This is a genomic window from Streptomyces sp. 5-10 (genome assembly GCF_014712245.1).
GTDB classification, from domain to species: Bacteria; Actinomycetota; Actinomycetes; order Streptomycetales; family Streptomycetaceae; genus Streptomyces; species Streptomyces violaceusniger.
This window is the reverse complement of sequence record NZ_JACVYG010000022.1, coordinates 1-114,845: the sequence shown is the minus strand read 5'-3', so window position 1 is coordinate 114,845 and position 114,845 is coordinate 1. Positions and strand designations below refer to the sequence as shown.

The 114,845-nt window shown below is 72.5% G+C and carries 97 protein-coding genes, 1 pseudogene and 1 riboswitch (1 of these 99 running past the window's edge); of the genes and pseudogenes, 61 read left to right on the top strand and 37 right to left on the bottom strand.

Annotated features, from left to right (window positions below):
* Positions 1-736: the 5' portion of a PfkB family carbohydrate kinase gene (locus IEJ02_RS23970; RefSeq protein ID WP_191066749.1), read on the bottom strand. 401 nt of this gene lie to the left of the window's left edge; 736 of the gene's 1,137 nt are visible here — the first part of the coding sequence; the start codon lies at positions 734-736; its stop codon lies off the left edge, out of view.
* A 190-nt stretch (positions 737-926) separates the two neighbouring features.
* On the opposite strand from IEJ02_RS23970, the gene IEJ02_RS23965 reads away from it, so the two are divergent.
* The 3 genes from IEJ02_RS23965 (at position 927) to IEJ02_RS23955 (ending at position 3,621) form a co-directional block, all read left to right on the top strand.
* Positions 927-1,874 (top strand): ATP-grasp domain-containing protein, encoded by a 948-nt coding sequence (locus tag IEJ02_RS23965; protein WP_191066748.1) that lies wholly within the window; start codon positions 927-929, stop codon positions 1,872-1,874.
* Positions 1,871-2,704, top strand: coding sequence for an ATP-grasp domain-containing protein (locus IEJ02_RS23960; protein ID WP_191066747.1), 834 nt, complete (start codon positions 1,871-1,873; stop codon positions 2,702-2,704). Before IEJ02_RS23965 ends, IEJ02_RS23960 begins: the two co-directional genes overlap by 4 nt.
* Positions 2,705-2,865: 161 nt before the next feature.
* Positions 2,866-3,621 carry a thioesterase II family protein gene (locus IEJ02_RS23955; protein WP_191066746.1) on the top strand — a complete coding sequence of 252 codons (756 nt, stop codon included), beginning with the start codon at positions 2,866-2,868 and terminating at the stop codon, positions 3,619-3,621.
* A gap of 23 nt (positions 3,622-3,644) precedes the next feature.
* Here IEJ02_RS23955 and IEJ02_RS23950 read toward each other — a convergent pair whose 3' ends face one another.
* The gene (locus IEJ02_RS23950; RefSeq protein WP_191066745.1) at positions 3,645-4,859 is read right to left on the bottom strand and encodes a DUF4032 domain-containing protein; all 1,215 of its coding nucleotides are present in this window, start codon (positions 4,857-4,859) and stop codon (positions 3,645-3,647) included.
* 174 nt (positions 4,860-5,033) lie between these two features.
* Between IEJ02_RS23950 and IEJ02_RS23945 the strand changes: the two genes are divergently transcribed.
* Together IEJ02_RS23945 and IEJ02_RS23940 are read left to right on the top strand one after the other, a co-directional pair.
* Positions 5,034-5,822 carry an SDR family NAD(P)-dependent oxidoreductase gene (locus tag IEJ02_RS23945; RefSeq protein WP_191066744.1) on the top strand — a complete coding sequence of 263 codons (789 nt, stop codon included), beginning with the start codon at positions 5,034-5,036 and terminating at the stop codon, positions 5,820-5,822.
* A 61-nt stretch (positions 5,823-5,883) separates the two neighbouring features.
* Entirely contained in the window at positions 5,884-6,630 is a 747-nt protein-coding gene (locus tag IEJ02_RS23940; RefSeq protein ID WP_191066743.1) for an AraC family transcriptional regulator, read from the top strand.
* A gap of 63 nt (positions 6,631-6,693) precedes the next feature.
* Here IEJ02_RS23940 and IEJ02_RS23935 read toward each other — a convergent pair whose 3' ends face one another.
* The 3 genes from IEJ02_RS23935 to IEJ02_RS23925 all read right to left on the bottom strand — a co-directional run bounded on the left by IEJ02_RS23935 (position 6,694) and on the right by IEJ02_RS23925 (position 12,022).
* Complete coding sequence (locus tag IEJ02_RS23935; RefSeq protein WP_191066742.1) at positions 6,694-8,565, bottom strand: CASTOR/POLLUX-related putative ion channel; 1,872 nt, start codon at positions 8,563-8,565, stop codon at positions 6,694-6,696.
* A 117-nt stretch (positions 8,566-8,682) separates the two neighbouring features.
* Positions 8,683-11,322: a SpoIIE family protein phosphatase gene (locus IEJ02_RS23930; RefSeq protein ID WP_370467117.1), complete on the bottom strand. Its 2,640-nt coding sequence runs from the start codon at positions 11,320-11,322 to the stop codon at positions 8,683-8,685.
* A gap of 325 nt (positions 11,323-11,647) precedes the next feature.
* Positions 11,648-12,022: a hypothetical protein gene (locus IEJ02_RS23925; protein ID WP_191066740.1), complete on the bottom strand. Its 375-nt coding sequence runs from the start codon at positions 12,020-12,022 to the stop codon at positions 11,648-11,650.
* A gap of 243 nt (positions 12,023-12,265) precedes the next feature.
* On the opposite strand from IEJ02_RS23925, the gene IEJ02_RS23920 reads away from it, so the two are divergent.
* Positions 12,266-13,663 carry a Gfo/Idh/MocA family protein gene (locus IEJ02_RS23920; RefSeq protein ID WP_191066739.1) on the top strand — a complete coding sequence of 466 codons (1,398 nt, stop codon included), beginning with the start codon at positions 12,266-12,268 and terminating at the stop codon, positions 13,661-13,663.
* 58 nt (positions 13,664-13,721) lie between these two features.
* Positions 13,722-14,429, top strand: a complete 708-nt coding sequence (locus tag IEJ02_RS23915; protein WP_191066738.1) for a DUF4232 domain-containing protein — start codon at positions 13,722-13,724, stop codon at positions 14,427-14,429.
* Between the two features lie 17 nt (positions 14,430-14,446).
* Here the strand turns inward: IEJ02_RS23915 and IEJ02_RS23910 are convergent, their stop codons facing one another.
* Together IEJ02_RS23910 and IEJ02_RS23905 are read right to left on the bottom strand one after the other, a co-directional pair.
* The gene (locus IEJ02_RS23910; RefSeq protein WP_191066737.1) at positions 14,447-20,839 is read right to left on the bottom strand and encodes a type I polyketide synthase; all 6,393 of its coding nucleotides are present in this window, start codon (positions 20,837-20,839) and stop codon (positions 14,447-14,449) included.
* Between the two features lie 82 nt (positions 20,840-20,921).
* Positions 20,922-22,268: a beta-ketoacyl synthase N-terminal-like domain-containing protein gene (locus IEJ02_RS23905; protein WP_191066736.1), complete on the bottom strand. Its 1,347-nt coding sequence runs from the start codon at positions 22,266-22,268 to the stop codon at positions 20,922-20,924.
* A 524-nt stretch (positions 22,269-22,792) separates the two neighbouring features.
* Between IEJ02_RS23905 and IEJ02_RS23900 the strand changes: the two genes are divergently transcribed.
* The 12 genes from IEJ02_RS23900 to IEJ02_RS23845 all read left to right on the top strand — a co-directional run bounded on the left by IEJ02_RS23900 (position 22,793) and on the right by IEJ02_RS23845 (position 36,030).
* Positions 22,793-23,284: an Lrp/AsnC family transcriptional regulator gene (locus IEJ02_RS23900; protein WP_191066773.1), complete on the top strand. Its 492-nt coding sequence runs from the start codon at positions 22,793-22,795 to the stop codon at positions 23,282-23,284.
* A 133-nt stretch (positions 23,285-23,417) separates the two neighbouring features.
* Positions 23,418-24,227 (top strand): dimethylargininase, encoded by an 810-nt coding sequence (gene ddaH / locus IEJ02_RS23895; protein WP_137981510.1) that lies wholly within the window; start codon positions 23,418-23,420, stop codon positions 24,225-24,227.
* Positions 24,227-25,549 carry an ornithine--oxo-acid transaminase gene (rocD, locus tag IEJ02_RS23890; protein WP_223864310.1) on the top strand — a complete coding sequence of 441 codons (1,323 nt, stop codon included), beginning with the start codon at positions 24,227-24,229 and terminating at the stop codon, positions 25,547-25,549. The genes ddaH and rocD overlap by 1 nt, the downstream gene beginning before the upstream one ends.
* A gap of 342 nt (positions 25,550-25,891) precedes the next feature.
* Positions 25,892-26,488 carry a putative antibiotic biosynthesis monooxygenase gene (locus IEJ02_RS23885; RefSeq protein ID WP_191066735.1) on the top strand — a complete coding sequence of 199 codons (597 nt, stop codon included), beginning with the start codon at positions 25,892-25,894 and terminating at the stop codon, positions 26,486-26,488.
* 76 nt (positions 26,489-26,564) lie between these two features.
* Entirely contained in the window at positions 26,565-28,946 is a 2,382-nt protein-coding gene (gene pabB / locus IEJ02_RS23880; protein ID WP_191066734.1) for an aminodeoxychorismate synthase component I, read from the top strand.
* Complete coding sequence (locus IEJ02_RS23875; protein ID WP_317985891.1) at positions 28,943-30,541, top strand: AMP-binding protein; 1,599 nt, start codon at positions 28,943-28,945, stop codon at positions 30,539-30,541. Before pabB ends, IEJ02_RS23875 begins: the two co-directional genes overlap by 4 nt.
* A gap of 74 nt (positions 30,542-30,615) precedes the next feature.
* On the top strand, positions 30,616-32,214 hold the full coding sequence (locus IEJ02_RS23870; RefSeq protein ID WP_191066733.1) for a class I adenylate-forming enzyme family protein: 1,599 nt from the start codon (positions 30,616-30,618) through the stop codon (positions 32,212-32,214).
* 1 nt (position 32,215) lies between these two features.
* Positions 32,216-33,430: an FAD-dependent oxidoreductase gene (locus IEJ02_RS23865; RefSeq protein ID WP_191066732.1), complete on the top strand. Its 1,215-nt coding sequence runs from the start codon at positions 32,216-32,218 to the stop codon at positions 33,428-33,430.
* 192 nt (positions 33,431-33,622) lie between these two features.
* Complete coding sequence (locus tag IEJ02_RS23860) at positions 33,623-34,456, top strand: aminotransferase class IV (RefSeq protein ID WP_191066731.1); 834 nt, start codon at positions 33,623-33,625, stop codon at positions 34,454-34,456.
* A gap of 39 nt (positions 34,457-34,495) precedes the next feature.
* Complete coding sequence (locus IEJ02_RS23855) at positions 34,496-34,993, top strand: carboxymuconolactone decarboxylase family protein (protein ID WP_164430651.1); 498 nt, start codon at positions 34,496-34,498, stop codon at positions 34,991-34,993.
* Positions 34,994-35,047: 54 nt separating this feature from the next.
* Complete coding sequence (locus tag IEJ02_RS23850; RefSeq protein ID WP_191066730.1) at positions 35,048-35,662, top strand: Rv1733c family protein; 615 nt, start codon at positions 35,048-35,050, stop codon at positions 35,660-35,662.
* Between the two features lie 77 nt (positions 35,663-35,739).
* A complete protein-coding gene (locus IEJ02_RS23845; RefSeq protein ID WP_137981506.1) occupies positions 35,740-36,030 on the top strand; it encodes a DUF1876 domain-containing protein in 291 nt (96 codons plus the stop codon).
* A gap of 69 nt (positions 36,031-36,099) precedes the next feature.
* On the opposite strand, the gene IEJ02_RS23840 is transcribed toward IEJ02_RS23845, so the two are convergent.
* A complete protein-coding gene (locus IEJ02_RS23840) occupies positions 36,100-36,810 on the bottom strand; it encodes a FadR/GntR family transcriptional regulator (RefSeq protein ID WP_191066729.1) in 711 nt (236 codons plus the stop codon).
* 183 nt (positions 36,811-36,993) lie between these two features.
* On the opposite strand from IEJ02_RS23840, the gene IEJ02_RS23835 reads away from it, so the two are divergent.
* The 5 genes and pseudogenes from IEJ02_RS23835 to IEJ02_RS23820 all read left to right on the top strand — a co-directional run bounded on the left by IEJ02_RS23835 (position 36,994) and on the right by IEJ02_RS23820 (position 43,507).
* On the top strand, positions 36,994-38,250 hold the full coding sequence (locus IEJ02_RS23835) for a cellulase-like family protein (protein ID WP_191066728.1): 1,257 nt from the start codon (positions 36,994-36,996) through the stop codon (positions 38,248-38,250).
* A 183-nt stretch (positions 38,251-38,433) separates the two neighbouring features.
* Positions 38,434-38,708 (top strand): annotated as a pseudogene (locus IEJ02_RS51115) (MFS transporter); the annotation flags it as partial.
* Positions 38,699-39,871, top strand: coding sequence for an anhydro-N-acetylmuramic acid kinase (locus IEJ02_RS23830; protein ID WP_191066727.1), 1,173 nt, complete (start codon positions 38,699-38,701; stop codon positions 39,869-39,871). The pseudogene IEJ02_RS51115 and the gene IEJ02_RS23830, both read left to right, overlap by 10 nt.
* Before the next feature lie 181 nt (positions 39,872-40,052).
* A complete protein-coding gene (locus IEJ02_RS23825; RefSeq protein WP_275560674.1) occupies positions 40,053-42,035 on the top strand; it encodes a hypothetical protein in 1,983 nt (660 codons plus the stop codon).
* A 5-nt stretch (positions 42,036-42,040) separates the two neighbouring features.
* On the top strand, positions 42,041-43,507 hold the full coding sequence (locus tag IEJ02_RS23820; RefSeq protein ID WP_191066726.1) for an ABC transporter substrate-binding protein: 1,467 nt from the start codon (positions 42,041-42,043) through the stop codon (positions 43,505-43,507).
* Positions 43,508-43,510: 3 nt separating this feature from the next.
* Here IEJ02_RS23820 and dnaK read toward each other — a convergent pair whose 3' ends face one another.
* The 4 genes from dnaK to IEJ02_RS23800 all read right to left on the bottom strand — a co-directional run bounded on the left by dnaK (position 43,511) and on the right by IEJ02_RS23800 (position 48,534).
* Positions 43,511-45,418, bottom strand: a complete 1,908-nt coding sequence (gene dnaK, locus IEJ02_RS23815; RefSeq protein ID WP_191066725.1) for a molecular chaperone DnaK — start codon at positions 45,416-45,418, stop codon at positions 43,511-43,513.
* A 107-nt stretch (positions 45,419-45,525) separates the two neighbouring features.
* Positions 45,526-46,929, bottom strand: a complete 1,404-nt coding sequence (gene sthA / locus IEJ02_RS23810; RefSeq protein WP_191066724.1) for a Si-specific NAD(P)(+) transhydrogenase — start codon at positions 46,927-46,929, stop codon at positions 45,526-45,528.
* A gap of 99 nt (positions 46,930-47,028) precedes the next feature.
* On the bottom strand, positions 47,029-47,757 hold the full coding sequence (locus IEJ02_RS23805; RefSeq protein WP_191066723.1) for a YoaK family protein: 729 nt from the start codon (positions 47,755-47,757) through the stop codon (positions 47,029-47,031).
* A gap of 147 nt (positions 47,758-47,904) precedes the next feature.
* A complete protein-coding gene (locus IEJ02_RS23800) occupies positions 47,905-48,534 on the bottom strand; it encodes a CGNR zinc finger domain-containing protein (RefSeq protein WP_191066722.1) in 630 nt (209 codons plus the stop codon).
* Positions 48,535-48,589: 55 nt separating this feature from the next.
* Here IEJ02_RS23800 and IEJ02_RS23795 point away from each other — a divergent pair, with 55 nt between their 5' ends.
* Positions 48,590-49,558 (top strand): ketopantoate reductase family protein, encoded by a 969-nt coding sequence (locus IEJ02_RS23795; protein ID WP_191066721.1) that lies wholly within the window; start codon positions 48,590-48,592, stop codon positions 49,556-49,558.
* Here the strand turns inward: IEJ02_RS23795 and IEJ02_RS23790 are convergent.
* Positions 49,530-49,994: a DUF2000 domain-containing protein gene (locus IEJ02_RS23790; protein ID WP_191066720.1), complete on the bottom strand. Its 465-nt coding sequence runs from the start codon at positions 49,992-49,994 to the stop codon at positions 49,530-49,532. The two genes, IEJ02_RS23795 and IEJ02_RS23790, sit on opposite strands and share 29 nt — an antisense overlap.
* Positions 49,995-50,093: 99 nt before the next feature.
* Between IEJ02_RS23790 and IEJ02_RS23785 the strand changes: the two genes are divergently transcribed.
* On the top strand, positions 50,094-50,588 hold the full coding sequence (locus IEJ02_RS23785) for an Lrp/AsnC family transcriptional regulator (protein WP_191066719.1): 495 nt from the start codon (positions 50,094-50,096) through the stop codon (positions 50,586-50,588).
* A 90-nt stretch (positions 50,589-50,678) separates the two neighbouring features.
* Here the strand turns inward: IEJ02_RS23785 and IEJ02_RS23780 are convergent, their stop codons facing one another.
* Positions 50,679-52,106, bottom strand: a complete 1,428-nt coding sequence (locus IEJ02_RS23780; protein ID WP_191066718.1) for a purine-cytosine permease family protein — start codon at positions 52,104-52,106, stop codon at positions 50,679-50,681.
* Between the two features lie 81 nt (positions 52,107-52,187).
* Entirely contained in the window at positions 52,188-53,105 is a 918-nt protein-coding gene (locus IEJ02_RS23775) for a flavin reductase (protein WP_137981497.1), read from the bottom strand.
* Between the two features lie 220 nt (positions 53,106-53,325).
* Here IEJ02_RS23775 and IEJ02_RS23770 point away from each other — a divergent pair, with 220 nt between their 5' ends.
* The 14 genes from IEJ02_RS23770 to IEJ02_RS23705 all read left to right on the top strand — a co-directional run bounded on the left by IEJ02_RS23770 (position 53,326) and on the right by IEJ02_RS23705 (position 67,688).
* Positions 53,326-54,465 carry an LLM class flavin-dependent oxidoreductase gene (locus IEJ02_RS23770; RefSeq protein ID WP_223864308.1) on the top strand — a complete coding sequence of 380 codons (1,140 nt, stop codon included), beginning with the start codon at positions 53,326-53,328 and terminating at the stop codon, positions 54,463-54,465.
* Positions 54,458-55,069: an amino acid synthesis family protein gene (locus IEJ02_RS23765; RefSeq protein WP_191066716.1), complete on the top strand. Its 612-nt coding sequence runs from the start codon at positions 54,458-54,460 to the stop codon at positions 55,067-55,069. The genes IEJ02_RS23770 and IEJ02_RS23765 overlap by 8 nt, the downstream gene beginning before the upstream one ends.
* Positions 55,066-55,617, top strand: a complete 552-nt coding sequence (locus IEJ02_RS23760; RefSeq protein WP_191066715.1) for an amino acid synthesis family protein — start codon at positions 55,066-55,068, stop codon at positions 55,615-55,617. Before IEJ02_RS23765 ends, IEJ02_RS23760 begins: the two co-directional genes overlap by 4 nt.
* A gap of 16 nt (positions 55,618-55,633) precedes the next feature.
* Complete coding sequence (locus tag IEJ02_RS23755; protein WP_191066714.1) at positions 55,634-56,557, top strand: alpha/beta fold hydrolase; 924 nt, start codon at positions 55,634-55,636, stop codon at positions 56,555-56,557.
* Positions 56,554-58,041 (top strand): aldehyde dehydrogenase, encoded by a 1,488-nt coding sequence (locus IEJ02_RS23750; RefSeq protein ID WP_191066713.1) that lies wholly within the window; start codon positions 56,554-56,556, stop codon positions 58,039-58,041. The genes IEJ02_RS23755 and IEJ02_RS23750 overlap by 4 nt, the downstream gene beginning before the upstream one ends.
* Before the next feature lie 148 nt (positions 58,042-58,189).
* Positions 58,190-58,870 (top strand): GntR family transcriptional regulator, encoded by a 681-nt coding sequence (locus IEJ02_RS23745; RefSeq protein WP_137981495.1) that lies wholly within the window; start codon positions 58,190-58,192, stop codon positions 58,868-58,870.
* A 226-nt stretch (positions 58,871-59,096) separates the two neighbouring features.
* Positions 59,097-61,382, top strand: a complete 2,286-nt coding sequence (gene bglX, locus IEJ02_RS23740; RefSeq protein WP_191066712.1) for a beta-glucosidase BglX — start codon at positions 59,097-59,099, stop codon at positions 61,380-61,382.
* A 194-nt stretch (positions 61,383-61,576) separates the two neighbouring features.
* Positions 61,577-62,497 carry an AEC family transporter gene (locus IEJ02_RS23735; protein ID WP_191066769.1) on the top strand — a complete coding sequence of 307 codons (921 nt, stop codon included), beginning with the start codon at positions 61,577-61,579 and terminating at the stop codon, positions 62,495-62,497.
* A 129-nt stretch (positions 62,498-62,626) separates the two neighbouring features.
* Entirely contained in the window at positions 62,627-63,538 is a 912-nt protein-coding gene (locus IEJ02_RS23730) for a quinone oxidoreductase family protein (protein WP_317985890.1), read from the top strand.
* 210 nt (positions 63,539-63,748) lie between these two features.
* Positions 63,749-64,567, top strand: coding sequence for a SigB/SigF/SigG family RNA polymerase sigma factor (locus IEJ02_RS23725; RefSeq protein WP_137981493.1), 819 nt, complete (start codon positions 63,749-63,751; stop codon positions 64,565-64,567).
* Positions 64,568-64,706: 139 nt separating this feature from the next.
* On the top strand, positions 64,707-65,546 hold the full coding sequence (locus tag IEJ02_RS23720) for an SDR family oxidoreductase (RefSeq protein ID WP_191066710.1): 840 nt from the start codon (positions 64,707-64,709) through the stop codon (positions 65,544-65,546).
* A 71-nt stretch (positions 65,547-65,617) separates the two neighbouring features.
* Complete coding sequence (locus IEJ02_RS23715; protein ID WP_191066709.1) at positions 65,618-66,259, top strand: cysteine peptidase family C39 domain-containing protein; 642 nt, start codon at positions 65,618-65,620, stop codon at positions 66,257-66,259.
* A gap of 153 nt (positions 66,260-66,412) precedes the next feature.
* Positions 66,413-67,240, top strand: a complete 828-nt coding sequence (locus IEJ02_RS23710) for an LLM class F420-dependent oxidoreductase (protein WP_191066708.1) — start codon at positions 66,413-66,415, stop codon at positions 67,238-67,240.
* A gap of 16 nt (positions 67,241-67,256) precedes the next feature.
* The gene (locus tag IEJ02_RS23705) at positions 67,257-67,688 is read left to right on the top strand and encodes a TIGR03668 family PPOX class F420-dependent oxidoreductase (RefSeq protein ID WP_191066707.1); all 432 of its coding nucleotides are present in this window, start codon (positions 67,257-67,259) and stop codon (positions 67,686-67,688) included.
* Positions 67,689-67,708: 20 nt separating this feature from the next.
* On the opposite strand, the gene IEJ02_RS23700 is transcribed toward IEJ02_RS23705, so the two are convergent.
* On the bottom strand, positions 67,709-68,086 hold the full coding sequence (locus IEJ02_RS23700; RefSeq protein WP_191066706.1) for a DUF2267 domain-containing protein: 378 nt from the start codon (positions 68,084-68,086) through the stop codon (positions 67,709-67,711).
* A 147-nt stretch (positions 68,087-68,233) separates the two neighbouring features.
* On the opposite strand from IEJ02_RS23700, the gene IEJ02_RS23695 reads away from it, so the two are divergent.
* Complete coding sequence (locus tag IEJ02_RS23695; protein WP_191066705.1) at positions 68,234-68,950, top strand: HdeD family acid-resistance protein; 717 nt, start codon at positions 68,234-68,236, stop codon at positions 68,948-68,950.
* Between the two features lie 98 nt (positions 68,951-69,048).
* On the opposite strand, the gene IEJ02_RS23690 is transcribed toward IEJ02_RS23695, so the two are convergent.
* The 3 genes from IEJ02_RS23690 to IEJ02_RS23680 form a co-directional block, all read right to left on the bottom strand.
* Complete coding sequence (locus IEJ02_RS23690; RefSeq protein ID WP_164502469.1) at positions 69,049-69,207, bottom strand: hypothetical protein; 159 nt, start codon at positions 69,205-69,207, stop codon at positions 69,049-69,051.
* A gap of 147 nt (positions 69,208-69,354) precedes the next feature.
* A complete protein-coding gene (locus IEJ02_RS23685; protein ID WP_191066704.1) occupies positions 69,355-72,120 on the bottom strand; it encodes a glycoside hydrolase family 2 protein in 2,766 nt (921 codons plus the stop codon).
* A gap of 581 nt (positions 72,121-72,701) precedes the next feature.
* Positions 72,702-73,856: a baeRF2 domain-containing protein gene (locus IEJ02_RS23680; RefSeq protein WP_191066703.1), complete on the bottom strand. Its 1,155-nt coding sequence runs from the start codon at positions 73,854-73,856 to the stop codon at positions 72,702-72,704.
* Positions 73,857-73,987: 131 nt separating this feature from the next.
* Here IEJ02_RS23680 and polX point away from each other — a divergent pair, with 131 nt between their 5' ends.
* Positions 73,988-75,733 carry a DNA polymerase/3'-5' exonuclease PolX gene (gene polX, locus IEJ02_RS23675; RefSeq protein WP_191066702.1) on the top strand — a complete coding sequence of 582 codons (1,746 nt, stop codon included), beginning with the start codon at positions 73,988-73,990 and terminating at the stop codon, positions 75,731-75,733.
* The gene (locus IEJ02_RS23670; protein ID WP_137981486.1) at positions 75,730-76,503 is read left to right on the top strand and encodes a uracil-DNA glycosylase; all 774 of its coding nucleotides are present in this window, start codon (positions 75,730-75,732) and stop codon (positions 76,501-76,503) included. Before polX ends, IEJ02_RS23670 begins: the two co-directional genes overlap by 4 nt.
* Before the next feature lie 141 nt (positions 76,504-76,644).
* Here IEJ02_RS23670 and IEJ02_RS23665 read toward each other — a convergent pair whose 3' ends face one another.
* Positions 76,645-78,216 (bottom strand): S1 family peptidase, encoded by a 1,572-nt coding sequence (locus IEJ02_RS23665; RefSeq protein WP_317985888.1) that lies wholly within the window; start codon positions 78,214-78,216, stop codon positions 76,645-76,647.
* 287 nt (positions 78,217-78,503) lie between these two features.
* On the bottom strand, positions 78,504-78,875 hold the full coding sequence (locus IEJ02_RS23660; RefSeq protein ID WP_191066700.1) for an L-rhamnose mutarotase: 372 nt from the start codon (positions 78,873-78,875) through the stop codon (positions 78,504-78,506).
* 417 nt (positions 78,876-79,292) lie between these two features.
* Between IEJ02_RS23660 and IEJ02_RS23655 the strand changes: the two genes are divergently transcribed.
* Positions 79,293-81,107, top strand: coding sequence for a pectate lyase-like domain-containing protein (locus tag IEJ02_RS23655; protein ID WP_191066699.1), 1,815 nt, complete (start codon positions 79,293-79,295; stop codon positions 81,105-81,107).
* A gap of 77 nt (positions 81,108-81,184) precedes the next feature.
* On the top strand, positions 81,185-81,658 hold the full coding sequence (gene aroQ / locus IEJ02_RS23650; protein WP_137981483.1) for a type II 3-dehydroquinate dehydratase: 474 nt from the start codon (positions 81,185-81,187) through the stop codon (positions 81,656-81,658).
* Positions 81,659-81,724: 66 nt separating this feature from the next.
* On the opposite strand, the gene IEJ02_RS23645 is transcribed toward aroQ, so the two are convergent.
* A complete protein-coding gene (locus IEJ02_RS23645; protein ID WP_137981482.1) occupies positions 81,725-82,510 on the bottom strand; it encodes a DeoR/GlpR family DNA-binding transcription regulator in 786 nt (261 codons plus the stop codon).
* A 135-nt stretch (positions 82,511-82,645) separates the two neighbouring features.
* On the opposite strand from IEJ02_RS23645, the gene IEJ02_RS23640 reads away from it, so the two are divergent.
* From IEJ02_RS23640 to IEJ02_RS23625, 4 genes are all read left to right on the top strand, one after another.
* Positions 82,646-83,539 (top strand): SIS domain-containing protein, encoded by an 894-nt coding sequence (locus IEJ02_RS23640; protein WP_191066698.1) that lies wholly within the window; start codon positions 82,646-82,648, stop codon positions 83,537-83,539.
* A 165-nt stretch (positions 83,540-83,704) separates the two neighbouring features.
* The gene (locus IEJ02_RS23635; RefSeq protein WP_191066697.1) at positions 83,705-84,544 is read left to right on the top strand and encodes a class II fructose-bisphosphate aldolase; all 840 of its coding nucleotides are present in this window, start codon (positions 83,705-83,707) and stop codon (positions 84,542-84,544) included.
* 220 nt (positions 84,545-84,764) lie between these two features.
* Positions 84,765-85,466 carry a glycoside hydrolase family 75 protein gene (locus tag IEJ02_RS23630; protein ID WP_191066696.1) on the top strand — a complete coding sequence of 234 codons (702 nt, stop codon included), beginning with the start codon at positions 84,765-84,767 and terminating at the stop codon, positions 85,464-85,466.
* Between the two features lie 102 nt (positions 85,467-85,568).
* Positions 85,569-85,988 carry an STAS domain-containing protein gene (locus tag IEJ02_RS23625; RefSeq protein WP_223864305.1) on the top strand — a complete coding sequence of 140 codons (420 nt, stop codon included), beginning with the start codon at positions 85,569-85,571 and terminating at the stop codon, positions 85,986-85,988.
* On the opposite strand, the gene IEJ02_RS23620 is transcribed toward IEJ02_RS23625, so the two are convergent.
* The 4 genes from IEJ02_RS23620 to IEJ02_RS23605 all read right to left on the bottom strand — a co-directional run bounded on the left by IEJ02_RS23620 (position 85,887) and on the right by IEJ02_RS23605 (position 92,156).
* Positions 85,887-86,888 (bottom strand): sigma-70 family RNA polymerase sigma factor, encoded by a 1,002-nt coding sequence (locus tag IEJ02_RS23620; protein ID WP_137981477.1) that lies wholly within the window; start codon positions 86,886-86,888, stop codon positions 85,887-85,889. The two genes, IEJ02_RS23625 and IEJ02_RS23620, sit on opposite strands and share 102 nt — an antisense overlap.
* A 123-nt stretch (positions 86,889-87,011) precedes the next feature.
* Positions 87,012-87,251: a DUF6296 family protein gene (locus tag IEJ02_RS23615; RefSeq protein ID WP_137981476.1), complete on the bottom strand. Its 240-nt coding sequence runs from the start codon at positions 87,249-87,251 to the stop codon at positions 87,012-87,014.
* 92 nt (positions 87,252-87,343) lie between these two features.
* The gene (locus IEJ02_RS23610) at positions 87,344-91,846 is read right to left on the bottom strand and encodes a cation-translocating P-type ATPase (protein WP_191066695.1); all 4,503 of its coding nucleotides are present in this window, start codon (positions 91,844-91,846) and stop codon (positions 87,344-87,346) included.
* Positions 91,847-91,925: 79 nt separating this feature from the next.
* Positions 91,926-92,156 carry a hypothetical protein gene (locus tag IEJ02_RS23605; RefSeq protein WP_191066694.1) on the bottom strand — a complete coding sequence of 77 codons (231 nt, stop codon included), beginning with the start codon at positions 92,154-92,156 and terminating at the stop codon, positions 91,926-91,928.
* Here IEJ02_RS23605 and IEJ02_RS23600 point away from each other — a divergent pair.
* The 6 genes from IEJ02_RS23600 (at position 92,155) to IEJ02_RS23575 (ending at position 98,677) form a co-directional block, all read left to right on the top strand.
* Positions 92,155-92,649 carry a hypothetical protein gene (locus IEJ02_RS23600; RefSeq protein ID WP_191066693.1) on the top strand — a complete coding sequence of 165 codons (495 nt, stop codon included), beginning with the start codon at positions 92,155-92,157 and terminating at the stop codon, positions 92,647-92,649. The two genes, IEJ02_RS23605 and IEJ02_RS23600, sit on opposite strands and share 2 nt — an antisense overlap.
* A gap of 342 nt (positions 92,650-92,991) precedes the next feature.
* Positions 92,992-93,567 (top strand): helix-turn-helix transcriptional regulator, encoded by a 576-nt coding sequence (locus IEJ02_RS23595; protein WP_165556366.1) that lies wholly within the window; start codon positions 92,992-92,994, stop codon positions 93,565-93,567.
* Positions 93,568-93,732: 165 nt separating this feature from the next.
* On the top strand, positions 93,733-94,572 hold the full coding sequence (locus tag IEJ02_RS23590) for a hypothetical protein (RefSeq protein WP_191066692.1): 840 nt from the start codon (positions 93,733-93,735) through the stop codon (positions 94,570-94,572).
* Positions 94,569-95,330, top strand: coding sequence for a two-component system response regulator CseB (gene cseB, locus IEJ02_RS23585; RefSeq protein WP_191066691.1), 762 nt, complete (start codon positions 94,569-94,571; stop codon positions 95,328-95,330). The genes IEJ02_RS23590 and cseB overlap by 4 nt, the downstream gene beginning before the upstream one ends.
* Positions 95,331-95,332: 2 nt before the next feature.
* The gene (locus tag IEJ02_RS23580; protein ID WP_191066690.1) at positions 95,333-96,643 is read left to right on the top strand and encodes a sensor histidine kinase; all 1,311 of its coding nucleotides are present in this window, start codon (positions 95,333-95,335) and stop codon (positions 96,641-96,643) included.
* Positions 96,644-96,781: 138 nt separating this feature from the next.
* The gene (locus tag IEJ02_RS23575; RefSeq protein ID WP_191066689.1) at positions 96,782-98,677 is read left to right on the top strand and encodes a transglycosylase domain-containing protein; all 1,896 of its coding nucleotides are present in this window, start codon (positions 96,782-96,784) and stop codon (positions 98,675-98,677) included.
* Here IEJ02_RS23575 and IEJ02_RS23570 read toward each other — a convergent pair.
* Positions 98,664-99,011 (bottom strand): hypothetical protein, encoded by a 348-nt coding sequence (locus IEJ02_RS23570; RefSeq protein WP_223864319.1) that lies wholly within the window; start codon positions 99,009-99,011, stop codon positions 98,664-98,666. The two genes, IEJ02_RS23575 and IEJ02_RS23570, sit on opposite strands and share 14 nt — an antisense overlap.
* 2 nt (positions 99,012-99,013) lie before the next feature.
* Positions 99,014-100,678 (bottom strand): aa3-type cytochrome oxidase subunit I, encoded by a 1,665-nt coding sequence (ctaD, locus tag IEJ02_RS23565; RefSeq protein ID WP_191066687.1) that lies wholly within the window; start codon positions 100,676-100,678, stop codon positions 99,014-99,016.
* 104 nt (positions 100,679-100,782) lie between these two features.
* Between ctaD and IEJ02_RS23560 the strand changes: the two genes are divergently transcribed.
* Both IEJ02_RS23560 and IEJ02_RS23555 read left to right on the top strand, forming a co-directional pair.
* Positions 100,783-101,370 (top strand): RNA polymerase sigma factor, encoded by a 588-nt coding sequence (locus IEJ02_RS23560; RefSeq protein WP_191066686.1) that lies wholly within the window; start codon positions 100,783-100,785, stop codon positions 101,368-101,370.
* On the top strand, positions 101,367-102,350 hold the full coding sequence (locus tag IEJ02_RS23555; protein ID WP_191066685.1) for a CU044_5270 family protein: 984 nt from the start codon (positions 101,367-101,369) through the stop codon (positions 102,348-102,350). Before IEJ02_RS23560 ends, IEJ02_RS23555 begins: the two co-directional genes overlap by 4 nt.
* Before the next feature lie 46 nt (positions 102,351-102,396).
* Here IEJ02_RS23555 and IEJ02_RS23550 read toward each other — a convergent pair whose 3' ends face one another.
* A complete protein-coding gene (locus IEJ02_RS23550) occupies positions 102,397-103,185 on the bottom strand; it encodes an Fpg/Nei family DNA glycosylase (RefSeq protein WP_191066684.1) in 789 nt (262 codons plus the stop codon).
* Between the two features lie 85 nt (positions 103,186-103,270).
* On the opposite strand from IEJ02_RS23550, the gene IEJ02_RS23545 reads away from it, so the two are divergent.
* Both IEJ02_RS23545 and IEJ02_RS23540 read left to right on the top strand, forming a co-directional pair.
* The gene (locus IEJ02_RS23545) at positions 103,271-104,416 is read left to right on the top strand and encodes a PP2C family protein-serine/threonine phosphatase (protein WP_191066683.1); all 1,146 of its coding nucleotides are present in this window, start codon (positions 103,271-103,273) and stop codon (positions 104,414-104,416) included.
* Between the two features lie 125 nt (positions 104,417-104,541).
* Positions 104,542-104,688, top strand: a riboswitch (SAM riboswitch).
* 351 nt (positions 104,689-105,039) lie between these two features.
* Positions 105,040-105,885, top strand: a complete 846-nt coding sequence (locus IEJ02_RS23540) for a glutathione S-transferase C-terminal domain-containing protein (protein ID WP_191066682.1) — start codon at positions 105,040-105,042, stop codon at positions 105,883-105,885.
* A gap of 72 nt (positions 105,886-105,957) precedes the next feature.
* Here the strand turns inward: IEJ02_RS23540 and IEJ02_RS23535 are convergent, their stop codons facing one another.
* From IEJ02_RS23535 to IEJ02_RS23500, 8 genes are all read right to left on the bottom strand, one after another.
* Positions 105,958-106,701 carry a Mut7-C RNAse domain-containing protein gene (locus IEJ02_RS23535; RefSeq protein WP_191066681.1) on the bottom strand — a complete coding sequence of 248 codons (744 nt, stop codon included), beginning with the start codon at positions 106,699-106,701 and terminating at the stop codon, positions 105,958-105,960.
* Between the two features lie 114 nt (positions 106,702-106,815).
* Positions 106,816-107,685, bottom strand: coding sequence for a YhjD/YihY/BrkB family envelope integrity protein (locus IEJ02_RS23530; RefSeq protein ID WP_191066680.1), 870 nt, complete (start codon positions 107,683-107,685; stop codon positions 106,816-106,818).
* Between the two features lie 150 nt (positions 107,686-107,835).
* Entirely contained in the window at positions 107,836-108,696 is an 861-nt protein-coding gene (locus IEJ02_RS23525) for a MauE/DoxX family redox-associated membrane protein (RefSeq protein ID WP_137981415.1), read from the bottom strand.
* Complete coding sequence (locus IEJ02_RS23520) at positions 108,693-109,328, bottom strand: cell wall protein (protein WP_191066679.1); 636 nt, start codon at positions 109,326-109,328, stop codon at positions 108,693-108,695. The genes IEJ02_RS23525 and IEJ02_RS23520 overlap by 4 nt, the downstream gene beginning before the upstream one ends.
* A gap of 13 nt (positions 109,329-109,341) precedes the next feature.
* Positions 109,342-109,764 carry a septal ring lytic transglycosylase RlpA family protein gene (locus IEJ02_RS23515; RefSeq protein ID WP_044567887.1) on the bottom strand — a complete coding sequence of 141 codons (423 nt, stop codon included), beginning with the start codon at positions 109,762-109,764 and terminating at the stop codon, positions 109,342-109,344.
* A gap of 308 nt (positions 109,765-110,072) precedes the next feature.
* Positions 110,073-111,230: an acetyl-CoA C-acetyltransferase gene (locus IEJ02_RS23510; protein ID WP_191066678.1), complete on the bottom strand. Its 1,158-nt coding sequence runs from the start codon at positions 111,228-111,230 to the stop codon at positions 110,073-110,075.
* A gap of 35 nt (positions 111,231-111,265) precedes the next feature.
* Entirely contained in the window at positions 111,266-111,892 is a 627-nt protein-coding gene (locus tag IEJ02_RS23505; protein WP_191066767.1) for a TetR/AcrR family transcriptional regulator, read from the bottom strand.
* Between the two features lie 117 nt (positions 111,893-112,009).
* The gene (locus IEJ02_RS23500; RefSeq protein ID WP_191066766.1) at positions 112,010-112,795 is read right to left on the bottom strand and encodes an SDR family oxidoreductase; all 786 of its coding nucleotides are present in this window, start codon (positions 112,793-112,795) and stop codon (positions 112,010-112,012) included.
* A 75-nt stretch (positions 112,796-112,870) separates the two neighbouring features.
* Here IEJ02_RS23500 and IEJ02_RS23495 point away from each other — a divergent pair, with 75 nt between their 5' ends.
* Both IEJ02_RS23495 and IEJ02_RS23490 read left to right on the top strand, forming a co-directional pair.
* The gene (locus tag IEJ02_RS23495) at positions 112,871-114,061 is read left to right on the top strand and encodes an acyl-CoA dehydrogenase family protein (RefSeq protein ID WP_191066677.1); all 1,191 of its coding nucleotides are present in this window, start codon (positions 112,871-112,873) and stop codon (positions 114,059-114,061) included.
* Positions 114,062-114,311: 250 nt separating this feature from the next.
* A partial coding sequence (locus IEJ02_RS23490) for an acyl-CoA dehydrogenase family protein (RefSeq protein WP_191066676.1) occupies positions 114,312-114,845 on the top strand: 534 nt, incomplete at its 3' end.

Here is a 114,845-nt window from a genome sequence, read left to right as displayed (position 1 = left end):
TCGGCGTGACGGCGAAGACCGGGCGCCCGGCGGCGAACAGCGGGGCGAGCAGCGCCGCCTTGGGGACGCTCACCGGGTCGATCAGCGTCTGGACCCCGGTGGCGGAGGCGAGGTCCAGCGCGTAGGAGAGCACCCGCGGGGAGAGGTTCCCGTCCAGCACCAGCAGACCGGCGTTGCCGATGAGTTCCCGCGCGGCGTGGAGGTGCTCGGGGGCCAGCGCGTCGGTGGCCGCCATGTCGGCGATGGCCACGACCAGATCGCCGTCGGCGTCCAGCACCGCCGTATAGGTGCCGGTGGGATGCGGGCCGCGGTGCACATGCTCGACGCGCACCCCGGCGACCCGGGTCTCGCTCAGCAGCCGCTCCCCCGCCGCGTCCTGCCCCACGGCCGCGATGAGATGGGTGGGGGTACCCAGCCGGGCGAGGTTCTCGGCGACGTTGCGGCCCACCCCGCCGGGGCTGGTGTGGGACCGCCCCGGGTTGCTGGTGCGGTACGCCACGGGGGCGAGGCTGCGCACCTTGATGTCCACGTTGGCCCCGCCGATGACCACCACCGCGTGCTCCTGGCGCAGGATGTAGCCGCGCCCCAGGATGGCGCCCTTCTTGCCCAGGTTGGACAGGTGCACATTGACCGCGGCCCGCGTGGTCCCGAGGGCGTCGGCGATGGACTGGGCTCCGGCCAGCGGGTCCCTCCGCAGCAGCGCGAGTATCTCCCGCTCCCTGCGCGTCAGCGTCATATTCAGCAGAGTAAAGCAAACTTAGCCCGATAAACAGGCTTCGTCAGGGGCCGAGAAACAGGGCACTGACGCCCATGGGTTGGCCCAGGAGATCGTAAAAGAACGGCGGATGACATCCTGAGGAGCCATGGCGCGCCGGACACTCTCGGCAGCGGCCCGGGGACCTGTCCGGTGACGAGGAAGAAGACCGATGAGACTCTGCTTTCTGGTGGAGGAGCGCTATCGCCATGACGGCATGCCGCGTGAGGTGATCCGTCAGCTCTCCGCCTGGGGCCACCAGGTGGACGTGGTCCGGCCGGGTCGTTCCCTGATGCGGATGTCCGACGCGGTGCGGGCGGGCAGCCATGACGCCTGGGTGCTCAAGACGGTGTCCGGAGGGCCCGGGCTGACGCTGCTGGAGGCCGCGGCGGCGGTCGGGCTGACCACCGTCAACGACGCCCGCTCCATCCGCGGCGTACGGGACAAGGCCCTGGCGGCCGCCATCGGGCGCAGCCGCGGGCTGCCGATGCCCCCCACCTACGCGGCGGCCCGGCCCGAGGCGCTGGAGGAGATACCGGAAGCCGAGTTCCCGCTGGTGGTCAAGCCCGCGGACGGCAGCTCGGGGCGGGCCGTGCGGCTGGTGCCGACCCCGGACCGGCTCAGGTCGCTGCGCGCCGAGCTGGCGGCGGAGGGCATGCTCATCGCCCAGCCGTATGTGCCGAATTCGGGCATCGATCTCAAGGTGTACTGCGTGGGCGGGGAGTTGTACGCCACCGAGCGGGTGTCACCGCTCGGTGGCGACGGGGGCGCACGCGGCCGGCGGGTACCGCTGTCCGCCGAAGTGGCGGCCATCGCCGCCGAGGTCGGCGCGGCCTACGGCCTCGATCTGTACGGGGTGGATGTGCTGCTGGGCCCGGACGGGCCGGTGATCGTCGATGTGAACGACTTCCCCAGCTTCAAGGAGGTGCCGGACGCGGCGGCCCGGGTGGGGCGCGCGGTACTGGAGTTGGCGCGCGGGGGCGGTGGCCGGTCCGGGTCCGCGCTCGTCGGCGCCCTCACCGGAGCCGAGCCGTCGGTGCGCGCTCCGGAGCCGGTCCCGGGGACGCCCGCGGCCACGGCCACGGGCCGGATGACCGCCACGGTGAGCGGCGGCCGATGAGGATCGGCCTGATCACCGCCGACCACGGCCATCAACTCCTCGCCGACGCCACGGCGTTGCTGACACCCCGCCATGAGGTGGTGGCGCTCGACCCGCGTGGCCACGACGGGGCGGGGACGCGGGACCCGGTCGGCACCGGCGCGCTCGCCGATGTCTATCTGCTGAAGGCCCGGACGCCGCGGGCGCTGGCGCTCGCGGCGTCCCTGGAGCGGCGTGGCGCCCCGGTGGTGAACTCCGCCGCCGCCACCACGCGGTGCCAGGACCGGACGGCGATGGCCGAACGGGCGCTCCGCGCCGGGCTGCCGTTCGCCCCCACCCGCACCGTGGCCTCGCTCGCCGGACTTGCGGCGGAGCCGCCCCCTCGTCCTGTGGTCGTCAAGAGCCGCCACAGCCGCCGCCATGACCTGGTGGCCCGCGTGGACGACGCCGCACACCTATCCGCCCTGACCGGCGACTGGGCGGATGAGCCCGTGGTGGTGCAGGACTTCGTCCCGAACGACGGCTGGGACCACAAGCTGTGGGTGGTCGCGGGCCGGGTGTTCGCCGCGCTGCGCCGGTCGGAGCTGGCGGCCGGCGGCCGCGGTCCGACCCTGCCGCTGGCCCTGGACGCGCTGCCACCGGGCTGGCTGGATCCGGTGCTCCGGGTCGGTCCGGTGTTCTCGCTGGACGTCTACGGTGTGGATCTGATCGACGCGGGCGGCGGCGCCCCGCTGATCGTGGACATCAACGCCTTCCCGGGAATCCGTGGTCAGGCGGGGGCTCCCGAGGCGCTGGCGGCCCTGGCGCTGCGGACGGCGGAACGGGGCGGACTCACCGCCTCCCGCACATGACCGACACGAGGGAAATACTAGGGGACTCCCGGCCGAAATAGGGGTGGCCGCAGGCCGGATGGGACCGGCAGGGTGGTCTACTGGTCTGCGCGCGACCCGAGGCACGCGCGTGACAGCCACCGGACAGCCGCCGCAGAGCGGACGGCACGAAAGGACATCACGTGACCGCACACCCCACCGGCACAAGCCTGTGGATCAGGCAGTTCCACCCCGCGCCGACCGCGGCGACGCGACTCGTCTGCCTGCCCCACGCCGGCGGGTCCGCCTCCTACTACTTCCCGGTCTCCAAGGCGCTCTCGCCCACGGTCGATGTGCTCGCCGTGCAGTACCCGGGACGCCAGGACCGGCGCAACGAGAAGTGCATAGACAACATCGCCGAACTGGCCGACGCGCTGGTGCCCGAGCTGCTGCCCTATACGGACAAGCCGGTGGCGCTTTTCGGCCACAGCATGGGCGCCACGCTGAGCTTCGAGGTCGCCCTGCGCCTGGAGCAGAAGGGCGTGCAGCCGGTGGCGCTGTTCGCCTCGGGGCGGCGCGCCCCGTCCTGCCACCGTGACGAGTCCGTGCACCTCCGCGACGACGACGGGCTGATCGCCGAGATGAAGGCGCTCAGCGGCACCGACACCTCGCTCCTCGGCGACGACGAGATCCTCCGGATGGTGCTGCCCGCGATCCGCAGCGACTACAAGGCGGCCGAGACCTACCGCTACACCCCCGGCCCGCAGTTGGCGACGCCCATCCACGCGCACGTGGGGGACAACGACCCCAAGGCGACCGTCGAGGAGGCCCGCGCCTGGGGCGAGCACACCACCGGTGGCTTCGACCTCCAGGTCTACCCCGGCGGCCACTTCTACCTCAACGACCAGGCGCCGCGTGTGATCGCGTCGATCCGGGACGTGCTGACCTCGACATCCTGAGCCCCGCCCCCGCCGCGGGGCGTTCAGCCGCTGGACGGGTCGTTCAGGACGGTCCGTATGTAGTCCTCGACGGTGGCGTCCAGGCCCACGTCCCGGCCCGCCCGCTCGGACAACAGCCAGCGGTGTTCGAGCAGTTCGTGATAGAGCTGCGCGGTGTCGGTGGCACCGCGCAGCTCTTTCGGCACGGTCCGCACGGTGGGCCGGAAGACATCGCGCACCCACCGGTGGGCGAGCACCTCGGGGCGGGCACCGAGCGGATCGCCGGGCGCGTAGTCGTCCTGGGTGGCCATCCAGGTCTCCAGGTCGTTCAGGAGGCTGCGGGCCTGGTTCTCCTCGGCGTCGAGCCCGGTCAGCCGCAGCAACTGCCGCTGGTGGTGGCCCGCGTCCACGACCTTGGGGACGAAGGTGACGGTGTCGCCGTCGGGCGAGCGCTCGATCTGCATCTCCGCCACGTCGAACCCGAGGTCGTTCAGGCGCCGGACGCGCTGGTCGATGGCGTGGCGCTGGGCGAGCGGATAGACCGACTGACGGGTCAGCTCACGCCACAGGTCGCAGTAGCGCTCGACGATGGCCTGGCCGAAGAGCACCGGGTCGACCGAGGGGTGCAGCGAACCGCTCGCCTCCAGGTCCATCAGCTCGCCCGCGATGTTCACCCGGGCCACCTCGACGTCGTACTCCCGCTGGCCGCTGGTGAGCCTCGGCTGGATCTGCCCGGTCTCGGCGTCCACCAGATAGGCGGCGTAGGCGCCCGCGTCGCGCCGGAAGAGGGTGTTGGACAGCGAGCAGTCGCCCCAGGCGAACCCGGCCAAGTGCAACCGCACCAGCAGCACGGCGAGCGCGTCGAGCAGCCGTCTCATGGTGCTGGGCCGCATGGTCGTCTGGAACATCGACCGGTACGGCTGCGACCCCGCCAGGTGGCGGGTGATCAGCGCCGGTTCCAGCGGTTCGCCGTGCTCGTCGGTGCGCCCGGTCACCACCGCGAGCGCGTCCACCGCGGGGACCGCGAGCCGGTCCAGGTCGCGCAGCAGCCCGTACTCCCGCACCGCCGCCCACTCGCCGACCTCCTTGACCGCCACGATCTCGCCGCCCGCCCGCGCGAAGCGGACGACATGGCGGGAGATGCCCCGGTCCAGCGCGACCAGGTGCTCCTCCGGCCACTCCGCCAGCGGGATGTTCCACGGCAGATCGAGCAGGGACGCCGGATGTTCGGGCGAGGTGGCGGTGATCTGCAGCTCCATGACACCCCAGTGTGCGGTACGGACGTGTCATCGGAGCCGGCCGTACGGGGACCCGACGCACGATCAAATGGACAGAATCTATCCGGATACATACGCTGAAGATCCAATCGGACAAGATCTGTCCGCTCAGGGAGGCCGCCGCGACAGGACCGACACTTCGAAGGGAGCCCGTGCATGAGCCACCTCGCCGGCACCACCGCGGTGATCACAGGAGCCAGCGGCGGCCTCGGCTACGCCATCGCGGACGCCTTCGCGGTGGCGGGCGCCGACTTGGTGCTGCTCGCCCATGACCGGGACAAGCTGGAGCGGGCCCGCCACACCCTGGCCGGACACGGCACCACCGTACGCGGCCTCTGCGTGGATCTGGCCGACCCCGGCGCCGCGACCGCCGCCGCGCGTCAGGTGCTCGCGCTCACCGGGCGGGTGGACACCCTGGTGAACAACGCGGGCACGGCACACTTCAGCCCCCTCGCCCAGACCTCGGCCGACTCCTTCGACGCCATGCTGCACCACAATGTCCGGGTGCCCTTCCTGCTCGCCCAGGCGCTGCTGCCCGCGCTCATCGAGGGGCGCGGCAGCATCATCAACATCAGCAGCTACTGGGCCCACACGGCGTCCGCCGGCCGCCCGTCCGCGGCCTACTCCGCCACTCGCGGCGCCATCAACGCGATGACCCGGGCGCTCGCCAATGAACTGGGCCCCTCCGGGGTCCGGGTGGGCGGAATCGCCCCCGGCGCCGTACCCGCCCCGGCGTGTGAACGGGACCGCCTCGTCCCCATGAGCACCGGAGAGCGGTACGGAGCCGGTCACGCCCCGCAGGCCCATCCGCTGGGCCGGGCCGGCGAACCCCACGAGGTGGCCGCCGCCGCGGCCTTCCTCGCCTCCCCCCGGGCGGGCTGGACCACCGGCACCATCATGAACGTGGACGGCGCCCCTGTGGACGGCGCACTCGCCGTCCACTGACGGCCGTCGCGGCATCCGCGCCCCGGCCACCGGCTCCGATGGCCGATACCATGAGGTCGCGATGGAGAGAATCCGCCACGATCCCCGCGCGACGACGGGCCGGCGTCCGCTTCCCGCCGGTGGCGGCATCGACGCCCACCGGCATGACGAGCACCAGATCGTCTACGCCGGGCGCGGGATGCTGGCCGTCACCACCGACGCGGGCAGCTGGATCGCGCCCGCCAACCGGGCGCTCTGGATACCGGCCGGGACCGTCCATGAGCACCGCGCGTACGGCGCCGCCGACCTCCATCTGGTGGGTCTTGCGCTGGCGGACAACCCGCTGCGGCTGGAGCGGCCCGCGGTCCTCGGCGTCGGCCCGCTGCTGCGCGAGCTGATCATCGAGTACACCGCGCGGCCGGCGGACCTCGGCGCCGAACGCCGCCGGCTGCGCGCCGTACTGCTGGATCAGCTCCGTCACTGCGCCGAGCAGCCGGTGCACGTGCCCGCCGCCAAGGACCCGCGGCTGGCCGCGGTGTGCGCCCTCCTCCACGACGACCCGGCGGACAACCGGACCCTGCGGCAGCTGGGCGCCGCGGTCGGGGTCGGCGAGCGCACCCTGACCCGGCTGTGCGGGGCGGAGCTGGGGATGACCTTCCCGCAGTGGCGCACCCAGCTGCGGCTGCACCACGCCCTGCGGCTGCTGGCCGATGGCGTCCCGGTCACGGCCGTGGCCCATCGCTGCGGGTGGGCGTCCAGCAGCGCCTTCATCGATGTCTTCCGCCGGGCCTTCGGCCACACCCCGGGCGCCCATCGCGCGCTGGGCTGACGCCCCGCGCCCGCGTTAGCCCGCGTCAGGGTCCTTCTTCCACGGAGATCCGTCAGAAGGACCCTAGTCCTCGGCCAGGACCACGACCGTATCGCCCTCCTCCAGGGTCAGCGGCGCGGTCTTGGACGGGTTGAGGTGGACTCCGTAGAGCGGTGGCCGGTCGCTGTGCCGGGCCAGCCGGTAGCCGATGGCCGTCTCACCGCGCTGGCGGGCGGCCTCGATGACGGTGGCGAAGTTGGCCTCCGCGCCCGGTATCAGATAGCTGGGCGCGGGTTTGAGGTAGATCTCGGACCCCTGCGGGTCGAAGAGGTCGGCGAAGACCGCGTACAGGTGGCGGTTCTCGGTGAGCTGGGTCAGCAGCAGGCTGATCACCTTGGTGGAGACGATGAAGTCGTCGGCCTTGGTGACCTGTGCGACCTCGCGGTTGGCGTCGTCGTGCATCTCGGTGACGATGGAGTACGGATCGCCCAGCTGGATCTCGATGTCGCGCAGGTGGAGCAGGGTGACCAGGGTGCGGTCGTCGGCGCGTCCGGGGTCGATCCCGTCGTCCGTCAGCACCACGATGTGGCGGTAGCCGTCCAGCCCGAGCGCCTCCAGCGACGGACGGCGGGTGGGTTCGCAGTACTTGAAGCCGACGGTGAGGTTCTTCAGCTCCCGGTTCGCCTCCTCACCGGGCGGGCGCGTGGCGGCGATGTCCACCACCGACCCGGGTTTCACCAGGAGGTCGAGCTGCGCGATGATCTTCTCCGCGCGGGAGTTCCAGCCGATCAGCAGCGTACGGTCCGGCACCGGCGGCCGGAACTCGGCCATGGCCATCGCCGAGCGCAGGATGCGGGGCCGGGTGGCCGCGACCTTGATGAGCAGATCGTCCTCCGCGACCATCAGCAGCCGGTCCCCGCGCCCGATGACGGTGTCCATGGGCGGGTTGACCAGCACCTCGCCGTCCGCGCGGTGCACGCCGATGGGCACGCCGAGCTCGAAGGCGTTCAGCGACTCCCCGTAGGTGGCGCCGGCCAGTGCGGGCTCGTCCCAGGGGTAGATCTCATTGCCGATGAAGCTGAGCAGTTCGTTGAAGACGGTGGAGAGACCGGACTGGCGGTGGGACTGCACGATCAGCCCGACCGCGATGTCATCGGCGTCGATCACCAGCGCGGTGTCCCCCGCGGCCAGCCGGGCGGCCGCCAGGTTCGCCGAACTCTGCACGGCGGCCACCACATTGGGCCGGGTCCCGGTCCAGGTGCGGCTGTTCAGCAGCAACAGCGACTTGATGACGTCGATGTCGCTGTCGTCCCCGGTGGGCGAGAGCACCATGATGGCCTTGGCGCTGTCCGGGCTCACCAGCTCCAGGTCGCCACGCTGGAGCGGATTGCCGGAGCGGCAGATCACCCGGGTCTTCCCGGTGTCCGGGATGCGGCGCCGGATCTCATCCTCCATGTCGACCTTGTCCCGGTCGGCGAGGATCACCACACAGGAGCGCCGCTCGCTCTGATTGGCCTCCACCAGCTCGGCTATCACCGTGAAGACCTGCTCCGACCAGCCCAGCACGATGGTGTGGTGGTGCTCGATCAGCCGGGAGGTGCCCTTGCGCAGTTGCTGGATCCGGGCCTCCAGGCCGGTGGTCATCACACCGATCAGCGCGCTGACGATGAAGATGCCGCCGATGGTCACCGTGAGCATGAGGATGAGGAACAGCGGCCGGCCGCTGTCCCCGCCCATCGTGCCCGGGTCGAGGGTGCGCAGCAGGCTCATCCAGACGATGCCCAGCCAGCCGCCGTTCTCCTTGGTGTCCTTGTGGGCGAGGGCGACCGCCGCCCCGGAGACCAGGGTGATCAACGCCAATGAGGCCAGCCCCAGCCAGCCGATCAGCGCCGGGGTGCCACGGTCCATCGTCCCGTCGAACCAGTACCGCAGCCGCTCCCGCAGCCTCTTGCGCATGCCGCATTCCTCCATAGCCCATCGCGCCGCCGGACCCAACGGCCCGTGGTGAGCGGCGCTTTACGCCATGAGGGTGTCGTCTGACGGGGCTTCGACGCCAATCGGGGTCAGCCGGGGTCAGTCGGGGAGGTCGGCCCACTGGTCGAGGAGGTCGTCGCCCGTGCGGTCGCCCAGCGGTGACACCGGGTCGGTCAGGGGCTGCTCGGCCCAGATGATCTTACCGTTGGGGGTGTAGCGGGTCCCCCAGCGCTGGGCGTACTGGGCCACGAGGAAGAGCCCTCGGCCGCCCTCGTCGGTGGTGGCGGCGCGGCGCAGATGCGGGGAGGTGCTGGAGCCGTCCGCCACCTCGCAGATGAGGGTGCGGGCGCGCAGCAACCGGACGCGGCTGGGGCTGGATCCGTAGCGGATGGCGTTGGTCATCAGCTCGCTGAGGATGAGTTCGGTGGTGAAGCCGAGCTCCTCCAGCCCCCATGCGCTCAGTTGCTCGGCGGCTTCGTTGCGGATGCGGGCCACTGCGGCGGGGTCGGAGGGCAGCTCCCACTCGGCGATGTGCCCGGGGTCCAGCAGATGGGTGCGGGCCACGAGGAGGGCGATGTCGTCGCCGGGGCGGGAGGACGCCATGGTGTCGAAGACGGCCTGGCAGGTCTCCTCCGGGGTGCGCCCGGGCAGCCCGGCGAGGGTGGTGCGCAGGACGCCCAGCCCTTCGTCGAAGTCCCGGCCGCGGTCCCGGATCAGCCCGTCGGTGAAGAGGGCCAGCCGGCTGCCCTCGGGCAGCTCCAGCTCGACGGTCTCGATGGGCTCGCCACCCAGGCCCAGCGGCGGGCCGAGGGGGACGTCGGGGAAGGTCACGGTGGAGTCGGGGAGGACCACCGCCGGGCCCGGGTGGCCCGCGCCCGCCATCGTGCAGCGGCCGGAGACCGGGTCGTAGACGGCGTACAGACAGCTGGCGCCGCTGATCCCCGGGGCGTCGGTGCCCGCGGCGGCCTGGTCCTGGTCGAACCGGCTGACCAGCTCGTCGAGATGGGCCAGGAGTTCATCGGGCGGCAGGTCGAGCGCGGAGAAGTTGTGCACGGCGGTGCGCAGCCGGCCCATGGTGGCGGCGGCGTGCAGCCCGTGGCCGACGACATCGCCGACGACGAGGGCGACCCGGGCGCCGGGCAGCGGGATGACGTCGAACCAGTCGCCACCGGCCCTGGCCCGGGCGGGCTGATAGCGGTGGGCCACCTCCATGGCGTCCTGTTCGGGCAGGCCCTGGGGCAGCAGGCTGCGTTGCAAGGTGGCCGCCATCGCGTGTTCGCGGGTGTAGCGGCGGGCGTTGTCGATGGCGACCGCGGCGCGGGCGACCAGCTCCTCGGTGAGCGCCACATCGTCCTCGTCGAACGGCTCGGACTTCTCCGAGCGCCAGAAGGTGGCGATGCCCAGGGTGACATCCCGCGCCCGCAGCGGGATGGTGATCATCGAGTGGATGCCGTACTTGACGATCTTGTTCGCCTGTTCGTGGTCCTGCTCCTGCCATCCCTGGTAGGTCCGCAGATCCGCCTCGAGCACCGGCCGACCGGCGCCGAAGCCCAGTGCCTGGGGCACGGTGCCGCTGTAGGTGATCATCTTGCCGACCCGCCACAGCGGATGGTCGGACCGGATGCCACAGGTGGCGGTGCGGCGCATGGCGCTGCCCACGGGCTCGTCGCCACGCAGCACGGGGTCCACGAGGTCGACGGTGGCGAAGTCGGCGAACCACGGGACGGCGAAGCGGGTCAGCTCCTCGGCGGTCCGTACCACATCGAGGGTGGTGCCGACCTTCGCGCCGGCCTCGTAGAGCAGCCTCAGCCGCCGCTCCGCCACTTCGGCCTTGCCGGACAGCGCGCGCAGTTCGGTCGAGTCGCGGAGCGTGGCGACGCTTCCGGACATCCCGCCGTCCCATCGGGTGGGGCGCTGGTTGACGGCCAGCAGCCGCTCCCCGGCCAGATGTACCTCGTCGGTGGCGACCCGGCCCGAGGCGAGCAGTTCGGCGGTGCGCGGCTCGATGCCGAGCTCGGTGACGGGGCGGCCCTCGGCGTCCGGGGGCAGGTCGAGCAGCCGGCCGGCCTCGTCGTTGGCGAGGACCAGGCGGCCATGGCCGTCGACGATGAGCACGCCTTCCTTCACGGAGTGCAGAACGGCGTCGTGGTGCTCGTACATGCGGGTCATCTGGGCGGGGCCGAGCCCTCGCGTCTGCCGCCGCAGCCGTCCGCCGACCAGCGCGGTCCCGCCGGTGGCGAGCGCGAGCGCACCGGCGGCGGAGCCGAAGACCAGCGGCAGCTGGCGCTCGACCCGGCCGCTCACATCGGCGGCGGTCATCCCGGCGCACACCACACCGGCCACGGTGCCGTCGCCCTTCGGGATCGGGACGGTGGCCTGGACCTCCCGGCCGAGGGGCCCCTGCACGGACTCGGTGACGATCTTGCCCTTCACCACGGGCCGCCAGTCGGCGACGAGCGTCTTGCCGATGTACTGCGGCTTGGGGTGGGTGTAGCGGATGCCATGGGTGTTCGCCACGACCACGAAGTCCAGACGCGCCCGCCGGCGGGTCTCTTCGGCCCGCGGCTGGAGCAGGGTGGTCGGATGGTCGGTGCGCATCGCGGACGCGGTGCCCGGGGAGGTGGCGAAGGTCTGGGCGACGGCGGTGGCGCGGTTGATGGCCTCCTGCTCGCTGTCGACACGGGCCTGGAGGATGAGCGCCGTCGTGGCCGCCGCGATGAGCAGGCACACGAGCAGCACTTGGACAGCGAAAACCTGCCCGGCGATGCTGCGCACGGTCAAACCGCGCAAGCGCGGGAGCGAGCGGAGACGCGTCCGGGAGGGGGTGTGCGGGGCAAGCCTTGATCGACCGAAAACTCCGACCACGCACCCTTCCTACCATTTATTCCCCTCCGGTCGGGAAGCCCCGTGGCGCACAACAGCCGGCCGTCCCGAAGCGTGAAACACTCCGGCACGGTATGTGGCGTCTCGCCCACGCAGCGCTCACCGTATGCCTGTCGCCGGGCGTCACCGGGCCCGTCGGGCCAGGGAACACGGTCACCGTGTCAAGGGGACACGGTCACCGTCACACATCGACCCGGAGTGCCACCTCGCGCATCGTCTCCCTGACGGCGGCCAGATCCGTCCGCGCCCGGTCGGCCACCAGATAGAGGAAGACACCCTGGCTGGCGCGCTGGCTGAGCGGCCGGATCACGTGGTATTCGGTGTCCAGCGTGACGACGATGTCCTCGAGGCACTCCGGACTGTAGCCGAGCAACTCCAGAGTGGACATCTTGGCCCGCAGCACGTCGGTGTCCCCGTAGGCAACCTTCTCCAGGTCCGGTCCCTGCGCGGTCTGGACGGCGCCCAGGGTGATCCGGCTCAGATAGTCGACGAGCGAGGCCGCGAGCGCGCCCTCGCACTCCATCACCTCGCGCAGCGACTCGTGGATATCAGTCATGGCCCGTCGCCCTTCCGGGACCAGCGAGGGCCGCCGACGGCGGTCGGGCACGTCCGCCGCGCCGGGCCCTGGAGGTCGCTCATATCCTTACATTTCATCCTCGCACAGGGGCCGCGGATGCACCCCCGCGCGCGCCGCCCCGACGCCGTCGGCACTCCCCATGGTGGCGGGCCGCCGATCGTCCTATCCTGCGCAGGCGTTGATCGACTTCGGATTGAATCGTTTGCTTCCGCTGGAGGACGCATGACCGTCGGCAGCACCCCGTCCCGGGCCGTGGTGGTGGGCACCGGCTCCCGGGCCCAGATGTTCACCGAGGCACTGGCCCGCCGCCCACGGCTGAGGGTCGCCGCGCTGTGCGATCCGAACCCCGTGCGCATCGCCCACCACCAGCGGCTGCTGAAGGAGGCGGGCGAGCCGGAGGCGGCCGCCTGGAGCCCGGCGGAGTTCGAGCGGCGGCTGCGCGCGGACGATATCCAGGAGGTGGTGGTGACCTGCGTGGACGCGCTGCACGACGCATACATCGTGCCCGCGCTGCGGGCCGGGTGCCGGGTGGTCACCGAGAAGCCGATGACCACCGACGCGGCCAAGTGCCGCCGCATCCTGGAGACGGTCCGGGAGACCGGCAACCATCTGGCGGTCGCCTTCAACTACCGCTTCAACCCGGTGCACGAGGAGGTCCACCGGCAGCTGTCCGGCGGCGCCATCGGCGAGGTGCTGTCGGTGCACTTCGAGTGGCTGCTGGACACCCGGCACGGCGCCGACTACTTCCGCCGCTGGCACCGCGAGAAGGAGCACAGCGGCGGGCTGATGGTGCACAAGTCCAGCCACCACTTCGACCTGGTCAACTGGTGGCTGGGGGCGCGGCCGGAGGAGGTGTTCGGCTACGGCCGGCTCGGCTTCTACGGCCGTGCGGCGGGCGAGCGCAGCGGCTACCGGCGCGAGTACGAGCGGGCGCACGGGGCCGCCGCCGCGCGGGACGACCCGTTCGCGCTGGAGCTCGCGGAGAACGACGCGATGCGCTCGCTGTACCTGGACGCCGAGGGCGAGGACGGCTACCACCGCGACCGCAATGTGTTCGGTGACGGCATCACCATCGAGGACGACATGGCGCTGCTGGTCCGCTACGACACCGGCGCCACCATGACGTACCACCTGACCGCCTACTCCCCCTGGGAGGGCTACCGGGTGATGTTCAACGGCACCCGGGGGCGGCTGGAGCTGGAGGTCGAGGAGAGCGCGTGGCAGCCGCCGCTGCTGGGCACCGCCTCCGGCCGCGGCACCATCCACGGCGACCAGGCCCTGGCCAACGCGGGCGGTCCGCGGCTGGTGCTGCGGCCGCTGTGGGAGCCGCCGCGGGAGGTGGAGCTGCCGGCGTTCGACCACGCGGGGCACGGCGGCGGGGACGAGCGGATGCTCGATGTGCTCTACGGCCCGGTGAATCCGGCGGACGGCGCGGGGAATCCGGCGGACGGCCCGGCGGATCCGGCGGCCACCGAAGCGGCGGCCGTGGACGCCTCGGACGCCTCCCGCCGGCGCGCCACCGAGGAGGACGGGGCGCTCGCGCTGGTCACCGGGCTCGCGGCCAACCAGTCGTTCGTCAGCGGGAGGCCGGTGGCCACGGCGGACGTCGTGACGCTGTAACCGGGGCGTTCGGTCCAACGCGGCTCATCCCGCCCGGTATTGGGGCAGGATGAGCCGCATGGACACGGACGCGATCACCACACCCCGGGCGCCCCTCTTCCGGAGCGCCGCCCGGCACCGCCGAAGACGGCTGCTCGGCGCGCTCGCGGCGGCCGGTCTGCTCACCGCGTGCGGTACGCAGTCCCCGTCGGGAGTGGCCGCGGTGCCCGACGAGGCCACGTCCCGCCCGGCGGGCCCCACCGCCTCCCCGGACACCACCGCCCCCACCGCTCCCGCGGCCTGCCCCGAGTCGGGGGTGCTGCTGCGGGCCGCGGAGGCCAACGCGGCGATGGGGCTGCGGGTGCAGCAGATCGAGCTGGTGAACTGCGGCACGCGCGCCTACACGGTGAGCGGCCATCCGTCCGTCCAGGTGCTGGACGAGGACCTGGAGCCGCTGGAGGTCACGGTCAGCCACGGGGCCTCGGCCATCGCCACCCTCGACGGCTTCGAGACGGCCACCGGGCCGGTGCGGCTGAAGCCCGGTGAGCGGGCGGTGGCGCGGCTGGCGTGGCGGAATCTGGTGACGGACGTGACGCGCCCCGCCGCCGACGGGCGCTATCTGCGGATCGCGCCGAACGGCGGGGACCGGGACGCGCAGACCGTGCCCGACCATGTCGACCTGGGCACCACCGGCAAGCTGGGCGTGAGCGCCTGGGCCCGCCCGGCCCCGGAACCCCCGGAGCGCCCGGGCGCGCCCGCCCGTAGCCGCCCGCCGGTGGCGCCGTGAGCATCCGCGCGGTCCCGTCAGCCCGGGGCGCCCAGCCGTTCCTCCGGCCGGTCGGCCGGGTCGGACTCCAGTTGCTGGGCGAGCCCGGCGGCCAGGGCCGCCACGGTCGGATGCCGCCAGACGAAGTTGCCCGCGAGCTTGATGCCCAGCCCCGTCTCCAGCCGTACCCGCAGCTCCATGGCGAGCAGCGAGTCGAAGCCCAGTGACTTGAGCGGGGTCTGCGGATCGAGGGTGGTGCCGCTGAGCCGCAGCACGGCTCGGATGTGGTCGGCCAGATAGGACTCCAGCGCGGTGCGGCGGGCCGGACCGGCGGGGAGCGCGGCCAGCCGGGCGCGGATGTTCTCGGTGCTCTCCCGGGTGGCCGCCGGGGTGTCGTCGCCGGGGAGCAGCGGGGCGAACAGGGAGGACCGGCGGCCGGTGGCGGGGATCCAGGTGGCCGGTTCGCCGGGGATCACCCCGGTCTGCACCCGCCGGTGGGCCAGCAGGGCGCCGAGCGCGCGGAGCCCGTCGTCCGTGGGGATCGTCCGGTAGCCGCGGTCGGCGAAGCCGGTGGCCACTCCGGTTTCGCCCCACGGGCCCCAGTTGACCGCGAGGGTGGGCAGGCCGCGCGCCGAGCGCCAGGCGGCGAAGCCGTCCAGCCAGGCGTTGGCGGCCGCGTAGGCGCCCTGTCCGGCGTTGCCGAGCAGGGAGGCCATCGAGGAGTACACCGCGAACCAGTCCAGCCGGTGTCCCTCGGTGGCCTGGTGCAGCCGCCACGCCCCGGTGGCCTTCGGCGCCCATACGCGGCGCAGCTGGTCCTCGCGGATGTTGGCCACCGCCGCGTCGTCGAGGACCATCGCGGAGTGGACGACGCCGTGCGGGGACGCCCCCTCGTCGGCGGTGGCGGCGGCCACCAGCCGCTCGGCCGTGTCCGGGCGGGCGATGTCGCCGGTGACGACGGTGATTTTGGTGCCCGCGGCGGAGAGTTCGGCGAGCGTCCGCGCCGCGGCGCCGACCGGAGCGGTCCGTCCGTTGAGTACCAGGTGGCCCGCGCCCTGGCGGGCCAGCCAGCACGCGGTGGCCAGCCCGAGGCCGCGCAGGCCGCCGGTGACGATGTACGTCCCGCCGTCGCGCACCGTGAGCGGTCCGTCGGGCAGCACCGCGTCGACCCGGCCCTCCTGCGGGATGGTCAGCACGAGCTTGCCGATGTGGCGAGCGCCGGCCATGTGCCGGAACGCGTCGGTGACCTCGGCCAGCGGATAGGTGGTGCAGCGCAGTGGCTTGAGACGGCCCTCGCCGATCGCGGTGAGCACCTCGCGCAGCATCGCCGCGTACTCGCGCGGGCGGTCCACCTGGAGCTCCCTGAGGTCCACGGTGGAGAAGGTGATGTTGTGGCGCAGCGGGGAGAGTCCGAGCGGGGCGTCGGAGAGGATGTCGCGGACGCCGAGTTCGACGAAGCGGCCGAAGGGGCGCAGACATTCCAGACCGGCCCGGATGGCGGCCCCGGACAGGGAGTTGAGCACCACGTCGACGCCCTCGCCTCCGGTGGCCTCCATGACCTCGTCGCGGAAGTCCAGCGACCGGGAGTCCATCACCCGGGCGATGCCCATCCCCCGCAGGAAGCGCCGCTTCTCCTCGCTGCCCGCCGTGGCCAGCACCTCGGCGCCCAGCAGCCGGGCCACCGCGATGGCGGCGAGTCCGGTGCCGCCGGTGGCCGAGTGGATCAGCACCCGCTCCCCCGCGCTCACCCGGCCGATGTGGCGCAGCGCGTACCAGGCGGTGAGGAACGCGATCGGCAGCCCGGCGGCGGTGTGCGGGTCGAGGCCCGCGGGGAGGGGCGCGGTGCGGTCGGCGGGGACGACGGTGAAGGAGCCGAAGGCACCCCCGTGCACATCGGCGGCCACCACCCGGTCACCGGCGCGGAGGTGGTCGACGCCGGGCCCCACCGCGCTCACCTCGCCCGCGCATTCGAAGCCGAGCCGGTAGCGGATGTCCTCGTCGCCGGGGAGCAGGCCCATGGCGGTGAGGACGTCACGGAAGTTCAGGCCCGCGGCGAGCACCCGCAGTTCCACCTCACCGGGTCCTGGCGGGCGGCGGGGGGTGGTGGTGAGCTCCAGACTGCCGAGGTCGCCGAGGCGGCCGGCGCGCAGCCGGAAGCCGTCGGTGCCGCAGCGCACGGTGCGGGCGGCGGCGGTGGTGCGCTCGGTGTCGGTGAGGGGGGCGTGGTCCAGTTCTGCGGTGTAGCGGGCTCCGTCGCGCAGCGCGATCTCGTCCTCGGGGCCGTCGGCGAGGAGTTCGGCGGCGAGGGTGTCCGCGAGCCGGTCCGGGGCGGCCGGGTCGGTGTCCACCGAGGTGGCCCGCAGCTCGGGGTGTTCCAGGGCGAGCACCCGCAGGAGTCCGCGGAGCGCGCTCTGTCCGGGGTCGGCCAGGTCGCCGGGGGTCACGGTGCGGGCGCCTGAGGTGGCGGCGTAGAGGCGGGGCGGTTCGGGGAAGCGTGCGGTGAGTGCCTGGGCGGCGGCGAGCAGCCGTCGGGTGCGGCGCAGCCCGTCCTCCGCACCGCCGCCCTGGGCAGGGTGCGGGCCGCCCTGCGCGGGGTGCGGGCCGCAGACGAACACCACGGCGCGCGGCCGTTCCCCGGGGCGGGTGAGCCGGTTGGTGAGGGCATCGCGGAACGCGTCGAGCCCCTGGTCGGCCAGCGGCACCTCCCACACCCGGGCGGTGGCTCCGGCGGCGCGCAGTGCGGCGGCCACCGGGCGGGCGGTGCCGTCCGCCTCCCCGACGACCAGCCACCGCCCCGGGGGCCGGGTGGCCGGGGGCCGGGCTGCGCGCCGCCAGCCGACCTCGAGGAACCACTGGTCGACCTCGGCCGCGCGCTCCACGGCCCGGTGGACGATCCGCAGCCCGTCGACGGCCAGGACCGGCCGGCCGTCGGCGTCGAGCAGGCGGACGTGGCCGACGGTGGCTCCGGGGGTGGTCTCGGCCAGGCGGGCGTGGCAGTACACGGCGGTCTCGGGATCGCCGAGGACGCGTACGCATCGCATCCGCGCGGGCAGCAGCAGCCGCCGGTCGCCCTCGTCGAGCAGTCCGGCGATGAGGAGTTGCGCGCACAGGTCGACCAGGACGGGGTGGACACGCAGCCCGTGTCCGGGCTCGCGGGCGGCCTCGGGGATCCGCACCCGGGCCCAGAAGCTGTTGCCGTGGCGGGAGGCGGACACCTCGGTGAGGCCCTGGAACGCCGGGCCGTGTGCCACGCCCCGGGCTCGCAGATTGTCGTAGAGCGCTTCGGCCTCGATGGCCGCGGGGTGGCGCAGGGCGAGGGTACGGACGGAGGCGGCGCGGGAGCGGGGTGGTACGGCGAGTGCGCGGAGCACCGCGGTGGCCTGCCGCACCCAGGCGCCGTCCTCGTCGCGTCCGAAGATCTCGCATTCGGCGCGGTCGGTGGCGGCGAGGGTCACCGTGGTGGACAGGTCGGTGTGGTCGGTGAGCCGCAGCAGTTCGCGGAGGCGCAGATCGGTGACCTCGACCTCCTCCGGCGCGGCGCCGAACACCTCGCAGGCGGCGGTGAGCGCGAGGGCGTAGGAGGCCGCGCCGGGCAGGACGGGGGCGCCGTGCACCCGGTGGTCGCCGAGCCAGGGCAGGGCCGCGGTGCCGGTGCGGGCGCGCCAGGAGTGGCGGACGGGTTCGCCGGGCAGTTCGAGGTGCGCGCCGGGCAGTCCGGCGGCCGAGGTGGCGTCGGTGGGTGCGGGGAGCGGGGCGTCGGCCCAGTGGCGGGTGCGGTCGAAGGTGATGGTCGGTACGTCGGCGAGGGTGGCGTCCGCGTACAGCACGGACCAGTCGACGGGCACGCCCGCGCAGTGCAGCGCGGCCAGATGGGTCCGGAAGGTGGTCGGCTCGTCGGCCTCGCGGCGGAGTGTGGGCAGGACGACGGGGTCCTCCACCAGACCGGCCAGACCGGCCAGGACGGGGTGGGTGATGACCGGGTGGGGGGAGATCTCGACGTACACCAGGTGGCGGTCGGCCGCGGCGGCGGCGACGGCCGCGGAGAACCGGACCGGGTGGCGCAGATTGGCGCACCAGTAGTCGGCGTCGAAGGCGGGCGGGGTGTGCGGATCGTCGAGGACGGTGGTGTAGAAGGGCACGTCCGGGCGCCGGGGTTCGAGGTCGGCCAGGGCGGTGCGCAGATCGGCCAGGAGCGGGTCCACCTGGGGTGAGTGCGAGGCGACGTCCACGGCGATCGGCGCGGCGGGGACGGAGCGGGCCTGCCAGCCGGCGACGAGCCGTTCGACGTGTGCGGTGTCCCCGGCCACCACGGTGGAGCCGGGTGCGGCCATGACGGCCACGGTGACGGCTTCGGCGGCGCCACCGCTGTCGAGTTCGGCCTGCACCTCGTCCGCGCCGAGGCCGACCGTGGCCATGGCGCCGTTTCCGGCGACGCGGGTGAGCAGCGCGGAGCGGCGGCAGATCACCTTGGCCCCGTCGGCGAGGGAGAGCGCCCCGGCCACCACGGCGGCGGCGACCTCGCCCATGGAGTGGCCGATGACCCCGGCGGGCTCCACGCCGTGGGCGCGCCAGGTGGCGGCGAGCGCGGTCTGGAGGGCGAACAGCACGGGCTGCACCCGGCCGCAGCCGGTCACCGGCGCACCGCGGCGGACGATGTCGAGCACGGAGAATCCGGACTCGGCGGCGATGAGGGCGTCGGCCTCGGCGAGCGCGTCGGCGAAGACCGGTTCGGTCTCCAGCAGCCGCCGTCCCATGCCGGGCCACTGGGAGCCCTGTCCGGAGAACACCCAGACCGGCCGGCGGGAGACCGCGGCGCCCACGGCCCCGCTCACCACCGCGGGATGGGCCTGACCGTCGGCGAACGCCCGTAGAGCGCCGATGAGTTCGGTGCGGGATGCGGTGGTGACGCCGAGCCGCCCGCGCCCGGCGCCCCGGCGCAGCGCCAGGGTGTGGGCGATGTCGCGCAGCGGGGTGTCCGCGCCGTCGCCCTCCAGCCAGTCCGCCATCCGGCGGGCGGCGCCGGGCAGTGCGGCCGGGGAGCCGGCGGGGACGAGGAACACCTGCGGAACGGCGCGGGTGGCGGGCGGGGGCGCTGCTGCTGCGGGGCGGGGCGCGAGTGCGGGTGCGGGCGGTTGTTCCAGCACCACATGGGCGTTGGTCCCGGAGAAGCCGAAGGAGGACACGGCGGCCAGCCGGGGGCCGGTCCGCACCGGCCAACGGGTGAGCTCGCGCGGGATGAAGAAGCGGGTCCCCTCGGCGGCGATGGCGGGATTCCACCGGGTGAAGTGCAGATTGGGCGGGATGTGTCCACGGCCCAGGCACAGCACGGCCTTGATCAGCCCGGTGACACCGGCGGCGGGCTCCAGATGGCCCAGGTTGGTCTTGACCGAGGCCAGGGCGCAGCGGTCGCGGCCGGTGCCGTAGACCTGGGCGAGGCTGGTGAATTCGACCGGGTCGCCGACGGGGGTGCCGGTGCCGTGGGCCTCGACCATGCCCACGTCCGCGGGGTCCACCGCGGCGCGGCCGAGCGCCTCCTCGTACAGGGCGCGCTGGGCGGCGGCCGAGGGCGCGGCGAGCCCGTCGGAGTGGCCGTCCTGGTTGACGGCCGAGCCGCGCAGCACGGCCAGGATCCGGTCCCCGTCGCGCAGCGCGTCGGTGAGGCGTTTGAGGACGACGATGCCGCAGCCCTCGCCGCGGACGAAGCCGTCGGCGGCGGCGTCGAAGGCGTGGCAGTGGCCGGTGTGCGAGAGCATGCCCATCCGGTCGAACGAGCGGGTGATCCGCGGTTCGAACATCAGGGTGACCCCGCCGGCCAGGGCCAGATCGCACTCCCCCGCGCGCAGCGCCTGGACGGCCAGGTGGACGGCGACCAGGGAGGACGAGCACGCGGTGTCCAGCGCCACCGACGGGCCGTGGAGGCCGAGGAGGTAGGAGATCCGGCCGGTGGCGACGCAGTGCCCGTTGGCCAGGGCGGAGCCCTCCAGCTCGCGGGGGTGCCGGTCGAGCCGGTTCATGTAGTCGTTGTAGCTGAGCCCGGCGAAGACGCCGGTGGCGGTGGAGCCGAGCCGGTCGGGTGGCATTCCGGCGTGTTCCAGGGCCTCCCAGGCCACTTCCAGCAGCAGCCGGTGCTGGGGGTCGAGGACGTCGGCCTCGCGTCCGGAGACGCCGAAGAAGTCGGCGTCGAAACCGGACACATCGCGCAGATATCCGCCGCGGACGGGCGGCGCGGACGCGGGCCGGGCGGTCGTGGCGGCCTCGGCCGCCCAGAGCGCGGCGCGCTCGGCGGGCGGTTCGCCGACGGCGTCGCGTCCGTCGGCCAGCAGCCGCCACAGGGCGGCGGGTGAGTCGGTGTCACCGGGGAGCCGGCAGCCCATGCCGACGATGGCGATGCGGCCGGGGGAACGGCCGGGGGCAGGAGTGTGCTGACGCATCGGGGTCTCCGTGGGTGGTGCTCGGCCCGGGGTGGGGGCCGTGAGGGGCCGTGGGGTGGAGATCGCCGCGGGGGTTACGGACTCAGGTGGCGTCCGGGCCGCCCAGCAGCATCGCGTGCTTCACGCCACCGATCTGGTAGTTGAAGCTGAGCGCGTGGTCGAAGTCGAGGGGACGGGTGCGGGTGCCGGGGACGGGGTCGAAGGGGAGTCCGTCCGCGGGCTGTTCACAGTTGGCGGTGGGGCACACCTCGCCGAACTCCATCATCATCAGGGTCAGGGCGAGGCCGAGGCAGCCGGCGGGTGAGCCGTGGTGGCCGAAGCATCCTTCCTGGGAGGACATCAGCACGGTGGGGTCGGGGCCGTAGAGCTCCCTGATGGTGTTGGCCTCCATGGCGGTGATGGCCGCGCCGCCGTCGCTCGCGCCGTTGACGTAACGCACCTGCTCGATCCGCCAGCGGTCGCCCAGACAGAGGCGTACGGCCCTGGCGAGCTGGGCGCCGGAGTCGTCGGCGGCGAGCGGGTTGGCCAGGCCGTCGCGGGTCATGGCGGCGGCGAGCACCTGGCCGTAGAGGTGGGCGCCGCGGCGCGCGGCGCGCTCCCTGCTCTCCAGGATCACGGTGGCGGATCCCTCACCGTGGTTGATGCAGTCGGCGCGCCGGTCGTAGGGGCGCATCAGGGAGTCGAAGGACGGCAGCAGATCGGGCATTCCGGCGGCGTCCATCGCGTCGTAGGCGTGCTGGGCGCCGCGCAGCAGCCGCTGGCCCTTCTGGATCAGGTCGACGTTGAAGACGTCGACGCCGGTCACCACCGCGAGGTCGGTCTCGCCGGTCGCGATGAGGCGGCGGGCGTTGCCGATCTGCACGGCGGCGGAGGAGCAGCCGCAGGAGACGGTGAAGCAGGGGCCGACGGTCCGGGTCAGCGCGCCTTGGACGACGGCCACGTCGGAAGGGGACACGGCCTGTTCGGCGGCGACGAACATCTCCAGGGCGTCGAGGGTGGTCGCGGAGTCGGGGTCGATGCCGAGCAGGGTGAGATAGCTGTCCACATTGGCGTCCACGCTGCCGCGGCCGACGAGTACGGCCGCCTCGCTCAGATCGCCGGTGGCCAGGTCGAGTTCGGCGTCGGCGCACGCCTCGGCGAGGGAGACCAGGCCGTAGCGGTGGGCGTTGGTGTAGTGGCGGGAGAAGAATTCGGGGATGTCGGGGAGGCGCTCCTCGAACTGCTCGGCGCTCAGGTGGACCGCGCCGTAGTGGCTGTCGTGCCGGTCGAGGACGGAGCGGCCCCGGGAGGCGATGTCCCACACCTGGGCCGCGGTGAAGACGGGTTCGGCGCCGCCCGGGAGGCAGAAACCCAGGCCGGTGACGACGGCGTCCCGTGGGTTTCCGGGGCCCCCGGGGGCCGGCCGGGGTGGGTGACGGCGCGGGCTCACGACGCCCTGCCGGATCTGAGGAGGGTCATGACGGTGGTCCCTTTCGCTCACACCGGAGTACGGGGCCGCCGGTTACGGCGAGTCGCCGAATGCTCGGTGGACCGCCGGTGTTCGGGAATCGGTTCCTGGTGAATTCGGCGCGTGCGGCGCGGCGTTGAACGTACTCGGGTGCCTTTCCCCGCTGGATGCTGAGTCGTCTCCGTCGGGAGAGCCGCTCATCGTTCGGAAAGGACAGGTGGAATAGCTGACGCTACGCCTGGGGGACAGGGGCCGCCAGGTGGTGTCGTATCACCGAGGTGGATTCGGCCGTTCCGGCGCACCGCCCTTGTACCCCCGGAGCCCATACCGCGCGACCCCGGAGAAAAGGGGGTTCGTACCCCGGTTCACGCCCCCTCTTGTGGAATCTTTCTGAAAGAGCGTAGAGAAAAAGACGCCTCAGGCACTCAATGAGTAGGGGGCGGTTTTGAGCGCGGGGAAGAGGCCCCTTCGCCACAGGGGACGAAAGACGCAAAGGATGATAGATGATGACACATCAGTCCGTACCGTTCGACGACCTGGACCGCAAAATCGTTGCGGCGCTGGTCGCCAACGCCAGGACCAGCTTCACGGAGATCGGCGCCGCGATCGGGCTCTCGGCCTCCGCGGTCAAGCGCCGCGTCGACCGGATGCGGGAGACCGATGTGATCACCGGCTTCACCACCACCGTGCGCCCGGCCGCCCTCGGCTGGCGGACCGAGGCGTATGTGGAGGTGTACTGCGACAGCGCCGCGCCGCCCCGGCGCCTCGCGGAGGTCGTGCGCAACTATCCGGAGATCATCGCGGCCATGACGGTGACCGGCGGCGCGGACGCCCTGCTGCATGTCATGGCCACGGATGTGGAGCATTTCGAGGAGGTGCTGGAGCGCATCCGGGCCGAGCCCTTCGTCCGCCAGACGATCAGCTACATGGTGCTGTCACACCTGCTCACGGGCAGTGCGGAGGCCGGCGCGACCCCTCCCGCGACCGCGACGCAATGAACTGCCGCGAAACGGCCCCGGCACGCAGCATCGGTGCGCCGACACGCAGTTTTCTTTTCTTGTCTCCCCTCTCCTCCGCTTTCTACCGTTGATTCATCCCCCGGTCGCCCGCGGAAGCGAGAGGAATCCTCCGTTGCCCCTTACGCGTGTGCCGCGCCCCAGGCGCTTCCTGACCTGTGCCCCCAGATATTTCGATGTGCGGTATGCCATCAATCCCTGGATGCGTGAGGACACCGAGGTCGACACCGACCTCGCCCAGGCGCAATGGGAGACGCTGATCCGCGCCTACCGCGACCACGGCCATCGGGTCGAATTCATCGAACCCGTGGCGGGACTGCCGGACATGGTGTTCGCGGCGAACTCGGCCCTCGTCCTGGAGGGCCGGGTCTTCGGCTCGCGATTCCACGCACCGCAGCGCCGGCCGGAACAGCTGGCCTACGAACGGTGGTTCAAGGCGGCCGGGTTCGACGTCCATCCGCCGGAGTCGGTGTGCGAGGGCGAGGGCGACCTGGTACCGGCCGGGCCCTACGTCCTGGCGGGCACCGGCTTCCGCACCACCCGGGCGGCCCATCAGGAGGTGCAGGAGTTCTTCGGGGTGCCGACCATCAGCCTGCTGCTGGTGGACCCGTACTTCTACCACCTGGACACCGCGCTGTTCGTCCTCGACGACCGGAACATCGCCTACTACCCGGAGGCGTTCTCCCCCGGCAGCCGTGAGGTGCTGGGGCGGCTCTACCCCGACGCGCTGATCGCCACCCGCGACGACGCCATGGCCTTCGGCCTCAACTCGGTCTCCGACGGCCGCCATGTCTTCGTCGCGCCCCGGGCCACCGGGCTCATCGACCAGCTCACCGACCGCGGTTACGTCCCCGTCCCCGTCGACCTGTCGGAACTGCACAAGGCCGGCGGGGGCATCAAGTGCTGCACACAGGAGATCCGCTGATGACCGCCACCACCCCCACCGCCTCCGACTCCACCGGCTCCGCGGCCACCGCCCCCGACTCCGCGGCCGCCGCCTCCGGGGCCACCGCCTCCGGTTCCGGCTCGGCCGTCGCGAACGGCGCCGCTCGCTCCTCGCGGGAGCTGATCCGCGCCGAGGAAACCTCGCTCGCGCACAACTACCACCCGCTGCCCGTGGTCGTCGCCCACGCCGAGGGCAGCTGGGTCCGGGACGTCGAGGGGCGCCGCTACCTGGACATGCTGGCCGGGTACTCCGCCCTCAACTTCGGCCACCGCCACCCGGCGCTGATCGACGCCGCCCACCGCCAGCTCGACCAGCTCACGCTGACCTCCCGGGCCTTCCACAACGACCGGCTGGCCGGGTTCGCCGAGGGGGTGGCGGAGCTCACCGGGCTCTCCATGGTGCTGCCGATGAACACCGGCGCGGAGGCGGTGGAGAGCGGCATCAAGGTCGCCCGCAAGTGGGCGTACGAGGTGAAGGGCGTCGCCCCGGACCAGGCCACCATCGTGGTGGCGGCCGACAACTTCCACGGCCGTACGACGACGATCGTCGGCTTCTCCACCGACCCCGTGGCCCGCGACGGCTTCGGCCCATATCCCCCCGGCTTCCGCGTCGTGCCGTACAACGACCTCGCGGCGCTGGAGGCCGCCGTCGACGAGACCACGGCGGCGGTCCTCATCGAGCCCATCCAGGGCGAGGCGGGCGTGGTCATCCCCGACGACGGCTATCTGCGCGGGGTGCGCGAGCTGACCCGGCGCACCGGGACGCTGTTCATCGCCGATGAGATCCAGTCCGGTCTGGGCCGCACCGGCACCACGCTGGCCGTCGAGCACGAGTCGGTGATGCCGGATGTGCTGCTGCTCGGCAAGGCGCTGGGCGGCGGCATCGTGCCGGTGTCGGCGGTGGTGGCCGACCGTGCGGTGCTCGGAGTGCTGCGCCCCGGTGAGCACGGCTCCACCTTCGGCGGCAATCCGCTGGCCGCGGCGGTCGGTTCGGCCGTGGTCGACCTGCTGCGCACCGGCGAATTCCAGCGCCGGGCGAGGGAGTTGGGCGAGGTGCTGCGGGACGGGCTGGCGGGGCTGACCGGCAAGGGCGTCGTGGGCTACCGCTGCCGCGGGCTGTGGGCGGGCGTCGATGTGGACCCCGCGCTCGGCACCGGCCGCGAGGTGAGCGAGCGGCTGATGGCCGAGGGGATCCTGGTCAAGGACACCCATGGCTCGACGATCCGCCTGGCACCGCCGCTGACCATCACCCGTGCGGAGTTGGAGGGGGCGCTGGCGGCGCTGGAGAAGGTACTCGGCTGACCGAGGCTCATCGAGCCGACCAAGCCGACCAAGCCGATCGAGCTGAGCTGATCGAGCTGATCGACTGATCGAAGCCACGAAGCGCCGGGCCGCATTACGCTTTATACGGCCCGGCGCTTCCTCATGTTCAATCCCGCTCGGAGATTCTTTATCAGCGGCCCCGCCGCGGTCCCGCCAGAACCCCGAACCGCAGGTAACGCCCAGGTCACGGCGGCCTTTCCGAGTTTTTATGTACGTTGTTGAGCATTCCACTGTTCCCGATCGCACGGTGTGGAACACTTCGTGTCATCTCGCCGGACACAACAGGCGAAGGTAACGGCACGGAAAGGAGTTGCGGCTGGAGTGGACAGTGAACCGGTCACGGTGACTGCCGCATACCGGGTGGACCCCGGCCGCGAAAGCGAGTTCTATGCCTGGGCGATCGAGATGCTCAATGCCGCGGCAAGCCTTCCGGGATATCTCGGAGGCGGGGTGATGGGATCCGGTTCGACCTCCTCGGAGTGGCACGTCCTCTACCGGTTCGAGGCGGAAGGACCGGCTCGGGCATGGGATTCCTCGCTGGAGCGCGCGCGATTGGCGTCCCGCGCCGGGCCCTTCGTCCAGGAAAAGGGAACACAGCGCACCTCGGGACTGGAGAACTGGTTCAAGGGGCCGGTGCGGCCGCTGCCGCCACCGCCCAAATGGAAGCTGTGGCTGGTGAATCTGAGCGCTGTCTTCCCTCCGGTTCTCATCTTCAATGTGCTCGTGATCCCGTTCATCAAGGACACCAATTTCCTGCTGCGGACCCTGGCCTTGTGTCTCGGTGTGACCGCGATGGTGACCTGGCTGGTCATGCCACGGCTGCAGCGGCTTCTGAAGAAGTGGCTCTACCCGCCGCTTCAGTCGATACGAGGACGTCACAGGCGGATGGCGGCCGACGGCCCACGCGCTCGCCGGTAGGTGAGCGGGCGGCGCGGCCCGAGGACCGGGGCGGGTGATACCCGGTCGGTTTTCTCATCGCAAGGAGGCAATCCGGATGGAATCGCTGAGGACACTCCTCGTCGATCATTACGACTCGTACACGTACAACCTCTTTCATCTGCTGACCGAGGTCAACGGCGAGGAACCGGAGGTGCTTCTGCATGACGCGCCGGAGTGCGCGGACATCGATCTCTCCGCGTTCGACAACATCGTGCTCTCCCCCGGCCCCGGACATCCGGGCGACCCCCGGGACTTCGGCGCCACCGCCCGGCTGATCGAGCGGTCGCCCATCCCCGTACTGGGGGTGTGCCTGGGGCACCAGGGGATCGCGCTCGGCGCGCAGGCGCGGGTGGTGTCCGCGCCCGAGCCCAAGCACGGGCATCTGTCCCGGATCAAACACGGCGGGCGCGGGCTGTTCCGCGGCCTTCCGCAGGACTTCACGGCCGTGCGCTATCACTCGCTGTGCGTGGCCGAGCCACTGCCGCTGGGGCTGCAGGGCATCGCCTGGTCCGAGGACGGTGTGCTGATGGGGCTGCGCCACCGGGCCCGTCCGCTGTGGGGCGTCCAGTTCCACCCGGAGTCGGTGCTGACCGGATACGGCCACCGCATGTTCAGCAACTTCCGCGATCTGACCATCGAGCACGCCAACGGCGAGTCGGTGACCTCCACCGTGACCCCCGCCTCCGCCGAGGAGCCGCGCCGCGCCCGTACGGCGGCCAAGGCCAAGGCCAAGGCGGCGGCCGCGGCGGGCACCGCGCCGGACTCCCCGCCCACCGGCGAGGCGGACTCCCCGCCCACCGGCGAGGCGGACCCCCGAGACCCCCGAGACCCCCGAGACCCCCGAACGGAGCTCGCCCGGCCCGCCCCCGAGCGGGCCGCCCCGGCGCAGACGCCCCCGGAAGGCCCCGCCTACCGGCTGCACGCCCGGTGGCTGGCCGACGCCACCGACACCGAGGCGGCCTTCACCCGGCTGTACGCGAAGGCGCCGCACGCGTTCTGGCTCGACAGCTCGCGCGCCGAGTCCGGCGAGGCCCGCTTCTCCTTCCTCGGGGACGGCACGGGCCCGCTCGCCGAGTTCGTCCGCTACGACACCGACACCGGCGTGTGCGAGGTCGAGCGGGCGGGAGGGCCCGCCGTCCGGGTCGAGGGCAGCGTCTTCGACTACCTCAAGCGGGAGCTGACCCGCCGCCGGATCAACGCCCCCGACCTGCCCTTCGACTTCACCGGCGGCTATGTGGGCTACTTCGGCTACGAACTCAAGGCCGACTGCGGCTCCCCCAACCGCCACCGGGCCACCACCCCGGACGCCTGCTGGCTCTTCGCCGACCGGTTCGTCGCCGTCGACCACCAGGAGGGCGTCACCTACATCTGCTGCCTCGCCGAGGACACCCCCGACGGCCACCGGGAGGCGAAGGACTGGCTGGACACCACCGTGACCGTGCTCAGCGGGGTGCCGACGCTCACCGAGCCCGCCCCGCAACCGCCCGCCCTCCCCACCACGGCCGCCGTGGAGCCCTGGCTGGTGCGGGACCGGGAGCGGTACCTGGCCTCGATCGAGGCGTGTCTGCGGGAGCTGCGCGCCGGGGTGAGCTACGAGATCTGCCTGACCAACTCCGCCTGGCTGCCCGCCCCGGACGACTCCTACGCCTTCTACCGGGCCCTGCGGCGGTTCAACCCGGCACCGTACGCCGCCTATCTGCGGTTCGACGGCACCGATGTGGCCTGCGCCTCCCCCGAGCGCTTTCTGCGCATCACCCCCGACGGCACCGCCGAGACCAAGCCGATCAAGGGCACCGCCCCGCGCGGCCAGAACCCGGAGAAGGACGCGCGGGCGCTGGCCGCCCTCGCCTCCAGCTCCAAGGCCCGCGCCGAGAACCTGATGATCGTGGACCTGCTCCGCAACGACCTGGGGCGGGTGTGCGCGTCGGGCAGTGTGTATGTGCCGCGGCTGATGAACACCGAGACCTACGCCACCGTTCACCAGCTGGTCTCCACCGTGCGCGGCCGGCTGCGCCCCGAGACCACCTCGGTGGACTGCGTCCGGGCCTGCTTCCCGGGCGGCTCCATGACCGGCGCGCCCAAGATGCGCACGCTGGAGATCATCGACTCGCTGGAGACCGAGGCCCGCGGTGTGTACTCCGGGGCACTCGGCTACCTCAGCTGCAACGGCGCGGCCGACCTCAACATCGTGATCCGCACGGCCGTGTTCTCCGGCGGGCGGATGCACATCGGCGCGGGCGGCGCCATCGTTCTCGATTCCGACCCGGCCGAGGAGTACGAGGAGATGCTGCTGAAGACCGCCGCCACCATGCGTGCCTACCAGGCCGTGGAGCCCGCGTCCGCGGGGGAGCCCACGTCCGCCGGGGAGATCGGCGATCTGCTCGTGGCCGCCGCCGCGGCGCCGCCCGCGCCCGCGGCCAAGGAGCTCGGCCGGTGACCGCCATATCGGTGTCCGCCCCACCCGCGCCCGTCGGGCCCACGGTCTCGGCCAATGTGGCCGCGCATCTCGCGGCGCTCGCGGACCGCCGCGGCTGGTCCGGCCGGGCCGCCTTCCTCGAGGGCCACCGGGTCTGGACCCACGGCGAGGTCCACGACCGCGCCGAGCGGGCGGCCACCGTGCTGGCGAGCCGGGGGGTGGCGGCCGGTGACCGGGTGCTGCTGGCGCTGCCCGACGGCATCATGTGGGTGACCACGTTTCTGGCCACCGCCCGGCTGGGCGCCGTGGCGGTGCTGGTCAACCCCGCGCTCACCGCCGACGACCACCGCTTCATGGCCGAGGACTCGCGTACCGCGCTGGCCGTCTCCGGCCCCGATCTCCAGGACCACTTCGACCGCGTCCCCTGGCTCGGCGCCGACCAGCTGTCGGCCCTGACCGGCCCGCCCACCACGCTCGGCTCGGCGGCCCCGGCCCCGGCGGCGGAGCCGGTGACGGCCGCCACCCCGCTGTACGTCCAGTACACCTCCGGGACCACCGGCCGCCCCAAGGCGGTGGTCCACAGCCACGGCGATGTGGCCGCCTATCACGACCTGGTCGGGCAGGAGGTGCTGGACATCGGCCCGGCGGACGTGTCGTTCTCGGTGTCCAAGCTGTTCTACGCCTACGGCTTCGGGAACGCCTTCGCCTTCCCCCTCTTCTCGGGGTCGGCCGCGGTGCTCACGGCGGACCGCCCCGGACCTGCCCTCATCGACGACCTCGTGGCCCGGCACCGGGTGACCCTGCTGTACTCGGTGCCGTCCTCGTACGCCGCCCTGGTGGACGAGCGCGGCACCGGCCACACGGCCTGCTTCGCCTCCGTCCGCGCGGCGGTCAGCGCGGGCGAGGGGCTGCCGCCCGCCCTCGGCGAGCGGGTCGGTGAACTGCTCGGCGCACCGGTGCTGGAGCAGATCGGCTCCACCGAGGCGGGCCACGCCTTCTGCGCCAACACGGTGTGGGACAACGTCCCCGGCACCCTCGGCCGTCCGGTGCCCCGCTTCGAGCTGGAGCTGCGGGACGGCGAGGGCGCGGTGGTGGCGGACGGCGCCGACGGCTCGGCCGAGGGCGAGCTGTGGGTACGGGGCCCGACGGTGGTCACCGGCCATCCGCGGGACGGCGGTTGGCTCGCCACCCGGGACCGGGCCCGGCGCGAGCGCGACGGGACCTACCGCCATCTGGGCCGGGTGGACGACCTGGAGATGGTCGGCGGGATCACCGTGTCGCCACTGGAGGTCGAGGAGGTGCTGCGGCAGCACCCGTCGGTGCGCGAGGTGGCGGTGGCGGCCGTCCTCGACGAGCGGGGCGCGACCCGGTTGCGCGCCTATGTCGTACGGGCGGCCGACGCGGGCGGCCCGGACGGCTCGGGCAACCCGGGTGGCCCAGGCGGCCCAGGCGGCTCGGCGGTGGACGAGGAGACGCTGACGGCCGATCTGATCGCGCTGGCCCGGCGACGGCTCGCCGCCTACAAGGCACCGCGCACCGTGCGCCTGGTGGACTCGCTGCCGCGCACCCCGACGGGAAAGCTGCGGCGCCATGTCGTCCGCACGGGCCGCTGGTGACGGGTCGAACCGGCTCGCCGGCCGCGCCCGAGCGCGCGGCCCCCTGAACACCTTCGAACGATGAGGACCTCGATATGTTGCAGCGGCTTCTCCCCGAGCGCGGGTTCTATCTGGGGCTGATGTTCCAGGAGGCTGCGGCCCGGCACGGCATGGTCAGGGTGACCCTGGACCGGCCACTGGACGTCGCCCCCGACGCCGGTACCGACCTCGGCTACACCGAACTGGCCGATCTGGTCGACGACCTGGCCGCCCGGCTGTGGTCGGCGGGGGTCCGCCCGAGTGAGCATGTGGCGATCCTCAAGGGCGACAACGTCGACATCGTGCTGCTGACCTGCGCCGTCTCCCGGATCGGCGCCGTCCCGGCACTGCTGTCGCCCTCACTGGAGGGACAGGTGGCCGCGGTGCTGCTGGACCGGCTGCACGCCCCGTGGCTGATCACCGACCGGGCGACGCTGGAGTCCACGCTGAGCACGGTGGACACCACCCTGGCCCGGGGCGTGCTGACGGTGGACGAGGCGCCCGGGAACACCGTCGCGCTGGCCGCGCTCGCCGGGGTGCCGCGCCGCCCGGCCATCAGGCTCCACCCCCGGGAGCCCTCGCTGATCACCCACAGCTCGGGGACCACCGGCATACCGAAGCTGGCCGTGCACTGCCCGCACACCATGTGGAACCGGCTGGTGCCCCAGCAGGCGCTGGGCCGGGCCACCCGCGGGGAGGCGGCCGCGCTGCACATGTCGTTCGTCCACTCCCGCTTCTACCATCTGCTGGGCGTACTGCTGCACTTCGGCAGCCCGCTGCTGCTGCTCGTCGACCCCGACCCGGCCCACGCCGGCCCGCTGCTGGCGGCGCACCGCCCCGGCATCGTGGAGACGCACCCCAACACCTATGTGCTGTGGGAGGACCTGGCCGACGTGCCGAACGGCCCGCTGTCCAACGTCCGGGCGTACGGCTCCACGTTCGACGCCATCCACCCCCGGACGGTGCGGCGGCTGCTCGCCGCGTCCCGGCGCCGCGACCCCCGGCTGATGCAGCTGTACGGGCAGAGCGAGACCGGGCCCGTCGCCTTCGGCTGGTACACCCGGCGGGGCGCGGACCGGGTGGAGGCACGGCGGGTGGGCACCGGCATCCCCGGATTCACCCGGATCCGGGTGGTGGACGAGCGGGGCCGCACGTGCCCGCCGGGTGCGACGGGGGCCATCGAGGCCCGCACCCGCGGCCGGATCCTCACCTATCTCGGCGCGCCGGAGAGTTACGCCCGGCAGGTGGACCGGGGCTGGTGGCGGATGGGCGACATGGGCTACCGCGACCGGTGGGGCGCGCTGTATCTGCTGGACCGCGAGGTGGACCAGATCTCCACCGTGGACAGCACGCTGGAGGTGGAGGACGAGCTGCTGTCGCGGTTCGCCGACCTCCGGGAAGTGATCATCGTCCACGGTCCTGGGCGCGAGCCGGTGCCGGTGGTGTGCACCCGGGGGAACCTGCCGCTGGACCCCGACAGCTGGCGGCGGGCGACCGAGGATCTTCCGGCGCTGGCCGAGCCGGTGCAGTGCCGCTTCGAGGATCTGCCGCGCACCGCCACCTGGAAGATCAAGCGGCTGGAGATCGCCCGGCGGCTCGCCGCAGGTGAGCTGCCCACCCTGTCCGCCCTGTCCACCGCACCGGTCGGTGGCTGACATGGCGGCGGGTAGGGACGGCGGCCCGGTTCTGGTGGTGGGCGCCGGACCGGTCGGGATGACGGCGGCGCTCACCCTGCGCGCCGCCGGGCTGCCGGTCCTGGTACTGGAGGCCGGGGCGCGGGACCGGGTGCGGCCCGGGAGCCGCGCGCTGTTCGTCCACCGGCGGTCGCTGCGGCTGCTGGAGCGGGCCCGCCCGGGGCTGGGCACGCGGATCGCGGCGTACGGAACCACCTGGCGCACCCGGCGCACCCTCTACCGCGGCCGCGAGGTGTTCGCGCAGACCTTTCCGCGAGCTTCCGGGGACGGGGCCACGGACCTGCCCGCGTTCACCAGCCTGCGTCAGGTGGACACCGAGCGGTTCCTCCACGAGGCGTGTACGGAGGCGGGCGTGGAGTTCCGCTTCGACGCCGAGGTGCACGAGGTGCGCACCGACGGCGACGGGGTGACGGTGACCGATAGGGCCGGCGAGAGCTGGACGGCCGGCCATGTCATCGCCGCAGACGGGGCCCGTTCGGGGGTGCGCAAGGCGCTGGGCATCCCGCTGGAGGGCACCCGGTCCGACGGCTACCACGTGGTCGTGGACGTGGCGGATCCGCCCGGCGGGGACCTGCCGGTCGAGCGGGTCTTCCACTACGAGCACCCCGGCACCGGCGGCCGCACCGTGCTGCGGGTGCCGTTCACCGGGGGCTTCCAGATCGATCTGCAGTGCCGCGCGGACGATCCGCCGGAGTCCTTCGGCACCGAGAAGGCGCTGCGCCGCTGGCTGCCCCGGCTGGTGGGCGAGGACTGCGCCCACCAGGTGCTGTGGGTGTCGCGATACCACTTCCTGCGCAAGGTCGCCGCGTCGTTCGCGGATCCGTCCGGCCGGGTGCTGCTGGCGGGCGAGGCGGCGCATCTCTTCCCGCCCTTCGGGGCCCGCGGGATGAACAGCGGGATCGCGGACGCCGTCGCGGCGGCGGAGGCGGTGTCGACGGCATGCTCCGAGCCATCGCGGGGACCCGCCACGGTGGCCGGGTACGCCTCCGCCCGCCGGAGCGCGGCCCTCTACAACAGCGAGGCCGCCGGAGCGGCCCTGGACCATCTGCGGCCCCGGCCGTGGAAGCGGGCGACCCAGCGCGTGGCGGCCGCCCTGTCCCCGGTGGTCCCCCGCTGCGGGGAGTGGCTGGAACACGCCCCCTACGGCCCCCGGGGTGGCCCGGCGCGCGGCTATTGACCGGCAATCCAGCGAGCGCGGCCAGGATCCCGGCCGGACAACGGAACGACGGAACGACGGAACGACGGAACGACGGAACGCGGACGTAGGACACCGGGACAGCACGGCATCGGACATCGAGACATCGAGCACATCGGGACATCGAACACATCGGGGCATCGAGCACATCGGGACGGAGACGTGGAAGCGGACATGGTCGCCACACAGAACATCGGTCACGCCGACGCGTCGGACCAGAAGCAGTGGACGCTGATGTGGCGCGAGGACGGCGGGCTGATGCCCTCCCGGGCGGTGCCGGACAGCGCGCTGCTGGCCGCCGACTCCTGGCTGATCGACGACGGGCGGGTGCGGGGGCTCGACCACCACCGCCGCCGGTTCGTCGCCGCGTGCGTCGAGGCGAGCGGCGACTCCCCCGCCCGGATCGAGAGCTTCTGGCGCGACGCGATCGCCGCCCTGCCGCGCACCGAGCGCTGGTTCCCACGGGTCGAGCTGGCCGGTCCGGAACCGGCCCGGCTGTTCCTGCGGGTCCGGCCCGCGCCGCCGCGGACGGTCAATGTGACCGTGTGCCTGACCGAGGAGTTCGACCCGCGGTCGCATCCCCGCCGCATCGGCCCCGACCTGTCCCTCCTGGCGCATCTGCGGGAGCGGGCCGCCGCCCGCGGCGCGCAGGAGCTGCTGCTCACCACCCCCTCCGGGCTGGTGCTCGAGGGCACGGCGGCGAGCGTCCTGTGGTGGGAGGACGACGTGCTGTGTCTGCCGCCCCCGGAGCTTCCGCTGCTGGCGGGCGTGACCTCGGCCCTGATCCAGGACCGGGCGGCCGAGCTGGGCATCCGCACCGAGCACCGCCGCCGCACCGTGCAGGAGCTGGACGGCCGCGAGGTATGGCTGGTCAACGCGGTGCACGGGATCCGCCCGGTGACCGCGTGGCTGGGCCGCCCGCTGCGGGCGGGCCCGGCGCTGCGCGCCGCCTCCTGGCAGACCTGGCTCGACGGCGTTCCCAACCCCCTGACCGTCCCGATCCACTGATCGCCCCGACCCCCCGATTGCGACGAACGGAGTTCACCGATGACGACGACCACCCCGGCCCGCACCACCGCCCGGCTGGATCTGAAGGGCCTCGCCCCCGAGGTCTCGGCCGCGATGGGGGAGCTGCACCGGGCGGCGGTGCGGGCCGCCCGGGCGGCGGGGGTCGAGCCCGAGCTGCTGGAGCTGGTCAGGATCCGCGCCTCGCAGCTCAACGGCTGCGCGTTCTGCCTGGACATGCACACCAAGGACGCCCGCGCCCAGGGCGAGACCGAGCAGCGCATCCACACCCTCGCCGCCTGGCGGGAGACCCCGTTCTTCACCGAGCGGGAGCGGGCCGCGCTCGCGCTGACCGAGGCGGTGACCTCGATCCAGGACGGCCATGTGCCGGACGAGGTGTACGCGGCCGTCCGCGAGGTCTTCGACGAACCGCAGGTGGCGGCCGTGATCTGGGCCGCCGTCGTGATCAACGCCTACAACCGCACGGCGATCAGCGCGCGGATGGTGCCCGGCGCCTATCAGCCCGCCCCGCGCACCTGATCCCGACGCCCGCGCGACCGCGCGCCGACGTCAGCACTCGCTGGAGGCCAGACCATGAACACCCACGGACCGCGACGCGTATTCGGGCCGCGTCCGCCCCTGCTCAAGCGTCCGGCCAGGGGGCCCAACCCGCTGCGCCGCCGGACGGACCGGATCCAGACCTGGTGCACGGTGCTGTTCGTGCTGATCCTCGTGGTCGGGCTGCCGGCCGCCGCGATCAGCGCGGGGTACGCGGCACACGCCTCCCAGATGCGCGTCGTGGCCGCCGAGACCTCGGCCCGGCACCAGATCACCGCTCGGCTCGCCGATGCCACCCCCGGCCCGGCCCACAGCGATGTGCGGGAGCCGCGGCAGGCCCGGGTGCGCTGGGTCGCGGATGACGGTGAGCGCCATACGGGCACCGCCACGGTGGCGGGCGAGGGCGGCTCAGGGGACGAGGTACGGGTCTGGGTGAACCGCGAGGGCGCCCTGGCGCAGCCGCCCTCCTCCCCCTCGACCGCGCGGACCATGGGCTGGTTCACCGGCTGTATCACCGCGGCGACGGTGGCCGCGCTCGCGTTCACCGGGCGGGCCCGGGTCCGGCGGGCCCTGGACCGCAGGCGGTACGCCCGATGGGAGGCAGAGTGGAAGGTGGTGGAACCCGCGTGGTCCGGCAGGAACCGCCGCTGAGCGGGGCCCCGGCCGCCGCCGCGGGGTCCGGCCGCTTCCGGCGTCGGAAGCGGCCGCCAGAAGGTGAGGAGCAGACCATGTCGCACACAGTGGAGTGGAAGGTCCATCTCTACCTCTCCGAGGACGAGGGGCGGACCAGGGCGCGCGTGGAGCTGGACACCGGGGCCACGGCGCTCACCGGCCGGGGACTGGCCCGGTGCAACCCGGACGACGAGGACGTGCCCGTGATCGGCGATGAGCTCGCGGCCGGGCGGGCGCTCAGCGACCTGGGGCAACAGCTGGTGCGGGCCGCCGAGCACGACCTGGAGAGCGTGGGCGCGCCCCCGGCCTCGCGCAGGCCACGGCCCGGCTACGGCTGGATCGCCTGAGGGCCCGCCTAGCCTCCACATAGCCTCCATACAGTCGGCGCGACCGCCGTACGGGTCGCGTGGAGGGGTTCAGCGCCGGGCGGGCCGGGCCGCCGCCCGGTCGACGTCCTCGGCCGCCTTGGCGAGCAGATCGAGCATGGCCAGCTCGGCGCGGGGAGCGTTCCGGTCCCGGACGGCCTCCAGCACCCGGCGGTGGCTGGGTACGGGGTCGTCGGCGTCGCCGTGGGCGTGCACCAGGCGGTCGCGCTCCCGCAGCCCGGGCTCCAGGATCAGCTCGAGACGGGCCAGCAGCTCATTGCCGGTGGCGGTGAGCAGCGCGCGGTGGAAGGCGGCGTCCGCCTCCGCCTCGGCCGCCAGATCGCCGCGGGCGCGCTCCATCGCGGCCAGTGCCGCCTCCAGCGCGGTCAGGTCGGCGTCGGTGCGGCGCAGCGCCGCGCGGTGGGCGGCGGCGGGCTCGACGACGCCGCGGATGTCGATAAGGTCGCGCATCAGCCGCCGGCCGTCCCCGCCGTCCATGCGCCAGCGGATGACATCGGCGTCGAGGAGGTGCCAGGCCGAGCGGGGACGGACGAAGGTGCCGCGCTTCTGCCGGGCGTCGATCAGCCCCTTGCCCGCGAGCACCTTGAGGGCTTCGCGCATCACCGTAAGGCTGACGTCCAGCTCCTCTCCCAGCGCGCGGACGTCGAGGATGTCGCCCTCGGCGAAGTCCCCGGCGACGATGCGGGCGCCCAGCCGCCGCACCACCTGGCCGTGCACGCCTCGGCCGGCATAGGACGCCATGGATGTTCTCCTCGTGGGAAGGCCGGATGAACGGGAAGACCGGGTGAACGGGGTGGAAACCCGACCACCCTAACGCTGGCCATTATTTATGAATACATCTTGACAGCCCGTTGGCGCATTCCGGACCATGAACCGATCTCTCGTCTCTGTCATCGCCGAGCCGCCGACCGCGGGGAGCCCCCTGTGACGCTGTCGCCGCATCTGCCGGACAAACTGACCATCTCGCTGTGGGACTTCAGCTGGTACACCCGCACCGGCCCGGATGAGCCCTTCGCCGATCTGGACCGCGCCTTCGAGGATGCCGTGGCCCGCGGCTACAACACGGTACGCGTCTGCGCCATGCCGTTCCTGCTCTTCGGCTCCCGGCTGGACACGACCAAGCTGCGGCCGTCGGCGCTGGGCGGCGCGTACGGGCAGCGGATGCGCTGGTACGACCTGGGCGGCGGGGGCGAGATCGACGGACGGGCGTGGCTGCGCGAGCTGTTCGAGGCGGCCCTGCGCCATGACTGCTTCGTCATTCTCTCCAGCTGGGAGTACCAGCAGAGCCCGTCGTTCGGCGAGGACCGCGCCTGGTTCGACGCGCTGATGGCCGTCGATCCCGAGCGGCGTGCCGAGGCGCTCGCGGACGCGCTGGCGGATCTGATCGACTTCCTGGTGATCCACGGTCTGGACGACCGGATCGCCTTCACCGAGCTGCACAACGAGGTCCAGGGCAGCCGGCTCACCGAAGGGCTGGACGGCGAGGACAAGGTCGTCGCCCTGCGGCCGCGGCTGGAGCGGGGCCTCGCCCGGTTCAAGGAGCGCCACCCCAACCGGCCGGTCACGGTCAACTACGCCAAGGTGCCGGTCGGTTCGCTGCGCGGGGTCCCCCGCGAGGTGGATGTGGCGGTCTTCCACCCCTATGTCTACGGGGTGCTGGACGAGCTGCTGACCACCTTTGCCATCCGCGACCGGGACCGCCCCTTCCCCCAGGAGGCGGTCCGCCGGGAGCTGCTGCGCCCCGGCGCCCCCGATCTGGCCGACTGGGCCCCTCCACCCGGCGATCGCTGGCGGCTGGAGGCCACCACGGTCGGCCCCCGGGAGATCTACGTCCACGACTGGTGCGACCCCGACCGCTGGGACGCCTGGCTGTACGACCGCTACGCCGTGCACCGGCTGGCGATGGACCAGCGGCTGGTGACCTGGATCGAGGCGGCCGCGGACTGGGCGGCCGGAAACGGGGTTCCGCTGGTCTTCGGCGAGGGCTGGATCGGCTACACCCCGCTGCACGGGACCTTCGAGGAGGGCCCGGTGGGGGCCGCGTTCTGCCGCCGCGCCGTCGAGGAGTCGGCACGGGTGGGCGCGTGGGGCGCGGTGGTGTGCTCCAACGCGGCGCCCCAGCACCCGATGTGGCAGGACATCGCGCTGCAGCGGGAGTGCAACGCGGTGCTGCGCGGCTGAGGGCGGGCCCGTACGGCACGGTATGGACCCGCCCCTCGGGGCGTACGGGATCTGCCCAGACCTCGAGCGCCGCTGGAACCGCCCTCGCACCGGTAACCGCGCTCGCTGACGGGTACGGACATCACATCCCCTTGGCGGTGACGGCTGAAAGGGCCCGGATGTGACGACGTCCCCAGCGGATTCCAGGATCCGGGCAGTTCGGCGTGGGTCCAGGGGGCGGCGGTCTTCGTGGCGGGCGTGGTGGTGGGCCTGATGGCGGGGCCTGGTCCGGCCATGCTCGCCGAGATGTTCCCGACCCGGGTCCGCCACACGGGTCCGGGACTGGCGTACGCGCTGTCTGCGCCGTCAGCGTGGTCGCCCTGTTCACCCCGCGCGGGGAGGACCCCCGCGGGGCGCTGCCCGACGCGGCGCGGGCCACGACGGGGGCCGAGCGGGAGGAGGAGACATCATGCGGGTGATCGGTCTGATGTCGGGCACGTCCCATGACGCGGTGGACGCCGCGGCAGCCGATCTGGTGCTCGACGGCGACACCGTGGTGCTGGCCCCGCTGGGGCTGGTCAGCGAGGCGTACCCGGAGGCGCTGCGGTCGGCGCTGCGCGCCGCGCTGCCCCCGGCGGCCACCACCATGCGGGACGTGTGCGCGCTCGACACCCGGATCGGCCAGGCGTTCGCCGCGCTCGCGGTCCGCGCCGACCGGGAGCTGTGCGAGGGGCGTACGGACCTCATCGGCTCCCACGGGCAGACGGTGTACCACTGGGCCGAGGGCGGACGGGTGCACGGCACGCTCCAGCTCGGCCGGCCCGCCTGGATCGCCGAGGCCACCGGCCGCCCGGTGGTCTCCGATCTGCGCACCCGCGACGTGGCCGCGGGCGGCCAGGGCGCTCCCCTGGTCAGCCTGGTGGACGCCCTGTGGCTGCGCGGGCGGCCCGGTGTGTGCGCCGCCCTCAACCTGGGCGGGATCGCCAACATCACGGTGGTCGCCGGCGCCGCCGATCCGCTGGCATTCGACACCGGCCCGGCGAACGCGCTCATCGACGCGGCGGTCGGCGAACTGACGGGCGGCCGGCTGGACCATGACGCGGACGGCGCCATGGCGGCGCGCGGCACCGTCCACGAGCCGTTGCTGGAGCGGCTGCTGGCCGAGCCGTACTATGCGCTGCCCGCGCCCAAGACCACCGGCAAGGAGCTGTTCCACGCGTCCTGTCTGCGGGCGGCCCTGGCCGCCACGGGCCCGGTGCCGGACGACGACGTGGTCGCCACCGTCACCGAGCTGACGGCCCGGACGGTGGCCGACGCGGTGCGGTCGGTGCATGCCACCGAGGTGATCGCCTCGGGCGGCGGCACCCGCAACCCCACCCTGATGCGGGCGTTGCGCCGGGAGCTGGGCCCCATCGCGCTGCGGACCTCCGATGACCTCGGCCTTCCGGCGGCGGCCAAGGAGGCGTACGCCTTCGCCGTCCTCGCCTTCCTGACCGCCCATGGGCTGGCCGGTACGGTGCCGAGCTGCACCGGCGCCCGCCATGCCAGCGTGCTGGGGTCGATCACCCCGGGGCGCCGCGGCCTCGGCCTGCCCGCGCCGGGGCGGCCCGCGCCCACCCGGCTGGAGATCTTCCGCCGCTGAGCGGGGGCCGCTGAGCCGGGGGGCGGCGCCCCGTGGCCGGTGAGCCCTCACCGCGGGAAAGGGATGTCGGCGCCGCCCGTAGCGGGAGTAGGTTGGGGAACGGCCCGCTATCGAAGGGGTGAATGTGGGTATAAGGACCCCTAGTTGCCGACGGGGGGCCTGAACGGGGGGACGGGGGCACGTGGCGGAATCCGGAATGGGCGTGGGCCTGCGAGGCCGCAGCGGGATCATCAGTCTGGTCGGGGAGTGCCTCAGGCTGGAGCCCACGGACGAGCGGCCGGTGATCATGCTGTTGGGGCCGCGCGGCAGTGGGGCCAGCGACGCTCATGGCGCGCTGATGGAGAAGTTCGGCCCCGAGACGCCGTTCGCGTACGTCAATCTCGGCGGTGAGCAGTCCCTGCTGCCGCGGTACGCCCTGGCGCTGCTCGCGCGCCAGCTGGAGCGCAAGCTGCCGCGCTACCGCCGCTCGCACTTCCCGCGGCTGACGCTCGGTCTGCTCGCCTCGGACCACCAGCTGCGGATGACGAGCCTGGCGGAGGGGCGGCGCAACATCCGGCGGGAGCTGGACGCGTTCCAGGAGCAGGCGGAGGCGCGCTACGGCGACTATCTCGCCGCCTTCTTCGAGGTGGCCGGGGGCGCCGTGGGCGCCCCCGACGGCGCCTCCACGGCGGCGCTCGCGCTGCTGCGGGACGCGCTGCGGCGCGGCCGGAGGCGGCTGCCGGGCCGCAAGTTCACCAGCAGCGCGGCCTGGTACGGCGGCCATCCGCTGCTCCAGAGCCGGGATCCGTGGGAGGCGCTGGTCGAGCTCAACCTGTGGCGCCACGACGGGGACGAGGACGATCAGGAGCGGCTGGACCGGGTGCTGTTCTCGGCCCTGCTGGCGGACATGCGCGGCAATGTGCGCCACTCGTTCATGCCCCGCTCGTATCTGCTGTTGCTGGACAACTCCCATACCGCGTACGGCCGTCGCTTCCTCGATCTGCTGATCCGGGCCCGCCATGACGACGCCGTGGTGGCGGGCGCCGACTGCGATCCGCTCACCGTCGTGGCCAGCTCCAACCGCTGGCTGCCCCGCTGGGGCCCGGCCACCGGCGACCAGTGGCCGTGGCAGCTGCGCGGCCCGGACCGGGCCTCGCTGGCGGACTGGCGCGAGCACCGGCCGGGCCGGGACAGCGATGACACCTGGTGGTATCCGCTGCGGCTGCGCGACCTCAATCTGGACGAGGTGCGCATCCGGATCGAGCTGGAGCTGCGCCACCACCCCGACCTCGCGCCGTTCACCCGGCTCGCGCCCTTCGTCCACCGGCTGACCGCGGGGCTCCCCCGGGCGGTCAGCCTGGTCCTGGAGCTGCTCCGGCACTCGTCCGTGCCCGTCGAGGACGGCGCCGAGCAGGACCGCTGGCTGCGCACCCTGCCGGACCGCACACCGCGGGAGGGCGAGGACGCCCGGACGCTGGCGGAGGCCGCGCTGGACCATCTGCTGCGCGGTTTCGACCCCGCGCGGCGGGTGGCGCTGGAGGAGTGCGCCGCGGCGCGCGACCTGTCCATCGGCACCCGGCTGCTGGGCTCGGGCGACTCGCTGTTCGGCGAGGTCCGCGGCCGCTGGCTGCTGGACAGCCCGGGCGCGGTGACCCCGGCCCTGCACCCCTGGCTGCGGCGGCTGTTGCTGTGGCGGCTGGCCGGGCGTCCGGACGACTGGGACGCGGTGCACGAGCTGCTGGCCGAGTACTTCAGGGCCGAGGGCCGCCCGGTCCAGGAGATGTACCACCGGCTGGCGGTGGAGCGGATCGACGAGGTGACCGGGTATCTGGTGGAGCGCTTCCCGGCGGTGCCCGCGGCGCAGTGGATAGCTGAGTTCAACACCATCACGGCCGCCCCCAACCGGCTGGGCCAGGCCGGCGGACCGCTGGAGCTGCTCGCCGACCTCGCCCCGGACGAGCCCCCGGAGGCGGTCACCGCCGCCTCGGTGATCCGGGAGCTGATCACGGTGCGCTGGGTGTGGAGCGATCCGCTCGCCGACCCCGGGATGCGGCTGAACGACATGATCGCCGACGGCTTCAACCAGCTCTCACGACTGCGGAGGAACGACATCGTGGCCCTGTTCAACGAGGCGGAGCGGTACCGCCACTGGCGCCATCCGCTGACGCGCGCGGGCGAGGGGTGAGACCGGTGCCGAGACTGGAATGGCCGCTGCACATCGTGCGCCGAGTGGTGATCGGCGTGATCGTCCTGGCCGTGCTCGCGGTGGCGATCCCGCTCGCCGTGAACTGGTTCGCGGAGAAGCGGGACCGGTGCGGCGACGGCGTCGTCAAGATGGGCGACGACCACGAGTGCGTGGGCGTCACCGACGGCTCGTACAGCTTCGCCGACCATCTGAAGCCCGTGGAGAAGAAGATCAAGGCGGAGAACGACCTGGTCGACAAGCGCGGTGACAAGTACGTCAGCGTCGCCTATATGACCTCCTTCACGCTGACCGAGGTCGACAGCAACTCCGAGGAATCGGTCCGGCATGAGCTCGAGGGCGCGTATCTGGCGCAGTACCGGCACAACCGCGGCGATCTCTCCTCCTCCCCCAAGATCAAGCTGTTGATCGCCAATATGGGCAGCAGCGCGGCCCATTGGGAGCACACCGTCGATGAGCTGATCGACCGGAAGACCTCCGACGACAAGCTGGTCGCGGTCACCGGGCTCGGCCCCAGCGACACCCAGAACCTCGACGCGCTGCGGCGGCTGTCCGACAACGGTCTCGCCCTGGTCGCCAGCACCATGACGGCCACCAACATAGAGGGCATCAAGGGGCTCGTCCGGGTCTCCCCGACCAATGTGGACGAGGCGTACGCCGCCTCGGCGTATCTCAAGGAGGAGAACGTCCGCCGGGCGGTGGTGGTCCAGGACGACGCGCGGGACAACTACTACGCCAAGACGCTGGGGGACGCCTTCACCAAGGTCTTCCAGGACATGAAGGGCCACCAGCTGGTGGCGGACCGGATGACCTATGACTCCTCGGTGCGCGGGGCCTGGGAGAACGAGCTGCGCTACATGCCCGGGCAGCTGTGCGACCAGAAGCCGGAGGCGGTCTTCTTCGCGGGCCGCGGCAAGCACCTCACCCGTTTCCTGGACGCGATCGCCAACCGCCCGTGCCAGGACCGGGAGTTCATGGTGATCACCGGCGACGACACCACCAACCTCACCGCCGATGACCTGGCCCACGCCGCCGAGAGCAGGGTGCGGGTGCTCTACACGGGCCTGGCGCACCCCGATATGTGGCGGGAGGACCCCGACTCCGTCTCCCGCCCATCGGCCCGCTACTTCCAGCCGGGCGGGTTGCTGGCCAAGTGGTTCCCCGACGACCAGCACCAGGACGGCCAGGCCATCATGGCGCATGACGCGGTGCTCACCGCCGCCCAGGGCATCCAGATGGCGGCGCTGGGCGACGTGACCGGGGAATCGGTGGCTCGGATGTTCCACCAGATGAACAGCCGTCAGCAGGTCCCGGGGGCGAGCGGCTTCATCTCGTTCCAGAACAACGGCAACCCGCGCAACAAGGCCATTCCGATCCTGCACCTCAACGCGAAGGGGCGCTCGGAGCTGGTGGAGGTATCGGCACGACGGGGCGAGCCGGCCAGGAAGCAGTGACGGTCAGCCGGCGCCGCCCCTGGGCTCGTCCCCGGTCTTCTCGTCGTCGACGATCTCCGCGTCCACGACGTCCTCCTCGGCCCCGTGGGCCCGGCCCTCCCCGTCGCCGGAGGAGCCGCCCGCGGAGCCGCCGGATCCGCCGCCGTCGGACGGGCCGGACGGCTGGGCCTGGGCGTAGATCGCGGTGCCGATCTTCTGCCCGATGGCGGCGGTCCGCTCGGTGGCCTCGCGGATCGCGTTGGTGTCCTCGCCCTCGAGCGTCCTCTTCAGATCCGCGACCGCCGCCTCGGCCTCCTGCCGGACGTCCCCGGGCACCTTGTCGGCCTGGTCCCGCAGCAGCCTCTCGGTCTGGTAGACGAGCGACTCGGCCTGGTTGCGGGTCTCGGCGGCCTCGCGGCGCCTGTGGTCCTCCTCCGCGTACTGCTCGGCCTCGCGCATCATGCGGTCGATGTCGTCCTTCGGCAGCGCGGAGCCACCGGTGACGGTCATCCGCTGCTCCCGGCCGGTGCCGAGGTCCTTGGCGGAGACGTGCATGATGCCGTTGGCGTCGATGTCGAAGGCCACCTCGATCTGCGGCACCCCGCGCGGTGCGGGCGGCAGTCCGGTCAGCTCGAACATCCCGAGCTTCTTGTTGTACGCGGCCATCTCGCGCTCGCCCTGGAAGACCTGGATCTGCACCGACGGCTGGTTGTCCTCGGCCGTGGTGAAAACCTCCGAGCGCTTGGTCGGGATCGTGGTGTTCCGCTCGATCAGCTTGGTCATGATGCCGCCCTTGGTCTCGATGCCGAGGGACAGCGGGGTGACGTCCAGCAGCAGGACGTCCTTGACCTCGCCCTTGAGGACACCGGCCTGGAGGGAGGCGCCGATCGCCACGACCTCGTCCGGGTTGACGCCCTTGTGCGGCTCCTTGCCGGTCAGCTCCTTGACCAGGCCGGTCACGGCGGGCATCCGGGTGGAGCCGCCGACCAGGATCACATGGTCGATATCGGCGGTCTTGATCCCGGCGTCCTTGATCGCCTGGTGGAAGGGGGCCTTGCAGCGCTCCAGGAGGTCCTCGGTCAGCTGCTGGAACTGCGAGCGGGTGAGCTTCTCGTCCAGGTGCAGCGGGCCCTGGTCGGAGGCGGTGATGTAGGGCAGGTTGATCGTGGTCTCGCTGGCCGCGGAGAGCTCGATCTTGGCCTTCTCGGACGCCTCGCGCAGCCGCTGGACCGCCATCTTGTCCCGGGCCAGATCCACGCCGTAGCCGTGTCCGAAGCGGGAGACCAGATGGTCCACGATCCGCTGGTCCCAGTCGTCGCCGCCGAGGTGGGTGTCGCCGTTGGTGGCCTTGACCTCCACCACCCCCTCGCCGATCTCCAGCAGCGAGACGTCGAAGGTGCCGCCGCCGAGGTCGAAGACCAGGATGGTCTGGTCGTTCTCCTTGTCCAGCCCGTACGCCAGGGCGGCGGCCGTCGGCTCGTTGATGATCCGCAGCACCTTCAGCCCGGCGATCTCGCCCGCCTCCTTGGTGGCGGTGCGCTGGGAGTCGTTGAAGTACGCGGGGACGGTGATCACGGCGTCCGTGACGTCCTCGCCGAGGTACGCCTCGCCGTCGCGCTTGAGCTTCTGGAGCACCCGCGCGGAGATCTCCTGCGCGGTGTAGCGCTTGCCGTCCACATCGCCGGTGGCCGGGAACCGCCACCGGTCCTCGCCCATGTGGCGCTTGACCGACCGCGCGGTGCGCTCCACGTTCGTCACCGCCTGGCGCTTGGCGACCTCACCCACCAGCACCTCGCCGTTCTTGGCGAAGGCCACCACCGAGGGGGTGGTCCGGGCGCCCTCGGTGTTGGTGATGACGGTCGGCTCGCCGCCCTCCAGGACCGATACGACCGAGTTCGTCGTACCCAGGTCAATACCGACTGCGCGAGTCATCTCAGCCCTCCTCCCGATCTGTCTCCCAGTATCCCAAAAGGGATATTCGGGAGCGGGGCGCGGAGGAGGGCGGGGGCCGGGGGCAGTCCCGCAGGAGGGGCCGGGGGTCAGTCCCGCAGGAGGTCGACCTCGCGCATCTTGTTGGTGGCGTCGAGCGCGGCGACCTTGTAGGACTCGGCGAAGGTCGGATAGTTGAACACCGCGTCCACCAGATAGTCGACGGTGCCGCCGCAGCCCATCACGGCCTGGCCGATGTGGATCAGCTCGGTGGCGCCGGTGCCGAAGCAGTGCACCCCGAGCAGCCGCCGGTCCTCCGGGGAGACCAGCAGTTTCAGCATGCCGTGGGCGTCGCCGACGATCTGGCCCCGGGCCAGCTCGCGATAGCGCGAGACCCCGACCTCGAAGGGCACCTTCTCGTCCGTGAGCTGGTCCTCGGTGCGGCCGATGAAGCTGATCTCGGGGATGCTGTAGATCCCGATCGGCTGCAGGTGGTGGATCGGGTTCACCGGCTCCTCGCACGCGTGGTACGCCGCGCTCCGCCCCTGTTCCATGGAGGTCGCGGCCAGGGCCGGGAAGCCGATGACATCGCCGACGGCGTAGATGTGCGGCACGGCGGTGCGGTAGTGCTCGTCCACCGCGATCCGGCCCCGCCGGTCGGCGGTGAGCCCCGCCTTGGCGAGGTCCAGCGCGTCGGTGAGCCCCTGGCGCCCCGCGGAGTACATCACCGCGTCGGCGGGGATCTTCTTACCGCTCTCCAGGACGGTCAGGGCGCCCCGCGGATGGCGTTCGACGGCCGCCACGGTCTCGCCGAAGCGGAAGGTGACGGCCAGGTCGCGCAGCCGGTACTTCAGCGCCTCGACGATCTCGACGTCGCAGAAGTCCAGCATCCCCTCGCGCTGCTCGACCACGGTGACCTTGCTGCCCAGGGCGGCGAACATCGAGGCGTACTCGATGCCGATCACCCCGGCGCCCACGATGACCATGGAGCGCGGCACCCGCTCCATGTTGAGCACGCTGTCGGAGTCCATGATCGTCCGCTCGTCGAACTCCACGCTCGCGGGGCGGGCCGGGCGGGTGCCGGTGGCGATCACGATGTGCCGGGCGGTGAGCAGCTGCTCCTGGCCGGTGGCGTCCGTGACCGCCACGGTGTGGTCGTCCACGAACCGGCCGGTGCCGGGGAACATCGCGACCCGGTTGCGGGAGAGCTGGTTGCGGACGACGTCCACCTCCCGGCCGACCACATGCTGGGTGCGGGCCGTCAGGTCGGCGACGGTGATCTCCTCCTTGAGCCGGTAGCTCTGGCCGTAGAGATCCCGCTGGGTCAGCCCGGTGAGATAGAGCACCGCCTCGCGCAGGGTCTTGGACGGAACGGTTCCGGTATGCAGGGAGACCCCGCCCACCATCTCCTTACGGTCGACGACGGCCACCCGGCGACCGAGTTTCGCGGCGGCGATGGCAGCCTTCTGGCCACCCGGCCCGGACCCGATCACAAGCATGTCAAAGTCGGTCACGGGCCGAGTCTGACATCGGATGACGCTCCGCTGGAAGAGTGAATCGCCGGTCAACCCGCCCCGGGGCGGGCGGCGTTGGGGCGGGCTACTCGGGGTGCGCTACTCGGAGTGGGGCCAGAGATGGCCCTGGGCATCCCGGGCCAGGGAGGTCAGGGACGCCAGCAGTACGAGGCCGACCAGCCCGGTCGGCAGGGCGGGCGCGGCCCGCGCGGCGTGGGCCACCAGCAGCCCGCCGGCCGCGGCGCCCACCACCAGGCCTCCCAGCAGCGCGATGCTGAGCCGGCGCACCGTTCCGCTGCGTACCGCGTCGACCAGCACCCCGGTCAGGGTGCCGGTGAGGTAGGTGGTGGAGAAGCCGGGCGGCCCGACGGCGCGCACCAGACCGCTCTGCCCTCCCATGGCGAGCGCGGCCACCGCCAGCAGCCCGAGCTGCCGGCCACCGGCGGGGTGGCCGTCGGCGGACGCCCACACCGCCCAGAGCCCGCCGAGTGCGAGCAGTTCCACGGTGAGCGCGCACCGGGCCCGCAGGGCGGGCCGGGAGCCGCGCACGATCCGGCCGCTGACCAGCGCGCCCACGATGTATCCGGCCATGGCGACCGCGGAGTCCCGGGCGAGCGCCGCGTCCAGGGACGCGGTGGACATGCCGAGCAGGGAGAGGTTGGCGGTCATGACGCTGGTGAAGACGCCACCGAGGGCCAGGAAGCTGATCGCGTCCATCGCCCCGGTCGCCACGGTCAGCGCGACGGCGGCCGCCGCTCCCCCGGAACCGCGGGCCCGGCCGGGGGGTCGTGCTTCCGGTGCGGGGTCGGTGTCGCTCTCTTCGGCCATCGGCAACCCTCCGGTCACCTCGGGTGCCCCGGGCGGCTCACCGGAAACAGCGGCCCTGGGAGCGCCGGGGCGTAAGGAGACGGCCAGAGCGCCGGGGCTTCACGGCGCGGCCGGGGCGCCGGGGCTTCATATCCGAGCGCCCGGGCGTCAGGAGTCGGCCGGGGCGGCGGAGGCCTGCCGCTGCCGGTGTTTCGCGGCCTTGGCGCTGTTGCCGCACAGCCGCATGGAGCACCATCGGCGCCTTCTGCCCGGTGTGGGGTCGAGGTAGATCATGGTGCACAGCGAGGAGTCGCAGGCCCGCAGCGCCCCGCGCCGCTCCGGGTCCCCGAGCACCGCGACGAGGTCGCGGACGACGACCGACTGCAGCTCCCGCCCGGACAGCGGACGATCGGCGCCGTCCACCTCGACCCCGGTGCCGGTGGCCCTCAGCAGCGGCCGCGGCGGGGCGGGGCGCGCCCGGTCGTTGAGCAGCGCCACGGACGCGGCGGCCGGGGCCCGGCCGTGGACGACCGCCGCCACCACGTCGTACGCCGCCTCGCGCAGCGTCCACAGCTCGGTGAGGAGTTCGTCGGTGACGGCCTCGTCGTGGAGCCGCAGCCCGACGCCGTCACACCACTCCCGCAGCCGGTCGAGGGTGCCGAGGCGCTCGATCGGGGTGCTGCCGCGCCGCCCGAGGGACGCGACGAGGTTCAGGGCGAGGCTGCCGGCGTCGAAGCGCAGTGCCCGCAGCCGCGCGGTGACCCGCGGCCGCGGGACCCGCTCCGTCGAGGAATCCATGCGGATATAGTAACCGCCTGAAGGGTTACTAAGCGGCTGAGGACGAGGGGACAGCATGCGGATCGCGATCATCGGCGCGGGCGGCGTCGGCGGATACTTCGGCGCGCGGCTCGCCGCCGCGGGGGACGATGTCACCTTCGTGGCCCGGGGCCGCCATCTCGCGGCGATCCGGGAGCAGGGGCTGACGGTGCGCAGCCCGCTGGGGGATCTGCGGGTGCCGTCCGAGGCGGTCGTGCCGGCGGTCTCCGACCTCGAGGCCCCGGACCTCGTCATGGTGGCGGTGAAGCTGTGGGACACCGAGGACGTCGCCCGGCAGCTGGCGCCCCTCGCCGAGAGCGGCGCCGCGGTCGTGTCGTTCCAGAACGGGGTCCAGAAGGACACGGAGCTGCGGCGCCACCTGCCCGCGGGGTCCGTCCTCGGCGGGGTCGGCTACATCTCGGCGTTCATCGAGGAGCCCGGGGTGGTGGTGCACAACGGCACCCTGCAGCGGCTGGTGTTCGGGGAGTACGACCGCAAGGAGTCCCCGCGCGCCCGCCACTTCCTCGACCGCTGTCTCGCGGCCGGTGTCGACGCGGAGATCAGCGGGGACATCGAGCGCACCATCTGGGAGAAGTTCGTCTTCCTGGTGGGCCTTTCCGGGACCACGTCGGCGGTACGGCAGCCGATCGGCGTGGTCCGCGGGAATCCCGGATCACGGGAACTGCTGCGCGAGGTGATGCACGAGGTGGTCGCGGTGGGACGGGCCAAGGGCGTGGACCTGGACCCCGGTTTCGCCGACGACCGGCTCGCCTTCTGTGACACGCTGCCCGCCACGATGACGTCCTCGATGCACAACGACCTCCTGCGCGGCAACCGTCTCGAACTGAGCTGGCTCAGCGGGGCGGTGGCAGACCTCGGCGCCGAGCTGGGGGTCGCCACCCCGCGCAACCGGGCCATCGCCGACATCCTCGCCCCCTACGCGCTGGGCGATCCGGCCGCGACGGGCGGCGCGGAGGTCAGGGCAGCAGGGGCAGCTTCCCGATGAGCCTGCTCACCTTGTTCCGCGGGCCGACGAGGCTGACCGCGAGATAGTCGAGATCCTCGGTCTTGGTGCCGGCCAGGCTGTCGAGGTACTCGTCGTAGACCCGTGAGGTCTGGGCCTGTCCGGGCATGTCGACGAGGAACAGATCGTCCTTCTCGGCGGCCTTGGCCCGCAGCTCGCGCAGCGCCTCCGGGCCGGCCGCCAGGATCGAGCAGCCGGCCCACGGCAGCCCGGGGTGGCCGGCGCCGGAGCCGTCCCTGCCGTCCGGCCCCAGCAGCTCCGGCATCGCCCGGCCGACGGCGGCGGCCATGCAGGCGGCGGCGTTCACCGCCCGGCCCGCGGGCAACTCCTCGTCCACGACGATCACCCACTTGAGCTTCGCCTGCCGGGTGGACTGATCGGTGCGTACGTCCTCGTCGGACAGCTGGGGAACGGACACGAGCGGTACTCCTTGTCGATGGCTAACGTGGTGGACGGTACCCATCCATCCGAGCCGGAGCACGGCTCGCCGAACGTCCTCAGGCAAAGGAGCGCTTTCGTGGAACTTGATGCACTCGACCGTGCTCTTCTGCGGGAGCTGCAGAACGATGCACGCCAGACCAATCGCGAGCTGGCCCTGCGGACGGGGGTCTCGCCGTCGACCTCGCTGGAGCGGGTCCGCGCGCTGCGCGAGCGCGGCATCATCAGCGGCTATCACGCCGCCGTCGACCTGGAGGCGGTCGGCCGCCCCGTGCAGGCGCTGATCTCGGTGCGGATCCGCCCGCCGTCCCGGCCGGTCATCGAGGGGTTCCGGGAATGGGCCGCCCAGCTGCCGGAGACCATCGGGCTGTTCGTCACCTCCGGCGCCCATGACTTCCTCATCCATGTGGCGGTGCCGGACACCAATGGGCTGTACGCGTTCGTCATCGACCGCCTCACCGAGCGCCGTGAGGTGGCGGATGTGCAGAGCACGATGGTGTACGAACACGCCCAGTCGCGCTGTATCGACCCCGCCCCCGCCGAGCGCCCCGCGCCCCCGCGCCGGAGGCGGTAGCGGGACGGGGGTCAAGGGTGCGGGGTGTCTCCGAAGGGCGGGCGGTGTCGCCGTTCGCGACACCGCCCGCCCCGGTTCATCGACGCCGCGTCAGGAGCCCGCCACCGCCGCCGTCTTCTCCGGCTGAGGCTCGGCCGTGGCGGGGGTGTCCCGTGTCCACAGCGGCCGCAGCCGGTAGGTCAGCAGATAGAGCACGGCCGAGGCGCCCGCCGCGACGAACATGCTGAGATCGCCCGCGTGCGGATACGCCGAGGCGAACGCCCCGGTGTAGAGGTCGGACTGCCAGAACGGCACCGAGGCCAGCACTCCGCCGACCCAGGCGACGAAGCCCCAGGAGAGCACCCGTCCGCGGTCGTACAGCTCGGCGATCCGGCCGGGGTCGGAGCGGCCGCCCAGGTGGTAGTCGAGCAGCAGCACGGTGGCGAACGGCGCGATGAAGTACGCGGTGAGGTTGAGGAACACCGAGAACTTGTCCTCGGTCCCGGAGTGCCCCCACAGGCTGATCACATACGCCAGCGCGCAGATGAGGGTGACGGCCTGGGTCCGGGTGACCGGCACCTTCAGCGTCTGGACGGAGATCGCGCCGCCGTAGACGTTGAGGAAGTTCTGCGCGAGGGCGGAGAGCCCGATGGCGATCAGGGCGGGGATGGCGAACGGCCCGGTCAGCTGGTGCAGGGCGGTGATGGAGTCGGTGCTGGTGGCGTTGGAGCCGAGGAGCACACCGAGGATGCCGAGCCAGCAGATGGTGACGAAGTTGCCGAGCCCGGTGTACCAGGCGGTGCGCTTCACCACGCGTGGCGAGTCGGGCAGATAGCGCGAGTAGTCCGAGGCGAACGGCGCCCAGGCGACGAGGAAGGAGAGGAACCAGCCGCCGAAGGTGATCCAGCCGCCGGTGGAGCCGACGTAGTCCGCCGCCTTCGGATCGGCGTCGAAGGTGCCCGCGCCCCGCACCAGGGCGACCACCGTGATCATCACGAACAGCGGGGTGAGGACGTAGGTCAGCACCCGCTGCAGGAAATTGATCATGTTGTAGCCGTAGATGGACACCACCAGCTCGACCAGGGTGAGCGCCAACCCGCAGACCCAGAAGGGCAGCTGGGTCAGCTCGGCGATGGCCTTGCCGCCGAGGATCACGGTCACGGCGGCCCAGCCGACCCCGGCGAACACATTGATGTACGCCACCGGCAGGAAGTTGCCGAAGAAGCCGAGCGGGCCCCGGGCCTGGATCTGCTGGGGCACCCCCAGCCGTACGCCCATCCGGGACATCACGGCCATCAGCAGCGAGCCGAGACCCGCGCCGACCACGATGGCGGCGACGGCGGCGCCGAAGCTGAGGCCGAGTCCGACCGCGCTGAACCCGAGCAGGATGATGGGGAAGTTGAGACCGGCGGCGAACCAGACGAAGAACTGCGAACTGGGCTTGCCGTGCCGCTCGTTGTCGGGGATGTGGTCGACCCCGAAGGGCTCCACCTTGGTGACCGCGCTGCCGTACACCGGCGCCGTGTCGTCGTGGGTCATGGGCGTGCTCCTGGGACGGGAGGAGTGGGCGTCAGGGGGTGGCGGGGGGCCGGTGGCGCCGCGGATCGGGGTGGCGGTGTCTCACCACGGCAGCGGCGCGGTGTGGGAGATGTCGAAGAAGCCGCCGCCGCTGTAGACCAGCGGGGCCAGCTCCTCATGGCGGGCGGACACCACCCGGCCGGTGAAGACGGTGTGGCTGCCGGCCTCCAGCCGCTCGCCGATCTCCACCTCGAGCTGGGCGCAGGACCGGTCGATCAGCGGGACGCCGAACTCACCGGGGGTCCAGGACAGCCCGGCGAACTTGTCGTCCGCCTTGGAGGCGAAGGTCTTGGCCACATCGAGCTGGCCGGCGGCGAGGATGTTGATCCCCAGGTGGCTCGCCCGGTGCAGCGCGGGGTGGGTCGTGGAGGTGCGCTGCACACAGACCAGCACCATGGGTGGATCCAGTGAGATGCTGGCGAACGCGTTCACCGCGAGCCCTCGGGGCTTACCGTCGTCGTCGCAGGTCACGACGGTGACACCGGTGATGAACTTGCGGTGTACGCCACGGACCACATCGGCGTCGACGGCCGCCCGCTGGGTGGTGGTGACGATCCCGAGCGCCTCCAGCAGCTGGCGCGGGTCCCAGGTCACCCACTCCTCGCTGACCACACCGTGGTCGAAGCGGGTGAAGGTGGCGCCGGAGACCTCGACCGGCCGTCCGGTGGCCGGGACCCCGAGGAAGTCGCCGGTGTGACTGCCGGTGCTGCGCCAGCGGATCGCCAGCGATTCGCCGTCCTCGACGATCTCCTCGATCTCGGTGTGGAGATCGGGAAAGGCCCGGCGGATGGCGCGGATGGACTCCTTGAACTGCTCTCGGTCCTGGGGCGCCGCGGCGGGCCCGCGGCGGCGTACATAGGCGGGGCCGAGCAGCTGGTCGAGCGCGTCGACCTCGCCCCGGTCCCAGACCGCCTGCCAGGTGGAGCGGATGCGGGCGGTGCGGTCAAGAGTGTGCGTCATGACGTCTTCCCTCAGTCAGCTCTTGTATGGCAGAGGACCGTAGAAAGGCCATCGGCGACTGTCAACACCTTGGGACAGATGAGCCGAGAAAGTTCCGAGCGCTCAATAAAGGCACAGGTCAAGGTTGTTTTCCTGCCGTTGACCCTTGACGGGCCCGATACGGACTCCTAGCCTCCCTGCCATGGCACAGCGTGAGCCGGAAGAACAGGACGGACGCTGCATGCGCTTTTCGATATTCCACAACCTCGGCGCCCCGGGCCGTCTCGGCAGTTACGCCGACGTCATGGACGAGGCCCGGGAGTTCGCCGTCACCGCGGACCGGGCGGGTTTCTGGTCCACCTGGTACACCGAACACCACTTCGGGCACGAGGCGATCGAGATCACCCCGAACCCGGTGCTGATGGGGGCGGACATCGCCGCCCGTACCGAGCACATCCGGATCGGCCAGGCGGCCTCGATCGCCACCTTCTGGCATCCGCTGCGGCTCGCCGAGGACATCGCGATGCTCGACCAGCTCTCGGGGGGCCGGGTCGAGGTCGGCCTCGGCCGGGGGCTGTACGGCCGCGAGGCGCTCAACCTCAACGCCCTGGCCGACCCGCGCGACCAGGAGCAGAACCGCGCCCTGTACGACGAGACCGTGGAGGTCCTGCGCAAGGCGTGGAGCGGCGAGTTCTTCTCGCACCAGGGCCGGTTCTACGAGTTCCCCGCACCCGGGGTGAAGTGGAACCACCCCCTCTCCCCCGCCACCCCGGACTACACCGACGCCGGTGTCATCACCAAGATGCAGGTCACACCGTTTCCGCTGCAGCGGCCGCACCCTCCGCTGTGGCAGGTGATCGACAGCCCCCGCTCGATCAAGTCCGCCGCGGCCGACGGCGTTCAGGGGCTCTTCTGGCTGCCGCCGGTCTCCGCGCTCAAGGAGCGGTTCGAGCTCTACCGGGACACCGCGAGCCAGGCGTCCGGGCGCGAGTACGCGCTGGGCGAGGGCATCGGCCTGGTGCGCGATGTGTATGTCGCCGACACCATGGAGCAGGCGCGCGCCGAATTCGAAGAGGCGCTGATGACCACCTACCGGTGGATCATGCACTGGCGGGGGCTGTCCAACCTCATGGAGGCGGGCGAGGAGCTCTCGGACGCCCACGAGCTGTCCTTCGACTTCCTCCAGGGGCGCAATCTGCTGGTCGGCACCCCCGAGTACGTCTCGGAGAAGATCGCCGAGCTGCGCGATGAGGTGGGGTGTGAGCACCTGCTGCTGTGGACCACCCACCCCGGTCTGCCGCACCGCAACGCGATGCGCAGCCTGGAGCTTTTCGCCGAGAAGGTCATGCCGCGGTTCACCACCGGTGGCGGTCATGGCTGAGGCACGGCTGCGCAAGGTCGTCACCGTCGCCGATGAGCCGCTGCTGGAGCTCGGCCGCCCGGTCGCGGTGCCGGTGCGCCGGGTCGCGGCGGCCGCGGTGATCAGCAATCCCTGGGCCGGCGGCGGCTTCGTCGCCGACCTGGGGCCCGAGGTGGAGCGGATCGCACCGGGGCTGGCCCGGCTGCTCACCGACCGGATCAGCGAGGCGCTGGGCGGGGTGGACCGGATCGAGTCCTTCGGCAAGGCCGCGATCGTGGGCCTGGACGGGGAGATCGAGCACGGCTCCGCGCTGATCCACACCCCGTTCTTCGGCAATGTCTTCCGCGAGCTGACCGAGGGCACCTCGATCATCGTCTTCAGCGACGACCGGCTTCCGGCCGGTGAGCCGCTGACCGTGCCGCTGTGGCACAAGACCGCGGCCGCGACCCGCTCGCACTACCAGACCTGCCAGATCCGCATCCCCGACGCGCCCCGCCCGGACGAGATCGTCGTCATCGCGGCCGGGGCATCCGGCCCCCGCCCGAACGCCCGGATCGGGGACCGCGCCACCGACCCCCTCATCCGCCTGGCCGATCTGGACGACGACCTGGAGACCGTGACATGAACATCCGCAAGATCATCACCTTCACCGAGGACGTCCACAGCGAGGGCGGCCGCCCGGTGGACCCGCCCGCCCGTACGGCCGTGGTGCTGGCCGTCATCGAGAACCCCTGGGCCGGCCAGGGCTTCGTGGCGGATCTGCTGCCGGGGATCGACGAGGTGGCGCCGAAGCTGGGCGAGCTGCTGGCGCCGCGCGTGGTCGAGGCGCTGGGCACGCCGGTGGAGGCGTACGGGAAGGCCGCGATCGTGGGCCTGGACGGGGAGGTCGAGCACGGCTCCGCGCTGATCCACACCCTCAAGTTCGGCGACCACTTCCGCCGCGCGGCGAACGCCACGACCCTGCTCCCGGCCGTGGAGAAGCGGGCCGCCCCGGGCACGGTCTTCGACATCCCGCTCAAGCACATCACCGACGCCACCATCCGCTCGCACCACCAGAGCATCGAGGTCCGGGTGGCGGACGGGCCGCGCGCCGACGAGATCGTCGTCGGGCTCGCGGCGGCCGCCCAGGGCCGCCCCCAGGCCCGGCTGGCGCCGCTGTCGACGGAGCGGTGAGCGCACGGTGAGTGAGATGGGCGGGTCCGACGCGGCTACGGGGGCGCGCGTCCCGGCCTCCCGGGCCGGTGCCCCGGTGGCGCTGAGCCACGAAGCGCACGGCGACGGCCCGGAGCTGGTGCTGCTGCACGGCGTCGGCCTCGACCGCCGTATGTGGGACCGGTGTCTGCCGGCCCTCGCGGCCCGGCACCGGGTGACGCTGGTCGATCTGCGCGGCCACGGCGCCTCCCCGGCCGCGGCGGCCGGGGTGTCGCTCGCCGAGCTGGCCGCCGACGTCGGGGCGCTGCTGAGCGGCCCCACGCATGTGGTGGGCTTCTCGCTCGGCGCCCTGGTCGCCCAGCGGCTGGGTCTTGACCGGCCGGAGCTCACCGCCTCGCTCACCCTGGTCAGCTCGGTCGCGGGCCGGTCGGAGGAGGAGCGCGCCGCGGTGGCCCGACGCCAGGAGCTGGCCGCCCAGGACTTCGGGGCGTCCGCGTGGGCGGCGGTCGACCGCTGGTTCTCGCCCGCCTGGCGGGCCCAGGACCCGGAGCTGGCGCGGCGGGTGCTCGATACGCTGCTGGCCAACGACCGGGCCTCCTACCTCGCGTGTTACCGCGTCTTCGCGACCGCCGACACCGCGCTGTGGCGGTGGCTGCCCCGGATCGCCGCGCCCACCGTGGCGGTGACCGGTGAGCGGGACCCCGGCTCGACACCGGCCATGTCGCACCGGCTGGCCGAGCGGATCCCCGGCGCCCGGGCGGTGATCGTGCCCGGCGCCCGCCATCTGCTGCCGCTGGAATGCCCCGGGGAACTCGCCGACGTGATTCTCACCCACACCGGAAGCCACAACGGAAGCCACGGAAACCGCAACGGAACCCACGGAAGTCACAACGGAATCCACGGAAGTCGTACCGGAACCCACCCCGGAGCCCCCACCGGACAGGAGTCCCACCGCTCATGAACCCCCTGCCGCGCCATGACCACTACATCGCGGGCGAGTGGACCGCCCCCGCCGAAGGCGGCTACTTCGCGAGCGTCAACCCGGCCACCGCCGAGCCCTGGTACGAGGCGGCGCGCGGCACCGCCGCCGATGTGGCCCGTGCGGTGGGCGCCGCCCGCACCGCCTTCGAGGATCCGCGCTGGCGCGATCTGAGCCAGACCCGGCGCGGTCGGCTGCTGCGGAACCTGGGCGATCTGATCGGTGACCACGCGGAGCGGCTGGCCCGTACCGAGACCCTCGACAACGGCAAGCTGCTGCGCGAGATGCGGGCCCAACTGGCCGGGCTGCCCGAGTACTTCCACTACTACGCGGGGCTCGCCGACAAGATCCAGGGCGAGGTGATCCCCGGGGCGAGCCGCGAGCTGCTCAACTACACCCTGCGCGAACCGGTGGGCGTGGTCGGCGCCATCACCCCCTGGAACTCCCCGCTGCTGCTCACCACCACCAAGCTGGCCCCGGCCCTGGCCGCGGGGAACACGGTGGTGGTCAAGCCCTCGGAGCACACCTCGGCCTCGCTGCTGGCGCTCGCACCGCTCTTCGAGGAGGCGGGGTTCCCTCCGGGGGTGGTCAATGTGGTCACCGGGTACGGCCCGGAGGCGGGCGGGCCGCTGACCGAGCACGACGGCGTGTCCAAGGTGACCTTCACCGGCTCCAGCGGGACCGGCCGCCGGATCGCCCGCACCTGCGCCGACCGGCTGATCGGCTGCACCCTGGAGCTGGGCGGGAAGTCGCCCAACATCATCTTCCCGGACGCGGATCTGGGCTCGGCCGCCATGGGCGTGATCGCGGGCATCTTCGCCGCCGCGGGTCAGACCTGTGTGGCGGGCAGCCGGGTGCTGGTGCACCGGGAGGTGTACGACGAGGTCCTGGAGCGGGTGACGGCGCGGGCGGCCACGATCCGCATCGGCGATCCGCTGGCGGAGACCACCGAGCTCGGCCCGCTCGCCCTCGCCGAGCAGCTGGAGAAGGTCGAGTCGTACGTCGAGCTGGGGCAGGCCGAGGGCGGAAAGGTGGTCTGCGGCGGCAGGCGGCCGGAGACCGGTCTCGACGGGTACTTCTACTCCCCCACCGTCTTCACCGGCACCGACAACGGGATGCGGATCTGCCAGGAGGAGATCTTCGGGCCGGTCGCGACCGTCATGCCCTTCGGCTCCGAGGAGGAGGCCCTGGCGATCGCCAACGACTCCGCGTACGGCCTGGCGGCGGGCGTGTGGACCCGGGATGTGAACCGGGTGCACCGGATGGCCGCGCGGCTGGAGGCCGGGACGGTGTGGGCCAATACCTATCGCTCGATGTCGCCGATGTCGCCCCGGGCCGGGTTCAAGACCAGCGGGATGGGGACCGAGCACGGCACGGAGGTGATCCGGGAGTACACCCGGCTGAAGAGCGTCTGGATCAACACCAGCGAGGAGCCCGCCGGGGATCCCTTCATCCTGAGGTCCTGAAGCTCTGAGGTCCTGAGCCCCGAGGTCCTGAGGTCCTGAGGTTCCGCGGCCCCCGGCCCCTGGACCGAGGAAGGGTTGTTGTATGGCACAACACACCTGCGTTCCCACAGTTGACGGGAAGCGACGGCCACACCTAGGGTCACGTGCCATGCAACGACCCACAGGGAAGCGGCTTCAGCAGACCAGCATGCAGGCGAGGGTCGCCGAAGAGCTGCGGCAGATGATCATCAGTGGTGAACTGCCGCCCCGCTCCAGCCTCTCCGAGATGGCGCTGTCCGAGACCTTCGGCGTCAGCCGGACGCCCATTCGCGAGGCCCTCAAACAGCTCCAGATCGAGGGCTTGGTCGAGGTGCGGCCACGGGTCGGAACGTTCGTCGCCGTACCGTCCCGGCGCGAGCTCACCGAGCTGTTCCAGATGAAGGAGCTGCTGGAGGGCGCCGCCGCCCGGCTGCTCGCCTTCCGCGGGAACGTACCGGAAGTGGAGCGGCTGGAGGCCAATATGAAGGCGGCCGACGCGGCCGTCCGGGACGGCGACACCGAGCAATACGCGGCACTGGTCCACGAGTTCCACGATCTGATCGTGGTGGGCGCGGACAACGGCAAGCTGGAGGCGCACTACCGCACCCTGATGAACCAGCTGGCCTACGCCCGGCTGGTGCGCACCTCGCTGTCCCGGCCCGGCCGGCTGGACGAGTCCGACGACGAGCACCACCGCGTCCTCAATCTGATCCAGGCCAAGGACGGCGACGGCGCGGAGCGGGTGATGCGGGAGCATGTGCGGATGAGCCACCAGGCCCTGATGGCGGGCATGGACGAGCGCCGGTCCTGACAGGGGCCGGTTCACCCGTGGCCGACCGCGCCGACCGCGGAGCGCGGCGGTCCGCACACGATGAGCACACGCGGCCCAGGACGTACCGGGGGCCGGGACGCCGATCCTGTCGTACGTTGGCAGAAGACCCAGGTGGCGGCCCACATCCCGCGCGGGGTCGCCACCTGCGTGGTCTTGAGGAACCGGGCTCGGGGAGAACCGATCGCCGAAGACCAGGACGAAGACCATGAACGATGTGCGCAGACGTACGGTGCTCGCCGCGGCCGGGGGGACGGCCATCGCGGGCAAGGCCGCGGCCGCCCGTGCCCAGGCCCCGCCGGCCCCCTCCGCCGGTCAGGCCCGGCCGGGGCGGGAGCCCGGTCCGTACGAGACCAGGATCCGGGCCCTGATGGCGCGGATGTCCATCGACGAGAAGCTCGGCCAGCTCCAGCAGCTCGCCTGGACCGGCGCCACCGGGCCCGGTGGCGGGCAGACCGCCGCCGCGGAGAAGGCGGCCCGCGGGGGCAGGCTCGGCTCCGTGCTCAACATCTACGGGGCCCGCACCACCAACACGCTCCAGCGGATGGCCGTCGAGGAGTCCCGGCTGGGCATTCCGCTGGTCTTCGGGCTCGATGTGATCCATGGCATGTGGACCACCTTTCCCATCCCCCTCGCCCAGGCCGCCGCCTTCGACCCCGCGGTGGCGGAGCGGGACGCGGAGGTGTCGGCGCGGGAGGCCCGCTCCAACGGGGTGCACTGGGCGTTCTCGCCGATGATGGACGTCACCCATGAACCGCGCTGGGGGCGGATCGCCGAGGGCGACGGCGAGGACCCGTATCTGGCGGCCCGGCTCGCGGCCGCCAAGACCCGCGCCTACCAGGGCGACGACCTGCGCTCCCGGCACCACCTCGCGGCCTGCGCCAAGCACATGATCGCCTACGGGGGCGTCGAGGGCGGCCGCGACTACAACACGGTGGACGTCTCCGAGACCCGGCTGCGCAACTTCTACCTGCCCCCGTTCCGGGCGGCCCTGGACGCCGGGGTGGCCACGGTCATGGCGAGCTTCAACACCGTCAGCGGGGTCCCCGCGCACGGCTACCGGCACGCGCTGACCGAGATCCTCAAGGAGGAGTGGGACTTCGGCGGCTTCGTCGTCAGCGACTACAACGGCGTTCAGGAAATGATCGTCCACGGCTATGCCGCCGACCGCTCCGACGCGGCCCGGCTGGCCTTCGACGCCGGGATCGACATGGAGATGGCCAGCACCACCATCAACGAGTACGGCAAGCGGCTGCTGCGCAGCGGTGAGATCACCACCGAGCGGCTGGACGACGCGGTGGCCCGCATCCTGCGGCTGAAGTTCCGGCTCGGGCTCTTCGAGCGCCCCTACGCGGACGAGGACGCGGCGATCCCGGGGCCCACGAAGGCGTCCCGGGCGGCGGCCCGCGAGGCGGCCGGACGCACCATGGTGCTGCTCAAGAACGAGAAGTCCACGCTCCCGCTGGACAGATCGGGCTCCATCGCGGTCGTCGGCCCCTTCGCCGACTCCACGGATCTGCGCGGCTCCTGGGCCGGTCCCTGGGCCGAGAAGTTCCGCCCGGTCACCGTGCTGGACGCGGTCAGGGACGCGGCGCCGAAGGCCCGGATCAGCCATGTCGAGGGCGTGGACGCGTCCGGCCGGAACACCCGGGGCATCGCACGGGCGGCCTCGGCGGCCAGGGCGACCGATGTGACCGTGGTGGTGGTCGGGGAGGCGGCGACGCTCAGCGGGGAGGCGTCCGTGCGCAGCGACCTCGGCCTGCCCGGCCGGCAGGAGCGGCTGATCTCGGCGATCGCGGACACCGGCGCGCCGTTCGTGGTGGTGCTGCTCAGCGGACGTCCGCTGACGATGGAGGGCTGGCTGGACCGCACACCCGCCGTGCTGCAGGCGTGGCATCCGGGGATCGAGGGCGGCAACGCCATCGCGGATGTGCTCTTCGGCGCCGTGAACCCCGGTGGCAAGCTGCCCGTGACCTTCCCGCGCACGGTCGGCCAGATCCCCATCTACTACAACCACGAGAACACCGGGCGCCCTTACGACCGGGCCAACCACTACACCTCCAAGTACCTCGACCTGGCCCATGGACCGCGGTTCCCCTTCGGCCACGGCCTCAGCTACACCACCTTCGACATCGGCGAACCCCGGCTCAGCGTCAGCCGCATCCGGGCCGAGGCGCTGCGCAAGGGCGACACCGTCGAGGTCGCGGTGGCGGTGCGCAACACCGGGCGCCGCGAGGGCGATGAGGTGGTGCAGCTGTACATCCGCGATCCGGTGGCGAGCATCGTGCAACCGGTACGCAGGCTCAGTGGCTTCCGCCGGGTCAGCCTCGGCCCCGGGAAGGCCACCACGGTCCGGTTCCGGCTGAGCGCCGAGGAGCTGGGCTTCTGGACCCAGGATCCGCACGGCCGGTTCCTGTTGCAGAAGGGCGAGATCCGGGTCTTCGCGGGCAACAGCTCCCTGGCGAAGCGGGGCCGCACCCTCACCATCACCTGAGCCCGGACACCCCCGCTCGTCAGCGACATCACAGCGCGGCGACCGAATTACTTGTAGGGTGCATGCTGACCCTACGCACCCCGGAAGACGCCCTTGATGACCGCCGCGCCCTGGCCCTCGACCACCACGACGAGCGGACGAGACCCCGCGGCACCCCGCGCGGGCCACATCGGCAACGGTGGGGCGGGGGCGCAGTGGGCGGTGTGATCACCGGCTTCGGTGTCATCGCGACCATCATCGTCACCGGCTATGTCATCGGGCGCCGCGGTTCCTTGGGCGTCCACGGCCGCGATGTGCTCACCAAGCTCTCCTTCGATGTGGCCTCGCCCGCGCTGCTGTTCACCACGCTCTCCAAGGCCGACCTCTCCGTCGTCGTCTCCACTCCGCTGCTGGTGACGGCGCTGAGCACCTTCGTGGTCGCGGGTACGTTCGTGGCCGTCGGCGCGGTACGGCGGTGGAGTGTCGGCCGGACGACGATCGGCGCGCTGTGCGCGAGTTATGTGAACGCGGGCAACCTCGGCATCCCCATCGCCATGTACGTCCTGGGCGACGCGAGTCTGATCGCCCCGGTGCTGCTCTTCCAGCAGCTCGTCATGACCCCGATCGCCCTGACGGTCATCGACCTCTCCCGCCCCGATGCGCGCCCCTCGCTGATCCGCAGGCTGACCAGCCCGTTCCGGAACCCCATCGTGATCGGCTCGCTGTCCGGTGTCCTGGTGTCCGCCACGGGCTGGCGGGTTCCCGGGCCCGTCCTGGAACCCCTCTCGCTGCTGGGTGGCATGGCCGTGCCCGCCGTACTGCTGGCCTTCGGGATCTCGCTGCCGGGCAGTCAGCTTCCCGGGCGCGGCGAGGAGCGCGGGCCGGTGCTGCTGTCGGTGGCGCTGAAGTCCTTCGCCCAGCCGGTGGTGGCGTGGGCCATCGCGGCGGGTGTGTTCCGACTGAGCGGCCCGGCGCTGTTCGCCGCCGTCGTCACCTCCGCGCTACCGGCGGCCCAGAACCTGTTCACCTACGCCTCCCGGTACCAGACCGCCACCGTCCTGGCCCGTGAGTCGATCCTGCTGTCCACCCTGCTCGCGCCGGCGGTGCTGATGACGGTGGCCGCACTGCTGGGCTGAGACCGCCCTCGGCCAGCCGCGGCCCCACCGTAAAACCTGCCACTGATAGGCTTGTGCCACTCAATGGCGTTTCTTGCGAGGGGTGTTGCCATGAAGGCCGTCATCGTGCCGTCGTTCGGAGACTCCGATGTGCTGCGGGTCATCGACCGGGCCGAGCCCCGGCCCGCGCCGGGCCAGGTCCTGATCCAGGTGGAAGCCGCCGGGGTCGGCTACGTCGACGTCATGGCGCGCAAGGGCGACTACCAGCCGCTCTCCGAGCCCGGCTTCATCCCCGGCGTGGAGGCGGCCGGCACCGTCGCTGCCGTCGGTGAGGGAGTGGACGGGCACTGGGTCGGTCAGCGGGTCTTCGCGCTGACCGGACGCGGGGCCTACGCCGAATCGGTCGTCGCGGGCGTCCGCGACATCGTGCGCCTACCGGAGGGCGTCAGCGCCGCACACGCGGTCGCGCTCGGCGTGAACGCGCTGGTCGCGAGCCTGGGCCTGGAGCGGGCGAACATCAAGAAGGGCGAGCGGGTGCTGGTCAGGGGCGCCGGCGGAGGTATCGGGCTGATGGCTGTGCAACTGGCTGCCTTGTCCGGGTGCGAGGTGACCGCGATCACCTCCTCGCCCGAGCGTAGCGATCGCCTCCGGGACCTCGGCGTCGCGCATGTCCAGGACCGCACGGCGGGCCAGGACGGCAGCGGGAACACCTACGACATCATCGTCGACCCGGTTGCCGGGGCGGATCTCGGCCGCTACATCGAGATGTTGCGGCCCAACGGTCGGTACTTGCTGTTCGGAGCCGCAGGAGGGGTACCGGCGCCAGACGCCTTCGGCAGCATCATGACCACTTACCACAACTCGCCGACGCTCTTCGCCTTCAGTCTCAACTCCGTCGACGCTGACACGGTCGGGGCGGCAGCGGCCGAGCTCTTCGGTCAGGCGGCCCGAGGTGACCTGCGGGCGGTCATCGATGAACAGGTCCCTCTCGCCGAAGCTCACCGTGCGCACGAGCGTCTCGAATCAACTCCCGTGTTCGGAAAGATCACACTGCGTCCCTGACGCGACCGGCCTCGCACGGGAAGAACTTTGTTTGCCCCTGGAGGCCCAGGGCAGGCGGATATTCGTGCTTCGGACCGTAGGCACGCACCGCGGGAGCAGTCTGCAACGCTCCAGACCGCGGCGGCGCGCCGGTCCGGACGTCCCCGTGAACCTCCCGCGATGCACCCCGGTCCCAGGTGACCCGTCAGCCCATCGCAGGAGGTGTGTTCCATGACGACCGCGACGCAGGACATGACACGGCCCCAGACCGGCCCCACGAAGCACCCGCACGACGACGCGCCGGACACCAGCGCCGAGTTCGCGGAAATGGCCCGGCTCCCCGACGGGCCGGAGAAGGAGGCGCTGCGCCGCCGGGTGGTGGAGGCGTGGATGCCGATGGCCGGGCGGCTGGCCCGGCAGTACCGCAACCGCGGCGAATCCATCGAGGACCTCCAGCAGGTGGCCGCGCTCGGCCTGGTGAAGGCCGTCAAGCGGTACGACCCGGAACACGGCACCGCCTTCGCCGGGTTCGCGGTGCCCACCATCGTCGGCGAGATCAAGCGCCACTTCCGGGACCACCTGTGGGTGCTGCACGTCCCCCGCCGGGTCCAGGAGCTGCGCAACCGGGTGCGGGCCGCCCACCGCGAGCTGTCCCACTCGGTGGACGACCGGCCGCCGCGGGCCCAGGAGATCGCCGAGCGCACCGGGCTGACCGAGAAGGAGGTGCGCGCGGGCATGGAGGCCATGGGCGGCTTCACCCCGCTCTCCCTGGACGCCCAGCTGACCGGCGCCGACGACGGCTACTCGCTGGCCGACACGCTCGGCGCCCAGGAGCCCGCGTACGATCGGGTGGTGGACCGCGAGGCCGTGCGCCCCGGTCTCAGCCGGCTCCCCGACCGGGAGCGGCAGATCCTTTACCTGCGCTTCTTCTGCGATATGACACAGAGCCGGATCGCCGAGCAGCTGGGCATCTCCCAGATGCACGTCTCACGGCTCATCAACCGCACCTGCTCCACCCTGCGCGCGCAGGCGCTGGCCGAGGCCAACTGAGCCGGTCGCCACGTTGCGCCGCTGGAACGATGTGCATCGCCTTAGCGGGTGACCGTGGCGCCGTGGGGGGCTACGGCTCCCCCGGCGGGCTGCGAGGGTCGGGGCGGCGGGTGACGGACCGACGAAGGAGACCGAGCCAGTGAACAGCAATCCCGATCGTCCCCCTCCGGTGCACGTCCCGGAACTCCTCAAGGGGCAGAAGGCGCTGGTGACCGGGGCGAACTCGGGGATCGGAAAGGCCACCGCGATCGCGCTGGGCCGGTCCGGCGCCGATGTGGTGGTCAACTACGCCAGCGACCGGCCGGCCGCCGAGGCCGTCGTCGCCCAGCTCCAGGGCCACGGTGTGCGCGCCTACGCCCATCAGACGGATGTGTCCCAGGAGGACCAGGTCGTCGACATGGTGTCCACCATGGTCGACCGCCTGGGCACCATCGACATCCTCGTCGCCAACGCGGGGCTCCAGCGGGACGCGCCCACGACCGAGATGACGCTCGAGCAGTGGCAGAAGGTCATCTCCGTCAACCTCACCGGCCAGTTCCTGTGCGCCCGGGAGGCCATCAAGGAGTTCCTGCGGCGCGGTGTGGTCCCGGAGGTGTCGCGAGCGGCCGGGAAGGTCATCTGCATGAGCTCGGTGCACCAGACCATCCCCTGGGCCGGCCATGTGAACTACGCGTCGTCCAAGGGCGGCGTGGCGATGCTGACCCAGACCCTGGCCCAGGAGTTCGCACCCCACAAGATCCGGGTGAACGCGATCGCGCCGGGCGCCATCAAGACCCCGATCAACCGCGGCGCCTGGCAGACCCCCGAGGCGCGCGACTCCCTCCTGGAGCTCATCCCGTACGGCCGCGTCGGCGACCCCCTGGACATCGCCAACGCCGCCGTCGTCCTGGCCTCCGACCTGTGCGACTACGTGGTGGGCACCACGCTCTACGTCGACGGTGGCATGACCCTCTTCCCGGGCTTCGCCACCGGTGGCTGAGCGGCGCTTCGCCACGGGTGGCTGAGCGGGGGCCGGGGCGCGGCGGGCGGAGTTCGGGAAGACTGGGGCACATGCCCGAGACCCCGGTTTCCCTCATCCACCCCGTGCCCTACTACGCCCAGTGGGAGTCGCCCGGCCTGGTGCCCGGCATCATCGCGGGCACGCTGTCGGCGGCCGACGATCCGCTGTGGCAGAAGTCCGGGGCCGCGAGCCCGGAGGAGTACGCGTTCTGGTCATGGCGGCTGTGCGGGATGGCGTGTCTGCGCATGGCACTGGACCACTGGCACGGCACCGCGCCGCCCGCGGTGACACTCGCCGAGGAGTGTGTCGAGGCGGGGGCGTATGTGCGCCACCAGGACCGGGTGGACGGGCTCATCTACGCCCCGTTCGCCGACTACGCGCGGCGGCGCTGGGAGCTGTTCGCCGAGTCCCGGCCGCGGCTGCCGGCCGAGGAGCTGCCGGGACACCTCGCGGCCGGGCGGCTCGCGATGCTCTCCGTCCACCCCTCCCTGCGCACCCTGGACCCGCGGCCGCCGCACCGGGGCGGCCATCTGGTGCTGGCCGTCGGGGCCACCCCGGACCATCTCCTCGTGCACAACCCGTCGGGCTTCCCGGACGGCTCCCAGCGCTTCGCCGAGGTCCCCTGGGGCGACCTCGGGCGGTTCTACGCGGGGCGCGGGGTCCTGCTCGGTCCGGGCGGGCCCCGGTCGTAGGGCTCGTGCCGCCCGGTCCGCCCGGTCCGTCCGCGTCCGCCCGCGTCCGCCCGCGTCCGTACGTGTCACTCGTGCGCAGCGTTGTGGTTCCCGCGCGGCCGGGTACCCATGTGGTTCCCGTAGATCCTCCACGCACCGTCCCAGGGAGCCGCAGTGAAGTTCGGCGTATCCACGTTCGTCACCGACCAGGGCATTCGGCCCGCCCCCTTGGGGCGGGCCCTCGAGGAGCGCGGTTTCGACGCGCTCTTCATCGCGGAGCACAGCCATATCCCGGTGGATCGCCGTACCCCCTATCCGGGGGGCGGGGACCTGCCGGAGGTCTACTACCGCACCCTCGACCCGTTCGTGACGCTGGCCGCGGTCGCCACGGTCACCCGGCGTCTGCTGCTGGGGACCGGTATCGCCCTGGTGGTGCAGCGGGACCCGATCACCACCGCCAACGAAGTGGCCTCCCTCGACCTGATCTCGGACGGACGGGCCGTCTTCGGGGTCGGCGCCGGCTGGAACCGTGAGGAGATGGAGAACCACGGGACCGATCCGTCCACCCGGGGCCGGCTGATGGACGAGCGGCTGCGGGCCATCCGCGAACTGTGGACGAAGGAGAAGGCCGAGTTCCACGGGGAGTTCGTGAACTTCGACCCCGTCTTCCAGTGGCCCAAGCCGGTCCAGCGGCCGCATCCGCCGATCTATGTGGGGGGTGGCGGCGACGCCGCGTTCCGCCGGATCGCCGCAGTCGGCGACGCCTGGCTGGCCAACAGCGGATCCCCCGAGGAGCTGCGCCCGCAGATGGAGCGGATGCGCGAGGTGGCCGGCCGCGATGTGCCGGTGACGCTGTACGCGATGCCCGAGGACGCCGAGGCGGCCGAGGGGTATCAGCGCATCGGTGTGGAGCGGGTGCTGTTCTACCTGCCGACGATGCCGGAGGCGGAGACGATCGCACGGCTGGACTCGATGGCCCGGATCGCCGCCCGCTTCCAGTGAGCCGACGGAGGTCGCGATGCCGCAGCTGACGAGCGCGCAGGCGCGCGAGCGCTTCGTACGGGCCAGGCTGGCCCGGCTGGCCACCGTCGGCGCCGATGACCGCCCGCATCTGGTGCCGGTGGTCTTCGCGCTGACCGGCGACACCGTGGTGACGGCCGTCGACCACAAGCCGAAGCGGACGACACGGCTGAAACGCCTGGACAACATCCGCGCCCATCCCGCCGTATGCCTCCTGGTGGACGACTACGACGAGAACTGGGACCACCTGTGGTGGGCGCGTGCCGACGGCACGGCCCGCGTCCTGCCACCGGCGGACGAGTCGGCCAAGTCCTCGGACCACGTCCGGCTGCTCGTGGACACCTACCCGGCCCAGTACGGGGACCGGCCGCCGCGCGGGCCGGTCGTGGAGATCACCGTCGGCCGGTGGAGCGGCTGGCGGGCCGGATGAGCCGAGCGCCCGTGGGCGGGTCAGCGCACGGACTCCGCCATCCTCGCGAACTCGCTGCCCAGCTGGGACATGGCGTGGCCGTACTCCTCGGCCGAGACGGCCTCCCGGAGCGTGGCGAGGACCGCCCGGACACCCCGGTCGGCCTCCGACTCGGACAGCCCGGTGCGCTCGTGCACCCTGCGGACCGACTCCTCGGGGTCGAAGACCTCCATCTCCCCCGGCCCACGCCGAAGGGACTCCCGGAGGTGTCCGGGCAGCTCCTGGGCGAGCTCGCGGGCCTCGCCCGCACTCAGGCGGGCCGCCAGGGTCTCGAGCGTGGCGCGGGTGACGTCCGCCGCCTCCTGCCGTGACAGCTGGGTGCGGTCAGCCACCGTCTGGAAGAACTCCCGGTCGTCCATGCGGGCCTCCCTATGACGCGCCCAGGACACGGCCTCACCCCCACCTTGCCATGCGGGTCCACCGCCCGCGAGGCGCTGCACCCGGCACGGAGGGACGATGGATCTGTGGGTTACGGCCATCTTGTTCCCCCGAGGAGGTGGACGACCATGACTTACTCCTCCGACAGTCCGCATGGCGCCGGGCAGCCGAGAGAGGAACCCTACGGCCGGCCGGGAGGGCCGCCCTCCGATGCGGGCACCCCCTACGCCACGATGCAGAACGTGCTGTCCAACACCACCTGGCAGGTCCTGGTGACCGCGGGTCTGGTGGCGATCGCGCTCGGTATCATGGTGCTGGCGTGGCCGGGGCCCTCCCTGGTGGTGATCGGCGCCCTGTTCGGCGCGTATCTGCTGATCAGCGGGATCTTCCAACTGGCCGGGGCCTTCGGGTCGCATGTCCCGAGGAATCTGCGGGTGCTGAGCTTCATCACCGGCGCGCTGAGCGTGCTGCTGGGACTGCTCTGCTTCCGGGGTCCGGCCCAGTCGATCCTGCTGCTCGCGCTGTGGATCGGCTTCGCCTGGCTGATCCGGGGCGTGATGCAGACGGCCACGGCGGTCTCCGGTGAGGGCATGCCCGCCCGGGGCTGGCAGGTGTTCCTCGGTCTGCTCACCATCCTGGGCGGGATCATCCTGATCGTGGCGCCCTTCGGCTCGATCACGGCGCTCACCGTGGTGGCCGGTATCTGGCTGCTCGCGCTGGGCATCATCGAGATCATGCACGGCATCCAGCTGCGCACCAGTCTCGGCGGACCCCGCGCCCCGCGCGCCGAGCACCGGGGGATGCACTTCCCCCGCTTCCGTTCACAGCCGCACCCTCAGGCGTAGCCCGGCCGCCGCGACGGCCGTGAGTGGCCGTCGCGGCGGACCGCGGACGATCAGGGGCAGGGGCTCCGGCTCGGGACGGGGTGGCGGCCTGTGGTGGGTCAGCGGGTCTGCACCCACCACGCCATCAGACCGATGGCCGCGGTGCCGCACGCGTACGAGGCACCCCGGACGAAGTTGGCGGCGGCGAGTCGGCCGTATCGACGCCATCTGCTGCTGGAACGGCTGGGTACCGGCGGGCGAACCTCCATGGTGTGCATATGGAGCCCCTTTCGTGAGCGTACGGACAGTGACTGTCCGACACGGGGGAACGACGCGCTGGAGAAAGCATACAAAAGTGTGAACTTGCTCCATGCGTCGGACTCGCCGAAAAAATTCCTTTCGACACGATTTCAGGACATGGGTGGTCAGCGCGCCTTGGCGGCCGCCGGGACGGTGCGGGTGGCGGTGTTCCAGCCCGAGATCCGCACCGAGGGGGTCGAACCGCTAAGGTCCGCGGCGCGATAGGTGGCGGTGAGCGTCACCGACTCGCCCGGCCACAGGCTCACCTCGTTGTCCGACCAGCGAACGGGCAGGACCGGCTTGCCCGAGCCGTTCACCAGATGGGCGTCCACGAGAAGCGCCGGGGTGCGCCCGCTCCCGGTGTTGCGCAGGGTGACGGTCGTAGTGGCGGTGGAGTCCGGCCCGCTTGTCGTGGTGGCGGTGGCGGACACCGGCACCTCGGCCATGTCGTCGAGCCCGGTCAGATCCGCGTACGAGGTGGTGGGGGTGTAGTACCAGTCGGTGTTGTCCCAGTCGAGCACGTCCTTCTCGGTGGAGAGCCAGTACACATTGCGGCTCACCTCCTTGCCCGCGCCATCGATGAGCTGGAGCTTGACCAGATAGGCGCCGGACACCCCGCTCACGTCGGCCGGGACGGTGAGCGCGGTGGCCTTGCCGCCGTCGCCCGGCACCCGGAGGCCGGTGGCGCTCTTGTCGAACTTCCGGGTGCCGTCGGGGGTGTAGAGGCCGACCCGGGCGGTGAGACCGGTGGCGGCGGTGTGCTCGCTGTTGACCACGACCACCGAGCGGGAGTCGTAGGAGTACTGGATGTGCAGCGGCTCATTGGCCTTCTTGGCGCCGTAGTAGGCCCCGCCCTGGTCCGAGAAGCGGTCGAAGAGCTGCCAGTGGAGCGAGGTCCAGCCGCTGTTCAGCATCCAGTGGACGACACCGGTGGCGGGCCGGGAGGCGTCGGAGAAGTTGCGCGCGTACGCCTCGAACTGGGCGCGCACCGCCTCGTACCGCGCCAGCCCCGCCTTGCGCACGTAGTCCGTCAGCCCGGTCGGCTTTCCGTAGCGGCCGATCAGCGCGTTGTCGAACAGCTTGAGGTCGCCGAAGGTGGCGGACGGGGAGCGGTGGTACTGCTTGGCCGACGGGTCCCGCCACAGGGTTTCCAGTTCGCTCGGGGACATCATGCGGCGGAGCGTGTCCAGGGTGGGGATGTCGGGTCCGGCGCTGGTCTCGGAGTTGAAGCCGGTGGCACCGCCCTCGCGCTTGGCGTACCAGTAGTCCGGCGGCACCCAGTCGTAGGGGCCGGTCATCTTCATGCCGGACTTCCCCAGCTGTGGAGAGGACTTGGCGGAGGCGGCGGGGATCACCGGGTTCGGCCAGTCCGCCGCCTCGAGGGCGTCCAGGTAGTTCTTCTCGATGGTGGCGTCGGGGGCGAAGTCGCTGCCGATGAGGAAGGAGATGACGCTGGGGTGGTCGCGCAGCCGCGCGGCCTCGGCGGCCATCGAGTCCTTGGCGACCGGGTAGTCGGCGGAGGTCCACTTCTCCCCCGTCTCATCGCCGTTGACCTGGCCCTCCCACTTGTCGCAGCACTCCCAGCCGGGGAGGGTCAGAACGCCGTAGCGGTCGGCGAGGTCGAAGAACTCGTCCGGCTCGATGTGGCCTTCCAGGCGCACGGTGTTCAGCCCCAGGTCGAGGGTGTACTTCAGCCGGTCCTCCACCGAGCGGGCGTCCCAGCGCAGAAACACATCGGGGGACCAGCCGCCCGCCTTGATCAGCAGCGGACGTCCGTTGACGCGGTACTGGCGGGCACCGTCGGCGTTGAGCGGCGCCTTGACGTCGCGGATGCCGAAGCTGTGGTGGGCGGTGTCGGAGGGGGTGCCCGAGACGGTGGCGGTGAGGTCGAGGTCGTACAGCGGCTGGTCGCCCATCCCGGCGGGCCACCACACCTTGGGCCGGTCCAGGCGCAGCTGGGGGAAGTCGGCGGGGGCGAAGGTGACGGCCTTGGTCTCGTGCGGGGCGAGCGAGACCGTGCGGCTGATGGCCGCGGGGCCGGCCGTGCCGGAGACCGTGGCGGTGACCGACGCGGCGGAGTCGTTGCGGACCCGCGCCTTGACGGTGAGCTCGGCGGAGGCGAGCGATTCGGTGTCCAGCCGGGTGGTCACATGCGCGTCGCGCAGGGCCACCGGGCCGCCACGGCGGACCAGCACATCGCGGACGATGCCCATGTTCTCGTCGGGCGGGGGCTGCAGCCAGTCGATCCAGCCCATCGTGAGGTTCTTGCGCGGATCGTTGGGCTGGACGCGGAACGCCACCGTATTGGTCCCCGCCCTGACCAGGTCGGTGACGTCCAGCTCATGCTGGGTGTACGCACCGGCGATCCGCTCCTTGGTGGCCACCTGGACGCCGTTGACATACACATCGGCCGCGGACACCACACCACTGACGTCCAGATAGGTGCGGCGGGAGGGGTCGGCCACGGTGAAGTCGCCGCGGTACCACCAGGGGACGGTGAAGTCGGCCGCGGGGATCTTCTCGAGGTTGGTCGAGTAGAACGGATCCGGGTACGCACCGGCCGCGAGCAGCCCGGCGAGCACCGTCGACCGGGGCCCCACCGGGTGCCAGCCGGACGCGGGGTAGCCGGGGGTGGAGATGGCCGCGGGGGTGTCGGACACCTTGGCCGAGGACTGCGTGGCGAAGCCCGCGAGCGGGGTCGCGGTGCCGGGGGCCGCGCCCACCCGGGTCACCGGGGTCGGGCCGCCCGCCACCGGTCCGCCGCGCGGAGGCGCGGCGCCCGTGGTGAGGGAGACGGTGAGGAGCAGGCCGCCGACGGCGAGCGAGGCGGTCAGAGCGCGCCGGACGCGGGCTCGCGCCCGCCGCCGGAAGGGTGCCGGACGGAGGACCACGGATGTCTCCCTGGGGGCAGGCAGAGCATTGGTTAAGTAGGTTTCCTAACAACCAACGGACCGTAGAGAGCTGAGCGCGCCATGTCAACCAGCCCCACCGAGAAACGCCCTTCCGGCGGATGGCGCGATGGGGGGCGGGGTCGCGGTACTGCGCGGACACGGGCGACGCGGCCAGGTGCGACGCGGACAGGTACGGCGCGGCCAAGCGCGGTATTACGGCCACACCGGCGCGGCCGGCACGGCCAAGCGCGGCTCGCCAGGAGCGGCGCAGCCAGCACGGCCAAGCACAGCAGCCAACGCGGCGCGGACAGGCGCGGCAGCCAAGCAGCGCCGCCTGGCGCGGCACGGCCACACCGACACGGCCAAGCACGGCCAAGCACGGCTCGCCAGGAGCAGCACAGCCAGCACGGCCAAGCACGGAGCAGGCAGGCGCGACGCGGCCAAGCGCGGCGCAGCCAAGCGCGGTACTACGGCCACACCGGCGCGGCCAGCACGGCCAAGCACGGCAGCCAACGCGGCGCGGGCGGGCGCGGAGCGGTGACGCTCCGCGCCTGGCCCCGCGCCTCGTTCAGGCGCCTCGTTCAGGCGTGCCAGCGCAGCACCGCGCCCAGGCCCCCGGCCGGTCCCTGGAGCCCCTCGGGCACCACCAGCACCTCGGTGTCGGCCACCGTCGCCGACCGCATCAGCGCGTCGTCCGCGCGGGCGGGCTCGGGGGTCCTGACGCCCATGGCGCGCGCCTGGGAGCGCTGCACGGCCACCTGATCGGCGTCCGGCCCGATCCACACCTCATGGCGCATGTCGCCGCCCGCGTGCCCCAGCAGCAGCGTGGCCGCCTGATGGCGGCGCATGGCCTCCACCACCGCCGGTACGCCCTCCGCCGCCCCGCTGCTCGGCGGCCCGGTGCCGTCGTGTCCGCCCAGGGCCGGTCCGCCGGGGCGGCCCCGCCCGGCGCGGAAGAGATCGAGGACCGTCTCCAGATGGGCGCGGGCGTACTCCGCCCGGGCGTGGTCGATCTCCGCGTTCAGCTGCCCGGAGCAGCCGGCGGCCCTGCTGCCGTGGCGGGTCTCCTCCGTCTTGGCCCGCAGCGGCTCGGGCAGCCGGTCGCGTACGGCACGGCGCTCGCGCGGGTCACCGGCCAGGATCAGCAGGTCGGCGTCGGTTTCCGTCCACTGCCGCACCAGCTCGTCGGCCACCCGGTCGGCGGTCTGCTCCCAGGTGTTCCCGACCCGGTTGCGGTAGTGCCACTCGTAGCGGTCGGCGGGCACCGACCGGTGGCCCCGGCCATGCGCCCTCCGCCCCCCGGCGCGCCCCGCGGGTCGGGCACCGGTGTCGTCCCGCAGCTCCAGATCGGCCCCCGCCTGGTCGACGAAGGCCACCAGACAGGCCGGCCACTCACCGCGGAACGCGGCCAGCGGCGCCACGCGCGGCAGCATCGACCAGGACGTCACCACATCGATCGGGGACGTGGCCAGCGGCAGGTCGAGCACCACCTCGCCGCCCGCGGCGAACAGCGCCCGCCCCGCGGAGGCCCTGGCCCCCTGCTCACCGGCCAGCCGCTCGACCACCGCGTCGCAGGTGGCGCGGTCGGCGCCCTGACCGGTCAGCTGATCCGCCACGAACCGCTCCCGCAGCCTGCGCCGCCTGGGCGCGTCCTCCGTGCTGCGGGAAGTGTCCATGTACACGCCCGCCCAAGGACCGGGGCGGTCGAACAACGGCTTCAGGAATCCAACGTCCATGACCTCCCCCAAACCCGGGGAAACACACGGCAGAAACCGGTCGACCCCACTCGCGCGGATCGCCGTTTCGCTCCTGACACCAGGATCCCTCCACCTCACCGGGATCGCCAGAGCCGACTAAAATCGCTGTCATGGCTCGCTCCAACGAGGAGGTCGAAGCCCTCCTCCGCGAATACGCCGATCTGCTCCTGATCACGGGCGGGGACGCGTACCGGGCGCGTGCGTACGAGAAGGCCGCCCGGGCGATCGGCGGCCACGCGGCCGACATCTCGCAGTTCGACGCGAAGGCGCTGCGGGACATCCCCAACGTCGGCCGGTCGATCGCCGACAAGGTGGTCGAGTATCTGCGCACCGGGACCATGCCCGCCGTCGAGGAGGCGCGCGCCGCGATCCCGGCCGGGGTGCGGGAGCTGACCGCCATCCCGGCGCTCGGGCCGAAGAAGGCCATGATCCTCTACGAGGAGCTGGAGATCTCCTCGATCGACCAGCTGGCCCAGGCCATCGAGGACCACCAGCTGCGCGACCTCAAGGGCTTCGGGCCGAAGTCCGAGGAGAACATCCTGCACGGCATCGGGCTGTTGCGGGCCGCGGGCAACCGCATCCCGCTCGACGAGGCCATGGACGTGGCCGATGACATCGTCGCCGCCCTGTCCAAGGTGCCCGGCTGCCGGAGGTGTGCCTACGCCGGGTCGCTGCGCCGGATGAAGGAGACCGTGGGCGATGTGGACATCCTGGTGGCGGCGGAGGAATCCGGCCCGTTCATGGACGCGTTCACCCGGCTGCCGCTCACCTCCGAGGTGATCGCCCACGGCCAGAAGAAGACCTCGATCCGCACCACGAAGGGGCTCCAGGTGGATCTGCGGGTCCTGCCGCTGGACTCCTGGGGCGCGGGACTCCTCTACTTCACCGGCTCCAAGGCGCACAACATCCGCATCCGCGCGATCGCGGTGCGCCATGGCCTCAAGCTCTCCGAGTACGGCCTCTTCGAGACCAAGAGCGGCAAGACGATCGCCTCGCGGAGCGAGGAGGACGTCTACGCCCGGCTCGGCATGGACTGGATCCCGCCGACGCTGCGCGAGGACCGGGGCGAGGTCAAGGCGGCCCTCGAAGGGCAACTCCCCCGGCTGGTCAAGGAGTCCGATCTGCGGGGCGATCTGCACACCCACACCAACCTCACCGACGGGCTGGAGTCGCTGGAGGACATGATCGCCAAGGCGGAGCGGCGCGGCTACGCGTACTACGCCATCACCGATCACGCGCCCAAGCTGTACATGCAGCAGATGACCGAGGAGAAGATGCTGGCCCAGCGGGAGCGGGTGCGCGCGCTCGACCGGGGGCGCGGCCGCGGGGACACCCGGCTGCTGCACGGTGTGGAGCTGAACATCGACGTCGACGGGGACGTGGACTGGCCGCCCGAGTTCCTCGAGGACTTCGATCTGTGCGTGGCCTCGGTGCACACCCAGTTCGGCCTGGACCGCAAGGCCATGACCCGGCGGCTGGTGCGGGCCTGCGAGAACCCGCACGTGCATGTCATCGGCCATCCGACCACCCGGCTGATCGGCAAGCGGCCCGGTATCGACGCCGACTTGGACGAGGTGTTCGCCGCCTGCGCCCGCACGGGCACCGCGCTGGAGATCAACGCCCACCCGAACCGGCTCGACCTGTCGGACGAGAACATCCTGCGGGCCAAGTCGCACGGAGTGGTGTTCGCCCTGGACAGCGACGCCCACTCGACCCGGGACCTGGACAACATGCGGTACGGGGTGGGCATGGCCCAGCGGGGCTGGCTGACCCCGGACGATGTCATCAACACCTGGTCACTCACCCGGCTGCGGCGTTTTCTCCGCAAGGACACGGGGCACCAGCCCCCTACATGACCACCTCCGAATCCGACCGCTCCTACCCCGCCCGTCAGGCACCCGGCGCCGAAACCCTCGCCGAGCTGGACGCACGGGTCATCGACTGCCGTGCCTGCCCCCGGCTGGTCCAGTGGCGGGAGGAGGCCGCCCGCACCAAGCGCCGGGCCTACGCCGACTGGGAGTACTGGGGGCGGCCGGTGCCCGGGTTCGGGCCGCCGGACGCCAGAGTGGCGATCGTGGGGCTCGCACCGGCCGCCCACGGGGGAAACCGCACGGGCCGGATGTTCACCGGCGACCGCGCCGGGGACTTCCTGTACGCCGCGCTGTACGACCTGGGGCTGGCCAGCCAGCCGACCGCCACCCACCGCGGCGACGGTCTGGAGCTCTACGGGGTCAGGATCACCTCGCCGGTGCACTGCGCACCGCCCGCCAACCGGCCCACCCCCGAGGAGCGGGACACCTGCCGCTCGTGGCTGGCCCGGGAGCTGCGGCTGCTGCGGCCGACGCTGCGGACCGCGGTGGTGCTCGGCTCGTTCGGCTGGCAGGCCGTGATGCCCGCCCTGGAGGCGGGCGGATGGGCCGTGCCCCGGCCCCGGCCGGTGTTCGGACACGGCGCCCGGGCCACGCTGCGGGCGGCCGACGACGGGCCGCCGCTCACGCTCTTCGGCTGCTACCACGTGAGCCAGCAGAACACCTTCACCGGGCGGCTCACCCCGGCCATGCTCCGGGAGGTGCTCGGCGCGGCGGCGGAGGCGGCGGGGCTTCCGGTCTCCGGACGGCACAGCTAGGGCCGGAGGGTCAGGGGTCGCGTGGGGCCGTAGGTCTCGTGGGCCGTAGGTCTCGTAGGCCGTAGGCCGTAGGGAAAAGGGGGAGGCCCCGGGCACTGGGGCAGGAGGGCGCCCGGGGCCTCGTTCATGGGGCGGGCCGGATCAGTTGAGACCCTGGCCCGCGACGCTGCCGGTGTCACCGGCCCCGGCGGCTGCGCCCGCGTCACCGGCGCCCGCGTCACCGGCTCCGGCATTGCCCGCACCTGCGGCGTCACCGGCGCCACCCGCCGTATCACCAGCACCACCGGCCGCATCACCAGCACCGCCCGCCGCGTCACCGGCGCCACCGGCCGCATCACCAGCACCACCGGCCGCATCACCGCCACCGGCGCCGCCACCGTCCGCGCCGATGACCGCGCCGGTGGCCTCCAGCGCGGCGGTCACCGGCTGGAAGAACGTCTCGCCGCCCTGGGTGCAGTCGCCGCTGCCGCCGGACGTCAACCCGACCGCCGCGTCCTCGGCGAACATCGCGCCACCGCTGTCGCCGGGCTCGGCGCACACATCGGTCTGGATGAGGCCGTTGACGATGTCGCCGTTGCCGTAGTTCACCGTGGCGTTGAGGCCGGTGACCGTGCCGTCGGTGACCCCGGTCGTGGAGCCGGAGCGCTGCACCTTCAGGCCCACGCTCGCCTCGACGGCGCGCCCGATCTCCTGGGTGGTGCCGTCCTGGAGGTCGACCGTGCTGGACGGCTGGGTGGTGGCGTCGTCGTACATCACCAGCGCGAAGTCGTTCTCGGGGAACTTGGAGTCCTGCACCGTGCCCACCTGCTGGGCCCCGGCCTCGTCCGAGGTCCAGGTCTGGGATTCGTTGCCGCAGTGGCCCGCGGTCAGGAAGCCCGGCGCGCCGTCGACGCTGACGTTGAAGCCCAGCGAACAGCGGGCGCCACCGCCGAAGATGGCATCGCCGCCGTCGAGCCCACCGGCCGCGGCGTCCCCGCCGCCCCCGGCGTCACCCGCACCACCCGCGGCGTCTCCGGCGCCCCCGGCACCGGCGTCACCCGCACCGCCAGCGGCCCCCGCGTCACCCGCACCACCTGCGGCACCGGCCCCCGCGTCACCCGCTCCGCCCGCCGCACCGGCGGCGTCCCCGGCGCCCGCGTCACCGGCGTCACCCGCCGCGTCACCGGCACCCGCGCCGCCGTTGTCGCCGGGTTGGGCCGCCTCCTCGCCGTCGAACTTCTTGAACTCGCCCTTGCTGCGCTTGACGCTGACCATGCCCTCCATCTGGTCCGTGGCCTTGGTCAGCGTGTCCCACTTCGTGCCGGTCACCGTCCGGTCGGCGGTCACCTGGACCTTGTTGGTGACCGGGTCGATCGACCAGGCGGTGCCCGGCACCGACGCATCGCTGCTCAGCGTCTGGGTGGCGGCCTTCAGATCGGCCATGCTGTTCTGGACGACCTTCGCCACGGCGCCCTTGGCCCGGACGGACTCGGCGGAGTCCTCGTCCATCACGTTCATGACCAGCTGGCGGTTGCCATTGTCGTAGTACCAGCCCGCGCCGTTGTCACCGAGGTCCGAGGCGAGACTCCTCGCGAGCTTCACGGCGGCCGGGGACGAGAAGGTCTTGGCGCCCGACGTCTCGTCCGGGTTCGCGTTCGCGTTGGGCAGCAGAATGGCGGCTGCTCCGAGCGCGACGATGGCGGCTCCGGAAATGGCGAGGGTCCGCTTGTTCACACGTCGGTGGCTCAACTCACTGACCTCCAGTCGGGGATGCGCGGCAGGCGTGTGCGGAGCGCTTGCGGCGTTCCGCCACGCCCCCACGCGGGGCCACCACGTCGTACGTGGACGCGTTCGCCCCGCTCTCACCCGTACTCAAGGTCTGATGAATTGCTGCGCCGGACGATCCGGATCGGTAGGCTCCGCCGGTTCGGCCGATCGTCCCGGCTACGGAGTGTCCGTCGGACCACGCGCCGGAGCCGCATATCGATGCTCCCCCTTCCCACAACAGCCCGCCGCAGGCGTCACGATCCGCCGGACACCCCCTGACCGCGCTCGGCGGCCTCCGCCTGGGCGCGCAGCTCCCACACCTCGCCGAGCGCCATCCGCTCCGCCTCGGCGGGGGAACCGCCGGTGTCCTCGAAGTGGTCGACGTACGCGCCGATGAACTCCTGCCAGCGCTGGTTGGCCGGGTCCTCGTCCAGCGCCGCCATCGCGGCGGCGAAGTCCTCGCAGTCCACGAGGTGGAAGAGATGGCGCCCGCTGCGCCAGATCCGCCAGTTGGTGATCCCGGCCCGGCGCAGCGCCGCCAGCAGGTCCTCCGGGACCGTGGCGTGCACCTGCTCATAACCGGACTCCTGGCCCTCCTTGAGAACCGAGTGCAACGCCACCCGCATCGGCGTTCCTCCTTCTTCCGCTGCTTCCCCATGCCGGGCGGCCACGGCGGCCGCCCGTCAACGGTCCATGATGCAGCGCTCATCCCTTCTGTTCGACGCGCACCCAGTCCCGTATGAGGAACAGCGGCAGCAGGCCGGGAGCGTCTCGCGCCGACCGAACGGGCCCATGTGGACCGGCCACTGCCCACGCCTTTCCCTCTTGAACACAACGGCCAGGGGCGCGGCCGACCGCAAATCTCCCCAGCTTCCCCCGAACCAGGGGATCTACCGGGCAGTTGACGTTCACAAGGCATCAACATGTAAGGACTGCGGTCACAACTCTTGACGAGTCGTTCACATGGATGAAGCATGCGACGGCGAGAGAGCGCTCCCTCACCCCCCATTCCGTTCATTTACTGAACCAGGAGAGACGCCCCCATGACGCCTTCCCCCACGCCTCCCCCCACGTCCTCCTCCGGCCGCTCCGCGGTCGGCCGCCGGGCGGTGCTCGGCGCCGCGGCCGCCGTCGCATCGGCTCCCGCCCTCGGCGGCCTGGCCACTTCCGCTGCCGCCGCCCCCTCGGGCCGGGGCAAGAGCCCCAAGGCCCTGCCGGGCGGGGGCGACCTCGGTCCGAACGTGATCGTCTTCGACCCGTCCACGCCCGGCATCCAGGCCAAGCTGGACGAGGTGTTCAAGAAGCAGGAGTCGGCGCAGTTCGGCACCGGGCGCTACGCCCTGCTGTTCAAGCCCGGCAGCTACCACGGGCTCAACGCCCAGATCGGCTTCTACACCTCCATCGCCGGGCTGGGGCTGTCCCCCGACGACACGACCATCAACGGCGACATCACGGTGGACGCCGGGTGGTTCAACGGCAATGCCACCCAGAACTTCTGGCGCTCGGCGGAGAACCTCGCGGTCGTACCGGTCAACGGCACCAACCGCTGGGCCGTGGCACAGGCGGCCCCCTTCCGGCGGATGCACGTCCGCGGCGGGCTCAACCTCGCCCCCGACGGCTACGGCTGGGCGAGTGGCGGGTACATCGCGGACAGCCGCATCGACGGCCAGGTCGGGCCGTACTCCCAGCAGCAGTGGTACACCCGCGACAGCGCCATCGGCGGCTGGCTCAACGGCGTGTGGAACATGGTCTTCTCCGGTGTGGAGGGCGCGCCCGGGCAGAGCTTCCCCAACCCGCCGTACACCACGCTCAACACCACCCCGGTCTCCCGGGAGAAGCCCTTCCTGTACCTCAACGGCGGCGAGTACCGGGTCTTCCTGCCCGAGAAGCGCACCGACGCCCGCGGTGTCACCTGGGGCAACGGCACCCCCAGAGGCACCTCGCTGCCGCTGTCGCAGTTCTACGTGGCCAAGCCCGGCGTCACCGCGGCCACCCTCAACGAGGCGCTCACCCAGGGGCTGCATCTGCTGCTCACCCCGGGGATCTACCACCTCGACCGGCCGGTGCAGGTGAACCGCGCGAACACCGTCGTCCTCGGGCTCGGCTACGCCACGCTCGTCCCCGACAACGGCGTCACCGCGCTGAAGGTCGCCGATGTCGACGGGGTGCGGCTGGCCGGTTTCCTCATCGACGCCGGGCCGGTCAACTCCGCCACGCTGCTGGAAGTCGGTCCGCAAGGGGCCTCGGCCGACCACTCGGCCAACCCCACCACCGTCCAGGACGTGTTCATCCGCATCGGTGGCGCGGGCCCCGGCAAGGCCACCACCAGCATGGTGATCAACAGCCGGCACACCATCGTCGACCACACCTGGGTCTGGCGCGCCGACCACGGCGACGGGGTCGGCTGGGAGACCAACCGCGCCGACTACGGCGTCCGGGTCAACGGCGACGACGTGCTGGCCACGGGGCTGTTCGTGGAGCACTTCAACAAGTACGACGTGCAGTGGTTCGGGCAGCGGGGCCGGACCATCTTCTTCCAGAACGAGAAGGCGTACGACGCCCCGAACCAGGCGGCCATCCAGAACGGCTCGATCAAGGGCTACGCCGCCTACAAGGTGGCCGATTCGGTGACCACGCACGAGGGATGGGGGCTCGGCAGCTACTGCTACTACAACGTCGACCCCAGCATCGTGCAGCACCACGGCTTCGCCGCGCCGAACGCCCCGGGGGTGAAGTTCCACAATCTGCTGGTCGTCTCGCTCGGCGGCCAGGGCCAGTACGAGCGCGTCATCAATGACACCGGATCTCCCACCTCGGGCACCTCCACCGTGCCGTCCACCGTGGTGTCATATCCCTGATCTACGATGCCTCGCGGGTCGGTGCCCCCGGTGAACCGCCCCTCGAAGTGCCGACCGCCCAGGAAGGACCACACGCCATGGCCACCACCCCCGTGCGCGACCGCTCCACGATCATGGTGCTCAACGGACCGAACCTGAACCTCCTGGGCCGCCGGCAACCCGAGATCTACGGCACCGACACCCTGGCCGACATCGAGAAGCTGGTGGCGGAGACGGCCGCGCCGTACGGTCTGACGACCGACTGCCGGCAGAGCAACCACGAGGGCCAGCTGATCGACTGGATCCACGAGGCCCGGGAGCGCCACGCGGCGGTCATCATCAACCCCGCGGGGTACTCCCACACCTCCGTCGCCCTGCGCGACGCCCTGGCCACCTGCGACGGTCTGCCGATCCTGGAGGTGCACATCTCCAACATCCACCAGCGGGAGGCCTTCCGGCACCACTCCTATGTCTCCGCGCTGGCCAGCGGGGTGATCGCCGGTTGCGGTGTCCAGGGCTACGCGTTCGCCGTGGAGCGGGTGGCGGCCCTGCTGGCCGCCGCCAAGGCGTAGGCGTAGGCGTAGGCGTGGGCGTGGGCGTGGGCGTGGGCATGCGACATCTCAGGGCCCGATCAGACCTCAGGCCCTGATCACGCGGACACCGGCCTCGGTGTACGGAGCGACCAGTTCCTCATCGGCGCCGGTGTCCGTGATCAGCACATCGATCTCGTCCAGTGCGCAGATCCGGGCGAATGCCCGGCGGCCCAGCTTGGAGCTGTCGGCCACGACCACCACCCGGGCGGCCCGGCCGGCCATGAGGTGGTTGATGCTGGCCTCCCCCTCATGGTGGGCGGTCGCGCCCTGGACCGTGTCCAGCGCGTCCACACCGAGGATCGCCAGATCCAGCGACACCTGGTCCAGCACCCCGGTGGCCAGCGGCCCCATCAGCTCGAAGGACTGCGGACGAGCGACCCCGCCGGTGAGTACGATCTTCACCTGGGGGCGCACCGCCAGCTCATTGGCGATGTTCAGGGCGTTGGTGACGACCGTGACGGCCGGGCCGCCGCCCGACGCGGACAGGTCGCCGCGCGTGGAGATGGCGCGGGCGACCTCGGTGGTGGTCGTCCCGCCGTTGAGCCCCACGATCGAGCCCGGCTCTGCCAACCGGGCCGCGGCCGCCGCGATGCGCTGCTTCTCCGAGGCGCGCCGGGCGGTCTTGTAGCGCAGCGGAAGGTCGTACGAGAGGTTGTGCGCGACCGCGCCGCCGCGGGTGCGCGTCAGCATCTGCTGCTGAGCGAGTTCATCCAGGTCACGCCGGATGGTCGCGGCGGACACCGCCAGCTCGGCGGCCGCCTCCTCGACATCGATCCTGCCGTCCCTGGCCAGCAGATCCAGCAGGGCGTTCCAGCGCTCGGGCCGTTTCACGCCGATCACCCTACCCCTCCTCCCCGCACACGGCGGCTCTGGACTTCCGTGCGTAATTCTGCGCATTATCAGGCCGTACGAAACAACTCCGCGCATGCATACTGCTCGGGTCATCCGTGCGACGAGGGGAGTCCCATGAGCCACACCGAGGCCGAGATCGCGAGCCAGCCCGACTGCTGGCGGCGTGCCATCGCCCTGGCCCGGGATCCGGAGGGGCCCGTACGGGCGGCGCTGCCCCGGGCGGGCGAGCGGGTCGCCGTCGTCGGCTGCGGCACCTCGTGGTTCATCGCCCAGTCGTACGCGGCGCTGCGCGAGGCGGCGGGCCAGGGCGAGACGGACGCGTTCGCGGCGTCGGAGATGCCGCTCGGCCGTGCCTACGACCGGGTGGTCGCGCTGTCCCGGTCCGGCACCACGACCGAGGTGCTGGAACTGCTCGGCGCGGTGCGCGGCCGGGTGTCCACCACCGTCGTCACGGCGGTTCCCGACTCCCCCGTCGTGGGCGCCGCGGACGCCGCGGTGGTGCTCGACTTCGCCGATGAGCGGTCGGTGGTGCAGACCCGCTGGGCCACCACCGAACTCGCCCTGCTCCGCGCCCACTTGGGCGCGCCACTGGAGCACCTGGAGGCGGACGGGGAGGCGGCGCTCGCCGAGCCGCTGCCCGGACCGCTCGTGGACGCCGGGCAGTTCACCTTCCTCGGGCGGTGCTGGACCTACGGGGTCGCGCAGGAGGCCGCGCTCAAGATGCGCGAGGCGGCGGGGGCGTGGACCGAGGCGTATCCGGCCAAGGAGTACCGGCACGGCCCGATCAGCGTGACCGGCCCGCGGAGCGTGGTGTGGTGGCTGGGCGAGGGGGTGTCGGACGTGGCGGACGAGGAGATCACCCGCACCGGTGGCCGGGTCGCCGGCTTCGGCCGCGACCCGCTGGCCGAACTGGTGGTGGTGCAGCGGCTCGCGGTCGCGATCGCGGCGGCGCGCGGGCTCGACCCCGACGAGCCGCGCCATCTCACCCGCTCGGTGCTCCTCGGCTGAGCAGAGCCGAGCGGAGGTGGGCAGGGCTGAGCGGGGCCGATCGGGCCGCGCGCGCCGCTCGGGTACGGGCGGGCCGCTCGGGTACGGGCGGGCCGCTCGGGTACGGGCGGGCCGCGGGATACGGGACAGGGCAGGAACACGGGAACGGGCGGAAGGAGCCGGTAGATGCCGCTGGTGGCCACCGGGGAGATCGTCGGGGCGGCCGCACGGGCCGGGCTCGGCGCGGGTGCGTTCAATGTCATCCAGATCGAGCACGCCCAGGCCATCGTGGCCGGGGCGGAGGCGGCGGGCACGCCGGTGATCCTCCAGATCAGCGAGAACGCGGTGCGGTATCACGGCGCCCTGGCCGCCATCGGACGGGCGACCGTGGAGGTGGCCCGCGCGGCGCGGGTGCCGGTGGCCGTGCATCTGGACCACGCCACCGGGCCCGAGCTGGTGCGGGAGGCGGTGGACCTCGGCTTCGGCTCGGTGATGTTCGACGCCTCGGCCCTGGACTACGACGGCAATGTGGCGGCGACCGCCGAGGTGGCGGCCGACTGCCATGCCCACGGAGTGTGGGTGGAGGCCGAGTTGGGCGAGGTGGGCGGCAAGGACGGCGTCCACGCGCCGGGCGCCAGGACCGACCCGGCCGAGGCCGCCGCGTATGTGGCGGCCACGGGCGTGGACGCGCTCGCGGTCGCGGTGGGCACCTCGCACGCCATGGTCGTCAAGGCCGCGGTGGTGGATCTGCCGCTGGTCGCGGCGCTCCGCGCGGCCGTACCGGTACCGCTGGTGCTGCACGGCTCCTCCGGGGTGCCCGAGGCGGATCTGACCCGGGCGGTGGAGGCGGGGCTGACGAAGGTGAACATCGCCACCCATCTGAACGTGGCCTTCACCCGGGCGATCCGCGACCATCTGGCAGGCCACCCCGAGGTGGTCGACCCCCGCCGGTATGTCGCGGCCGCACGGGACGCGGTGGCGCGCGAGGTGACGCGGCTGCTGAAGCTGGTGCGGGCCACGGACTGAGGACCGCGCGGAGGAACCACGCTCCGGGCATCACGCACCCAATAATCATGGCCTGAGAGCGCCTGCGGGAGGCTGCTGCGGGAAGCTGGTGCGAACGCCGCCGATTCGCGCGGCAATACGCATCGGCTTCCGCGGCGCCAGCCTATTGACATGATCTTATCAACTCACCCAAGATGCCCCCCGTCGAGGTTAGGAAAGGTTCCTAACAAAGGGGTGTCCTATGCGCAAGCGTTTCGCGTTCGTGATCGCCACGGCCGGTCTGCTGGCCGGCTCCGTCACCGCCGGCGCCCACGCCAACACCCGGGGCCCCGCGCCGGCCCCCGCGTCCACCAAGGAGGGCACGGTCACCGCGGCGCAACTGCTCGCCAAGGTCCGGAGCTGTTCCCAGATATCCAGTGGCAAGTACCGCACCGACGAGGAGACATCGGCCACCGTCCCGGTCTGCGGCGCCAATGGGGCGGTCTTCTGGAAGGCCGACATGGACGTCGACTGCGACGGCCAGGTGACCTCCCGGTGCAACGGGGACACCGACCCGTGGTTCCAGGACGACACCGCCTTCCACCAGTCGGACGGCAAGCCCCTCATCGCCGACAAGCTGCCGTATGTCGTGGTGCCGAGCCCGAGTTCCACCTGGGACTACCGGCAGGCCGGCATCAAGGGCGGCGGTGTGGTCGCGGTCATCTACAACAACAAGGTCGAGTACGCGGTGGTGGGCGACACCGGGCCGAACAAGATCATCGGTGAGGCGTCCTACGCCACGGCCAACGCGCTCGGCATCGATCCCGACCCGGAGACCGGCGGCGCCGAGTCGGGGGTGACGTACATCCTCTTCAAGAACTCCTCCGTCTCCCCCATCGAGAACCACGACAAGGCCGTGTCGGTCGGCGACGGCCTGGCGAAGCAGTTCGTCCAGAACAACTGATCCGCCATCATCGGAGAACGTGCGTCACAGCCGCACGTTCTCCGATGATTTTTCCCGGCCCCGGCGGTCTGCACCGGTGAACGCCGCGACAGGAGGTGGACGTTGACCGGTCCCGAGCCCGAGAATCCGCCCATGCCGCCCCCGGCCGTGCTGGTGCTGGCCCAGCCGGTCACCCGCGCCGAGGTGGCGCGGCTGTGCGAGCGGCTGTCTGCGCTGGCGCGCCGCGCCGGTCCGGGGCCGGTCACCGTGGACGTGGGCGGGGTGGGACGGCCGGACCTGGCCGTGATCGAGGCCCTGGCCCGGCTGCGGCTGACCGCCGGTCGGCTGGGGCGCGGGATCCAGCTCCGCAACGCCCGCGGCGAACTGCGGCGGCTGCTCGCCTGGACGGGGCTGGACGAGGCCCTGTCGGCCCCCGCGGCGTTAGGCCACGCCCTCGGGCCCGAGCCGGGCGGGGAGGCCGAACAGCGGGAAGAGGCGCTCGGTGTCCAGGAAGGAGTTGAGCCCGGTGATCCGGCCCCCTGATATCTCCAGGACCTGAAGCGCCCAGGGCTCATGGTGGCCGTCGGCGCCGCCCGGGCGGTACTGGCCGAAGGCGGGCATGCCGTTGGCCACGGTCGGGACCAGACGGGAGCCGCGGCAGCCGATGCCATGGCCCAGCAGCCACTGGCGGATGTCCTCGTGGCCGCGCAGCCACAGCTCGTACGGCGGCATGGAGAGCGTGGCGTCCTCGTGCAGCAGCGCGGTGAGGGAGTCCAGGTCATAGCGCTCGAAGGCGTCCACATAGCGGGCCAGCAGCGCGCGCTGCTCCTCGTCCAGCGGCTTGACCGGGTCGGAGTCGCTGACCTGGCTCGCGGCGAGGGTGGCCCGGGCGCGCTGCAGCGCGCTGTTGACCGACGCGACGGTGGTGCCCAGCAGCTCGGCGACCTCGCTCGCCTTCCACGCCAGCACCTCGCGCAGGATCAGCACCGCCCGCTGGCGGGGCGCCAGATGCTGGAGCGCGGCGATGAACGCGAGCCGCACCGCGTCCCGCTGGGCCGCCACCTCGGCGGGGTCTCCCCCGTCCGGCAGCACCTGGCCGTCCGGGACCGGCCCGATCCAGGTGGCCTCCGGCTGCTCGGCGAGCGTGGCCGGGAAAGGCGTGGCCGCGGAGGTCAGATCCATGGGCCGGGCCCGCCGCTTGCTCCCGCTGAGCATGTCCAGGCACACATTGGTGGCGATGCGGTAGAGCCACGACCGCAGCGCGGACCGGCCCTCGAAACGGTCCAGCCCCCGCCAGGCGCGCACCATCGTCTCCTGCACCGCGTCCTCGGCCTCGAAGGCCGAGCCCAGCATCCGATAGCAGTAACCGGTCAGCTGCGTGCGGTACGGCTCCAGCTGGAGCTCGACACCGGTCGCGCCGTCCACCGCCGCCACATCACTCATCGCCGCACCTCGATCGCTTCGATCGCTCTTCGGACTGCCATGGGGGCCAAACCTAGCGGGCCCCACTGACAACGGCGCCGACCTGCGGAAACGACAGTCGGCTCGGGGCGCCGGACGGGTGACTCAGGACACTGGGCGGGCGCTGACCGCGGCGGCGTGCACCTGATGACCGCCGCTGGCGATCATCCGTACCTCCGCGCGGTCGCTGATCTCCGCCCGTACGATGCCGGTGTCGTCCGCGTACACGGGGTGGCCGCCCGGACCGCTGCTCTCCGTGCGGTGCACCACCACGACGTCCTCGGCTCCCGGGTCCGGGGCGGTCGTATCCACGAAGACCAGCTCATACCTCTCTCGGCTCCGCATCACGCCCTCCTCCGCACCGACCCGCCCCCGTCATCTCAAACCGGGACATTCAACACTATCGCTCGGGCCGGGCGGCGCAAGAGGTTCGGTACTCACCGCGGTGCGGCGGCCTTCGCGGCGTCCGTGGCCGTGGGCTCCTCCACCGCCTCCTCCTCGAGCGGCGCCCTGTCCAGGTGCAGCATGGGCGCGAGGACGGGGCCGAACAGGGTCGCCACGGTGATGGAGCCCAGGGTGATGGCCCAGGCGAACGGGCCGAGCGGGGTGCAGTCGAAGAACTGGCTGACGCCCGGGGTCTGGATGATGCCGGCGAGCACCGCGGCGGAGCCCAGGCCGGCGATCAGGACGTGCCGGTCCAGGCCGCCCGTCGTCAGGGTCTGCGCCAGCTGGGTGCCGACCAGGGCGGCGAGCGCCACCGTACTGGCCCGGCGGCCCCGGCCGGTGACCCGGGCGCCGGTCCACGCCAGTCCGGCCCCGGCGGCCGTGATGACGCCCCGCAGCAGCATCTCCTTGGTGAGCGCCACGCCCAGCGAGCGGCTGGGGCCCTCCTTGAGCAGCCGTTCGCCGGTGTGCCCGGTGGGCTCGCGCACCGCGATGGCGAGCGCGGGCGCGAGGTCGGTCAGCAGGTTGACCAGCATGATCTGACGCGCGCTCAGGGGTGTGGTACCGGTCAGGGCGGAGATCGCCACGCTGAAGGTGACCTCGCCGAAGTTGCCGCCGATGAGGATGGCGAGTGCGGCCCGGACCGAGGCCCACATGGCGCGCCCCTCCATCAGGGCCGAGACGATGGTCTCCAGGCGGTCGTCGGTGACGACCAGGTCCGCCGCGGCGGTCGCGGCGGGGGTGCCGCGCCGCCCCAGGGCGATCCCGACGTCCGCGAGCCGGATCGCGGGGGCGTCGTTGGCGCCGTCGCCGGTCATGGCCACCACCCGGCCGAGGCGCTGGTACGCCTGGACGATACGGACCTTGTGGTGCGGGCTGCACCGGGCGATCACGTCCACCGTGGGCAGCAGCTCGTCCAGCCGCGCGTCGTCCATCTCGTCCAGCTCGGGGCCGGTGCTCACCTTGGGCTCGGGGACGTCCATGACGGTGGCCGCGATGGCGTCCGCGGTGGCGGGGTGGTCGCCGGTGAGCATCACGGTCTGCACCCCGGCCTCGCGCAGCCGCTCGGTGGCCGGTCCCGCGCTGGTGCGGACGGGGTCGGCGAGCGCGATGAAGCCGAGGAAGTCCAGGTCCCGCACGGTGTCGTCGGTAAGGTCCTCGCCCTCCCGCATCGGGCGCTCGGCCACCGCCAGCACCCGCCGCCCCGCTCCGGCCAGCTCCTCGGCGGCGTCGGCCAGCTTCTTGATGTCCTCCGCGTCCAGTGGGGTGGCCCGTCCGGTGCCCGGTGCGCGCCGCCGGGCGACCCGCTCCAGGACGCCCTCGGGCGCTCCCTTGACGCTGAGCAGCGCGCCGTGCGAGGTGCGCCCGGCGGTGGCGTGGTAGGCGCGGGAGGGTTCGAAGGGCAGCGAGTCGGTACGGCGCCAGCGGGGCGCCCCGCGCCGCACCCCGACCCCGGCCCGGCGCGCCCCGACGCTCACCGCGCGGTCGGTCTGGTGCGCCATGGGCTCGGCCTGGCGGGCCGGCGGGGTCGCGCGCAGGGCGGCGGCGAGCACCGCCTTACGGGGCGCGTCGAGCCGGTCGGCGGGTTGCGGGCCGCCGCCGTCGCTGACGGCGGCGAGCTGGAGGCTGCCCTCGGTGAGGGTCCCGGTCTTGTCGAAGCACAGCACGTCGGCCCGGCCGAGGGCCTCGATGGTGCGGGGGTTGCGGACCAGGGCGCCGAGGTCGGCCAGCCGCCGGGCGGCGGCCAGCTGGGCGGCGTTCACCAGGAACGGGAGCCCTTCGGGGACGGACGCCACGGCGAGGTTGACGGCGGAGGCGAGGTTCTCGGTGAGCGGGAGGCCGTGCAGCAGTCCGGCGCCGGCGACCGCGGCGGCGGACCCGACCGCGATGGGCACGCTGGACCGGGTGAGCGCGGTCAGCCGCGCCTCGACACCGGTGACGGGGGCGGCCTGGCGTGCGGTGGCCAGGCTGCGGCCGACCTCGGTGGCCGGTCCGGTGGCCACGACGACGGCCTCCGCCCGCCCCGCGGAGACCGTGGTGCCCTCGTAGAGCATCGACCGGCGCTGGGTGAGCTGGGCGCCGACGACCGGTGCCGGGGACTTGTGCACCGGAAGGGACTCGCCGGTCAGCGAGGACTCGTCGACCTCGAGCCCCTCGGCCTCCAGCACCCGGCAGTCGGCGGGCACCACGTCCTCCGGGCCCAGCACGACGATGTCGCCGGGGACCAGGTCCCCGGCGGTCACCAGGCGTTCCGTACCGCCCCTGCGGACCCGGGCGCCGATCGCCGACCGGGCGAACAGCTCGGACAGCGCCCGCTCGGTCCTGACCCGCTGGAACCCGCCGACGAGCGCGGAGACGCCGGTGATGGCGGCCACCAGCGCGGCGTCGGTGCGCGAGCCCACGGCGGCGGCCAGGGCGGCCCCGGCGGCCAGCACCGGGGTCAGCGGGTTGGCGAGCTCCTCGATGAACGCGGCGGGCAGGGTGGTGCCGGTGGGCTCGCCCCGGCGCGGCCCCTGCGCGGTGCGGGACGCCGCCTCCTCCGGGGCCAGCCCGTCGGGCCCGGTCCGCAGCCGCTCCAGCACCCGGGGGACGGGCATCAGATACCAGGGGGTGGTGGTCACCGGCGGGTCCATGGGGCGGGCCAGGAGCTGGCGCGCCCGCCAGTTGCCCAGGGCGAAGGCCAGGGTCCCCGCGGTGGTACCGGCCGCCGCGCCGCGCGCGGTGGCCTGGTTCGGGGGCGCCTGGAGGGCGGCCACCGCGCCGATGGCGCTGCCGCCGGCGGACAGCAGGGCGCTCTCCCGGTCGACCCGCGCGGCCACGCCGACGGCGTCCACGATGAGTCCGGCCGACTCCAGGTCGGCGCCGACGAGCAGATGGGCGCCCCAGGCGGGGGGCTCGCCCTCGCGGTGCACCCCGATACCGCAGTCGGCGGCCCCCAGGGCCCGGCGGTTGCCGGAGAGCAGCAGCACCACGGCGCCGTCGGCCTGGAGGGAGCGTACGGAGGCCACGAGGCGGCCGCCGGAGGGCACCACCGCGTCGGCGAAGGTGATGCCCGTGGGGTGCGGCCGGTCGGTGGCCAGGACGATGCGGGACCCGGCCCGCCGGGCGGCGGCGGCCACGGCCTCGGCGCCGGGCACGGTCTGCGGGGCGAGGCCCACCACCGCCTGGAGCTTGCTCCCCCGGGCCAGGCCGAGCACCCGCTCGCTGCCCCTGCGGCGGAGCTTCGCCGCGGTCTGCTGGCCGGTGCGGCCCGTCAGCTCCAGCGTGTCCAGGGCGCCGAGCACCCATCCGCCCGCGCGGCGGGTCTCCAGGGGCTCATCGGGGTCGAAGAGGTCGAAGAGCCGGTCGGCGGTCCGCTCGGGGTCGGCGCCGCCGAGGAGTTCCAGGTCGATGGGTTCGTAGCGGTCGCCGCGCAGCGCCGCCTCGTCCAGCACCACGGTGTCGACCTGGCCCAGCCGCCGCAGCGCGCTGCGGTCCATGGCCAGGACGCCGCGCAGCGCCAGGAACCGGCCGAGGCTGGTCGCGAATCCCTCCCGGCCGGCCCCGGGCGCCTTGGGCACGGAGGAGAACCCGACGGCGAGCCCGCGGCGCGGACCGGCGAAGGGGACGGCGAGGGCACCGGCCGCGGCCCCCGCGGCCATGGAGAGCTCCGCGAAGCGCTCCACGGTGTCCTTGGGGGACGGGCCGGGCCGCTCGACCACGATGGGCTCGGCCACCACGTCCCGGGGGCCGTGCACCAGATGCGGCTCCATCGCCGCCCAGGCCCGGCCCTCCGCCTCCGCCTCCCACCACAGGGCCATCCGCTGGATGAGGTCGAGCACGAGCCCCCCGCCGCTGGTGGCCACGCCCTGGGTCAGCGCGCTCAGCACCGGCAGCGTCGGCTCGGTCGTCCGGCCGCGGGTGATGGCCAGGGCGAGGCGCCGCAGGCGGGGGTGGTTCTGGATGACGGACATGGTGGCGGCCACCTCGGTGGGCAGCTTGAGCCAGGGGGCCAGGCGCAGCGCGGTGGCCACGCTCAGCCCCACGACGTCCGCGGCCACGACGGCCAGCGACTGGGCCTCCCTGGCGCCGCCGGAGGGGTGGCGGGGCTCCGGGGCCCATTCGTCGAACTCTTCGGTGGGTCCGGCGGGCTCCTGGAGTTCCGCGCGCTCGATCCGGGCGATCAGGTCCTGCTCGGACGGGGGCGGCTTGCCCACGGCCACCACGACCCGTTCGGAGGGCGCGTTCACACGTGCCCACTGCACTCGCGGATGCTCCTCGAGCGCCAGCTCCACCCGGCGGGCCACCTGCTCACCGCCGATGCCGTGCACCCCGCGGACCTCGATGTAGTACCGCCCCGGGTAGGACCAGATCCCGCGCTCGGAGGGCCGGACCAGCCGTCCGACGGCTCCGGCGGCATCCCGCACCCCCGCGGTCACACCGCCCTTGAGGGGTGCGAGAAGCAGCGAAGGCGGCAGGGGCAGGCGCAGCGCTGACAGCGACAGCAGCGGTGACATCAAAGGAACCTCCGCTCTCCGGGCAGCCTGCCCGGTTCATCCCTATTACCCTGAAAAGGGAAGAAGATTCCATCCGTCATCACCGTGTGGACGTGAGACCAGTGACCACTCCCTCTACTTCACGCAAGCGCAGTTCCCCGACCGCCGCGAAGAAGACGGCATCGCCGGCGCGCGGCGGCAAGTCGACGACGAAGTCCCAGATCACGTCGGCCACCTCGAAGCCCTCGCAGGCCAAGAGGACGACGAAGTCCACCAGGCCGTCGAAGACCACACAGCGGCAGCGGACGGCGAAGGCCGCCAAGGGCCCCATGGAGACATCGCGCAGCGACGGCAAGCGCCGCCTGACCGTCACGGTGCCCACGTTCAACGCCATGGGCCACGCCACGAAGGAGGGGTTCGACACCGTCGGGCACGCCACCAGGGAAACCCTGGACACCATGGGCCACGCCACGAAGGAGACCTTCGGAACGGTCGGCCACGCCACCACCCGTGCGACCGGTGGCGCGGCGAGGGCGGCGATGAAGCCGATCGAGATGGCCCGCCGGGTACTGCCCGCCAAGGGCGGACTCCCGCTGTACGTGGGGCTCGGCGCGCTGGGCGCCGTGGAGGTCATCGAATGGCCGGTGGCCGTCGGCATCGGAGTCGGTTACGCGGTGCTACGCAAGGGCGGCATCATGGCCGAGCCGTCCGAGGAGCGCGGCGCGGGTCGCGGCGAGGGCCGCACCGCGGGTCGATCGAGTTCGAGGAGCGCCCGCTCCGGGAGCCGTTCGCGGACGCGGAAGTCCGCCAAGGCCGCGGCGTAACGTTTCGACCAGCGGCTTCGCGCCGTGTCGATTCCACCCGCAAAGCGGTCAAGAAACGGGCAGAACTCTGCCGGAAACGGGCACCCCACGGTCACCGTAGCGTTGGTATACACCAGGAAGCGGACCTAACACCCGTCACTGAATTCCCCCTGGGGTCCGGCGCATTGCGTGGCCGCGATGCGCCAACCCTCCGTCACCTGGGGGTTCACCCGAGACGGACTGACCACTCCGTCACGAACCGACCGAAAGCGGTGACTCCTCTTGGCCCTCCCCCACAGCGCTCAGAGTGCCCCTCGAGTGCCCGGACAGGCAGTGCCCGCCGCCTCGCGGCACGCCACCGGAATGGCCACACTCGCCCCCGACCTCCATGTGGTGGCCGGGGACGAGGACTTCTTCCGACACTTCGGCGCGTCGTCCGCCGAGTTGTGCGGCCGCAGCCTGTTCGACCTGCTGCACCCCAGCGCCCCCTCCGTCCTGCGGGAACACTTCTCACGGCTGCACGACGGCCGGCGCACCCGCTTCACCGAGCGCGTCCTCGGCTACCACTCACGGGGCCGGGTGTTCTCGGGCAAGCTGACCGGCACGGCCATCCAGGGCCGGTCCGACCGGCTCGCGGCCATCGTCGTGATGGTCAAACCGGATGACGAACGACCAGAGGAGGAACCGACTCCCACCAGCCAGAAGCTGCTGTCGCCGCTGGAGGCACGGATACTCGAGGGGGTGGCCACCGGCGCGTCGACCGTGCAGATGGCCGCCAAGCTCTACCTCAGCAGACAGGGCGTCGAATACCACGTGGGATCCATGTTGCGGAAGATGAAGGCACCCAACCGGGCGGCCTTGGTCTCGCGTGCCTACGCGGCCGGCGTGCTGACCGTCGGCACCTGGCCGGCCCGCGTTCGCCCGGAATTCATCAAGTAGCGCACCTCATGTGACGGCGCGTCATGCCGAACAGGCCCGGGGCGGCACCGCCCCGGGCCTGTCGTCTTCGGCCACCCGGCCGATACGCCACGGCTCCCGCCACCCGGCCGATACCCCACGGGTCCCGCGTGGCGCGCCTCCGTCGCTCAGTAGGCTGAGACGGCCATGCGTTCACTCCCCACCGGTTCGCGCACCGCGCGACGACGCCCCCGCCCCAGGCTGCCCCGCGGCCTCCTGCCCGCCGTGGTGGCCGCGTGCGCCGCCGTGACCGCCGCGGGGTGCGCGGCCCAGGCCGGGGTGCGGGACGACGGCGCGGCGCCCTCGCTGTCGGCGCCGGCCAGCGCGGTTCCGCTGTGGCCGCGGTACACCCCCTCGGCCGTGACCTCGCCCCGCCAGAAGCCCGACTTCGCCCGCTATCTGCCGGTGGACAAGGTCAAGGTGCCCTCGGGCGGCCTGGCCGCCCTGTCCGCGCAGAACCTGCTGCTCCACGACCCCAATGTGCCGGAGGTTGTGCAGAAGGAGGTCTCCCTGTGCCCGGACGGCGGCTACTGCCCGCTGCGGGAGACCGTCCACCGCGATCTGACCGGCGACGGCCGGGACGAACTGGTGGTGGCGGCCGATCTGCCGGCGTTCGAGCGGACGCTGCTTCAGGTCTACACCGCCTCGGGCCGCACGGTCCGCCCCGTGCTGATCTACTGGGGCCCGCCCGGGCTCACCGGCGAAACCTTCGGCCGCGATCTGCTGATCTCCGCGATCGGCGAGGACGGCCGGGTCACCACCCGCTTCCGCTGGAACGGCACCGTCATGGCCGCCGTGACGCCCGAGGACGGCACGGCCACCCGTACCCCCGTCCCGGAGGGCGGCGCGGCCACCCTGGCCCCCATCCCGGAGGAGGGCGCGGCCGCCCGGCCCGCCGCCCCCGGCGCCGCACCGGAGGCCGCGCCGAGCAGCACCGGCACAGCGGCGGACACGGGCACCCGTACGGAGACGAGGACCACGCGATGACCACCGCCTTCACCCCGCCCGGCCCCGGCTCCCCGACCGAGGCGCATCTGCTGCTCGTCGAGGACGACGAGGTGATCCGCAATACGGTGCGGATGGCCCTGGAGCGGTACGGCTTCACCGTGTCCACCGCGGGCGACGGCCTCACCGGGCTGGAGATCTTCCGGGAGAGACAGCCCGATCTGCTGCTGCTGGATGTGATGCTGCCCGAGCTGGACGGCATCGGGCTGTGCCGCCGGGTCCGCGAGTTCAGCCTGGCGCCGATCCTGATGATGTCCGCGCGCGGTGACTCCCTGGACGTGGTCTCCGGTCTCGAGGCGGGCGCCGACGACTACGTGGTCAAGCCGTGCGAGAGCGCGGTCCTGGTGGCCCGTATCCGCTCGCTGCTGCGCCGCGCCTCCTTCACCCCGGTGGCCCGCGCCCCGCGCGCCGAGGCGGGCGGCGGGGCTCCGGACGCGGACGGCGCGGCCGGTCCCGACACCCTCGTCTTCGGCGATCTGTCCATCGACACCCGCGGCATGGAGGTGCGCCGCGCGGGAGAACCGCTGGCCCTGACCCCCACCGAACTGCGGATGCTGCTGGAGTTCGCCGGCTCGCCCGGTGTGGTGCTGGAGCGCCGGACGCTGCTCAGCCGGGTCTGGGACCACGCGTGGCAGGGCGACACCCGTGTGGTCGACCTCCATGTGCAGCGGCTGCGGGCCAAGATAGGCGCCGAACGGATCGAGACGGTCCGCGGCTTCGGCTACAAGCTGCGGCGCTGACGATGACGCTGAGATGGCGGATCGTCGCCCTGGTGGCGGCGGCGACCTGTGCCGCCGCGGCCGCGGTGGGCGTCCTGGTGCACAACGCCTCGCGCGACCGCGAACTGTCCCAGGCGCGCGACGGGGCGCGGACCACGCTCGACCGCGCCGCGGTCATCTACGCCCGCACCGGCGGCCTCCAGGGCTCCGGCGCGGTGCTGGACGCGCCCGGGCTCCCCGGGGATCTGCGGCGCCTGGTGGAAAGGGGCCATCAGGGCACCGAGTTCACCACCGGCCCGGGCGGGCCCGCGATGTGGGCGGCCCGGCCCGCCGATGACCAAGTCCTGTCCGTACGCCTCGACATGAGCACCACGATGCGCGACATCGGTGCGCTGGACACCAACATCATCCTGGCCGGGCTGATGACCACCGCCGTGGTGCTGCCGCTGGGCATCCTGACCGCCGAGCGGATGAGCCGGCGGCTGCGGCTGGCGGCGGCCACCGCGCGGCGGATCGCGGCCGGGGACCTGGACGCCCGGATCTCCCCCGCCACCCGCCCGCACGACGAGATCGCCGAGATCTCCGGGGCCGTGGACTCGATGGCCGCCGCGCTGCAGGAGCGGCTGCTCGACGAGCAACGGTTCACCGCCGATGTGGCGCATGAGCTGCGCACTCCGCTGATGGGCCTGGTCACCGCCGCCGAGCTGCTCCCGCCGGGCGAGGCGGCCGGGTATGTGCGCGACCGGGTGCGGGTGCTGAGCACGCTGGTCGAGGATCTGCTGGAGATCTCCCGGCTGGACGCGGGGGCGGAGGAGGCCGATCTGTCCCCCTGCCCCCTGGGGCCGGTGCTCGAGGAGGCCATCGCGGGCACCGGGCTGGCGGCGCGGCTGCGGACCGGCGCGGCGGACGACACCGGGCGGCGGGACCGCGAGGACACCGGAGAGCAGGACGTCGCGGACGGCCCGAAGGTGTGGACGGATCCCCGTCGGCTGACCCGTATCGTCGCCAACCTCGTGGTCAACGCCCATCGCCACGGCCGCGAACCGGTCGAGGTGACGGTGGCGGCGGACGGCCGGACCGTGACGGTGCGCGACCACGGCACCGGCTTCCCGGACGATCTGCTGGAGAAGGGCCCGCAGCGGTTCCGCACCGGGGTCCGGGAGCGCGGCCGGGGCCATGGCCTCGGGCTGACCATCGCGGCCGGACAGGCTCAGGTCATCGGCGCCACGCTGGAGTTCGGCAACGCACCGGACGGCGGCGCGGTCGCCACCCTGCGCCTGCCCGAGCGGCCCGAGCAGTCCGGATCGCCGGAGCCCGGACCGATACACGGCTGATACACGGTCGAGCGGAAGTCGAGACGCGGCCGAGCCCCCGCCGAGACCGCCCGTTGCGGTTCCGAAGATCTTCGCTGAGGAGGATGGCGCCGACCCGTGCGCAACCTCGCGGCCGGGATCGACGGAGGAGCAATCGGCATGGCAGGTCCCCTCACGGCACTACGCGTACGGTTCACACCGGACTCGGAGCAGACGCCGCGGGACACCAGACCCCCGGGCCGAAGGCGCGGAGCGAGAGGACACGGCAAGCGGAAGCGGACCGGCATCCGGCGGTTCTTCACCTGGCGGAAGCTACTCGCCTATGTGGCCGGCCTGTGCGCGCTGCTGATCGGGGCGTTCACGGTGCTCTACTACTCCATCGACATCCCCAAGGCCAACGCCCAGGCGAAGGCGCAGAGCAACGTCTACAAGTTCAGCGACGGCACGATCCTCGCCCGCACCGGTGAGATCAACCGCGAGATGGTCACCCTGGACCGGGTGCCCACGGGTGTCCAGCACGCGTTCGTGGCGGCCGAGAACAAGTCCTTCTACAAGGACTCCGGCGTGGACCCGATGGGCATCCTGCGGGGGCTGGTCAACACCGTGACCGGCAAGGGCACCCAGGGCGGCTCGACCATCACCCAGCAGTACGTCAAGAACTACTACCTGAGCCAGGAGCAGACCGCCACCCGCAAGATCAAGGAGCTGGTGATCTCCCTCAAGGTCGACCAGAACAACTCCAAGGAGGACATCCTCGCGGGGTATCTGAACACCAGCTACTTCGGCCGCGTCGCCTACGGCGTCCAGGCCGCCGCCCGCGCGTACTACGACAAGGACGTGGACGACCTCACCGTCGAGCAGGGCGCGTATCTGGCGGCGCTGGTGCAGGCCCCCAGCCAGTACGACTGGGCCGTCGCGAGCCCCAAGGCGAAGCGCCTGGTCACCCGGCGCTGGAACTACGTGCTGGACAACATGGTCGACATGCACTGGCTGGACCCCGCGCAGCGGAAGCGGATGCGCTTCCCCGTGCCGGTGGACCCCGAGCCCGCCCCCGGCCTCGGCGGCCAGGCCGGCTATCTCGTGGACGCGGCCCGCAACGAGCTGATCGCCTCGGGCGTCAGCGAGCAGGAACTCGCCGCGGGCGGCTGGACCATCACCCTCAACGTCGATCCGGACAAACAACGGGCGCTGGAGGAGACGATGCACCGGGGCCTCGACGGCTCCGCCAAGGGCAAGCGGGCCCGCGCGGATGCGGCCGCCACCCAGGGCGGCGCGGTCTCGGTGGACCCGAGGAACGGGCGGATCGTCGCGCTCTACGGCGGCCGGGACTACACCCGGCACTACCTGTCCAACGCGACCCGTGGCGACTACCAGGTGGGGTCCGTCTTCGAACCGGTCCGCACCGCCGCGTCCCTGGACGCCAAGATGCGGAACGGGGCCACCGCCGGCGGACTGCCGGAGGTCAAGCGCGCCGCCGGGGCGCTGGGCATGGACACCGACGGCGGCGGCTTCGCCACCAAGGAGTCGGTCGGGCTGGGGCTGATGGGCTCGAGCCCGCTGAGGATGGCCGGTGTCTACGCCTCGTTCGACCACCAGGGCAAGCGGGTCACCCCGAGCATCGTGAAGTCCGCGCGGCGCGGAGACGAGACGGCCGGGCCGCCGAAGGCGGTGGGCGACCAGGCGATCGCCCCCGCGGCCGCCCAGCTGATCACCCGGAGCCTCATCGAGAACGGCGGAGCGACCGCGGTACGCGCCGTCAAGCGGCCCTCCGCGGGCAAGGGCGGGGTCTCCGACGACAAGCGGGCCGCCTGGTACGTCGGTTACACCCCGGACCTGGTCACCGCGATCGCCCTCTTCGGCGAGGACGCGGAGACGCGGAAGCAGATCCCCTTGAAGAACGCCGGTGTCCAGCGGGTCGCCGACCTCTGGAACGACTACACCGGCCAGGCGCTGGGCGACGCGCCCGCGGCCTGGTTCGACTTCGGCCCCGGCTCGGGGATGGTTCCGGTCCCGACCGAGACGGCCCCGGCGGGGAAAAGGCCTATCGCACGGTGAGGGCGGCGGCGAGGCCGCCGGCGAGGGCCGCGGCCCCGAGGAGGCAGGCCAGCAGCAGCCGGTGGCGCAGTGTGCGGTAGACCTCCTGGTACTCCGCCCGCAGCTCCTCACAGCGCCGCACCACCGTGCGCAGGGTCTGCTCGGTGACGGCCAGCTGGTCCTGGACGTAGGCCCGCTCGACCTCCGCCCGCTGGGCGGAGGTCAGCCAGTCGAGCCGGTCGGTGAGGCGGCGGGCCCGCTCCCGGGCCGCCTCCCGCTCGCTCCGCAGCAGCAGATAGCCCTCGATCTGGTTGATTCCGGCGGCGGTACCGGGGGGCTCGGCGGCTCTGGCCATACTCACGCCACACTCTCCTTCTGGCCGACATCGGGATGGTGCAGATCGAACGCGGGGGATTCGGAACGGATCTTCGGCAGGCTGACGAAGTTATGGCGCGGCGGCGGGCAGGAGGTCGCCCATTCCAGCGAACGTCCATACCCCCAGGGGTCGTCGGTGACGACCTTCTCGCCGTACTTGGCAGTCTTCCAGACGTTGTAGAGGAAGGGCAGGAACGACAGGCCGAGGACGAAGGAGCTGATGGTCGAGATGGTGTTCAGGGTGGTGAAGCCGTCGGCCGCCAGATAGTCGGGAATTCTGCGGAGCATTCCCTCGGCGCCGAGCCAGTGCTGCACCAGGAACGTGCCGTGGAAGCCCAGGAAGAGGGTCCAGAAGGTGATCTTCCCCAGCCGTTCGTCGAGCATCTTGCCGGTGAACTTGGGCCACCAGAAGTGGAATCCGGCAAACATGGCGAAGACCACGGTGCCGAAGATGACGTAGTGGAAGTGGGCGACCACGAAGTAGGTGTCCGAGACGTGGAAGTCCATCGGCGGCGACGCCAGGATCACACCGGTCAGACCGCCGAAGACGAAGGTGATGAGGAAGCCGGTCGCCCAGAGCATCGGGGTCTCGAAGCTCAGTGAACCCTTCCACATCGTGCCGATCCAGTTGAAGAACTTGATACCGGTCGGCACGGCGATCAGGAACGTCATGAAGGAGAAGAACGGCAGCAGCACACCGCCGGTGACATACATGTGGTGCGCCCAGACGGTGACCGAAAGGCCCGCGATGGAAATCGTCGCCGCGATGAGCGAGACATAGCCGAACATCGGCTTGCGGGAGAACACCGGAATGACCTCGGAGATGATGCCGAAGAACGGCAGCGCGATGATGTAGACCTCCGGATGGCCGAAGAACCAGAAGAGATGCTGCCAGAGCAGCGCCCCGCCATTGGCCGCGTCGAAGATGTGCGCCCCGAATTGGCGGTCCGCCTCCAGGGCGAACAGCGCCGCCGCGAGCACCGGAAAGGCCAGCAGCACCAGCACACCGGTCAGCAGCACATTCCAGGTGAAGATGGGCATGCGGAACATCGTCATGCCGGGGGCGCGCATGCAGATGATCGTGGTGATGAAGTTGACCGAGCCGAGGATGGTGCCGAAGCCGGACAGGGCCAGACCCATGATCCACATGTCCGCGCCCGCACCGGGCGAGCGGACCGCGTCCGACAGCGGGGAGTAGGCGAACCAGCCGAAGTCGGCCGCGCCCTGCGGGGTCAGGAACCCGCCCACCGCGATCAGCGAACCGAAGAGGTACAGCCAGTACGCCAGCATGTTCAGCCGCGGGAACGCCACATCGGGCGCACCGATCTGCAGCGGCATGATCCAGTTGGCGAACCCCGCGAACAGCGGGGTGGCGAACATCAGCAGCATGATCGTGCCATGCATGGTGAACGCCTGGTTGAACTGCTCGTTCGACATGATCTGGATACCCGGCCGGGCCAGCTCGGCGCGCATCAGCAGCGCCATCACCCCGCCGATGCAGAAGAAGGCGAACGAGGTGACCAGGTAGAGCGTGCCGATCGTCTTGTGATCGGTGGTGGTCAGCCATTTCACGGCCGTGGCCCCCGGCCCGGGGCGGCGCGACGGCGGGGCGGCCGGCGCCGCCGCGACAACGGTGTTGTTCCTCATGACCGCTAGGTGTCCGACACCCCGTGGATCGTCACTCCGACGGCCGGTCAGAATTGCCCGCCGAGAGGTGTGATGATCCGTGGTGTGCCGGACACCTTCGGATCATGAGCACCGACGACGCCTTCGACGCCGCCTACCGTGAGCATTACTGGGCGGTCAGCCGTTTTGTGGCACGGCGCCTGGACGATCAGGCATGGGACGTCGAGGAAGTGGTCGCCGAGGTCTTCGCGGTGGCCTGGCGGCGCCGGGCCGAACTGCCCGAGTCACCACTGCCGTGGCTGTACGGAGTGGCCCGGCACTGTCTGGCCAACACGGTGCGCGGCAAGGGCCGTTACCGCCGGCTGCTGGTCAAGCTGGGCCACCACGAGGTGACGCGCGGCGGGCGCACCGTGGCCAGCCCGGACGCGGAGCGGCCGGGCTCCTGGGTGCTGGAGGCGCTGTCCCGACTCGCCGAGGCCGACCAGGAGGTGCTGCGGCTGACGGCGTGGGAGGAGCTGACCGTCGAGGAGCTCAGCACCGTGCTGGGGTGCGGCCGGTCCGCCGCGGCGATGCGGCTGCACCGGGCGCGGCGGCGGCTGCGGGAGCAGATAGAGACCCTGCGCCGGGACGAACGGGTCTCGCTGGGGTGCACGAGCGGCAAGGGCGACAGGGCCCAGAGGGCTGACAGGGCCGACAAGGATGGACACGCATGACCGACGAACTGGATCTGCTCCGCGAGGCCAACCCCGTGTCCGCCGACAGCGGCCCCTGGCGGGACCGGCCGCTGGACGGGCGGGCCGAGCTGCTGCTGCGGCGGCTGCCGTCCCGGGACCGGCGGCGCCGTACCGTCCGGCGGCGCGCGGTCTGGGGCCTGGGGGCCGCGGCGGCCGCGACGGTCGTCGCCCTGGCGCTGACCGTCTCGGGCACCGGCTCCTCCCCCGCCGTGGCCGCGCCCAGGCCACTGCCGCTGGTGGCGCATGCCTCCCGGGCGGACGTACCGCTCGCCGAGATCGTCCGGCGGACGCGGGCGGCGGCCGAGGAGTCCCCGGGGAAGAGCGAGCGGGGCAGCCATTTCCAGAGCTGGGCGCTGGGCATGAAGTCGGGCGAGGACGCGGTGACGCTGCCCCGGGAGTCGCTGACCCGCTGGAACGCGGACGGCAGCGGTTCCACGCTGGAGGTGGCCACCGATCCGCGCCATCCGGGCCGCCCGGTGATCGAGGACGGCCCCCCGCCGCGCACGGTCCACGACGGCAAGGTGCTGAGCGAGGACCACTATCCGCCCGGGATCTACGGCGCCAACCAGAGCTACTTCGAGGACCCTCCGGCCGGTGCCTCGGCGCTGCGCGCGTATCTCGCCGTCTGGTCCCCGGGCGCGGACCGCGATCCGGTGGAGCTGCTCTCGGCCATCCAGTCCTTCCTCAGGGTGTGGACCCCGGGACCGCGCCAGCGGGCGGACATCGTCACCCTGCTGTCCGGGATCGAGGGGATGCGCCCGGCGGGCAAGGTCACCGACCGGCTCGGCCGGGAGGGGCAGGGATTCCGGTTCACCGGCACCCCCGGGGGCCGTTACCTGATCGTCCTCGACCCGGACGACGGCCGGGTGCTGGACGTCGAGGAGACGGTCACCGAGGACGATCCCGAGTACCGGGTGAAGGCGGGCGATGTGATGTCCTACACGGCCTACATGTCCTGACCGGGCACATCGGGAGCGGCGGGGGCGCATCTGACGCGGGCGGGCGTCAGGCGTCCTCCCGCTGGCAGTGGGGGCACCACAGGCTGGTCCGCCCCGCGATCCGGCCGTGGCGCAGCGGATTGCCGCAGCGGGGGCAGTGCGGGTCCGGATCGTCGCGCCGCCCGGTGAGCCAGTCCGGGTCGTCCGGCACCCGCCCCGCCCGCACCGAGGCGCGCAGCACCTCGCGCAGCGCGCCGTGGAGCCGATCGCGCTCGTCGTCGGTCAGCGCGTTCGCCTGCCGCCGCGGATGGATCCGGGCGTGCCACAGGATCTCGTCGCCGAGCAGATTGCCGAGTCCGGCGATCACGGCCTGGTCGGTCAGTGTGGCCTTGACGCGTCCGCGCCGCCCCGCCAGCAGCCGGTCCAGATCGGCCCGGCTCAGCGAGAGCGCGTCAGGGCCCTGATCGCCGATGATCCGGTCGATGTCGCCGTCGGTGGCGGCGAGCCAGATGCCCTGGAGTTTGCGCTGGTCCTCGTAGCCGAGGCGGTGGCCGTCGTCGAGGTCGAAGGCGACGCGCTGGAACCGGCCGGCCGGTTCGGACTCCGCCCCGCAGACCAGCCGCCCGGTCATGCCGAAGTGCAGCACGACCGTGGGCCCGTCGGTGGGGGCGATCAGCCACTTGCCGTGGCGGCGCGGTGCCGCGAAGCGGCGGCCCTTGAGGTCACGCTTCAGCCGCTGTGCGGTCACCCCGTGCAGCACCCCCGGATCGGCCACCTCCGCCCGCTCGACGCGGCGGCCCTGGGCGCAGGAGGCCAGCGTCCGCCGGAATCCCTCGACGTCCGGAAGCTCGGGCATAGCGTCAGGCTACGCCCGGGGCTTCCGTCATGCGTTGTGGAGGGCGCACCCGTTCGGGGGTCTTCATCGGATAAAGTACCGAATTATGCGATTCATGCGCGTCGCCTCGGGGGGGAGCGGTCGCAGCCAGACGCTGTTCGCGATCACACGGTGTCTGCCGTTCCTGGTCCTGGCGGCGGTGCTCGGCATCGAGCTCTCCCCCGCGCACACCCTCTACACCGGCCCCCTGCTCTCCCCGGCGCCGGCGCTGGCGGCGGTGACCATGGGGCCGGTCGGCACCGTCGGGGTGGCGTTGCTGGCGGGCGTCGTCAGCGCGATCACCGCCACCCACAACGACGCCTGGGGCACCCCACAGGTGTACATGAATCTGCTGGCCCTGCTGGTGGTGGCGGTGGCGAGCGTGGCGACCAGCGCGGTGCGGGTGCGCCGGGACCGCGAGCTGACCCATATCCGCCGGATCGCCGAGGTGTCCCAGAACGTGGTGCTGCGGCCGCTGCCCGCCCGGATGGGCGTGGTGAACACGGCCAGCGTCTATCTGGCGGCCGAGCGCGGTGCGCAGATCGGCGGGGACCTCTACGAGGCGATGTGCACCCGCTACGGAGTGCGGCTGATCGTCGGCGATGTACGGGGAAAGGGGCTGGCCGCGGTGCGGTCCGCCGCGGCCGTCGTGGGCGCCTTCCGGGAGGCGGTGCACTACGAGCGGGACCTCGCCGAGGTGATGCACCGCTGTGCGGCCGCGCTGGCGCGCGAGTACGAGCTGCTGGACCGCTCCCAGCTGCAGGACCCACAGGAGCTGGAGGAGCAGTTCGTCACCGTGCTCCTCGCCCAGGTGACGGACGAGTCGCTGGTCCAGCTGATCAACCGCGGCCATCCGCCGCCCCTGGTGATGCGCGAGCGCAAGGTGCGCTCCCTGGACCCGGCGCGCCCGCTGCCGCCCCTCGGCCTCGAGGAGTTCCTCGGCCCTCCCGCGATCGGCGTCGAGACCTTTCCGTTCCTGCCCGGTGACCGGCTGTTGCTGCACACCGACGGGGTGGTCGAGGCCCGCAACGACGACAACGAGTTCTTTCCGCTGCACCGGACCATGGAGACGCTGGACGGCGCCACCCCGGCCGAGTACCTGGACCGGCTGCGCCACGCCCTGGTCCGGCACACCGAGGGACGGCTCGCGGACGACGCGGCCATGGTCCTCGTCGAGCGGGACACCGGCGGCGCTGACCGGTCGTTCCGCTGAGCCGATCGCGCCGCCTTACGAGCCGGTCGCGCCAGGGCGCCGTGCATCCGCCGTGCCATCGGCCGGTGTTGGCCACTTCGGCATGGGTTGACGCCCTCGCGGAGCGCGACGACACTGTCAGGGACGGTCACGATTGTCAGCGCCCACCGTGCGGAACCCCCGCTCAGGTGGGTCATCGGCCCCGGCTCGTTGACAGGCAACCCTTCTCCCGCGACGGGGTGCCCCCGGGTGACGACCAGGTTTCGTCGGCGTGGACGGGACAAGCGCGGTCTCGCTGCCTCGCGAGCCCCCGATGATGGGATCGGTGGAGATGCCCAGGACCGACAGCCACGGGGACGGCGCCCGCCGGCGTCCCCGGCCGTTGTCCCCGCCGCTCCGCCGTCTCCGCCTCCTGACCAGGCGGCTCCACATCGATCTGCTGCGCATCTGCAGCGCCTCCAGTCCAGCCGTCTGAGTCGGCCCGAGCCGACACGGTCACCGAGCGCGGCCCCGCGCGCCGGGGGCCGGGTGCGTGTCCCGGCACCGTCCCGGCGAGTGCCCCGCGCGGGCTTCTCTTCCGTTGCGCCATCGGCGCCGCCCTCACCCGGCGGGGCCGGGGCTTTTCGTCACCTGCTTGGAGAGCCATGTCCGAGACGTTTCCGCTCAGTTCAGGTCCTGCCTCTCTTCTCGACCCCGACCCCTGCTCGGCCGGCCCCCGGATCGCCCCGCCCACACCACCGCACCGCTTCCGCAGCCGCATCGGCGTCGACCTCGCCGGTGGCTTCTATCCGGTGCCGCATCGCTACCGCCTCTACCTCTCCGCGAACTGTCCGCTCTCCCTGCGCGTCTCCATCACCCTCGATCTGCTCGGGCTGCGGGACACCGTGGCCACCACCCTCGTCGGGCTCCCGGACGACACCCCCGAGGCGTACGCCGCACTGCGCGGGGCCTACGAGGCCACCTGGCACCGCTACGGCGGACCGGTGGACGCGCCCGCGCTGTGCGACGGCTGGACCGGACGTGTCGTCAGCAATCACACGCCCGACATCCTGCGCGACCTCGCCGGCCATCTGAGCGACGGCAGCGGAGCCGGACGCCCCCGGCTGCGCCCGGCGGCCCTCGCCACGGAGATCGACGCCCTCCGGGACCTGCTCGACGCGGACATCACCCACGCCGCCCGGCAGGCCGGGACGGCGCCCGAGGCGGAGTGCCGGGACGCGGCGCTGGAGCGGCTGCTGACCGCCCTCGGCCGGCTCGACCGCGGGCTGACGGCCGCGCCGTACGCCCTGGGCGAGGAGCTGACCGCCGCCGATGTGGACCTGTGGGTGGCCCTCGTCCAGCTGGACACCGAGCACCGGCCCCTCCTGGACGCCGACGCGGCCGACCGGGTCTCCCGCCATGGGCAGCTGCGCGCCTATGTGCGGCGGCTGCACGCCCACCCGGCCTTCCACACCACGCTTCCGGAGGCCGTCCAGGACGAGGTCTCCTGAGAGGGGACATCGCTCCGGTGGTGGCGCACCGCCGCCTCCAGCGCCGGTATCCCGAGGTCGATCAGCGGGCGCTCAGGAGAGCGCGGCCCGGGCGTCGCCGAACTCGCCCATCGCCCCGGCCACGATGGCCTCCAGGCGGGCGTGGTGGGCGCCGCGCCAGTAGACCCGCCCACAGACCGTGCAGCGCGCGAAGACGTCGTACGTGCGCCGGGTGCCGTGCTGGAGCTGCTCCCGGACCGTCTCCTTGTCGGCGTCCTCCAGCGGCCCGTTGCAGGCGGTGCAGCGGGTCCAGGGCGCCAGGCCCGGGGTGAACCGGCCGAGGACGTCGCGCAGTTGCTCATCGGGCCGGTCGCTGTAGACATACGCCCCGGCCCACAGCTCGCGGCGGCGCAGCAGCCCCCGGTCGCGGGAGAGCAGCACCCGGCGCTGGGCGGCGGAGCGCGCGGCCAGCTCGGGGTCGCCGATGTCCTCGCTCTCGTACGCGGCGTCCACGCCCAGCAGCCGCAGCCGCCGCGCGAGCGTGCCCAGGTGCACATCGAGCAGGAAGCGCAGCGGCGCGCCCGGCACCCGCTGCGGGCGGACGACCGGGTGGACCTCCACGGTCTCCCCCGCGCCCGGCACATGCGAGACGGCGGTCTCCTCGCCGTTCACCAGCAGCCTGCCGACCTCGGTGAGCGGCACCCCGAGCGACTCGACCACATGGCCGAGGGTGGAGATGCCGTCGGTGACGACGGCCGTCCGGGCGCGGCGCCGCTCGGGAGCGGCGAAGAAGCGCAGTTCAGGGGCGAGGCTGACGTGGATCTCGGGTCCATTCACACCGCCAGCATGCCAGGCGCCCCCGGCCCGGGGCGACGGCGTTCCGGGGCCGTTGACGATCATGGGGGCGGCCTTCGTCGGCGGGCCCGGGTCGCGTGATCGCGGGCCGGGGCGTCACTCCGGCGGCGCGGCCGCCCTGGCCCGGTCGCGGCGCCGCTTGCGGCGCCATGCCACCATCCGCAGATAGTCCTCGTGCAGCACCCGCCCGACGAGCGCACCGCCGAAGACCACGTAACCGACGCCGACCAGCCAGGACTGGACGACCAGGACGGTGCCGACCGGGCCGTAGGAGACCGTGCTGGAGGCGATCAGCGGGGAGAACACCAGCTGGGAGAAGACCCGCAGCCCCAGCAGCCCGACGCTGGTGGCCAGCGCGCCGGGCAGCAGGGCGCCCCAGCTGATCCGCCCGCCGAGCAGCAGCCGCTGCGACCACCAGAAGAAGAGCACCGTGCCCACCACCGCCACCAGCACCCGGGAGACGCCGGGCGCCAGATGGGCGGAGAGCAGCAGATAGCAGATCAGCACCACGAGCCACACCAGATGGCGCCAGACGGTGTGCCAGCGGCCGGCCGGCAGCTCCCACACCTTCTCGTAGCCCACCTGGAGCACCGTGCCGAAGCGCGCTCCGAAGATGGCGAGCATGGCCAGACCGAAGGCGGTGGTGGACTCCAGCGCCTGCTTGGGCGGGGCGAACAGCCGCTGCACCTCGTCCCGCGAGGTCGAGGTGAGCCCCAGGCCCTCGGCCAGCCACTGGGCGAAGCCGAGCCGGTTCACCGGATCGGCCGCGGCGACCACGATCAGCAGGGGCACCAGGGTGAGAAAGCCCAGGGCGGCGAAGCCCATCGCACGGTGCAGCAGCTCGAATTCGCTGCCCCGGCGCCAGCCGCGTCCGATCGCGGACCGGTGGAACGCGTCCTCCAGCCGCTGCCACCAGGACCAGGACCTGGGCCCCCGGGAGCCGGACGCGGACCGATTCTCGGACATACCCACTCCCCTACCCGCGCCACCGGCTCGACCTGGGCAGTGCCGTCCAGGCTACTCGGGGTGGTGACGTTCCGCCGGGAGCTCCGCCGGGACTCCCCCCGGAACACGTGTGCGGTGCCGGGGCGGCCGTCGGTGCCCGCTCGGCGGGCCTCACGCCGGGGCCATGACCGGGGCCCCGCTGTCCGCGTCGATGACGCTGACCCGGACGGCGGGTTCGCGCACCGTGTCCAGGCTGGCCCCGGCGTCCACCGCGAAGAGCACCAGCACGGGCCTCGCGGCCGGGCCGCCCCCGTACACCCCGGCGAACTGGAGGATGCGCCAGCCGCCGTCGTCCCAGTGGTCCAGCAGCGCGGAGCGCACCACGCGGGAGACGCTCTGCCAGGCGCGCGAGCGCTCCAGCAGTTCGACGGTCGCGGCGACCGGGACCGCCGTCGGCGCTCCGGTCGCGGCGAGCGGATGCCCGGTGATCCGCAGCCGCAGCCGGCGCAGCGGCATCCGCCAGCGGCGGTCGGGATCGGCGGAGAGTGCCGTCAGGGCCGCCGCCGCGGCCAGGACCAGGCACAGCGCCGCGGCCGGACGGCGGCCCGCCGCGGTCCACCAGGGCCGCTGGGCCAGGGCCGCCGCGACCCCGCCCGCGAGGACCGCGGCGGCGCGGACGAAGGCGCGCCAGGTGAGGGGGGTGTCGCGGCCCGCCGTACAGCCGCAGGAGGAGCCGGGCGCGGCGGCGCGGGCATAGCCGAGGTAGCCGAGGAAGCCCGCGCCGAGGAGGGCGGCCGCCGCTCCCGGGAGCGGGGTGACGGGCGGTGCCGACAGCGCGGCGGCGAGGAGGAGTTCGACCGCGCCGAGGACGCGGAGGGCGAGCGCGGCCCGGCCGCCGTCGCGCAGCAGCCGCGCGAGCGCGGTACGCGGCGCCTGCCGGGCGGCGCCCCGGCCGAACAGCTTCCCCGCACCGGCCGGCCCCAGCACCCCGGCGAGCACCAGCGGGGCGAGGTCGCGGACCAGGGCGCTCACCGCCGCCTCCCCGCGCCGGGGGCGACCGCGATCCGGACCAGGTCCACGGAGCCGTCGGACGGCCGCCATGCGCCCAGCACCTGGGCGCTCTGCCCGATGGTGAGCCGGGACAGATCGGCGGTGGGCGAGGCGGTGCCGTACGCGGCGCTGGTGGTCTCCGCCATGAGGTTGCCGACGATCTCGTGCTGCCCGTGGGCGAGGTGCAGCCGGGTCTTCTCGATACCGCGGATGGTGGTGTGGAGGTTCACGATGTTGACCCACACCGCGTCGGCGGCGACGGTGCCGTCGGGCAGCGGGACGCCGCGGGCGTAGAGTCCGTCGCCGGTCTCGATGTCGGCCGCGGTGGTGGCCCGGGCCTTCCAGACGCTGGTGGCGCCCGTGACCCGCACCCGGGAGTGGTCGCCGTAGGAGCCCGCGACCTCCAGGACGTCGTCGTTGATCGCGGTGATCCGCCCCTCGGCGAAGGCGCTCTCCGCGACCGCCGGGTCCAGGGGGCGTATCGGGGCGGCGAAGGCGGCGTCGGCGTCCACGGCGCCCAGGGCGGTCGCCCCGATGACGGTGGCGCCGTGGAGGGCGGCGGTGGTGAGGAAGCGACGGCGGTCGAGGGGGTCGCCGGTTCGGTACGCGCTCATGGCCGGGCCCGCCTCATTCGAAGATGGAGACCGGCAGGGTGCCGGAGCTCAGGCTGCCGATGGCGGAGAAGGCGGCGGGGGTGAGGTCGATGACCCGGTTGGTGCGGCAGACCCCGTCGCAGCAGGTGGACTCGGAGCAGAAGCTGCGGGTGCGCGGGCCGCAGTCGCTGACGGTGACACAGACGCTCGCGCCCGAGCAGTCATGGCGCACCTTCATGACCGAGCCGCAGCCGCGCCGGGGTATGTCCTCACCGCACAGGTCCGGCCGGGTGATGTCCCAGCACGCCTTGGAGGCGTTGGGCCAGGCGGCCTGCAAGGCGCTGGAGCGGCAGGTGCCGCACGCGCCGCCGCCCGCGGAGGCGCACGGACCCCAGGCGCTGCCACAACAGAACCAGGTGGCCTCGCCGTTCCAGAGCTTGGTCGATCCGCACGCCATGGCGCTGTCCTCCCGGCCTCGGTCCCGCCCTCGGAGCAGCACCATCATCGGCGGGGCCGGGCCCGGTCGCCACGGGAAGGCGTCCGGTCGGAGTCCTCACCACCGCTCGGCGATGCGCCGGACTCCGTCCGTCGGGCCAGGGGTCGCGGTCCTCACCACCGCTCGACGATCGTCACGTTCGCCTGGCCGCCGCCCTCGCACATCGACCCCCACCTCCACGGCCCCCTCGCACCGCTCGGCCCCGGGGGGCCTCACGGGCTTCGGGCGCCTGCGCCGGACTCCGTCCGACGAGTCGGTGGTCGCGGTCCTCACAACCGCTCGACGATCGTCACGTTCGCCTGGCCGCCGCCCTCACACATCGTCTGCAGACCGTAGCGGCCGCCGGTGCGCTCCAGTTCGTGCAGGAGGGTCGTCATCAGCTTGGCGCCGGTGGCGCCGAGCGGGTGGCCCAGGGCGATGGCGCCGCCGTTGACGTTGACCCGCTCGGGGTCGGCGCCGGTCTCCTTCAGCCAGGCCAGGACGACGGGGGCGAACGCCTCGTTGATCTCGACCAGGTCGATGTCGCCGATGGTCAGCCCGGTCTTCTTCAGCGCGTACGCGGTCGCCGGGATGGGCGCGGACAGCATCCGGATCGGGTCCTCGCCGCGCACCGACAGATGGTGCACCCGGGCGCGCGGGGTCAAGCCGTGCTCCCGTACGGCCTGTTCGGAGGCGAGCAGCAGGGCCGCGGCGCCGTCGGAGACCTGGGAGGAGAGCGCGGCGGTGAGCCGCCCGCCCTCGACGAGCGGCTTGAGGGCGGCCATCTTCTCCAGGCTGGTGTCCCGGCGCGGCCCCTCGTCCACCGAGACGCCCCGGAACGGGACGGTCTCGCGGTCGAAGCGGCCCTCGTCGATGGCGCGCAGCGCCCGCTGGTGCGAGCCGAGCGCGAACTCCTCCATGGCCTCGCGGGTGATGCCCCACTTCTCGGCGATCAGCTCGGCTCCGTAGAACTGGCTGACCGGCCGGTCGCCGTAGCGCGCCCGCCAGCCCTCCGAGCCCGCGAAGGGGCCTTCGGTCAGCCCCAGGGGCTCGCCGGCCCCGCCGCTGGCGAAGCCGATGGGCACCATCGACATGTTCTGCACCCCGCCCGCGACCACCAGGTCCTGGGTGCCCGAGAGCACCCCCTGCGCGGCGAAGTGCAGGGCCTGCTGCGAGGAGCCGCACTGCCGGTCGACGGTCACGCCCGGGACCTCCTCCGGGAGCCCGGCGGCCAGCCAGCAGGTGCGCGCGATGTCCCCGGCCTGCGGGCCCACCGTGTCCAGACAGCCGAAGACGACGTCCTCGACGGCGGCCGGATCGGCGCCCGAGCGCTCCATCAGCGTGCGCAGGACGTGGGCACCGAGGTCGGCGGGGTGGACGGAGGCGAACCCGCCCTTCCGCCGCCCCACCGGCGTCCTTACCGCTTCCACGATGTATGCCTCGGGCATGACAGCTCCTTGAGATCTCTCAGGTGATGACGGTCTTACGGTCGTTGCGTCTCGCGTCGTGTCCGGTCTCGGCGGTCGTCTCGCGGAGTGATGCCGTCCAGGACCATCGACAGATACTGGCGGGCGATCTCCTCGGGGCTGTGCCGTCCTCCCGGCCGGTACCAGGAGGCGGCGACCCACACCGTGTCGCGCAGGAAGCGGTACGCCAGCCGGATGTCGAGGTCGGCGCGGAAGACCCCCTCGGCCACCCCGCGCTCCAGCGCGCCCAGCCACGCCCGCTCGAACCTCCCCCGCGATTCGGTGAGATAGCGGAAGCGCGGCTGCGTGGACAGGTGCTGGGACTCCTTCTGGTAGATCGCGACGGCGGCGCGGTGCCGGTCGATCTCCCGGAAGGACTCGGTGACGAGTGCCTCGACGGTCTCCCGGGGTCCGAGGCCGGCGCCGAGCACCGCGTCGTACCCGGCCCAGAGCTCGTTCAGGAAGGTGGAGAGGATCTCGTCGACCATCGACTCCTTGGAGTCGAAGTGGTAGTAGAGGCTGCCCGCGAGCATCCCCGCCTCGTCCGCGATCCGGCGGACGGTGGTGGCGTTGTACCCCTGGGCGGCGAAGACCTCCGCCGCGGTCGAGAGCAGTTCGCGCCGTCGCTCGGGGGAGGGGGTCACGGTCGTCTTCTTCTCGCTGTTCTTCTTCTCGCTGTTCTTCTTCTCGCTGTTCTTCTTCTCGCTGTTTCCGGTGGAAGCGCGGTTCCTGGTGGAATTCGGCACGTTCTCATTCTCGCGTCATGGGTGCTGGCTGCTCACGGACACCGTCTCGCCCGTCATGTACGACGAGTAGCCGCTGGCCAGGAAGACGATGACGTTGGCCACCTCCCAGGGCTCGGCGTACCGGCCGAACGCCTCGCGCTCGGTGAGCGCGGCCAGCAGTTCGGGGGTGGTGACCTTCGCCAGGTGCGGATGCATGGCCAGGCTCGGCGAGACCGCGTTGACCCGGACCCGGTACGCGGCGGCCTCGACCGCGGCGCAGCGGGTGAGCGCCATGACGCCCGCCTTGGCCGCCGCGTAGTGGGCCTGACCGGCCTGGGCGCGCCAGCCGACGACCGAGGCGTTGTTGACCACGACGCCGCCGTGGCCGCCCGCCTTCATCCGGCGCAGCGCGGCGCGGGTGCAGCGGAAGGTGCCGTTCAGGGTGACGTCGATGACCTTGTCCCACTGCTCGTCGGTCATCTCGGTCAGCAGGGCGGTGCCGCCGAGCCCGGCGTTGTTGATCACCGCGTCCAGCCGTCCGTGGCGCTCCTCGGCGAGGTCGTACAGCGCGGCGATCTGGGCCTCGTCGGTCACATCGCTGACGCGCCCGGCGACCCGCTCCTCGCCGAACTCCCCGGCGAGCGTGGCCACCGTCTCCTTGAGCCGGCGCTCATGGGCGTCGCCGAGGACGACACGCGCGCCCTCCTCGAGGAACCGGCGGGCCGTGGCGCCGCCGATTCCGGCGCCCGCGGCGGCGGTGATGACGGCCGTGCGACCGGTAAGGAGGCCATGGCCGGGGACGTACGGCGCCTTGTTGTCCATCACGACGCCACGGTAACCTACCAAACACTTGTTAGGGAACCCGCCAACGGAGCTGATGGAGGGGGTGGTGCGCCGATGGACCTCGATCTCACCGAGCGGCAGTCGGCGTTCCGGGCCGAGGTCCGGCGGTGGCTGGCCGCGCACACGCCCGCCGCTCCGCTGCCCTCGCTGGAGACCGCCGAGGGGTTCGCGGCACACCGCGCCTGGGAGCGCACCCTCGCGGCCGACCGCTGGTCGGCGGTGACGTGGCCCGAGGAGTACGGCGGCCGGGGGGCGTCGCTGGTCGAGTGGCTGCTGTTCGAGGAGGAGTACTACGCGGCGGGCGCGCCCGGCCGGGTGAGCCAGAACGGGATCAGCCTGCTCGCCCCCACCCTCTTCGAGCACGGCAGCGCCGAGCAGCGCGCCCGGATCCTGCCGCCGATGGCGCGCGGCGAGACGATCTGGGCCCAGGCGTGGTCCGAACCGGAGTCGGGCTCCGACCTCGCCTCGCTGCACTCCACCGCCCGCCGCACCGACGGCGGCTGGCGCTTGAGCGGACAGAAGACCTGGTCGTCCCGGGCCGCCTTCGCCGACCGGGCCTTCGGCCTGTTCCGCAGCGACCCGGCGGCGGACGCGCCGCACCGGGGGCTGACGTATCTGATGTTCGCCCTGGACGCGCCCGGTGTGACCGTGCGCCCCATCGGCCGCCTCGACGGCAAGCCGGCCTTCGCCGAGCTGTTCCTGGACGAGGTGTTCGTCCCCGACGAGGACGTCATCGGCGAGCCGGGGCAGGGTTGGCGCATCGCGATGAGCACGGCGGGCAACGAGCGCGGGCTGACCCTGCGCAGCCCCGGCCGGTTCACCGCGGCGGCGCGGCGCCTGGTGGCGCTGTGGCGGGAGCGGGCGGGCGAGGCCGGAAGCGACGCGGGGATCGGGGCGGCCTCGCTGCGCGACCGGGTCGCCGACGCGGTGATCGGCGCCCGCGCGTATGAGCTCTTCGCCTACGCGGGCGCCTCCCGCCTGGCCGCCGGGGGCTCGCTCGGGGCCGAGTCCAGCCTGAACAAGGTCTTCTGGTCGGAGCTGGACATCGCCCTCCACGAGACGGCCCTGGATCTGCTGGGGCCCCACGGCGAACTGTCCGACGCCGCCGACGACCCGGACGCGCCCGGCCCGTGGTCCGACGGCTACACCTTCGCCCTGGCGGGCCCGATCTACGCGGGCACGAACGAGATCCAGCGCGACATCATCGCCGAGCGGCTGCTGGGCCTGCCGAAGGGGCGCCGGTGAGGGTCGGCCGGGGAGCACGTACCTCGTACGGAGAGCGGCCCCCGGACCGCGACGGGACCCGGCGCGCCCGGGGCGACTACCGGGGCCCGACGCGGCCGGGGCCGCGGTCCGGGCCGCGGTCGGGACCGCACGCCGCCGGACCCGAGGCGCCCCGGCCCGAGGCGGCCCGGGTGACGGGCCCGTGGCCGCGGCCGAGGCGGCGCGCCCCGTGGCAGGTGACGGGCCCATTGGCCGAAGAGGAGGCGCCCGGATGAGGTTCCTGCTGGATCAGGCGCAGACGGACTTCGGCCACACCGTGGACCGGATGCTCGGCGGGGCCGACACGCCGCACGCCGTCCGGGCCTGGGCGCGCGGCGAGCACGCGCCGGGGCGGGCGGTGTGGGGGCGGCTCGCCGACGCCGGGGTGACGTCACTGGCCGTACCGGAGGCGTACGAGGGCGTCGGGCCGCTGCCCGTCGAACTGGGCGTGGCGTATGTCGCGGCGGGGCGGCACGCCGTGCCGGGGCCCCTGGCCGAGACGGCCGCCGCCGCGGTGCTGCTGGCCGCGCTCGCCGAGGGTGGCACGGCGGCGGCCGGTCAGGCGGCCAAGGACTGGCTGCCCCGGATCGCCGACGGACGGGCGCTGGTGACGCTCGCGGCGGCCGACGGCGGGCCGTACGCGCTGGACGCGGACGCCGCCGACGCCGTCTTCGCCGTCGCGGGCGAGGAGCTGTGGCTGGCCCCGGGGCACGGGCCGGTCCAGCCCTCGTTCGACCCGGCCCGCCGGCTGGCCCGGCCGCTGCCC

Bases quoted from the DNA above. Each gene is read 5' to 3' on its own strand.
- IEJ02_RS23965 (WP_191066748.1), top strand. From the start codon at position 927: ATGAGACTCTGCTTTCTGGTGGAGGAGCGCTATCGCCATGACGGCATG.
- IEJ02_RS23960 (WP_191066747.1), top strand. From the start codon at position 1,871: ATGAGGATCGGCCTGATCACCGCCGACCACGGCCATCAACTCCTCGCC.
- IEJ02_RS23950 (WP_191066745.1), bottom strand. From the start codon at position 4,859: ATGGAGCTGCAGATCACCGCCACCTCGCCCGAACATCCGGCGTCCCTG.
- IEJ02_RS23945 (WP_191066744.1), top strand. From the start codon at position 5,034: ATGAGCCACCTCGCCGGCACCACCGCGGTGATCACAGGAGCCAGCGGC.
- IEJ02_RS23940 (WP_191066743.1), top strand. From the start codon at position 5,884: ATGGAGAGAATCCGCCACGATCCCCGCGCGACGACGGGCCGGCGTCCG.
- IEJ02_RS23935 (WP_191066742.1), bottom strand. From the start codon at position 8,565: ATGCGCAAGAGGCTGCGGGAGCGGCTGCGGTACTGGTTCGACGGGACG.
- IEJ02_RS23925 (WP_191066740.1), bottom strand. From the start codon at position 12,022: ATGACTGATATCCACGAGTCGCTGCGCGAGGTGATGGAGTGCGAGGGC.
- IEJ02_RS23920 (WP_191066739.1), top strand. From the start codon at position 12,266: ATGACCGTCGGCAGCACCCCGTCCCGGGCCGTGGTGGTGGGCACCGGC.
- IEJ02_RS23915 (WP_191066738.1), top strand. From the start codon at position 13,722: ATGGACACGGACGCGATCACCACACCCCGGGCGCCCCTCTTCCGGAGC.
- IEJ02_RS23910 (WP_191066737.1), bottom strand. From the start codon at position 20,839: ATGCGTCAGCACACTCCTGCCCCCGGCCGTTCCCCCGGCCGCATCGCC.
- IEJ02_RS23900 (WP_191066773.1), top strand. From the start codon at position 22,793: ATGACACATCAGTCCGTACCGTTCGACGACCTGGACCGCAAAATCGTT.
- rocD (WP_223864310.1), top strand. From the start codon at position 24,227: ATGACCGCCACCACCCCCACCGCCTCCGACTCCACCGGCTCCGCGGCC.
- pabB (WP_191066734.1), top strand. From the start codon at position 26,565: ATGGAATCGCTGAGGACACTCCTCGTCGATCATTACGACTCGTACACG.
- IEJ02_RS23870 (WP_191066733.1), top strand. From the start codon at position 30,616: ATGTTGCAGCGGCTTCTCCCCGAGCGCGGGTTCTATCTGGGGCTGATG.
- IEJ02_RS23865 (WP_191066732.1), top strand. From the start codon at position 32,216: ATGGCGGCGGGTAGGGACGGCGGCCCGGTTCTGGTGGTGGGCGCCGGA.
- IEJ02_RS23860 (WP_191066731.1), top strand. From the start codon at position 33,623: ATGGTCGCCACACAGAACATCGGTCACGCCGACGCGTCGGACCAGAAG.
- IEJ02_RS23855 (WP_164430651.1), top strand. From the start codon at position 34,496: ATGACGACGACCACCCCGGCCCGCACCACCGCCCGGCTGGATCTGAAG.
- IEJ02_RS23850 (WP_191066730.1), top strand. From the start codon at position 35,048: ATGAACACCCACGGACCGCGACGCGTATTCGGGCCGCGTCCGCCCCTG.
- IEJ02_RS23845 (WP_137981506.1), top strand. From the start codon at position 35,740: ATGTCGCACACAGTGGAGTGGAAGGTCCATCTCTACCTCTCCGAGGAC.
- IEJ02_RS23840 (WP_191066729.1), bottom strand. From the start codon at position 36,810: ATGGCGTCCTATGCCGGCCGAGGCGTGCACGGCCAGGTGGTGCGGCGG.
- IEJ02_RS23830 (WP_191066727.1), top strand. From the start codon at position 38,699: ATGCGGGTGATCGGTCTGATGTCGGGCACGTCCCATGACGCGGTGGAC.
- dnaK (WP_191066725.1), bottom strand. From the start codon at position 45,418: ATGACTCGCGCAGTCGGTATTGACCTGGGTACGACGAACTCGGTCGTA.
- IEJ02_RS23805 (WP_191066723.1), bottom strand. From the start codon at position 47,757: ATGGCCGAAGAGAGCGACACCGACCCCGCACCGGAAGCACGACCCCCC.
- IEJ02_RS23800 (WP_191066722.1), bottom strand. From the start codon at position 48,534: ATGGATTCCTCGACGGAGCGGGTCCCGCGGCCGCGGGTCACCGCGCGG.
- IEJ02_RS23795 (WP_191066721.1), top strand. From the start codon at position 48,590: ATGCGGATCGCGATCATCGGCGCGGGCGGCGTCGGCGGATACTTCGGC.
- IEJ02_RS23780 (WP_191066718.1), bottom strand. From the start codon at position 52,106: ATGACCCACGACGACACGGCGCCGGTGTACGGCAGCGCGGTCACCAAG.
- IEJ02_RS23775 (WP_137981497.1), bottom strand. From the start codon at position 53,105: ATGACGCACACTCTTGACCGCACCGCCCGCATCCGCTCCACCTGGCAG.
- IEJ02_RS23770 (WP_223864308.1), top strand. From the start codon at position 53,326: ATGCGCTTTTCGATATTCCACAACCTCGGCGCCCCGGGCCGTCTCGGC.
- IEJ02_RS23765 (WP_191066716.1), top strand. From the start codon at position 54,458: ATGGCTGAGGCACGGCTGCGCAAGGTCGTCACCGTCGCCGATGAGCCG.
- IEJ02_RS23760 (WP_191066715.1), top strand. From the start codon at position 55,066: ATGAACATCCGCAAGATCATCACCTTCACCGAGGACGTCCACAGCGAG.
- IEJ02_RS23755 (WP_191066714.1), top strand. From the start codon at position 55,634: ATGGGCGGGTCCGACGCGGCTACGGGGGCGCGCGTCCCGGCCTCCCGG.
- IEJ02_RS23750 (WP_191066713.1), top strand. From the start codon at position 56,554: ATGAACCCCCTGCCGCGCCATGACCACTACATCGCGGGCGAGTGGACC.
- IEJ02_RS23745 (WP_137981495.1), top strand. From the start codon at position 58,190: ATGCAACGACCCACAGGGAAGCGGCTTCAGCAGACCAGCATGCAGGCG.
- bglX (WP_191066712.1), top strand. From the start codon at position 59,097: ATGAACGATGTGCGCAGACGTACGGTGCTCGCCGCGGCCGGGGGGACG.
- IEJ02_RS23725 (WP_137981493.1), top strand. From the start codon at position 63,749: ATGACGACCGCGACGCAGGACATGACACGGCCCCAGACCGGCCCCACG.
- IEJ02_RS23715 (WP_191066709.1), top strand. From the start codon at position 65,618: ATGCCCGAGACCCCGGTTTCCCTCATCCACCCCGTGCCCTACTACGCC.
- IEJ02_RS23705 (WP_191066707.1), top strand. From the start codon at position 67,257: ATGCCGCAGCTGACGAGCGCGCAGGCGCGCGAGCGCTTCGTACGGGCC.
- IEJ02_RS23700 (WP_191066706.1), bottom strand. From the start codon at position 68,086: ATGGACGACCGGGAGTTCTTCCAGACGGTGGCTGACCGCACCCAGCTG.
- IEJ02_RS23695 (WP_191066705.1), top strand. From the start codon at position 68,234: ATGACTTACTCCTCCGACAGTCCGCATGGCGCCGGGCAGCCGAGAGAG.
- IEJ02_RS23690 (WP_164502469.1), bottom strand. From the start codon at position 69,207: ATGCACACCATGGAGGTTCGCCCGCCGGTACCCAGCCGTTCCAGCAGC.
- IEJ02_RS23680 (WP_191066703.1), bottom strand. From the start codon at position 73,856: ATGGACGTTGGATTCCTGAAGCCGTTGTTCGACCGCCCCGGTCCTTGG.
- polX (WP_191066702.1), top strand. From the start codon at position 73,988: ATGGCTCGCTCCAACGAGGAGGTCGAAGCCCTCCTCCGCGAATACGCC.
- IEJ02_RS23670 (WP_137981486.1), top strand. From the start codon at position 75,730: ATGACCACCTCCGAATCCGACCGCTCCTACCCCGCCCGTCAGGCACCC.
- IEJ02_RS23660 (WP_191066700.1), bottom strand. From the start codon at position 78,875: ATGCGGGTGGCGTTGCACTCGGTTCTCAAGGAGGGCCAGGAGTCCGGT.
- IEJ02_RS23655 (WP_191066699.1), top strand. From the start codon at position 79,293: ATGACGCCTTCCCCCACGCCTCCCCCCACGTCCTCCTCCGGCCGCTCC.
- aroQ (WP_137981483.1), top strand. From the start codon at position 81,185: ATGGCCACCACCCCCGTGCGCGACCGCTCCACGATCATGGTGCTCAAC.
- IEJ02_RS23640 (WP_191066698.1), top strand. From the start codon at position 82,646: ATGAGCCACACCGAGGCCGAGATCGCGAGCCAGCCCGACTGCTGGCGG.
- IEJ02_RS23635 (WP_191066697.1), top strand. From the start codon at position 83,705: ATGCCGCTGGTGGCCACCGGGGAGATCGTCGGGGCGGCCGCACGGGCC.
- IEJ02_RS23630 (WP_191066696.1), top strand. From the start codon at position 84,765: ATGCGCAAGCGTTTCGCGTTCGTGATCGCCACGGCCGGTCTGCTGGCC.
- IEJ02_RS23620 (WP_137981477.1), bottom strand. From the start codon at position 86,888: ATGAGTGATGTGGCGGCGGTGGACGGCGCGACCGGTGTCGAGCTCCAG.
- IEJ02_RS23615 (WP_137981476.1), bottom strand. From the start codon at position 87,251: ATGCGGAGCCGAGAGAGGTATGAGCTGGTCTTCGTGGATACGACCGCC.
- IEJ02_RS23610 (WP_191066695.1), bottom strand. From the start codon at position 91,846: ATGTCACCGCTGCTGTCGCTGTCAGCGCTGCGCCTGCCCCTGCCGCCT.
- IEJ02_RS23600 (WP_191066693.1), top strand. From the start codon at position 92,155: ATGGAGACATCGCGCAGCGACGGCAAGCGCCGCCTGACCGTCACGGTG.
- IEJ02_RS23605 (WP_191066694.1), bottom strand. From the start codon at position 92,156: ATGGGGCCCTTGGCGGCCTTCGCCGTCCGCTGCCGCTGTGTGGTCTTC.
- IEJ02_RS23595 (WP_165556366.1), top strand. From the start codon at position 92,992: ATGGCCACACTCGCCCCCGACCTCCATGTGGTGGCCGGGGACGAGGAC.
- IEJ02_RS23590 (WP_191066692.1), top strand. From the start codon at position 93,733: ATGCGTTCACTCCCCACCGGTTCGCGCACCGCGCGACGACGCCCCCGC.
- cseB (WP_191066691.1), top strand. From the start codon at position 94,569: ATGACCACCGCCTTCACCCCGCCCGGCCCCGGCTCCCCGACCGAGGCG.
- IEJ02_RS23580 (WP_191066690.1), top strand. From the start codon at position 95,333: ATGACGCTGAGATGGCGGATCGTCGCCCTGGTGGCGGCGGCGACCTGT.
- IEJ02_RS23575 (WP_191066689.1), top strand. From the start codon at position 96,782: ATGGCAGGTCCCCTCACGGCACTACGCGTACGGTTCACACCGGACTCG.
- IEJ02_RS23570 (WP_223864319.1), bottom strand. From the start codon at position 99,011: ATGGCCAGAGCCGCCGAGCCCCCCGGTACCGCCGCCGGAATCAACCAG.
- ctaD (WP_191066687.1), bottom strand. From the start codon at position 100,678: ATGAGGAACAACACCGTTGTCGCGGCGGCGCCGGCCGCCCCGCCGTCG.
- IEJ02_RS23560 (WP_191066686.1), top strand. From the start codon at position 100,783: ATGAGCACCGACGACGCCTTCGACGCCGCCTACCGTGAGCATTACTGG.
- IEJ02_RS23555 (WP_191066685.1), top strand. From the start codon at position 101,367: ATGACCGACGAACTGGATCTGCTCCGCGAGGCCAACCCCGTGTCCGCC.
- IEJ02_RS23550 (WP_191066684.1), bottom strand. From the start codon at position 103,185: ATGCCCGAGCTTCCGGACGTCGAGGGATTCCGGCGGACGCTGGCCTCC.
- IEJ02_RS23545 (WP_191066683.1), top strand. From the start codon at position 103,271: ATGCGATTCATGCGCGTCGCCTCGGGGGGGAGCGGTCGCAGCCAGACG.
- IEJ02_RS23540 (WP_191066682.1), top strand. From the start codon at position 105,040: ATGTCCGAGACGTTTCCGCTCAGTTCAGGTCCTGCCTCTCTTCTCGAC.
- IEJ02_RS23530 (WP_191066680.1), bottom strand. From the start codon at position 107,685: ATGTCCGAGAATCGGTCCGCGTCCGGCTCCCGGGGGCCCAGGTCCTGG.
- IEJ02_RS23520 (WP_191066679.1), bottom strand. From the start codon at position 109,328: ATGAGCGCGTACCGAACCGGCGACCCCCTCGACCGCCGTCGCTTCCTC.
- IEJ02_RS23515 (WP_044567887.1), bottom strand. From the start codon at position 109,764: ATGGCGTGCGGATCGACCAAGCTCTGGAACGGCGAGGCCACCTGGTTC.
- IEJ02_RS23510 (WP_191066678.1), bottom strand. From the start codon at position 111,230: ATGCCCGAGGCATACATCGTGGAAGCGGTAAGGACGCCGGTGGGGCGG.
- IEJ02_RS23500 (WP_191066766.1), bottom strand. From the start codon at position 112,795: ATGGACAACAAGGCGCCGTACGTCCCCGGCCATGGCCTCCTTACCGGT.
- IEJ02_RS23495 (WP_191066677.1), top strand. From the start codon at position 112,871: ATGGACCTCGATCTCACCGAGCGGCAGTCGGCGTTCCGGGCCGAGGTC.